We start from the raw sequence: 113,765 nt of genomic DNA on the forward strand, positions 1-113,765 counted from the left end.
GCCTGGCTCCACGAATACAATCACCACAGGCCCCACACCGCCACCGGAGCCAAACCACCCATCACCCGGTTAACCAACCTCCCTGGGCAGTACAGCTAGCGACGGCGGCGCTCGCGGACACGCATGTTCACGTTGATCGGACTGCCCTCGAAGCCGTACAGCTCCCGCAGCCGGCGGGTGATGAACCGACGGTACTGCGGATCCAGGAATCCGGTGGTGAACAGCACGAACGTCGGCGGCCGGTTCGAGGCCTGCGTGCCGAACAGGATGCGAGGCTGCTTGCCCCCGCGCACCGGATGCGGGTGCTCCGCGGTGAGCTCCGCCAGCAGCGCATTGAACTTGCCGGTCGGGATGCGGGTGTCCCACGACTCCAGCGCCAGCTCCAGCGCCGGCACCAGCTTCTCCATGTGCCGGCCGGTCTTCGCGGAGATATTCACCCGCGGCGCCCAGGTCACGTGAGCGAGGTCCTGCTCGATCTCCCGATCCAACATCGTGCGCCGGTCATCGGTGAGAAGGTCCCACTTGTTGAACGCCAGCACCAGCGCCCGCCCGGACTCCAACACCAGGTCGATGATCTTGAGGTCCTGCACGCTGATCGGCGCGGTCACATCGATCAGGACGACGGCGACCTCCGCCTTCTCCAGCACCGCAGTGGTGCGCAGCGTCGCGTAGAAGTCGGCGCCCTGAGCCAGGTGCACGCGGCGACGGATGCCGGCGGTGTCCACGAACCGCCAAAACTTGCCACCGAGTTCGATCTGCTCGTCCACCGGGTCGCGCGTGGTGCCGGCCAGTTCGTTGACCACGACCCGCTCCTCCCCCGCGGTCTTGTTCAGCAGGCTTGATTTGCCCACGTTCGGCCGGCCCAGGATGGCGACCCGGCGCGGCCCGCCGACCTCGTCTTTCGCGACGGCGGACACCTTGGGGAGCACGGTGAGCACCTTGTCCAGGAGGTCGGCCACTCCCCGGCCGTGCACGGCGGACACCGGCCACGGCTGGCCCAGGCCGAGGCTCCACAGCGAGGCCGCTTCCGGCTCCTGCCGGATATCGTCGACCTTGTTCGCGACGAGGATCACGGGCTTCTTGGTGGCCCGCAGCATCCGAACGACGCGCTCGTCGGTGGCGGTGGCGCCGACGGTGGCGTCGACGATGAACAACACCACATCGGCGAGATCGACGGCCACCTCCGCCTGCGCGGCCACGGAGGCGTCGATGCCGCGGGCGTCCGGCTCCCAGCCGCCGGTGTCGACGATGGTGAACTCGCGCTCGTTCCACCCGCCCTTGTAGTTGACCCGGTCACGGGTGACGCCGGGAGTGTCTTCGACGACGGCCTCGCGGCGGCCGATGATGCGGTTCACCAGCGCGGACTTGCCCACGTTCGGGCGACCGACCACGGCGAGCACCGGCGGGGCCGGACGGAAGAAGTGCTCGTCGGCGCCCTCGACGGCCTCCTCGAGCAGGCGGGCGTCGTCATCGTCGAGGTCGTAGTCGCGCAGGCCGGCGCGCAAGGCATCCGCCCGCTGGATGGCATCGGATTCGTCGAGCGCGGAGAGCCGCTGCGCGATCTTCTCGTCCAGGGCGGGGAAGTCGTCGCGCTCGTCGGTAGGCATGGACTCCATCCTACGATCTGCGGGGGTCTCGATACGCGGCCTCGTTCCTCGGGCGCTACTCGACCAGCGGAGCAGCCTCGTTCCTCGGGCGCTACTCGACCAGCGGAGCAGCCTCGTTCCTCGGGCGCTACTCGATGGGCGGGAAGGGGGCTGCTCGAGGGTCTCGACGGGGCTCGACCAGCGGGCAAGGGCGCTACTCGGCAGGTGGAGGGGCGGAGTTGCGGATGAGAGTGACCAGGGCGGAGACGGTGGCGTCGAAGTCCAGGTTCGTGGAGTCCAGGGTCACAACGCCGTCGGCGGCGTTCATGAAGTCGACCACCTTGGAGTCCTGAGCGTCCCGGGAACTCAACTTCTGCCCGACCGCCTCGATCGTGCGGCCGTGTTGCGCGGCTCGCCGGGCCACCCGTGACTCCTCGGATGCGGTCAGCAACACCCGCAACTGCGCATCCGGCGCCACCACGGTGGTGATGTCGCGACCCTCGGTGATCACTCCGGGCCGGGTGCTGGAGGCGATCACCTCGCGGAACAGCCGCACCAGCCGCTCGCGCACCGCCGGGATCCGGGCGATGTGGCTCACCACGGCAGTGACCCGCGGTTGCCGGATCGCGGCGGTGATGTCCGTGTCGCCGACGCTGACGAAGTAACGGTCCGGGTCGATGCCGATGCGATAGTCGAAGTGCTCCAGGGACGCCAGCACCGCATCCGGGTTCTCGGTGTCCACGCCGTGCTCGAGAGCGTTCCAGGCGACGGCACGGTAGGCGGCGCCGCTGTCCTGGTAGTCGAAGCCGAGCGCGCGGGCCGCGGCGCGGCTGACGCTGGATTTGCCGCTACCGGCAGGGCCATCGACGGCCACTACAACCTGCGCGCCCGTCACCGCCACGCCTCGGCGATCCGCCAGCCGCGGGCCTCCAATTCGGTGACCAAGTGGTCCTCTGCCTCCGGCAGCACCGAAATCTCGGCCAGGCCGATCGGCGCACCGGGCGAGTGCTCCAGGTGCAGGTCCTCCATGTTCACACCCACCTCGCCCATCTCGCTGAGCAGGCGGCCGAGCTCGCCCGGCCGGTCGTCGACCATGACCACGATCTGACTGAACCGGCGGTCTTGCCCGTGCTTGCCGGGGATGCGGGACACGCCGACGTTGCCGGCGGCCAACGACTCCGCCAGCGCCCGTCGCGCGCCCGGCACCGCCGGGTTCTCCAGCACCGAAAGCAGCGCGTCGAGGTCGCCGCGGAACGACCGCAGCACGTCCACGACCGCGGCGGAGTTCGCCGACAAAATCTGGATCCACAGGGTCGGGTCGCTGGAGGCGATCCGGGTGGTGTCGCGTAGGCCCTGCCCGGCCAGACCCAACGCGGCGTGGTCGCCGTCGACGAGCCGTTTCGCCAGCAGGGAGGCGATCACCTGCGGCACGTGGGAGATCAGCGCGACGCTGCGGTCGTGGTCCTCTGCGGCCATCCCCACCGGCACGGCACCGAGGTCCAGCGCGAGGTCCTCGATGATCCCCAGTTGCGCGGCGGTGTTCTCATCGGTGGTGGTGATCACCCAGGGCCGCCCCAGGAACAGGTCGGCACGCGCCGAGATGGCGCCGCCGCGCTCCCGGCCGGCGAGCGGATGCGAGCCGATGTACCGGGCGACATCCGCGCGGGCGGCACGCAGCGCGATCAGCGGGGCGGCCTTCACGCTCGCGACGTCGGTGACCAGGGCTCGCGGATGCGCGGCGAGTTCGGCGCGCACCACCTCCGCCGTCACATCCGGCGGCACCGCCACGACCACCAACTGCGGGTCATCCGAGTCCACAGCGGCCCGGCCGGCCCCGTAGTCGATCGCGAGTCCGCGGGCGGCCGGCGAACTGTCGTCGACGATGACATCGATGCCTTTCGCCGTCAGGGCGAGGCCCACGCTGGCGCCGAGCAGCCCGGCGCCCACGATCCTCACCTGTCCGGACAGTCGAGATCCGTTCACGCGCCTGAGCTCTTCTTCCCGGCCGCGGTGTTGTCCGTCGTCGATCGGGAGATCGTCAGCAACTGGCCGAGTTCAATTTTAGTCAAATCGCGCAGCTCCCCCGGTGCGAGGTTGCCCAGGTGCAGCGGGCCGAACTGCCGGCGCACGAGTTCGAGCACCGGATGGCCGACCTCCTGCAGCATCCGGCGCACGATGCGGTTGCGGCCGGAGTGCAGGGTGAGTTCCACGATGGTTTCCCGATGCCGGGAGGCGCCGATGATGCGGGCCTTGTCCGCGGCGATCGGCCCGTCCTCCAGGTCGATGCCCGCGGTCAGTTTTGCGAGCGTTGCGGCGGTGACGGCGCCCTCGACCTTGGCCACGTAGGTCTTCATCACCCCGAACGACGGATGCGCCAGGACATGCGCGAGTTCGCCGTCGTTGGTGAGGATGAGCAGCCCGGAGGTTTGCGCATCCAACCGGCCGACGTTGAACAGCCGTTCGTCGAAGCCGGCCACGAACCGGGTGAGGTCGGGACGGCCGTGCTCATCGTGCAGCGAGCTGACGACGCCGACCGGTTTGTTCAGCATCAGGTACCGCCGGCTCGGATCCAGTTGCACGGCGACGCCGTCCACCGAGACCAAGTCGGTGTCGCGCACCCGTCGGCCCAGTTCGGTGACCACGGTACCGTTGACGGCCACCCGGCCGGCCTGGATCAGGATCTCGCTGGCACGGCGGGAAGCCACGCCGGCTGCGGCCATCCGTTTTTGGAGCCGCACCCCTTCTGCGGCCGGGTCGCGCGGTTCAGCGGAGGTCATCGAAGCCTTCCGAACCGTCCGCCAGCAGCGGAGAGATGCGCGGCAGTTCGTCGAGCGAGTTCAGGCCGAGCTGGCTGAGCAGCGCATCCGTGGTCGCGTAGTGGATGGCACCGGTCTCACTGTCGGTGAACGCCTCGGTGATCAGGCCACGGCCGAGCAGGGTGCGCACCACCGAGTCGACGTTGACGGCACGGATCGAGGCGATCGCGCCGCGGCTGATCGGCTGCTTGTAGGCAATGACGGCGAGGGTTTCGAGCGCCGCCTGGGAGAGCTTGCTGGGGTTCTGGGCCAGCACGAAGTCGCGCACCACGTTGTCGTAGTCGCCGCGCACGTAAATGCGCCAGCCGCCGGCCACCTCCCGCAGCTCGAAGCCGCGCCGCACCGAGCCGTCCACACCGTCGTAGTCCGCCACGAGCCGTTCGATCGACTGCCGTACCGCCGGCACTGGGCTGCGCAGCGCGGTGGCGAGGCTGACCAGGCTCTGCGGCTCGTCGGCGACCATGAGGATCGCCTCCAGGCAGCGTTCCAGCGGCAGGGCGGCGGCCGGCGCATCCGGGTCGGTCTCGACGCCCTCGAGGGTGGCGGGCTCAGGCATCGTAATCGGCTCCTAGGTTCGAGAGGCTTTCGTCGGAGAACGACTGGGCGGTCCACCGGATGGTCAATTCGCCGAGCGGCTCGAGCTGGTCGAAGCCGACCGCCGCGCGCCGGTACAGCTCCAGCACGGCGAGGAATCGGGCGACGACCACGCCGGTCTGCTCGGCACCGGCAATCAGCTGGCGGAACGTCATCGGCTCACCGCGACGCAGCAGTGCCACGATGTGGGCGGCCTGCTCCCGGATGCTCACCAACGGCGCATGCAGATGCGTGAGGCCCACGGCGGGAATCTCCCTCGGGGTGAGCGCGAGCACGGCGAGCGCCGCGAAGTCGTCGGCGCTGAGGGTCCAGACCAGTTCCGGCGTGCGCTTCCGGTATTTCTCTTCCAGCCGCACCTGTCGCGGGTGCCGGGTGGACTCGCGCTCCAGGGTGTCGGCGAACCAGACCGAGACCTCTTTGAACGCCCGGTACTGCAGCAGCCGGGCGAACAGCAGGTCGCGGGCCTCGAGCAGCGCGACGTCGTCGGCATCCACCAGCTCGCCCTGCGGCAGCAGGCCGGCGATCTTGAGATCCAGCAGTGTGGCGGCCACGACGATGAACTCGCTGGCCTGATCCAACTCCTCCGGTGACTGCAGCCCGCGCAGGTAGGCGAGGAATTCGTCGGTGACGCTGGACAGCGAGATCTCGGTGATGTCCAGTTCGTGCTTGGCGATCAGCGACAGCAGCAGGTCGAACGGGCCGCTGTAGTTGCTGAGGGTGACGGAGAATCCGGTGCTGCCGGTGTCGCTAGGGTCGTCGACGATGGGGCTGCTAAGCGACGTCACCACGGAAGATCAACTCTCTGGCCATCTGCCGGTACGCGAGGGCGGCCGGATGGTCCGGAGCGAAGGTGGTGATCGGGGCGCCGGCCACGCTGGCATCCGGGAACTTCACGGTGCGACCGATCACGGTCTCGAACACCTTCTCGCCGAAGGTCTCCACCACCCGGTCGAGCACTTCCCTGGCGTGCAGCGTGCGCGAGTCGAACATGGTGGCCAGGATGCCGTCGAGTTCGATGGCCGGGTTCAGCCGGTCGCGCACCTTCTCGATGGTCTCCACCAGCAACGCCACCCCGCGCAGGGCGAAGAACTCGCACTCCAGCGGGATGAGCACCCCGTGCGCCGCGGTGAGCGCGTTCACGGTGAGGATGCCCAGGGACGGCTGGCAGTCGATGAGGATGATGTCGTAGTCGTCCTTTACGCCGCGCAGCACCCTGGCCAGGATCTGCTCCCGGGCGACCTCGTTGACCAGGTGCACCTCGGCGGCGGACAGGTCGATGTTGGCGGGGATGACATCCAGGTTCGGCACGGCGGTCTTCTGGATCGCCTCGCGCGGATCCTTGATCGTGCCCAGCAGCAGATCGTAAATGTTCGGCACGTCGTGAGTCGGCACGGCGAGCCCCGCGGACAGTGCACCCTGCGGGTCGAAGTCAACGGCGAGCACCCGGCGCCCGCACTCCGCCAGGCTGGCGCCGAGGTTGATCGTGGTGGTGGTTTTACCCACGCCGCCCTTCTGGTTGCACAGGGCGATGATGCGGGCAGGACCGTGCCCGCGAAGCTGTTTGGGTTCGGGGAAAATACGGCGCACCCGGCCGGTCGGCCCGAGGACCGGGGCCTCCAAACCGGGAAGTTCTGCAGTCAAGGTGTCCTTCTTAGCTGCCATCTGTGACAATCCTTTACCTTGGGCTCACCGATCACCGGTGAGTCGATTCTAACCGGGCCTGCCACGGCGTCCCGGAAGCGCGCGGCACGTTGCGCGACGCTCGGGGAATACTCAGCGAGCCCGCGGATGCGCGCTGGTGTACATGTCCCGCAGCGTGTCCGCGGTGACCAGCGTGTAGATCTGCGTGGTGGCCACCGAGGAGTGCCCAAGCAGTTCCTGCACGACCCTGACGTCGGCCCCGCCGGCCAGCAGGTGAGTAGCGAACGAGTGCCGGAACGTGTGCGGCGAAATGGTCACACCCAGCTGCGCCTGGCCGGCGCGCGCCTGCACGATCAGCCACGCGTTCTGACGAGACAACCGCCCACCGCGAGCCCCGAGGAACAGTGCCGGGGTACCCGCGCCGCGGGCGGCCAGCGTCGGCCGGCCGCGCACCAGGTACGCGTCCAGGGCGGCGCGGGCGTAGCTTCCCAGCGGCACGATTCGCTGCTTGCCACCCTTGCCGAACAGCCGCACGGTGTCGGCGCTGCTGGACTCCTGCGAGCTGAGGATGTCATCCACGTCCAGCGCGGAGGCCTCCGAGATGCGAGCTCCGGTCGCGTACAGCAGTTCGAGCAGGGCCTTGTCCCGTAGCGACCGCACGTCGTCGCCGTCCGCGGTGGCCAGCAGCGTCGCCATCTGTTCCACGGTGATCGCCTTCGGCAGCCGACTGGCGAGCTTGGGCGGTTTCGTCTCCGCGGCGACATCCGTTTCGACCAGGCCCTCGTCGAGCAGGAAGCGATGGAACCCGCGCACCGAGGAGAGCATCCGCGCCACCGACGATGCCGCCAGCGGGTCCTCCGGTCTGCTGCGCAGCGCCGCGGCGAACGCCGCCACATCATGTTGCCCGATCGCCTGCGGAGTCTGGATGCCTCGCTCGGCGAGGAGCTGAAGGTACGCCCCGAGGTCGCGGCGGTAGGCGGCGACGGTATTGACCGAGAGCCCGCGTTCGATGGACACATGCCGCAGGTACCGGTCCAGGGCGCGGGCCAGCTCCATCACGTCGGTCAGCGTTCGTTTTTTCGAGGCTCGTCGTTTCGTGGCTCATTCATTCGGCGCTGCGACTTGGGGTGCCGCGGCCACGGGGCGCCCGCGTCGCCGAGGCTGCTCCAGCCGCGGGCGCGGGACGCCGCGGCGGCCAACACCGCGTTGGCGAGGATGGCGTTGGCGCAGCGCCGCTCGAGCACGGCGCCGACCGCGGTGTCCAGGTCGACCCATCTGGTCTCGATGTCGGCCTCCTCGGCGGAACGCCCGAACGTGGCGGTCGGGCTGAGACCTCGAGCGAGGTACACCCGGATTGCTTCGTTGCTGCCCCCTGGGGAGGAGAAGAACTCGGTGAGCAGGTCCCAGCGGGTCGCGGCCAGGTCGGCTTCCTCGGCCAGTTCCCGCTGCGCGGCGGACAATGGCGGCTCGCCGTCCTCGTCCAGCAGCCCGGCCGGGATTTCCCAGTCGCGGGCGCCGATCGGATGCCGGTACTGCTTGATCAGCAGCACCCGGTCCTGCTCGTCGCAGGCGAGCACCGCGACGGCGCCGGTGTGGTCGACGTATTCGCGCACGATTTCGCCGTCGCCGTAGTCGAAGCGGTCACGTCGGATGTCCCACACCGCGCCGTGGTAGACCACCTCGCTGAGGCGGATCTCGGCCGTCCAGGGATCGTCCGCCAGCTCCACCGCATCCGGAGCCGTTGCCGCGTCAGGCTGTGACGGCATCCGCCACCTCGAACAGGCGGCTGGCCTGCTGCCGCTCCAGGGCTGCGCCGATCAGGCCGCGGAACAGCGGATGCGCGCGGTTCGGCCGCGAGCGCAGTTCCGGATGCGCCTGCGTGCCCACGTAGAACGGATGCGTCTGCCGCGGCAGTTCGCCGAATTCGACCAGTTGCCCGTCCGGGGAGATCCCGGAGAAGACGAAGCCGGCGTCGGTGAGCTGCTGCCGGTAGGCGTTGTTGACCTCGTACCGGTGGCGGTGCCGTTCGGAGATCACCGGCGCGCCGTACAGGTCGCGCACGATGGAACCCTCCGCCAAGTCGGCCGGGTAGAGGCCCAGCCGCATGGTGCCGCCCAGGTCGCCGCCGGCGATGATGTCGACCTGCTCGGCCATGGTGGCGATCACCGGGTGCTCAGTGTCCGGGTCGAATTCGGAGGAGGACGCGTCGGCGAGGCCGACCACGTGGCGGGCGTATTCGATCACCATGCACTGCAGGCCCAGGCACAGGCCGAGCACCGGGATGGCGTTCTCCCGGCAGAACTTCAGCGCGCCGACCTTGCCTTCGATGCCGCGGATGCCGAAGCCGCCGGGCACGCAGATGCCGTCCAGGTGCGAGAGCAGCCGGGCCGCGCCCTCCGGGGTGGCGCACTCGTCGGAGGGGATCCAGTGGATCTTCACGCTGGTCTGATGCGCGAAGCCGCCGGCCCGCAGCGCCTCGGTGACCGACAGGTAGGCATCCGGCAGGTTGATGTACTTGCCGACCAGGCCGATCTGCACCTCGTACTTGGGGTCGTGCACGGCGTCGAGCAGTTCGCGCCAGCCGGTCCAGTCGACATCGCCGGCGTCCAGGCCGAAGTGCTCGATGATGTAGCCGTCCAGGCCCTGGTCGTGCAGCATGGTCGGGATGTCGTAGATGCTGGGCACGTCCACCGCGTTGACGACCGCCTCCCGGTCCACGTCGCACATCAGCGCGACCTTCTTGGTCATCGACTCCGGCACCTCGCGGTCGCTGCGCAGCACGATCGCATCCGGCTGGATGCCGATGGAGCGCAGCGCCGCCACCGAGTGCTGGGTGGGCTTGGTCTTCTGCTCGCCGGCCGCGCTCAGGTACGGCACCAGCGACACATGTACGAAGAAGCAGTTGGCGCGACCGATCTCGTGGCGCACCTGGCGGGCGGCCTCGAGGAACGGCAGCCCCTCGATGTCGCCGACGGTGCCGCCGATCTCGGTGATGATGACATCCGGTTTCGGCGCGCCGGTGCTGTCCGGCTCGGTGGCCTGCAAGCGCATCCGTCGTTTGATCTCGTCGGTGATGTGCGGGATGACCTGCACGGTGTCGCCGAGGTATTCGCCGCGGCGCTCTTTGGCGATGACGGTGGAGTAGATCTGGCCGGTGGTGACGTTGGCGGCCTGGCTCAGATTGATGTCCAGGAAGCGTTCGTAGTGGCCGATGTCCAGGTCGGTCTCAGCACCGTCGTCAGTGACGAACACCTCCCCGTGCTGAAACGGGTTCATCGTGCCCGGGTCGACGTTGAGGTAGGGGTCGAGTTTCTGCATGACCACGCGGAGGCCGCGTGCCGTCAGAAGATTTCCGAGGCTGGCAGCTGTGAGCCCTTTTCCAAGGCTCGAAACAACTCCCCCAGTGACGAAAATGTGCTTGGTCGTTTCCGCAATATGTTTGATCACCACGGGGTTTTAGCTTATCACCGCCGCGCCGTCGCTCTCCGGATACGAATCGCCCGTCATGCCCGCCACCTGCGCTCACTTGCATATAGAGCTCCTTCCTGGGGCCCGGGAACCACAACAACACGCAAGTCAGGTCCTTGGGGGGGCCTCTGGTGAGCTCAGTTGCATACAGGGCTCCCTCGCGGGGCCCGGGAACCACAACAACACGCAAGTGACAGCGTGCTGTGGATAACACGGGGCAGGGACGTCGCGCTGAGCGCATCCTTCCGGGATGAATCCACGCATCCCGCTACCACCGCACCTGAGCGCCACCCCATTCACCTTCCAGCAGGGTCTGGATGCCGGCCTCGGGCGCAACCGGCTCCGCAGCGACGACCTGCAGCGACCGTTTCGCGGCATCCGCACGCCTGCGGTCGGGGAACTCGCCCTGGTCGAGCGGGCCATCGCGTACCAGCAGAAGATGCCGCAGCACGCCCACTTTTGCGGCATCACGGCTGCGGTCATCCTCGGCGTGCCACTGCCGGCGCGGCAGGAACGCTCGCTGGTGCTGCACGTGGCGGTGCCGCCGCCGCATCGAGCACCGGTCGGGCGAGGCATCCGCGGCCACACCCTCGGCAGTGCGCCCGGTGACGTGGGCGTGTGGCGGGAGCTGCGGATCTGCTCACCGGAGCGCACCTGGTGCCAGCTCGGCGCACTGCTCGCCCTCGCCGACCTGGTGGCCGCGGGCGACTACCTCATCCACGCGGATCGGAATACGCCCGCCTTCAGCTCCGCACAGCGCATGACGGATGCGCTCCAGCGGTACCCGGGCCGCCGCGGACGGCGCCGGCTGCGTGCGGCACTGGGGCTGCTGGATGCCGCATCGGAGTCGCCGCAGGAGTCCCGGCTGCGTGTGGTGATGCTCCTGGGCGGAATCCCGGGCGTGGTCGCCAACCTGCCGATCACCACCTCCGGTGGGTTCCGCTATCGCGCCGACCTCGCCTTCCCCGAGCGCAAGGTGATCGTGGAGTACCAGAGCGAACTGCACAACTCTCCGGCAGCATTCCGAGCCGACATGACGCGCGTCTCGCGTCTGGAGGCGGACGGCTGGTTCGTCATCCTGGTGAACAAGGACGACCTGGACAATCCTGCGGAACTGCTGCAGCGCATCCGCCAGGTGCTCGCTACGCGCTGACTCGCATGTTGTGCTCCTTCCCACGCCGCGGGAACCACACCAGGGCGCAAGTGACGGGGGGTGAGGGCGGGGCTAGGCCTCAGGGGGTGAGGGCGCGGGCGGTGTCCAGGAGTTCGCGGGCGTGGGCGAGGCCGCTGGCGGAGTCGGGCAGTCCGGAAAGCAGTCTGGCCATCTCGGCGATGCGCTCCTCACCGCTCAGCTGCTGCACACTGCTGGCGGTGACCTCCCCGGAGCGATCCTTCACCACCCGCAGGTGATTGGTGGCGAACGCGGCGACCTGGGCGAGGTGGGTGACCACGATCACCTGAGCGGATGCGGCCAGCCGGGCCAGCCGGCGGCCGACCTCGATCGCGGAGGCGCCGCCGACGCCGGCATCCACCTCGTCGAACACGAAGGTGGGCACCGGGTCGCTGGCCGCGATGACCACCTCGATGGCGAGCATCACCCGGGACAGCTCGCCGCCCGAGGCGCCACGCGCCAGTGGCCTGGGTTCGGCGCCGGCGTGGGGCTGCAGCAGGATCGCCACCTGATCCCGGCCCGACTGCGTGTAGTCTTCGGCGTCGCTGATCTCGACCGACAGCTTCGCGTCGGGCATGGCCAGCGCGGACAGCTCGGCGCTGACCCGTTCGGCCAGCTCGGCGGCCGCGGCGGTGCGCAGCCGGGTGAGCTCGCCCGCGAGGTCGGCGACCCGGATGCCGTGCTCGTCGACCGCGACGCGCAACTGCTCCCGGCGATCGGTGTCATTGTCCAGTTCGAGCAACCGGTCGCTGCCGGTCTCCAGTCGGTCGATGGTGTCGTCGAGGGTCGGTCCGTATTTGCGCACCAGAGCGCCAAGCTCCGCCCGCCGCTCCTGCACGGCTTCCAGATCGCGGCCGCCATCCACATCCAGTTCGCTCAGATAGCTCGAGAGTCGGCCGGCAATGTCCGAGGCGAGGATGGCGGTCTCGGCGAGCGCGGCGGCGATGTCGGCGAGCGCCGGGTCGTGCTCGGCGGCCCGATCCAGCTGGCGTTTCGCCCCGTCGAGCAGCCCGAGCACGTCGAAGCCGCCGTCGATCGCCTCGGCGGAAAGTGACTCGCGTGCCGTCGCGGCGGCGAGCCGGAGATCTTCCAGGTTGCCGAGCCGTTCGGCCTGTTCGCTCAGTTCGGTGTCTTCGCCCCGCCGCGGGGCGGCGGCCTCGATCTCGGCCATGTCTGCGCGCAGTTGCTCCGCTTCCTGGGCGCGCTGATCGCTGGCGGCCACCAAGGCATCCAGTTCATCCTTGGCCGTGGTCCACTCCGCCAACGCGCCACGGTACTCGCGCAGCACCGCGGCCAAGTCCGGTCCGGCGAACCGGTCCAGGGCGTCACGCTGCGCGCCGGCGGAGCGCAGCCGCACCTGGTCGGATTGGCCGTGCACCACCACGAGGTGTTCGCCCAGTTCGGCGAGTACTCCGACGGGGGCGCTGCGCCCGCCGACAATGGCGCGACTACGGCCGTCCGGCGAGATGGTGCGCCCCAGGATCAGCGACGCCGTCCGGGCGTCGATCGGGTCGAGCTCTCCCCCAGCATCCTGCGCCCTCGTGGCCGCGATGCCGTCAGCATCGACCTGCCACTGTCCCTCGACCACCGCCGCACCGCTGCCGGCCCGCAACACGGAACTGTCGGCACGGTCACCGAGGAGCAGGCCGAGCGCGGTGACCACCATGGTCTTGCCTGCACCGGTCTCGCCGGTCACGGCGGTGAATCCCGCACCGAGCGGGAGGGTGGCCTCCGCGATCACGCCGAGGTTGCGGATCGAGATCTCCTCGATCACGCGTCGGCGGTCTCATCATCGGCGGGGCCGCGCCATCCGTTGACCGGCAGGGCGAACTTGCGCACCAGCCGCTCGGAGAACGGGCCGGGGTGCAGCCTGGCCAGCCGCACCGGTACCGGGGAGCGGCGCACGATCACGCGGGCGCCGCGCGGCAGGTCGTGGGTGCGGCGGCCGTCGCACCAGAGCACGCCTGTGCCCTGGGTGCGGTCGAGCACTTCGACGGCGAGCACCGATTGCGGCCCGACCACGAGGGAACGACCGAACAAGGCATGTGGGCTCAGCGGCACGAGCAGCATGGCGTCCACGGCCGGCCAGACGATCGGGCCGCCGGCCGAGAAGGAGTAAGCGGTGGATCCGGTCGGCGTGGACATGACGACCCCGTCGCAGCCGAACGAGGAGACCGGGCGGGCGTCGACTTCGATGACGACCTCGAGCATCCGCTCCCGCGACGCCTTCTCCACGGTGGCTTCGTTGAGCGCCCAGGTTTCGTAGACCACCTCGGAGTCGACCTTGACCCGCACCGACAGGGTCATCCGCTCCTCGACCTGGTAGTCGCGGGCCAGCGCGCGTTTCACGCTCGCGGCGAGGTCGTCGCGCTCGCTTTCGGCGAGGAATCCGACGTGGCCGAGGTTGATCCCCAGCAGCGGTGCGGAAGAGCCGCGGGCCAGTTCGGCCGCCCGCAGGATGGTGCCGTCGCCGCCGAGCACGATGACCAGTTCGACGTCGTGCACTCCGACGTCGACCCCGAAGGTGGCGATGGAGGTCAGGTCGGGGGCCTGCACGAGGATGGCGGCGCGCTCGTCGACCTGCACGACGGGGGTGACGCCTTCCATGAGCAGTTGACGGCAGACGTCCTCCGCGGCGTTGACCGAGGCTTGCCGGCCGGTGTGGGAGACGACGAGGATGTGCCGGGTGGGCTGGGTCACGTTGCCTCCTTCAGGCTCGGTCGGTCCCCGCACAGGAATGCACGCGGTCTCTCCATTGTGTCGGATTGCTGCCGTGTGTGGCGTTCAGCCAGACCAGATATTCGTGGTTTCCCCTGGTACCGACCAGCGGGGATGGCACGAGGCCGCCGATCGGCAGACCGAGGTCCCAGGCGGTCCAGAGCACGTCGTTCACCGCTTCTTCCCGCAGCGCCGGATCTCGCACGATGCCTTCGCGGATGCCGGTGCGGCCCACTTCGAACTGCGGTTTGATGAGCACGAGGTAGTCGGCTCCGGTGCCGAGCGTGGCCACCACGGCGGGCAGCACGGTGCGCAGCGAGATGAAGGACAGGTCGGCGACGGCCAGGTCGGGCAGCTCCGCGGTGCCCGCCGCCGCCGCGAGACCGGCCGCGGTCAACTCGCGCGCGTTGAACCCTTCGATGACGCTGACCCTGGGGTCGTCGGCGAGGTGAGGCGACAGCTGGCCGTGGCCGACGTCGAGGGCGATCACGGCTCGGGCGCCGCGTTCCAGCAGCACCTGGGTGAAACCGCCGGTGGAGGCGCCAACGTCCAGAGCGAGCCGGCCGGTGACCTCGACCGGGAACGCGTCGAGGGCGGCGATCAGCTTGTGGGCGGCTCGGCTGACGTAGTGGTCGGCGGCGATGATGGCGATCACCTGGTCGGCGTGCACCTTCAGCGACGGCTTACCGGCCACGACGCCGTCCACGGTCACGGCTCCGTCGGCGATGAGCCGCGCGGCGTGGGTGCGGGAGCGGGCCAGTCCGCGGCCGGCGAGGGCGGCGTCCAGGCGCAGCAGCGCGTCCGGATGCTCGGAGTCAGCGTCCCGCGCCGTCGCCACCACCACCGCTGCCGCCGCCGAGCACCGATTGCAGGGTGTCGTAGAGCTGGCTGAACGCGGCGGCACGATCGGCCAGCGGTTGTGCCTCGATCACCCGCAGCCGTGAAATCAGCGCGTCGGCTTCGCCGGCGTCGACTCCGTCGCCGTTGTCGGGATCGGTGGCCCCAAGTTCCGTCATCGCGTCCCCTTTCCCCTGCACCGCGTCTGCTGCATCAAGTTCTCAGGGTACCGGTCACTCGTACAGCCGCGGTGGAACCTCCAGAGCGTAGATCGGCATGCCGCTGCCCCAGACGGCCGCACATCCGGCCCGCAGCAGGTCGATGCTGCGCGAACCGACCTCGGTGACCGTGATCACGTTTCCGGCGACCGTGATCACGGCGTCGCCCACCATAATGCGACGCTCACCGCTGGCCGGGTCCTGGTGAGTGCGAATGCGCGGATACGGTTCACTGAGCTGCCGCAGGTCGTCGAGCAGGTAGGTGGGCCGCGACGCGGCGTCGGCGGCCAGCAGCTGCTTGGCATGGTCGACACCGGTGAGCACCATGGCCGAGTCGAGGCCGGCGCGGTTGGCGCCGAGGATGTCGGTGTCCAGCCGGTCGCCGAGGAACAACGGCTTCGCGCCGCCGAACCGGGATACGGCCTCCTGGAAAATGGCCGCTTCGGGCTTTCCGGCCAGCACCGGGAGCCTGCCGACGGCGGTGTGCACCGCGGAGACCAGAGTTCCATTGCCGGGGGCGATTCCGCGTTCGGTGGGCAGCGTCCAGTCGGTGTTGGTGGCGACCCAGGGCAGTTCGGCGCCGCCCGCCTGCAGCGCGAAGGCGGCTTCGGCCAGTTGTTTCCAACCCAGCTCCGGAGCGAACCCCTGGATGACGGCGGCCGGCTGGTCGTGTGCGGAATCGGTGGCCGTGAAGCCGGCCTTGTGCAGTTCGTCGCGCAGCCCCTCGCCGCCGACCACGAGAACCGTGGATCCGGCGGGTACGAGACCGGCGAGCAGTCGTACCGCCGCCTGCGGGGAGGTGACCACGTCCTCGGCCGCAACGCTCAGCCCGAGACTGGTCAGGTGCTGCGCCACGGAGGCGCTGGTGCGTGACGCGTTGTTGGTGATGTAGGCCACGCGGCGATCGCGGGCGGCCGCGTTGAGGCTCTCCACGGCGTGCGGGATCGCAACCGGGCCACGATAAACGACACCATCGAGGTCGGCAAGCAGCAGATCGACGCCGTCGAGCGGCGTCCGATCGGGTTCGGTGCCCGGTTCAGTGCCCGTGGTCGTCGTGTTCTCCGTCTTCCTCGAGCGGAACATCCTCTTCGGCAATCTCGATCGTCTCCTCTTCCGCCTCTGTCTGATCGTCGCTGCGCAGCGCGGCGGCGGCGCGATCGGAGCGTTCGTACCACTGCTCGGCCTCGTCGGTTCTGCCCAGGTCCTCGAGCACTGTCGCGTAGGCGTCGAACAGCGCAGGACTATAGGAGTACGCGGTGTCCGGGTCCAGTTCGGGGATGTGCAGTTCGGCCAGCGCGGCCTCGGTCTGGCCCAGATCGAGCCGGGCGCCGGACATCGCAATGGCCAGCTCGACCCGCACCGGAACCGGAAGAGATTCCCGCGGCACCGACCGGGCCAGTTCGAGCGCTTTCTCCGGCCGTCCCAGTCCGCGTTCGCTGTCGACCATCATCGGCAGTTGGTCGTCGTTGCCCGAGATACGCCGATAAGTGCGCAGCTCGCGCAACGCCAGCGCAAAGTCGCCGATCGAATAGGAGGTGATGGCGAGGGTCTCGCGCACGACGGCGATGCGGCCGGCCCGGCGGGCGGCCGACACGGCGTGCCGGTGCGCGAGCTGCGGATCCTCGTCGATGAGGCGGGCCGCCATGGCCATGTGCCGGGCGACCTCCTCGGCATTCTCCTTGCTCAGCGTTCTCAGTTGGGCGCGCGCGACACGGTCCAGGTCCTTGGCCTGCACGTCGTCGGGGAGCTCCGGATCGTTGTGCCGGGTGCGGACAGATTTGATGCCGTACGGGTCTTGGTCCTCCGGCGGCTCCGGATACCGAGCGTTGCGGTCGCCGCGGGCGGGCTTTCCGCCGCTGGTCCACAGTCGTTTTTCGTTCGGAGCACCGCGCTTGGGCCGCCCGGTGTCTGGCCGGCGGGCTCCGGGCTTGCCGCCCGGCCGCCGGGGACGATCTGAGGGTTCGGCCACGGTGCTCCTAGATGTGAATTGGGGTCTTCGCTTCGGCGAGCTCAGCGGGTCTCGACAAGCTCGACCAGCGGAGTGCGGTTAACGGAAAATGGCCACCCTTGCGGGTGGCCATTTCACGAAGAAGTCCGGCGGTGTCCTACTCTCCCACAAGGTCACCCTTGCAGTACCATCGGCGCAGAGAGTCTTAGCTTCCGGGTTCGGAATGGGACCGGGCGTTTCCCTCTCGCTATGGCCGCCGAAACACTATTGATTTATGAATCAGTTCGCGGACCGTCCGTGTCTGGTGATTTCGACAAGCTCAATCACCGGATCGCCGGAGCGGAGTCGCAGTTCCCGACCGTAAATCGGGAACCACAAAGTGGACGCAAGCACATTTAATTGTGTTATCAAGTTATCGGCTTATTAGTACAGGTCAGCTGCACGAGTCTTTAGTCCTCGCTTCCACGTCCTGCCTATCAACCCAGTAGTCTAGCTGGGAGCCTCTCCCCCGAAGGGATGGAAATCTCATCTTGAAGCTGGCTTCCCGCTTAGATGCTTTCAGCGGTTATCCATTCCGAACGTAGCTAATCAGCGGTGCTCCTGGCGGAACAACTGACACACCAGAGGTTCGTCCATCCCGGTCCTCTCGTACTAGGGATAGATCTTCTCAAATTTCCTGCGCGCGCAGAGGATAGGGACCGAACTGTCTCACGACGTTCTAAACCCAGCTCGCGTACCGCTTTAATGGGCGAACAGCCCAACCCTTGGGACCTACTCCAGCCCCAGGATGCGACGAGCCGACATCGAGGTGCCAAACCATGCCGTCGATATGGACTCTTGGGCAAGATCAGCCTGTTATCCCCGAGGTACCTTTTATCCGTTGAGCGACAGCGCTTCCACAAGCCACTGCCGGATCACTAGTCCCGACTTTCGTCCCTGCTCGACTTGTCAGTCTCACAGTCAAGCTCCCTTGTGCACTTACACTCGACACCTGATTGCCAACCAGGTTGAGGGAACCTTTGGGCGCCTCCGTTACTCTTTAGGAGGCAACCGCCCCAGTTAAACTACCCACCAGGCACTGTCCCTGATCCGGATTACGGATCGAAGTTAGATATCCAGAGTGACCAGAGTGGTATTTCAACAATGACTCCACCGACACTAGCGTGCCAGCTTCACAGTCTCCCACCTATCCTACACAAGCCACACCGAACACCAATACCAAGCTGTAGTAAAGGTCACGGGGTCTTTCCGTCCTTCTGCGCGTAACGAGCATCTTTACTCGTAGTGCAATTTCGCCGAGTTCGCGGTTGAGACAGCTGGGAAGTCGTTACGCCATTCGTGCAGGTCGGAACTTACCCGACAAGGAATTTCGCTACCTTAGGATGGTTATAGTTACCACCGCCGTTTACTGGGGCTTAAATTCTCAGCTTCGCCTTGCGGCTAACCGTTCCTCTTAACCTTCCAGCACCGGGCAGGCGTCAGTCCGTATACATCGTCTTGCGACTTGGCACGGACCTGTGTTTTTAGTAAACAGTCGCTTCCCACTGGTCTCTGCGGCCATATGGTGCTCCGGGAGCCAATGCCCTCTCGAAAGAGAACGTCCCTTCACACCTCCGGCCCCCCTTCTCCCGAAGTTACGGGGGCATTTTGCCGAGTTCCTTAACCACGATTCTCTCGATCTCCTTAGTATTCTCTACCTGAACACCTGAGTCGGTTTGGGGTACGGGTGACTAAAACCTCGCGTCGATGCTTTTCTCGGCAGCATAGGATCACTGATTTCGCCCTTGCGGGCTACGCATCGTGCCTGGGCCTTGATGGGGAACGGATTTGCCTATCCCCCGGCTTACACACTTACACCGGGACAACCATCGCCCGGCTCAGCTACCTTCCTGCGTCACACCTGTTAATACGCTAACCGCACCAGAACGGGGTCGAGCGTTAGGCCGGCCGCCTCACCCCGAAGGGATCGGTCAGCCGGATTAGGACTCTTAGCACTACTGGATTAGTTTGGGCGGTTTTTCGTCAGTACGGGAATATCAACCCGTTGTCCATCGACTACGCCTGTCGGCCTCGTCTTAGGTCCCGACTTACCCAGGGCGGATTAGCCTGGCCCTGGAACCCTTGTTCTTTCGGAGGACGGGTTTCTCACCCGTCTTTCGCTACTCATGCCTGCATTCTCACTCGTGTGGCGTCCACGGCTGGTTTACACCGCCGCTTCACTCGCCACACGACGCTCTCCTACCCATCCGCGCGTCTGGACACCCTTGCGGACGCCTGACTATTACGCGAATGCTACAACTTCGGTGGTGTGCTTGAGCCCCGTTACATTGTCGGCGCGGAATCACTTGACCAGTGAGCTATTACGCACTCTTTCAAGGGTGGCTGCTTCTAAGCCAACCTCCTGGTTGTCTCTGCAACTCCACATCCTTTCCCACTTAGCACACGCTTGGGGACCTTAGTTGGTAGTCTGGGTTGTTTCCCTCTCGACGATGAAGCTTATCCCCCACCGTCTCACTGCTGCGCTCTCACTTACCGGCATTCGGAGTTTGGCTAACGTCAGTAACCTTTTAGGGCCCATTAGCTATCCAGTAGCTCTACCTCCGGCAAGAAACACGCAACGCTGCACCTAAATGCATTTCGGAGAGAACCAGCTATCACGAAGTTTGATTGGCCTTTCACCCCTATCCACAGCTCATCCCCTCCATTTTCAACTGAAGTGGGTTCGGTCCTCCACGCGCTCTTACACGCGCTTCAACCTGGCCATGGATAGATCACTTCGCTTCGGGTCTAGAACCAGCGACTATGACGCCCTATTAAGACTCGCTTTCGCTACGGCTTCCCCACTCGGGTTAACCTCGCCACTGATCACTAACTCGCAGGCTCATTCTTCAAAAGGCACGCTGTCACCCCTGCTATGGAGGCTCCAACGGTTTGTATGCAAACGGTTTCAGGTACTATTTCACTCCCCTCCCGGGGTACTTTTCACCTTTCCCTCACGGTACTTGTCCGCTATCGGTCATCTGGGAGTATTTAGGCTTATCAGGTGGTCCTGACAGATTCACACGGGATTTCTCGGGCCCCGTGCTACTTGGGATACTTCTCGAGTGAACGACACATTTCGACTACGGGGTTGGCACCCTCTATGACTGGCCTTTCAATGCCATTCGTCTATGTGACGCTCGATGCTCTTGCAGTACGGCAGTAACTGCTGAAAAGTCCCGCAACCCCGACCATGCAACGCCTGCCGGCTATCACACATGATCGGTTTGGCCTCTTCCGGTTTCGCTCGCCACTACTAACGGAATCGCTTTTGCTTTCTCTTCCTGTGGGTACTGAGATGTTTCACTTCCCCACGTTCCCTCTACCCGCCCTATATATTCAGGCGGGAGTCACTGGGTCGTATTGCTACGCCCAGCGGGGTTTCCCCATTCGGAGATCCTCGGATCAAAGCTCTATTATCAGCTCCCCGAGGCTTATCGCAGATTTATACGTCCTTCTTCGGCTCCAGATGCCAAGGCATCCACCGTTTGCACTTAGAAACTTGATTGACAAAATTACACAAAGAACCAGCATTCGCGTTGAATAAACAACGCATTTGCTAGATCTTTTATGAAGACATCAACGCAACGCAGCAGATCCTCATCCGAAGATTCGGTTCTGTCTTGTTGCGAGTGTCTAAGATGCTCGCGTCCACTGTGTAGTTCTCAAAATACGGGCGGTACCTTCTCCGGCTGCCCATCGGGCAGTGGGGAAAAGGTCCTGAGTTTCGTTTCCCACCTCACTCTTTCAAGCGGCGGTGAGGCCCGGTCCCTCAGGACCCAACAGCGTGCAGAAGACCAGAGTCAGAGCCAGACTCTTTTCCAGTCACCCGAGGGTGACGTACTGGGAGGCAAGATCCTTGCCTGATCACAATGTCAATGTTCCACCCATGAGCTGACCACCGAAGAACATATGTCTTCGAAGTGGCTCTGGACAACCGAAGTTGTCAGATGCTCCTTAGAAAGGAGGTGATCCAGCCGCACCTTCCGGTACGGCTACCTTGTTACGACTTAGTCCTAATTACCGATCCCACCTTCGACAGCTCCCTCCTTGCGGTTGGGCCACTGGCTTCGGGTGTTACCGACTTTCATGACTTGACGGGCGGTGTGTACAAGGCCCGGGAACGTATTCACCGCAGCGTTGCTGATCTGCGATTACTAGCGACTCCGACTTCATGAGGTCGAGTTGCAGACCTCAATCCGAACTGAGACCGGCTTTTTGGGATTCGCTCCACCTTGCGGTATTGCAGCCCTTTGTACCGGCCATTGTAGCATGCGTGAAGCCCAAGACATAAGGGGCATGATGATTTGACGTCATCCCCACCTTCCTCCGAGTTGACCCCGGCGGTCTCCTATGAGTTCCCACCATTACGTGCTGGCAACATAGAACGAGGGTTGCGCTCGTTGCGGGACTTAACCCAACATCTCACGACACGAGCTGACGACAACCATGCACCACCTGTATACCGACCTTGCGGGGGACACATTTCTGCATCTTTCCGGTATATGTCAAGCCTTGGTAAGGTTCTTCGCGTTGCATCGAATTAATCCGCATGCTCCGCCGCTTGTGCGGGCCCCCGTCAATTCCTTTGAGTTTTAGCCTTGCGGCCGTACTCCCCAGGCGGGGAACTTAATGCGTTAGCTGCGACACAGAATCCGTGGAATGGACCCTACATCTAGTTCCCAACGTTTACGGCATGGACTACCAGGGTATCTAATCCTGTTCGCTCCCCATGCTTTCGCTCCTCAGCGTCAGTTACGGCCCAGAGATCTGCCTTCGCCATCGGTGTTCCTCCTGATATCTGCGCATTCCACCGCTACACCAGGAATTCCAATCTCCCCTACCGCACTCTAGTCTGCCCGTACCCACTGCAGGCTGGGGGTTGAGCCCCCAGTTTTCACAGCAGACGCGACAAACCGCCTACGAGCTCTTTACGCCCAATAATTCCGGACAACGCTTGCACCCTACGTATTACCGCGGCTGCTGGCACGTAGTTAGCCGGTGCTTTTTCTGCAGGTACCGTCACTTTCGCTTCTTCCCTACTAAAAGAGGTTTACAACCCGAAGGCCGTCATCCCTCACGCGGCGTTGCTGCATCAGGCTTTCGCCCATTGTGCAATATTCCCCACTGCTGCCTCCCGTAGGAGTCTGGGCCGTGTCTCAGTCCCAATGTGGCCGGTCACCCTCTCAGGCCGGCTACCCGTCGTCGCCTTGGTGGGCCATTACCTCACCAACTAGCTGATAGGCCGCGAGTCCATCCTTGACCGAAATTCTTTCCACCCCCTGAAGATGCCTCCGAGGGTCGTATCCGGTATTAGACACCGTTTCCAGTGCTTATCCCAGAGTCAAGGGCAGGTTACTCACGTGTTACTCACCCGTTCGCCACTAATCCAGGGAGCAAGCTCCCCTTCATCGTTCGACTTGCATGTGTTAAGCACGCCGCCAGCGTTCGTCCTGAGCCAGGATCAAACTCTCCGTAAATGTTTGATTGCACATCCATTCCCTTGCGGGAACGAGTGGCACATCTAGTGCAACCAGCCACCGGGAATCGGTGACGAGGTTGCAAGTTTGAAACTGACAGAACAAATCATTACTGACTTGCTTTGTTGTTTAATCTTTTCCCAAAGGAATCTCACGACGAGAATTGCTTCTCGCCACGAGGTTTTTGGCATTTGACATTGTGCACGCTGTTGAGTTCTCAAGGATCGGGCGCGCCTAAATCGTTCTCTTCCGAGTCGGATTTGGGGCAACTGCTCTAACCTACCACTTGTCGTGACGCTGTCAAACCGCGTTCGGCAGCTTCAAAAGCTGCCGTGTGCGAGCCTGACGCTTCGTACAAGTGGGACTTGCCATCCTACCCCGTCTGAACAAAGCCCTACAAGAGGTCTATTGCCGTTCGGCTGGGATGTTGTCCCCTCTTGAGGCCGGAGAGCAGATCCGCTCTTCCGCACCTTTGGGGTGACAAGTGATTACTTTACGTGAGCCCGGTAGGCCGTGCAAATCACGGCACATCCCGGGCGTGTCGGCCCGAAATCCCGGGCTCCGACGCCCTAGTGGATGAACACGCCGGCCAAGGTTTTGCGGCCGCGCCGCAGCACCGCCATGGTGCCGCTCACTGCCTCAGAATCGAGCGTTGCGGCCTCGTCGGCCACCTTGGCGTTGTCCAGGTATATCCCTCCCCCGCTAATCGCTCTGCGGGCCGCACCGAGACTGCTGCACAGGCCGGTGTCCACGAGCAGGCGTGCGATGGGGGCGCCACGGGACACGGTCGTGTTGGGCAGTTCCCGCAATGCCGCCTCCAGGGTGGCCGGATCCACCTGCGACAGGTCACCCTGCCCGAACAGCGCCGCCGATGCCGCTTTGGCCGCGTGCGTGGCAGCGGCGCCGTGCACCAGGGTGGTCACCTGCTCGGCCAGGGTGCGCTGCGCGAGTCGGTGTTGCGGCGCGAGGGCGAGCGATCCGGCCAGCTCCTCCAACTGATCCCTGGTGAGGAAGGTGAAGATCTTCAGTCGCTGCAAGACATCCGCGTCGTCGGTGTTGAGCCAGAACTGGTAGAACGCGTACGGGCTGGTCAGCGCTGGGTCGAGCCACACCGCGTTGCCCTCGCTCTTGCCGAATTTCGTTCCGTCCGAGTTGGTGATGAGCGGGGTGCCGATGGCGTGGGCGCTCACCCCCTCAGCCTTATGGATGAGATCGGTGCCGCTGGTGAGGTTGCCCCACTGGTCGCTGCCGCCGGTTTGGAGTAGGCAGCCGTAACTGCGGTACAGCTCGAGGAAGTCCATGCCCTGCAGGATCTGGTAGCTGAATTCGGTGTAGCTGATGCCCTCGTCGGATTCGAGTCTGGCGCGCACCGCATCCTTCTTCAGCATTGTGCCGACGCGGAAGTGCTTGCCGATGTCGCGCAGGAAGTCGATCGCCGACAGGGGCGCGGTCCAGTCCAGGTTGTTCACCAGCCGGGCGGCGTTGTCGCCCTCGAAGCTGAGGTATTTCGCCACCTGCTCCTGCAGGCGCCCCACCCACTCGGCGACGACATCCTTGGTGTTGAGCGTGCGTTCCGCGGTGGGCCGCGGGTCGCCAATCAAGCCGGTGGAGCCGCCGACCAGGCCGAGCGGCCGATGCCCGGCCAGCTGCAGGCGTCGCAGCAGCAGCAACTGCACGAGGTTGCCCAGGTGCAGGCTGGGCGCGGTGGGGTCGAATCCGCAGTAATAGGTGATCGGGGGCCCGGCCAGCAGTGCCTTCAGCGCCTGCGGGTCCGTGGACACATGCACGAGGCCCCGCCAGCGGAGTTCCTCCCACACGTCCGGGAACGAATCATCGTTGTGCTGGGATGCGAGGGCTTCGGTTTCGATCGTCGACACGGATTCAACGCTAGCAGCGCGAAAACGTCGTGAGCTCTCATCCGTGCAGGGTTGATCTGCCTGGATCATGCTTGTATGGTTGATGTCCGATAGATCAAGCATTCAAGCTTGTCGAGGGAGGCCCATGTTCGTCATCACGGCCGATCAGGTGAGCAGTCGCACCACCGCTGACCGGGTCGGTGCCACGCTGCGGCGGGTGGGCGCCGTCTTCGGGGATCGGCTGGCCCTTCCGGCAGACCGCACTGCCGGCGACGAGCTGCAGCTGTTGTTCGCGGCGGGGTCGGACGCTCTGGAGGCGTGCCTCGCGTTGGACCGCGAGCACGGCTGGAGCATCGGTGTCGGTGTCGGTTCGGTGCATCACCCGCTGCCGGCCGGGGTGCGCGAATCGGCCGGCGGGGCGTTCATCGCCGCCCGCACGGCGGTGGACCGGGCGAAGCGACGGTCGACCCGGTTCGCGATCGCGCACGAGCACGCGCACGATGGGGCCGCGGATGCACAGGCGCTCGTGGACCTGCTGCTCATGCTCAGGGCCCGGCGCAGCGCGCAGGGCTGGGAACTGTACGACCTGCTTCACGCCGACGGCAGCACGCAGGTCGACGCGGCGGCCCGGCTGGGCATCACGCCGCAAGCCGCAAGCAAGCGCGCGAACGCGGCGGGGCTACGCGCCGAGCGCGCGGCGATCGGACCGCTGTCCCGACTGCTGGAGCGGCTGGACCGCGCCTGACCCGCGCCTGACCCGCGCCGCGGTGCGGTTGTGCCAGACGCCTGTCGTTCCTCGGGCATCCGGATCGGTGCCCTACGCTGAAGTCGCGCGCCGCCGTAGCGACAGCAGCGTGGGGAGGATCAGCATCATGCCCTGGATGAATATCGTGCTGTGGGTGGTGCTGCTGCTCGCGCTGTACGCGGCCGCGGCCGTGGCCGTGGTGGCGAACCGGCCGGGTCGGCACTGGCTCGCGCTGCCGGCGGTGGGACTGGTGGCCGTCGCGATCGTGTTGGCGGTGTTCGGCGCCGGACACAGCGCGCCGGGCCTGGGCTTCCTGGTGGCCGCCGGCATCGGCTTGCTGCTGCTGGCGCTGGTGGCCGGCAGCCCCCTGGTCTCCCTGGTGCTGGAGTTCGCCAGCCGCGGCGCCGTGCCGGTGGGCAATCACGGCGTGGTGATGGTGGATGTCAGGGGGGTCGCCCCGGTGGAACGTGAGATCCTCCGCGGCGGTATGACCATCGGATATCTGGAGCGGCTGGCGGTGGTGGGCTCCGCGTTCGCGGGGCAGCCGGCGGCGATCGCGGTGATCGTGGCGATCAAAGGGCTCGGCCGGTTTGCGGAGCTGGAGAACTCCGCCGCCCGCGAGCGGTTCATCATCGGCACGATGGTGAGTTTGATCTGGGCCGGCGCCTGTGCGGCGCCGCTCGTGCTCTCGCTCTGAGCTGGAGGATCCGGTCAGTGCTGGGTTCCGGTCAGTGCTGGGTTCCGGTCAGCGCCGGTTCTCGTACACGCCGACGATGTTGCCTTCGGTGTCTTTGAAGTAGGCGTACCTGCTGTCCTCGTCGAGGATCTGGATCTCGCCGACCTGTTCTCCGCCGCCGGTGATGACTGCTTCCAGGGCGTCGTCAAGATCGTCCACGGTGATGACGACCGTCGGATGCGGCACCGTGGAACGCCGGTGGATGTCGCCGCCGATCCCGCCGCCGGAGGCGCCGATCATCGTGATGGTGGCATCCCAGTCCTCGAACTCGAAACCGAACACGTTGCCGTAGAAGGTCTTCGCGCGGGCGATGTCGTCCGCGGGGATCTCGAAGTGTTCCACCGACGCCATAGCCTCAGCTTGCGCAGATCGGGCTGGGGCGTCAAGCCCTCTTCTTGGCGGAGTGCCGCTTGTACGGCGAGACGCTCGGCTCCCCCGGCAACCAGTAGCGCCACGGAAAATCGTCGCCACCGCCGGGGCCGGACAGCCCGGTTCTGGGTCCTGTCGCGAACGGGAGTGAGCCGCCGCACAGGTCCAACCGGATGTGGCTGGTCGCCAGATCGGCGCCGCCGTCGGCCAGCGTGATCCCCAGGGCCACAGTGAGACGGGCCGGCCCGCGAGCCAGATCGGCGTCACGCTTGGCTGTCAGTCTCCGGCTGCGTGCCAGCTCCAGGCCGTCGATGATCTCGCCGCCGCGCAACAGCAGCCCGGATGCGGTGCCCTCCGGCGAGCAGACCACGTTGGCGCAGGTGTGCATGCCATAGGTGAAGTAGGTGTACAGGTGCCCTGGCTCGCCGAACATCACCGCGTTGCGCTTGGTCTTGCCCCGAAACGCGTGCGATCCGGGGTCGTCGGACCCGTGATAGGCCTCGATTTCGGTGATCCGCAGCGACACGGAGCCTTCCTCCGTGGTGCAGGTGAGCACGCTGCCGAGCAGCAGCGGGGCGACGTCAAGTGAACGGCCCAGCAGTCGTGTCCGATCCAGCACAGTCGCTACGCCAACCCCAGGGTTGCCCGCAGTGCGACCAGTCGCAGCTGCAGCCGGTCTCGCTGCTGCGCGACCCGGACCGGAGCGGTCCCGGAGACCCCGGAGCGGCTCGCCAGCGATCCGGCGACGGTGAGCACGCTGCGCACCTGACCGGTGAGGTGGGGTGAAATCTCGGCATACTGCTCGTCGGTGGGCTCGTGGAGCCCCAGGCCGCGGGCCTCGCAGAATTGCACGAGCGCGCCGCTGATCTCGTGCGCCGAGCGGAACGGAACGCCCTGCGTGACGAGCCACTCCGCGACATCCGTGGCGAGGGTGAAGCCCTGGGGGGCCAACTCCGCCATCCGCCCCGTGTCGAAACGCAGGGTGCGCACCATTCCGGTGAAGGCCGGCAGCACCGTTTCCAGCTGCTCGACGTCGTCGAACACCGGCTCCTTGTCTTCCTGGAGATCGCGGTTGTACGCCAGCGGAAGCCCCTTGAGGGTGGCCAGCAGGCCGGTGAGGTTGCCGATGAGCCGCCCGGACTTGCCTCGGGTGAGCTCGGCGATGTCGGGGTTCTTCTTCTGCGGCATGATCGACGATCCGGTCGAGTAGCCGTCGTCGAGGGTGACGAAGCCGAACTCGCGGGTGTTGAAGAGGATGATCTCCTCGGCGAAGCGGGACAGGTCGATGCCCAGCTGGGCTGCGATGAAGGCGAACTCGGCGACGACGTCCCGGCTGGAGGTGGCGTCGATGGAGTTCTCGCTCACGCTGGTGAGACCCAGCTCGCGGGCGACCAGTTCCTGGTCCAGCGCGAGCGAGGTGCCGGCGAGCGCTCCGGAGCCGTACGGCGAGGCAGCAGCGCGCGCCTTCCAGTCGCGCAGCCGCTCGAGGTCGCGCACCAGCGGCCAGGCGTGGGCGAGCAAATGGTGAGAGAGCAGCACCGGCTGGGCGTGCTGCAGGTGCGTGCGGCCGGGCATCGCGGCATCCGGATGCGCCTCAGCCTGCGCGTCGATCGCCTCAACGAGGTCGATCACCGCTCGGGCGATCACCCGGGCGTGGTCCAGGAGGTAGAGCCGGATCAGGGTGGCGATTTGGTCGTTGCGGCTGCGGCCGGCGCGGATCTTGCCGCCGAGTTCGGGTCCGGCCCGCTCGATCAGACCGCGTTCCAGGGCGCCGTGCACGTCTTCGTCGCCGTCGGTGGCGGCGAAGCTGCCGTCGGCCACGTCGGCGCCCAGCCGGTTCAGCGCATCCGTCATCGCCGTGAACTCGTCGTCGGTGAGATAGCCGGCGGCGGCGAGGGCTGCGGCGTGGGCGCGGGAGCCGGCCAGGTCATACGGCGCGAGTTGCCAGTCGAACTGGGTGGACTTGCTCAGGCGGGCCAGTTCCGGAGACGGGCCGCTGGCGAAGCGGCCGCCCCAGAGCGTGCCCTCATGAGTGGTGCCCTCATGCGGGGCTCCCTCGTTAGGCTGGGCCATTCCCGGCTCGCGCTACTTGCCGGCCGCGAGGTCGCGGCGTGCGGAGATCTTGCTGGGCAGCGACCACAGCTCGATGAACCCCTTGGACAGTGACTGGTCGAAGGTGTCGCCGGTGTCGTAGGTGGCCAGGTCGAAGTCGTACAGGCTCTGCGCGCTGCGCTGACCGGTGACCGTGGCGCGGCCGCCCTGCAGCTTGAGCCGGATGTCGCCGGTGACGTGCTTCTGCGTGTCGTCGATGAACACGTCGAGCGAGCGCTTGAGCCCGGAGAACCAGAGGCCGTCGTAGACCAGATTCGCCCACTCTGCCTCGACGCCGCGCTTGTACCGGTTCAGGTCCCGTTCCAGGGTGAGGCTTTCCAGCGCCTCGTGGGCGGCGATCAGCGCCGTCGCGGCGGGCGCCTCATATACCTCGCGGCTCTTGATGCCCACCAACCGGTCCTCCACCACGTCGATGCGGCCGATGCCGTGCTTACCGGCGAGCGTATTGAGCAGCTCGACAGCCTCGAGCGGGGTGATCGCATTGCCGTCGATGGCGACCGGGATGCCCGCCTCGAAGCTGATCAGGATCTCGTCCGGCTCGCGGTAGACATCCGGGTCCTGCGTGTACTCGTAGATGTCCTCGATCGGCGCGTTCCACGGGTCTTCCAGGAAGCCGGTTTCCACGGCACGGCCCCACACGTTCTTGTCGATCGAGTACGGGCTCTTCTTGGACTGCTGGATGGGCAGGTTGTGCTCGTGTGCGTAGACGATCGCCTTGTCGCGGGTGAGCGCCAGGTCGCGTACCGGGGCGATGGAGGTGAGTTCGGGCGCCAGGGCGGTGACGGCGGCCTCGAAGCGCACCTGGTCGTTGCCCTTGCCGGTGCAGCCGTGGGCGACCGAGTCGGCGCCCAGCCGGGCGGCGGTGGCGGCGAGGTACTTGGCGATCAGCGGCCGGGAAAGGGCGGAGACCAGCGGGTATCGCTTCTGGTACATCGCGTTGGCCTTCAGGGCCGGCATCAGGTAGTCGGTGGCGAACTCGTCGCGCGCATCCACCACGACGGCGTCCACCGCGCCGCAGGCGAGGGCACGCTGGCGGATGTCGTTCATGTCCTCGCCGCCCTGCCCGACGTCGACGGAGAGGGCGACGACTTCTTTACCGGTCGCGTCCTTGAGCCAGCCGATGCCCACCGAGGTGTCCAGTCCGCCGGAATACGCCAGCACGACGCGATCTGCCATGTCTCTCCTTGTTGTGGTGTTGTCCAATTGTATGGCCGGGCCCGAAACGAGTAATTGTTCCCGTTCCGGTCAGATGTTCCCGTTGCGCCGGGCACAATTAGCCGGAACGGGAACAGTTGTCAGGGGGTGTTGTGGTCCAGCAGCCAGACCATCAGCGCCTTCTGCGCGTGCAGCCGGTTCTCCGCCTCGTCCCAGACCACGCTTTGCGGCCCGTCGATCACCTCGGCGGTGACCTCGAAGCCGCGGTCGGCGGGCAGGCAGTGCAGGAACAAAGCGTCCGGCTTCGCCAGTGCCATCAGTTCCGCGTCGACCTGGTAGCTGTCGAGGGTGGTCAGCCGTTGGGCCTTCTCCTTCTCTTTGCCCATCGACACCCAGGTGTCGGTGACGACCACGTCCGAGCCGCCGACGGCATCCGCCGGGTCGGTGAACAGCTCGATCGACCCGCCGGTACGGGCGGCGATCGCCTCGGCGTCCGCGACGACGACGGCGGCCGGCGAGTAGTTGGTGGGTGAGGCGATGCGCACGTGCATGCCGGCGGTGGCGCCGGCGAGCAGGTAGGACTGCGCCATGTTGCAGGCGCCGTCACCGAGGAAGGTGACCGTCATGCCGGCCAGCCGGCCGCGGTGTTCGCGGATGGTGAGCAGGTCCGCGAGCAGCTGGCAGGGGTGGAAGTCGTCGGTGAGCGCGTTGATCACCGGCACGGTGGTGCCCAGGGCCATCTCCTCGAGTCCGGCTTGGCCGTAGGTGCGCCAGGCGATGGCGGCCACCTGCCGTTCGAGCACCCGAGCCGTGTCGGTGGCGGTCTCCTTGCCGCCGAGCTGGCTGCTGGCGGTGCTGATGATGAGCGGCACGCCGCCGAGGTCGGCGATGCCGACGGCGAACGAGACCCGGGTGCGGGTGGAGGACTTGTCGAAGATCACCGCGACGGTCTGCGGGCCGGCCAGCGGCCGCACCGCGAACCGGTCCTTCTTCAACTCCACGGCGAGATCGAGGATGGCGGTCTGCTCGTCCTGGCTGAGGTCGTCGTCGCGCAAGAAATGACGGGTCATGCCACAGCCTCCAGGGCCTCGCCGAACAGGGTGAGAAATTCGTCGAGCTCGGCGTCGCCGACGATCAGTGGCGGGGCCAGGCGGATGGTGGACGGATTGGGCGCGTTGACGATCAGGCCGCGGCGCATCGCCTCCGCGGCGATCTCCTTCGAGACCGGACGGTTCAGGGCGACGCCTCGGAGCAGGCCGCGGCCGCGCACGCCGGCCACGAGCGGTGAGCCGAGCCCGAGGATCCGCTCCTGCAACTGCTGGCCGCGGCGGTGAGCGTTGCCGAGCAGGTCGGCTGCTTCGATCTCGCCCAGGACCGCGTTCGCCGCGGCGGCGGCCAGCGGGTTGCCGCCGAACGTGGTGCCGTGCTGGCCGGGGGTGAACGGAGTGGTGGCGCCGCCGAACGTGATGAGGGCGCCCATCGGCACCCCGCCGGCGATGCCCTTGGCCAGGGCGACCGCGTCCGGCGTGATGCCGTCACGCTGGAAGGCGAACCAGGTTCCGGTGCGGCCGACGCCGGTTTGGATTTCGTCGAGGATGAGCAGTGCTCCGTGGGCGGCGGTGAGTTCCCTGGCGCGCTGCAGGAACCCGTCCGGGAGGTCGAGCACGCCCGCCTCGCCCTGGATGGGCTCAACGAACAGCGCGGCGACGCGGTCGTCGATGGCGGCCTCCAGCGCCTCAAGGGTCGCGGGGATGTGCTCAATGCCGGGCACCAACGGTTCGAACGGCTGACGGTAGGCGTCCTTGGCGGTCAGTGTGACAGCCCCCATGGTGCGCCCGTGGAACGCGTCATCCAGGGCGAGGATCCGGGTGCGGGTGCCGTCGCCCCGGTTCAGCCTGGCCAGTTTGAACGCTCCTTCGATCGCCTCCGTTCCGGAGTTGCTGAAGAACACGCGACCGTCCGGGCCGGCGCCGGAGAGGCGGAGCAGCCGTTCCGCGAGTTCGATCTGGGGCTCACTTGCGAAGTAATTGCTCACGTGTACCAGGGAGCCGACCTGGCGGCTCACCGCCTCCACCAGAACGGGATGCGCGTGGCCGAGCACGTTGACCGCGATGCCGCCCAGGAAATCCAGGTACTTCTTGCCGGTCTCATCCCAGACGTAGCACCCTTCGCCGCGCACCAGCAACGCCAGAGGCACGGAGAAGGTGTCCATGAGGGACGCCGCGTAGCGGTCGCGCCAGGGCAGCGCCGTGGCGACCGCAGCGGCCCGCCCGGTTTGAACGTTGTTGCTCACAGTTGTGTCTTCCTCATCTGTTCTGTGCGGTCAGCGTGCGGCCGGCTCGATGGTGGTGCCGCCGACGCCGAACGGTTCTCGCAGCAGGGCGTGGCTTTTCGTGCCGTCGATGATGGCCGCGTGACCGACGCCGCCGCGCACCGCATCCAGGCAGGCGCGCACCTTCGGGATCATGCCGGACGTCATCGTGGGCAGCAGCGCCTCGAGTTCCAGGGTATCAATCCGGGACACCAGCGAATCGCGGTTCGGCCAGTTCCGGTACAGGCCGGGAACGTCGGTGAGCACCAGCAGCCAGCTCGCCTGCAGTGCGATGGCCACCGCCGACGCCGCGGCATCCGCGTTGACGTTGAGGCTGTGGCCCGGATGCGCGCGATCCGGGGCGATCGAGGACACCACGGGGATGCGGCCGGCATCCAGCAGCGCCACGATGGGCGCCGGGTTGACCTCGTCGATGTCGCCGACGTGGCCCAGGTCGACCTCGCGGCCATCGACCACCACGCCGCGACGCCGGCCGGTGAACAGCGACTCGTGCTCCCCCGACACGGACCTGGCGTAGTCGCCGTGCGCGTTGATCAGCGCGGTCAGCTCGCCGCTGACCTCGTCGGCGAGCACATCGTGCACCACCTGGATGGCCTCCGTGCTGGTGAAGCGATAGCCGCCCCGGAATTCGGTGGGGATCCCGGCGCGCTGCAGCGCCGCGGAGATCTGCGGTCCACCGCCGTGCACCACGACAGGGCGGATTCCGGCGTGCAGCAACGCCACCATGTCCGCGGCGAAGTCGCGCTTGAGCGCGTCGTCGACCATGGCGTTCCCGCCGAACTTCACGACGACGGTGTCGCCGCGGTGGTGCTGCAACCAGTTGTCGCCCATCAGCTGGCGTATGCGCTGTTCTCGTGCACGTAATCGTGGGTGAGGTCATTGGTCAGGATGCTGGCCTGCTCGCTGCCGACACCGAGGTCGATCAGCACGTGCGCGGCACGCGGAGTGAGGTCCACGAGCTCGCGCGGCTGGTCCGGCCCGCCGGCCCGGCAGACCCGGATCCCGTTGATCGTCACGTCGATGCCGTACGGGTCGAAGGCGGCCGAGGTAGTGCCGACCGACGCCAGTACCCTGCCCCAGTTGGGGTCGTTGCCGAAGATCGCCGTCTTGAACAGGTTGCTGCGTGCGACCGCGCGGCCGACCTGCACGGCGTCGTCCTCGGTCGCCGCGTTCACCACCTCGATGGTGATGTCGTGGGAGGCGCCCTCGGCATCCTGCTGCAACTCCTGCGCCAGGCTCTGGCAGGCCTCGATGAGCGCGTCGGTGAACTCCTGCGCGTGCGGCGCGATGCCGGATGCGCCGGAGGCCAGCAGGGCAACGGTGTCGTTGGTGGACATGCAGCCGTCTGAGTCGAGCCGGTCGAAGGTGACCCTGGTGGCGGATCGCAGCGCCGCGTCCAGCGCTTCGGCTGGCAGGTCCGCGTCGGTGGTGAGCACGACGAGCATCGTGGCCAGTCCGGGTGCGAGCATGCCGGCACCCTTGGCCATCGCGCCGATCGACCAGCCGTCCCGCTGCACCACGGTCTCTTTCGGGTGCGTGTCTGTGGTCATGATAGCCAGCGCCGCGTCGTGTCCACCGCCGTCCGCCGCGGCGCCCTGCACGAGGGCGTCGCGGGCGCTGGCGAGGCCGGCTTCGATCTTGGCCAGGTCCAGTTGCTCGCCGATCAGCCCGGTGGAGCAGACCAGGATGTCGGCGGAGGAGACATCCAAAAGCTCGGCGGCGAGTTCTGCGGTGCGGTGCGTGGCCTGGAAGCCCTGGGTGCCGGTGTAGCAGTTGGCGCCGCCGGAGTTGAGCACGATCGCCGAGACGACGCCGTCGCCGATCACCTGCTGCGACCACAGCACCGGGTTCGCCTTGGCCCGGTTGCTGGTGAACACGGCGGCGCCCGCCTGCCGGGGGCCCCGGTTCAGCACGATGGCGAGGTCTTTGCCGCCGCCGGCCTTCAGCCCGCAGGCCACTCCGGTCGCCACGAATCCCTGGGGGACGCTCACGCTCACGGCGCGACTCCGTTCACGCTGAGGCTCTCGGTTTCGTCGAACCCGAGGGCGATGTTGAGGCATTGGACGGCGGCACCGGCCGTGCCCTTGGTGAGGTTGTCGATGGCGGACACCGCAATGACCCGCCCGGCGGACTCGTCGACGGTCACGCCGACCAGCGCGGTGTTGGCGCCCAGGGTGTCCCCGCTGGTCGGGAACCTGCCATCCGGCAGCAGCTGCACGAACGGTTCGTCAGCGTAGGCGCTCTCCCAGGCCGCGCGCACTTCGGCGGCGCCGGCCCCGGCGGTCAGCTTCGCCGTGGTGGTCGCGAGGATGCCGCGGGACATCGGTACCAGGATCGGGGTGAAGGAGAGGCTCACGTCGGTGCCGCCGGCGGCACGGAGGTTTTGGCGTACCTCGGGCGTATGGCGATGGATCCCGCCCACGGCGTACGCGCGGGCCGAGCCGTGCAGTTCACTGGCGAGCAGTTCCGTTGTGGCCTTCTTGCCGGCGCCGGAGGCACCGACCGCCAGCACGGCGACGATGTCCTGGGCGCTGACCACGCCGGCGGCGACGCCAGGCGCGACACCCAGGGTCATGGCCGTGACGTTGCATCCCGGAACGGCGATCCGCGTCGCGCCGACGAGTTTCTCGCGCTGGCGGGAGCCGTCCGCCAGCATCAACTCCGGCAGCCCGTAGGTCCAGGCGCCGTAGTAGTGGCCGCCGTAAAAGGCGTCCCAGTCGGCGCTGCTGGTGAGCCGGTGGTCGGCGCCGCAGTCCACCACGACGGTGTCGGCGGGCAGCGTTTCGGCCAGCTCCCCGGATTTGCCGTGCGGCAACGCGAGGAAGACGACGTCGTGACCGGCCAGGGTTTCGGCGGTCGTTTCCTTCAGGATGAGGCCGCGGTAGGAGCGCAGGTGCGGATGCACCGCCAGCAACTCCTGCCCGGCGTTACCGAACGCCGTGACGGTCGTCACGTCGAGGTCAGGATGCTGGGCGAGCAGACGCAATAATTCGCCGCCTGCGTAGCCGCTGGCGCCGGCTACGGCAACGGAAAGGGACATGTTTTAAGCCTACCGTGCCGATGCTGCTTGGGCAGTCGCGTGACAGGCGCCCCGCGCAGACGCGCAATTTATTCGCGTACCGTGGCCCCGAAACGCGATCCGGCGAGCTCGGCGCCGGCCAGCTTGGCGCCGCTGGCCTCGGCCGCCGTCAGTGTTCGGTCCGCGGCGCGGAACCGCAGCGCGAAGGTGAGCGACTTGGTTCCGGCGGGCACGCCAGAGCCTCGGTAGTCGTCGACGAGCTGCGCGTTTTCAAGCAGCTCTCCGGCTCCGCTCACCACCGCATCCAGCACATCGGCGGCGGGGATTTCGGCGTCGACCACGAGTGACAGGTCCTGCGTGGCCGCCGGGAGTGTCGCGATGGGCGTGGAGACCACCTCGCGCGGGGCGAGGTCGATGAGCAGCCCGAGGTCGACCTCCACGACGACGACATGCCGGGGCAGGTCGAGTTCGTGCGCCAGTGCCGGCAGCAGTTCGCCGGCGAAACCGACGAGTTCCTCCCCGACGCTCAGCTGGGCGGTGCGGCCCGGGTGGAAGGCCTGATGCTCGCCCCGGGCCACGTCGATGCTCACGCCGAGGGCGGATTCGATCTGGCGGATGGCGTGCAGCGCATCCGTCATGGAGGCCTCGACGGCGTTCTGGCCCGGTTGCTTCGCCACGACGTTGCCGAGGAACAGGGCGGCCACGTGCAGCGGTTGCGGCGGGATGCTGCCCTCCAGCGCCGCGAGGGTGGCCTGGTCGGGCCGGCTGGTTCCGGCCGGCAGCGGTCCGCTGCCGTAGCGGGTGCCGGGCACGGGCCGGAACACGCTGCCCTGCTCGAAGATGGCCAGGTCGGTCAGTCCGCGGGACAGGTTGCGCCTGGCGACCTCGATGAGGCCGGGGAGCAGCGACGATCGCAGTTGCGGCGTTGTGGCATCCAGCGGGTTGGCCAGGGTGATGGCGGCGGCGGTGCCGACTGGGGCACCGAACGTCTCGTTGCCGGACTGGGTGACGAACGGGTAGGCGAGCACTTCGGTGAGGCCGCCGGCGGCCAGTGAGTGGCCGACGGAGCGCCGCAGTCGCTGCGAACGCGTCAGTCCTCGACCCGGGGGTGCGATCGGGAGCACCGACGGGATGCGGTCGTAGCCGACGATTCTGGCGACCTCTTCCGTCAGGTCGGCCGCATCGCGCAGGTCGGGTCGCCAGGTCGGTGCGGTGACCAGCAGTGCGCCGGGTACCGACTGGACGGCTGCGCCCACGGCGGTGAGCGCGTCGAGGATCTCGTCGTCGCTGTAGTCCACGCCGACGATGGATGCGGCGTAGCCGGAGTTCAGCCGGATGGGCTCGGGGGCGACACTGGCGTCATAGTCCGAGCCGAGCACATCCGCAGTGCCGCCGGCCAGTTGTTCCAGCAGTTGCACCACGCGGGCGGCCGCTGGCGCGGCAACGGCCGGGTCGACGCCGCGTTCGAAACGTCGGGACGCCTCGCTGGGCAGCTTGTGCCGGCGTGCGGTGCGAGCGATCGAGATCGGGTCGAAGTTCGCCGCCTCGATGAGTACGTCGGTGGTCGTGGTGCTGATTTCGGTGGACGCGCCGCCCATGACGCCGGCCAGGCCGATCGGACCGGAGTCGTCGGTGATCAGCAGGTCCTGCGGGTCCAGGGCGCGCTCCTGGTCGTCCAGCGTGACCAGTTTCTCGGCCGGCCGGGCCCGGCGCACCGTGATACCGCCGGTGAGCTTTGCCAGGTCGTAGCCGTGGATGGGCTGGCCCAGTTCGATCATCACGTAGTTCGTGATGTCGACGACGAGCGAGATGGAACGGATGCCGGCGAGCTTCAGCCGCGCGGCCATCCAGGCCGGAGTGGGCCGGCTCGGATCGATGCCGCGCACCACCCGGGTGACGAACACCGAGGCGCCGACGTGTCCGCGGATCGGTGCCGTGTCGTCGATGCACACCGGAAACTCGGTGGAGGCGGCGACGGCGGGCACCGCCAGGGCGGGGTCGCGGAAGGCTGCGCCGGTGGAGTTGGAGTACTCGCGGGCCACGCCGCGAATGGACAACGCGTAGCCGCGGTCGGGGGTGACGTTGATCTCCACGGCGGAGTCATCCAGGCCCAGCAGGGCGATCGCATCCGTTCCCACCTCGGGGTCGAGGCCGAGCGAGGCCAGGCGCAGGATGCCGGTGTGCTCGTCGCCGATGCCGAGCTCGCGCACCGAGGCGATCATGCCGTCGGAGACGTGGCCGTAGGTCTTGCGCGCGGCGATCGGGAACGGGCCGGGCAGCACCGAGCCGGGCAGGGTGACGACGACCTTGTCCCCCGTGGCGAAATTGTGCGCGCCGCAGACGATGCCTCGCGTCTCGCCGTCCCCTCCGGTGGTCGAGCCTGTCGAGACCAACACCTGGCACCACATGATCGTCTTACCGTTGGTCTGCGGCTCCGGCTCCGCCGACAGCACCTGGCCGACCACGATGGGTCCGCTCACGCCGAAGGCGTGGATGTCCTCTTCCTCGAAGCCCACCTTGACCAGGGCGGCGTGCACCTCGGCGGGTGTCGCCCCCTGGGGAACGTCGACGAAGTCGCGCAACCATGAAATCGGGACCCGCATCAGACCACCATTCCGAACTGCCTACTGAAGCGAATGTCGCCCTCCACCATGTCGCGCATGTCGTTCAGGTCATTCCTGAACTGAAGTGTGCGTTCGACGCCCATGCCGAACGCGAAGCCCTGGTATTCGTCCGGGTCGATGCCCGCGGCGCGCAGCACGTTGCGATTCACCATGCCGCAGCCGCCCCACTCGATCCAGCGGGCGCCGCCCTTCGCGTTCGGCTGCCAGACATCCATTTCGGCGCTGGGCTCCGTGAAGGGGAAGTAGTTGGGGCGCAGCCGGATCTTCGCCTCGGCGCCGAACATGAGGCGAGCGAAGTGTTCCAGTGTGCCGCGCAGGTGGGCCATGGTGAGGCCCTTGTCGATCGCGAGGCCCTCGATCTGGTGGAATACCGGTGTGTGGGTGGGGTCGAGTTCGTCGGTGCGGAACACCTTGCCCGGCGCGATGATGTAGACCGGCAACTCCCGCTCGAGCAGCGTGCGGATCTGCACCGGGGAGGTTTGCGTGCGCAGCACGAGGTGCGAGTCGACCGGGTCAACGAAGAAGGTGTCTGCCATGGCGCGGGCGGGGTGATCCTGGTCGAGGTTGAGCGCGTCGAAGTTGAACCACTCGTTCTCGAGTTCTGGGCCTTCGGCGATCTCCCAGCCCATGCCGATGAAGATGTCGCCGATCCGTTCCATCAGCAGACTCAGCGGATGCCGCGCGCCGCTGGTCTGGCGCAGCGGCACGGCGGTCACGTCGATGGCTTCCGCCCGCAATTGCTCCGCCTCTTCCGCGGCGGTCACTTCGGCCTCCCGGGCGGTCAGGGCCGCGCCGACCCTGCCGCGCGCCGCGCCCAGCAGTTTGCCTGCGGCCGGCTTCTGATCGGCTGGCAGGTTGCGGATGGCGGCATTGAGGCTCGCGAGCACCGACGCTTCCCCGGCGTGCTCGATGCGTACGGTCTTGAGCGTCTGCGAATCGGTCGCCGCGGCGATCGCGGCCAGTGCCGCATCCACCGCCGCCGCTACCGCTGGTTCGGTGATGGTGGTCTCTGACACGAGACCCAAGTTTAGCGGGGTGGTCCGACGCGGTTTCCGCCGCGCAGCGGCAGGATAAGCGCCTGCGTGCCGTCCGCGCCCGGCACTCGCGGCTCCTCCGGAGTCAGAGCTCCCGACTTCGGCCCGCTGCGCCGTGCGATGTACCGGGCGATCCAGGACAGCGTGAGGTTCAGGACCAGGTAGATCACCAGGCCGACCGCGAACAGGGTGAACAGGTAGCGGTTGCCGTAGAAGTTCTGCAGGTTCTTGATGGTGCGCGACAGCTCCGGATACCCGACGACGTAGGCCAGCGAGGTGTCCTTCAGCAGCACGACCAGTTGGGCGATGATGATGGGCAGCATCTGGCGGAACGCCTGCGGGAACTCGATCAGCATCCGCGTCTGCACGCCGGTGAGGCCGATGGACAGGCCGCCCTCGCGTTGTCCGCGCGGCAGGGACTGGATGCCGGCCCGCAACGACTCGCCGATCAGCGCCCCGTTGTACACGGCCAGCGCCCCGACACCGGACCAGTAGGGGCCGACCGCGAAGACCAGCAGGATGAACAGCATCATCAGCAGCACGGGCATGCCGCGGAAGAACTCGAGGATCACGGCAGTGGGGGTGCGGATCCAGGCGCTTCGGGCGGTGCGGGCGAAGGAGAACAGGATTCCGATGGCGATGGCGAGCACCGCGGCAACGGCGGCCATCTGCAGTGTCGCCAGAACGCCGGTGCCGAAGGCCTGCCACAGCACCGGGGTGGACAGGATGTCGGTACGGGTGGGCGAGAACATGCCGGGGGTCTGCGCGCCGTTGGCGCTGACGCGGGGGCTGGCCAGGGTGTAGCCGACCCAGGCGAGGAACCCGAGGATGAGGATGCCCGCGATGATCGAGACGACCAGCGACCGGCGGCGCGATTTCGGGCCGGGGGCGTCGTAGAGAACGCTCATCGCAGCACCGCCACTTTCTTCTCGATCACGCCGGCAATCAGCCCCAGAGGCACGGTGATCACCAGGTACAGCGCGGCCGCGAAGATGAGCAGCGGGATCACGGCGTCGCCGTGGTCCCGGGTGGCGCTGCTGGTGGCGCCAAACAGTTCGACGACGAAGAACGCCCCGGCCACCGATGTGTTCTTGGTGAGGGCGATGAACACGTTGATGAGCGGCGGCACGACCATCCGCACCGCCTGGGGCAGCACCACGAGCGCGACGGTTTGCCCGAAGCCCATGCCGATGCTCCTGGCCGCCTCGGCCTGGCCGACCGGGACCCCGTTGAACCCGGAGCGGATCGCTTCGGCGACGAACGGGGACGTGTAGGCGGTCAAGCCGATCACGGCCAGCGGGAAGTAGTCGAGGTCGGAGCCCAGAATCGGCAGCACGAAGGCGCAGAAGAACAGCACGAGCAGCAGGGGCACATTGCGCAGCACCTCGGTGTAGACGGTCGCGAAGCCGCGCAGCGAGGGGATCGGTGAGATGCGCATGGCGGCGACCAGCACGCCGAGTATGAACGCGCCGATGCCGGAGAACACCAACAGCTCGAGAGTGGTCAGAAACCCGTTCAGATACAGCGGGGCGGAATCGATGATCGCGTCCATGTATCACCTCCGATCGAACGCTGTCGGTGGCAGCAGGAACCCACCGGGACGATACCCGGTGGGTCCTGCGCCGATTTATTACTCAGGACCGGTTTTCGGTGCCTGCGGCTCAGTACCGGTCGACGGCCGGTGGCTCCGGGGTCTTCAGTACCTTGCCCGCAGTGTCCTCCCAGGCCTTCTTCCAGGTGCCGTCCTTGTAGGACTTCTCAAGCGTGTCGTTGATGAAGTTGCGGAATTGCGTGTCGTCCTTCTTCAGGCCGATGCCGTACGGCTCCTTGGTGAACGGGTTGCCGACCACTTCGAATTCGCCTTCGTTCTGGGCGGCGAGACCGGCCAGAATCACGTTGTCCGTGGTGACCGCGATCACCTTGCCGCTGCGTAGCGGCTCAAGGCAGTTCGAGTAGGTGTCGGTCGTGATCAAGTTCACGCCGTACGGGGCGATGTTCTTCTCCGAGGTGGAACCGGCGACACTGCAGACGTTCTTGCCCTTGAGGTCTTCTGGGCCCTTGATCTTCTCGGGGTTGCCCTTCAGCACCAGGATGTCCTGACCTGCGGTGTAGTACGGTCCGGCGAAGGACACGACTTGCTTGCGCGTGTCGTTGATCGTGTAGGTCGCGACGACGATGTCAACCGTGCCGTTCTCGATGAACGGTTCTCGGTTGGCGGAGACGGTCTCGACCCACTTGATCTTGTCTGGGGCGATGCCGAGCGCGCCGGCGATGATCTTGCCGATTTCCACGTCGAAGCCGACCGGCTTGTTGTCCGGACCCTTCAGGCCGAACAGCGGCTGATCGAACTTGGTGCCGATCGTCATGGTGCCCGCGTCATGCAGCTTGGCCATGGTGGTGCCGGCTTCGAATTCCGGCGACGCCGCTACGGACGGGGACGCGGCTGGTTCGTTGGTCCCGCTCGCGCAGGCCCCCAGGCCCAGAATGCTGGCGGTGACGACGGCGGAAATCATCAGACTTTTTTTGAGTCTCATGGGATTCTCCTTATTGCTGTGATGCTCAGCCACCGGTTAGTGGGTGAGTATTTTCGAGAGGAAGTCTTTCGCTCTCGCGCTTGTGGGGTTCGTGAAGAACGCGTCTGGGGTGTTCTCTTCGACGATTTCGCCGTCCGCCATGAACAGGACCCGATTGGCTGCCTTGCGTGCGAAGCCCATCTCGTGGGTGACCACGACCATGGTCATTCCATCGTGCGCCAGCTGCACCATGACATCCAGCACCTCGCTGATCATCTCGGGGTCGAGCGCCGAGGTCGGTTCGTCCAGCAGGATGACTTTCGGGTCCATGGCGAGCACGCGCGCAATGGCGACCCGCTGCTGCTGACCGCCGGAGAGTTGCGCGGGCATCTTCTTGGCCTGGTTGGCGACGCCGACGCGGTCGAGCAATTCCAGCGCGTGCGCGTCGGCGGCCGCCTTGGACTGCCCGCGCACCTTGCGCGGACCGAGGGTTACGTTCTCCAGAACGGTCTTGTGTGCGAACAGGTTGAACGCCTGGAACACCATGCCGACATCGGCGCGGAGCTTGGCGAGCCCCCTGCCCTCTTCCGGGAGCAGCTGGCCATCGATGGTGATGGTGCCGCTGTCGATCGTCTCAAGCCGGTTGATGGCGCGGCAGAGGGTGGACTTGCCCGAGCCGCTCGGGCCGATCACCACAACGACTTCACCGCGATGCACGGTCGTGGACACGTCTTTGAGCACGTGGAGATCGCCGAAGTGCTTATTCACCCTGTCAAGGACGACCAGAGGCTCTCCGGTATTTGAGGACTGCATGGGAACATACAACCACACAGTCGGCGGTTCGGCTGACTCAATATCGGCGGTTGTGACCGACCCGTTAGCCGCGAGGATCGGCGTTAGTAGCGGTTCACCAGCGGCGGGTGGGAGCCCCCGAGCACCGTGCCCGCGGTGCTATCCCACAACTTCTTCCAGGTGCCGTCACCGAACGACTGCTCCAGCACGTCGTTGACGAAGCTTCGGAATTTATCGTCGTCGTGCGCCACGGCAATTCCCGCAGAATAGGCGGTGAACGGATTGCCGAGCACTTCGAACTTGTCCGGGTTGGTGACGACCAGTGCGGCCAGCGTCACGTCGTCGGCGGTGACCGCCGTGATGCTCCCGTCGCTGACACCGGGCAGGCATTCCGCGGCGGAGGGTGCCCCACTGAGGGTGACCGCATACTGCGAGATCACGGTGCCGTATGAGGATCCGGCGATGGTGCACACGGTCTTGCCGCGGAGGTCCTGCGGTCCGTGGATGCCGCCGGGGTTACCCGTGGCCACCAGCAGGTCCTGGCCCTGCGTGTAGTAGGGCCCGGCAAAGGCGACCTTCTGCTTGCTCTCATCGTTGATCAGGTCGCCGGCGATGACCAGGTCGGCCTTCTTCTCGGCAATGAGCGCATCCCGGTTGTCGGAGGTGGCTTGCACCCAGGTGATCTTGTCGCCGGCGATCCCGAGCTTGGAGGCGATCAGCTTTCCGATCTCGACATCGAATCCGGCCGGCGTCTTATCGGCGCCCTCGGCCGGGGCCAGCCCGAACAGCGGCTGGTCGAACCTGGTCGCGATGGTCATCGTCCCGGCATCGTGGAGCCTGGCCATGGTGGTGCCCGCGGCGAAGTGGGTGGCCACCTGAATCTTCGGGGGCGCATCCGAGGTGCAGGCGGTCAGACCAGCTGTCAGGCCGAGCACCGCGATGATCGCCAGGTAGTTCCGAACCTTCATACGTTCCCCCTGGGTGTCGTTGGTGGTCAGCCGATACTGTAGTCAGCCGATACTGTGGTCAGCCGATACTGTGGTGCGCAAACGCGGACTCGTAAAGGCATACGGAGGCCGCGGTGGCCAAGTTCATGGACTCCGCGTGGCCATAGAGCGGCACGGTGATGCTGCGGTCGGCCAGGGCCAGGTGCTCGTCGGTCAGACCCCGCGCCTCGTTGCCGAACAGCCAGGCGGTGGGGTGGGCCAGCGTACCGTCCTGCCGGGCAGCCAGCAGGTCTTCACCCTTGATGTCGGCGGCCAGCACGGTGAGTCCGGCGGCACGCACCCGCTCCAGAACCGGGATCAGGCTGGCCCCCACCGCCACCGGCAGATGGAAGATCGATCCGGTCGAGGCGCGCACCACCTTGGGGTTGTACAGGTCGACGCTGCGACCGGTGAAGATCACCCCGTCGGCACCGGCAGCATCCGCCGCACGCACGATCGTTCCCGCGTTTCCGGGGTCGCGCACCTCTTCGAGGATGGCCACGAGCCGCGCCCCACCCGGATGCCGGCTCAGCGACAGGATGTCCTTCACCGAGGTGGGGAACTGGTGGCAGACCGCGACGACACCCTGCGGTGTGACGGTGTCCGCCATCGCATCCAGCACTTGTTCCGTGACGAATTCGACGTCGACGCCGGCTTCCACCGCGGAGGCGGCGATGTCGATGTGCCGCTCCAGCGCCGTGGGGGTCGCATACAACTCGACCACCAGGTCCGGCCGGAAGGCCAACGCCTCCTTCACCGCCTGCGGGCCCTCCAGCAGGAAGAGACCGGTGTCCGCGCGGGTCGCCCGCTTCGCGAGCTTGGCTACGCCTCTGACTCTCGGTGACCGCGGATTGTCCAGCACGTGAGCAATGCTAGTTGCAGCTACGCCGCGGACGGTGCCGAGGTGTCGCTGGGCAGCGCCGCCTTGGCCGCTTCCACCACAGCCGTGAAGGCAGCGGGGTCGGTGACGGCGAGGTCGGCGAGCATGCGACGGTCGACCTCGATGCCGGCGAGGGCGAGTCCTTGGATGAGGCGGTTGTAGGTGAGGCCGTTGGCCCTGGACGCCGCGTTGATGCGCTGGATCCACAGGCGGCGGAAGTCGCCCTTGCGTGCCCGACGGTCGCGGTAGGAGTAGACCAGCGAGTGGGTGACCTGCTCCTTCGCCTTGCGGTACAGGCGGGAACGCTGCCCGCGGTATCCGGAGGCGCGCTCGATGATGACGCGGCGCTTCTTGTGGGCGTTGACTGCCCTCTTGACTCTTGCCATTTCTTAGATTCCTTGACTGATCGGTCTGGTGGTCGGAGCGGGGCCTAGAGGCCGAGCAGCTTCTTCACGCGCTTGGCGTCCACGGGGGCGAGTACTTGGTCCGAGTTGAGGCGACGCTTGCGCTGACCGGACTTCACTTCCAGGTTGTGCCGCATACCGGCTTGCTGCTTCATGATCTTGCCGGTGCCGGTGACCTTGAATCGCTTCTTGGATCCCGAGTGGGTTTTCTGCTTAGGCATCCTTATCCTCTTTCGTTGGTGCGTTCTCGGCAGGAGTGTCCGCCGAAGCTGCTTCTGGTTTGGTTCTGGGCGCCTTGTTCGCGGTGCGCCGCGCCTCGGCTTCGGCCTTCGCCGTCGCCTTGTTCTTGTGCGGACCGATCACCATGACCATGTTGCGTCCGTCGATCATCGGCGTGGATTCCACGGAGCCGAATTCGGCCACGTCTTCCGCGAAGCGCTGCAGCAGGCGAACACCCTGGTCCGGGCGGGACTGCTCACGCCCGCGGAACAGGATCATGGCTTTCACCTTGTCGCCGCCGGAGAGGAAGCCCTCCGCGCGTTTGCGCTTGGTCTCGTAGTCGTGCTTGTCGATCTTCAGTCGGAAGCGTACTTCCTTGAGGATGGTGTTGGCCTGGTTGCGCCTGGCCTCTTTGGCCTTCTGGGCCTCTTCGTACTTGAACTTGCCGTAGTCCATGATCTTTGCCACGGGCGGCTTGGAGTTGGGAGCTACCTCAACCAAATCCAGGTCGGCCTCTTGGGCAAGCCTGAGGGCATCCTCAATTCGCACGACGCCGACCTGTTCGCCACGGGGGCCAACAAGCCGGACCTCGGGAACCCGGATTCGGTCATTGGTACGGGGATCGCTGATAGGTGAATCCTCTTTCTTATCTGTGTCGGCTGCTTCGAAGCAGACCGGATGCTGCCACGTGAGAGACGGATGCCGCTCACGCGACGAAAGAAGACGGTCCTGCCAGTTCCGGGCGTCATTCACCCGGTCACTGGCCCGGCACCCTGAACTACCAACGACCGCCGGAGCGGACGTCAGCGGGGTACCAACAACCCGGTAACCTTATACAGCGGTCAACGCGGGTGGGAGAGTTTCCACTTTCGTTCCCGTTGCCATTGACGGCTTCGGGGCCCGCATGAGTCTAACAGAGGAACGATTAATGAGCGATACCGACGGACACGGGCATTCTGAAGACACCGATCGCTCCGGCGCCGCGGCCCGCGACATCGCCGACGTGCCGGCCGCCGAGATCATCAACACCGTCGCGGTGCACCTGATGAGCGCCGCGGCGGTCAAGTGCGGATTGGCCGACGATCCGGAGAACCAGCAGGACCTGGACCAGGCGCGCAAGCTCATCACCGCGCTGGCTGGGCTGGTGACAGCCGGCGCCCCGGAGATCGGCGACGTCCACGCCCGACCGTTACGTGACGGCTTGCGTTCTGTGCAGCTGGCGTTCCGCGAGGCATCCGCTATCCCCGACGCCCCGGGCAAGGGCCCAGGCGAGAAGTGGACCGGTCCGGTCAGCTAGTCCCCTCCCCCGCGTCCGAGCTGCCGAGCCCGCGCAGCGTCACCGCACCCCGGTGGTCGAGCCCCGTTGAGACCCACCTACCGGCATACATCAACACCGCTCAGTCGAGCGGATGCAGCAGGCGACTCAAGAACTTTTGGGTGCGGGCGTGTTGCGGATCGGTGAAGATCGCTTCGGGTGGTCCGCTCTCCACAATGACACCGCCGTCGAGGAACAGCACCTGGTCGGCCACTCGGCGTGCGAACTCGAGCTCGTGTGTCACCACCACCATCGTCCACCCCTCCTGGGCCAGGTCCTTCATCACGCTCAGGACATCGCCCACCAGTTCCGGATCGAGCGCCGAGGTGGCCTCGTCGAAGAGCAGGACCTCCGGCCGGATGGCCAGGGCGCGGGCGATGCCCACCCGCTGCTGCTGCCCGCCGGACAGCTCGAACGGGTACACATCCTTCTTCTCCTCCAGCCCCACCCGCCGCAGTAACTCCACCGCCTCAGCGCGCACCTGGTCGGCCGGGCGTTTCTGCACCTGAACCGGTCCCTCGGTGATGTTCTGCAGCACGGTCATATGCGGAAACAGGTTGTAGTGCTGGAACACCATCGCCGACTTCCGGCGCAGTGCCGCGATATCGGCCTTCGTCACGGGTGCCGAGAAGTCGACAGCCACATCCGCGCCGATGCGGACGATCCCGGCATCCGGAGTCTCCAACGCGTTGAGCGAGCGCAGAATGGTGGTCTTCCCCGAGCCGGACGGGCCGATGATCACCACCACGCTGCCGCCGGACACCTCGAACGAGATCCCGTCCAGCACCCGATGGTCACCGAAGGATTTGCTCAGCCCGCTCACCGACAGGCCGACAGGCGCCTGTGCTCCGTCAGTGCGCGACATATCAGTGCGCGACATAGCGGTCCAATCTTTTCTCAATGGCGGCCTGGCCACCGGCCAGCACAAAGCAGATGACCCAGTACACGACGGCGGCCTCGATGTACAGCACCAGGAATTGGCTGCTCGACGCCGCGATCTGCTGCGCCTGGCGGAACAGTTCGGTGACCAGGATCACCGAGGCGAGCGACGTGTCCTTCACTAGGGAGATGAACGTGTTGGACAGCGGCGGCACGGAGACCCTGGCGGCCTGCGGCAGCACGATCCGGCGCAGGGTCTGGCTGTTCGACATCCCGATCGTGTACCCCGCCTCCCACTGGCCCTTGGGGACGGCCAGGATGGCGGCGCGCACCACCTCGGACGCGTAGCCGCCGACGTTCAACGACAGCGCGATGATGGCGCTCGGCCAGGGGTCGAGCAGCACCCCGATGGTGGGCAGTCCGTAGAACACCACGAACAGCTGCACCAACAGCGGCGTGCCGCGGATGATCGACACGAAGGTTCGCGCGACGCCGCGGGCGAACGAGTTCTTCGAGATGCGCATCATGGCCACCAGGATGGCCAGCAGCAGTCCCAGCGCGAAGGAGGCCAGCGACAACGGGATGGTGCCCGCCACGGCGCCGCCGAGGATCGGCAGCAGCGAGTGGGCGACGAGGTCCCAGTAGTACTCGATACTGCCGACCGGAGGGCTCATGCGATGCGTCCTCCGGTCATTAGATCACCTAGTGCGTGACGTCCTCACCGAAATATTTCTCGGAGATCTTCGCCAGCGTGCCGTCGTCGGAGAGTTCCTTCAGCGCGGCATTGAAGTCGGTCACCAGCGTACTTCCCTTGCGGAAGGTGAACGCGTTCTTGGCCGGGTCGTCAGCGGTTGCCGCGATGCGCAGCTTGACTCCGGGGTTCTGCTTCTCGTAGTCGAGCAGCGTGAGCTTGTCGTTGACGGTGGCGTCGATGCGTCCCTGCTGCAGCAGCGCGATCGCCTGCGCCCAGCCCTCGACCGCCTCGACGTCGGCGCCATATTTCTGCGCCAGCGCGTACCAGTTGCTGGTGTTGGACTGCGCCGTCTTCTTGCCCTTCAGATCGGCGAAGCTTGTGATGTCCGTGTCATCGGTCTTGGTGATGATGACGCCGGGCGACACCGTGTAGGGCTCACTGAACGAGTACTTGGCTTCGCGCTCCGGAGTGATGGACACCTGGTTGGCGATGACATCGAACCGCTTCGCGTCCAACGCCGCGAAGATTCCATCCCACTGCGTCTCCTGGAACGACACCTTCACGCCGAGCTTTTTGCCCACCGCCTCGGCGATCTCCACGTCGTAGCCCGTGAGCTTGTTCGTCGCCGAGTCGTGGTAGGAGAACGGCCGGTACGTCCCCTCAGTGCCGATGACCAGTCCGCGGTCCCCCAGGGCCTGCAGGTCCTTGCTGCCGGCATCCGCCGACGACGACGCCGCGGGACTCTGGTCGCCTGTGGCGCAGGCGCCCAAGGACAGGACCGTGGCGGAGGCGAGGACGAGCGCGAGGACGAGCTTGGATTTCATTGGTTTCTTTCCGGTGGGGACTCAGCAATACGCCGTCGGGTTGCCAATGCTGTGGTTGACGTTCAATCGAGGTTATCCACGTGCCGGTCGGGATGACAACACGAGCGGCGGATGGTTACCAAGACGAGAGATTCCGACGGTGCAGCCCCGCTGACCGCGCTCAGGCGCCCTTCGCGACCAGTCGGATCTCCAGCGAGTCGACCCGCTCGGCGAGCACCGTGCTGGAGGCCCAGCGCTGTTGCATCCTGCCCACCACAGCGGTCAGTTCGTCCGGTCCGAGTCCGTCATCAAGCTGCAGCACGAGGGCCAACTCGGGACCGGTGAGTCGCGCATCCGGGTCGCCGGCGGCCACCTGAACGGCGTCGACCGAAGGCTCCGGGCCTGCCGCCTGGACGAACTCGGCGAGCACCTCGGGGTCGCCGTAGCTCGGAGTCCACGGCAGATCCTGCGCCAAAGCCCAGACAGCGGGTCGGCGCACCGCGAATTCGGTGGGCGAAGTGGGGTCGATCACCACCAGATCGGTCCCGTCGTCGGCCGCTGCCAGCGCGATGAGCCGCATGGTCTGCGCGACGGGACGTGCGCGAGGGTTCCACCGCTGCAGGGCGGCCACGCTGGTGAAGGCCGGAAGCACGTTGCGGCCGTCCGGACCGGCGACGGTGACGATCGACATCTCCGCCCGTTTGTCGGACGCCAGCCCGTTGCTGGTGGTCGCTTCGGCGAGCTTGGCGACCAGCGGCACGAACAACCGGCACCGCGCGAGCACCCGCACCACCTCATCGGCACCGGCGTCCCCGGCATGGAACCGGTCGAGGACTGCCAGGTATTCCTGCGGTGCGGTGCCGTCGTCGTCGGACGCGGTCACGTGGGCGAAGCTGCGGCCCGCCCAGGGCTGGCCGGCGGAATCGGTCGTGTTCGACACGGGCATCAGTTGCCGGCCACGTCCAACGCCTCGGCCAGGGTGAACGCCTTGGCGTACAGCGCTTTGCCGACGATGGCGCCCTCGACGCCGAACCGCACCAGCGCGCGCAGATCGGAGATGTCATCCAGGCTGGAGATGCCGCCGGAGGCGATCACCGGCTTGTCGGTGCGCTCGGCCACCGCACTGAGCAGATCGAGGTTCGGCCCGGTCAGCGTGCCGTCGCGGGTCACGTCGGTGACGACGTAGCGGGCGCAGCCCGCGGCCTCGAGCCGGTCGACGACCTGGAACAGGTCGCCGCCGTCCTTGGTCCAGCCTCGGGCCGCCAGAGTGTTGCCGCGAACGTCGAGGCCGACGGCGATGGACTCGCCGTATTCTGCGATGACGTGCGCGGCCCATTCCGGGTTTTCCAGCGCCGCCGTGCCGAGGTTGATGCGTTTGGCACCGGTGGCCAGGGCGCGTTCCAGGCTGGCGTCGTCACGGATGCCGCCGGACAGTTCGATGTTGACGCCGCGCACCTGGCGGATCACCCGCTTGATCACGCCGTGGTTGTCGCCACGTCCGAACGCGGCGTCGAGATCCACGAGGTGGATCCACTCGGCGCCCTGGTGCGCCCAGTCGTCCGCCGCCTCGACCGGGTCGCCGTAGTTGGTCTCGGTGCCGACTTCGCCCTGCGTCATCCGCACGGCTTTGCCGTCGGCGACATCGACGGCCGGCAGCAAAATCAACTGCGGGGTGGTGGTGAATTCGCTCATGTGGTCCTTCTCGGCCAGGTCTCGGTGCACAACAGCTGGTGCTGCCGGTGGCGTACGGCACAAGATTCAGATACTAGTCACTGTGCAGGGCTGCCACCCAGTTGGACAGCAGCCGGATGCCCGGAAGACCCGACTTTTCGGGGTGGAATTGGGTGGCGGCCAGCGGACCGTTCTCCACCGCGGCGAGGAAGCGGGTGCCGTGCTCGGCCCAGGTCAGCGACGCCGGCGCGAGGGTGCCGCTGGCCGGTAGATCCCAGTGCGCGGCCGCGAAGGAGTGCACGAAATAGAACCGCTCGTTTCTTACGCCGGCGAACAGTGTGGAGTCTTCCGGAGCCTCCACCGTGTTCCAGCCGATGTGCGGCAGCACCGGTGCTTGCAGTTCGGTAACGATTCCGGGCCATTGATGCAGACCTGGGGTGGAGTCCCCGCCCTCGACGCCTGCCTCGAAGAGCACTTGCATCCCCACGCAGATGCCCAAGACGGCCCGACCGCCGGCCAGCCGCCGGTCCACCAGTTCCGGTGCGCGGGCCTCAGCCAACGCGGCCATGACGGCGGAAAACGCTCCGACTCCGGGAACCACCAGGCCGTCGGCGTCCCAGGCCTTGTGCCGGTCCCCGGTCAGTTCGACGTTGGCGCCGGCTGCCTCGAGCGCCTTCGACGCGGAATGGACGTTACCGCTTCCGTAGTCCAGGACGACTACGGTTGGTCGGCGCATCTCAGAGCGCCCCTTTCGTCGAAGGGATGCCGTCAACGCGCGGGTCCAGGGCTACCGCCTGGCGCATGGCGCGCGCGAAGGCCTTGAACTCCGCCTCGGCGATGTGGTGCGGGTCACGTCCGGCCAGCACCGTGACGTGCACGGTGAGCATGGCGTGAAACGTGATCGCCTCGAAGACGTGGCGCACCATGGACCCAGTGAAATGGCCGCCGATCAGGTGGAACTCGAAGCCGGCCGGCTCGCCGGAGTGCACCAAGTACGGTCGGCCCGACACGTCGACCACCGCTTGCACGAGGGCTTCGTCCAGCGGCACCAGGGCGTCGCCGAACCGGGAGATGCCGGCCTTGTCGCCGAGCGCCTCGGCGAGGGCCTTGCCTAGCACGATTCCGGTGTCTTCGACGGTGTGGTGCACGTCGATCTGGGTGTCGCCGTGTGCGCGCACCATCAGGTCAATCAGCGAGTGCTTCGAGAACGCGGTCAGGAGGTGGTCGAAGAAGGGCACCGAGGTGTCGATGTCGGCACGTCCGGTGCCGTCCAGGTTCAGCGACAGCTCAATGCTGGACTCGCTGGTTTCACGTCTCAGGTGCGCTTCACGCTGGTGCGTCATCCGTCAAGCTTAGCGAGAGCGTTCAGGAACGCCGTGGTCTCCGGCTCGGTGCCCGCGGTGACGCGCAGGTGGTGCGCAATGCCGAGGTCGCGGATCAGGATGTCCTGCTCGAGCAGGGCCTCGAACATCGCGTGCGGGTCGTTGACTCCGCCGAACAACACGAAGTTGGACCAGCTCGGCCAGACCGTGAACCCCAGCTGGGGTAACTCCCGGAGCAGACGGTCGCGCTGCTGCTTGATGTCGTCGACCATCGCCAGCATCTGACTCGAGTGGGCCAGCGCCGCCGTCGCCGCCGCCTGAGTGAGTGCCGACAGGTGATAGGGCAATCGCACCAGACGCAACGCGTCGACGATGGCCGGGTCTGCGGCCAGGTAGCCGAGTCTGACTCCGGCGAAGGCGAACGCCTTGCTCATGGTGCGGGAGACCACGAGCCGTTCCCGCCCAGGGAGGAGCGTCAGCGCGCTGGGTAGTCCGGCGGGTGCGAACTCGATGTAGGCCTCGTCGACGACGACGATGCCGGAGGTGGCCTCGTAGGCGGCGGCGATCGTCTCCAGCGACACCCCGGTTCCGGTCGGATTGTTCGGCGAGCAGAAGAACACCACATCCGGCTGCGTGGACTCGATGCCGCGCACCGCCGTTTCCGGAGAGATCTCGAACCCTGGGTCGCGCGGGGCGGTGACCCAAGTGGTTCCGGTGCTCGCCGCGATGATGGAGTGCATGGAGTAGGTGGGTGGGAAGCCGAGCACCCTCCTACCCGGCCCGCCGAAGGCTTGGAGCAGGTGTTGCAGCACTTCGTTGGAGCCGTTGGCCGCCCAGATGTTCTCCGGAGCCACCCCGTGCCCGAGGTAGCCGGCCAGGCTGTGCCGCAGTGCGGTGAATTCCCGGTCCGGGTAGCGGTTGGCGCCGCGGACGGCCACCGCCAGCGCCGCCACGATGTCGGTGGCCACGGACTCCGGGATGGGATGCGTGTTCTCGTTGACGTTGAGAGCGATCCGTACCGGTTTCTGCGGTGCCCCGTACGGCGTGCGGCCCCTGAGGTCGTCCCGGATGGGCAGGTCGGAGAGAGAAATCACCCTGCCATCGTATTGCCGTGCTGGGCTTCGTCAGTGCGAGTATCGGCTCGGTATCGCCAGTCGCTGACCCGGCTGCACGTCGGCGCCGTCCAATTGGTTCAGGTGCACGATGTCGGACACGACATCGCGTGGATCGGCGGATGGCGCCAGAACGGCGGCCAGTTGCCACAATGACTGACCCGCCGCCACGGTCACTTGCTGGAACGCCGCCGAACTGGCCGTTTCGGTCGCGGCGGCGACACCGTTGGCGGTGAACATCAGGGCACCGGTGATCAGCGGAATGGCCGCCAGGGCTGTGAGGACCATTCGGCCGCGTCGGGTGATGCGCAGCCGCGGTGCGTGAACGCTCGCGCCGGTGGAGACCACCGCGTTTCCGCGTGGTCGAGTCGGGGTGGGAACCATGTCGTTCACCTTTCTCACCGTGCTTGCTTTTACCTGCTGGTCTTTACCGCTGGCTTCTACACTGTGCTGCGTTCGCATTCGGCGCTCGGCCGGGAGCGCCGAATGCGAACTCACGTTCCGAACATACATTCGTCTACCTTCTTCGTGCAACCTTTTTCTTTCGATCCGCCGACATTTTTTATCGACACACCGTCGAACACACCTTTGCTTATCCCGCGGCTCGGCGGTACAGTATTGGTGTCGGCATCAGCAAACCAGGCACCACTGACATCGAAGATCGGACATGACATGGACACCGCAGATCAGGCAGCCGCAGCCACGACCGACCGGGCGGCATCGGCCCAGAAGCTGCCCCGGTCCAAGCGCGGCACCCGCCGGCGCAAGAGCCTCAGTGCCAAGCAGATCGCCATCCTGGAGGCGATCCGGCATTCGGTGGAATCCCGCGGCTACCCGCCGAGCATGCGCGAGATCGGCGACGCAGTGGGCCTATCGTCACTGTCCAGCGTGACCCACCAACTCGGTCAGCTCGAACTGAGCGGCTACCTCCGTCGCGATCCCAAGCGGCCGCGGGCACTGGAGATCCTTATCGATGTGCCGCATTCTTCCGGCGCCGCGGAGTCCGGCGCGGCCCCCTCCGATGCGCGGATCCCCGTGGGCGACGCCGCCATGGTCCCGCTCGTCGGTCGCATTGCCGCCGGCATCCCCATCACCGCAGAGCAGCAGATCGACGAGGTGTTCCCACTCCCCCGGCAGCTCGTCGGCAAGGGCGAGCTGTTCATGCTCAAGGTGTCGGGCGAGTCGATGATCGATGCCGCGATCTGTGACGGCGACTGGATCGTGGTGCGTCAGCAGAACACCGCGGAGAACGGTGACATCGTCGCGGCCATGCTCGATGAGGAAGCTACGGTGAAGGTGTTCCAGCAGCGTGACGGACACACCTGGTTGCTTCCGCGGAACACGAGTTTCGCCCCGATCCTGGGCGACCACGCCGAGGTGCTGGGCAAGGTCGTCGCGGTACTGCGCGCGGTCTAACCGAAACGGGTTACCCGGTCAGGCCGGGTTCGCGTCGGCAACGTGCCGGTCGCCGGGCACCACGTAGTCCTGCAGTTGCGCCGCGTGCTGCTCGGTGACCAGGGCGGTGACCGCCGTGCCACCTTCGACGTACGCGGTGTCCAGGATGCGGCCGCGCTCGTGCAGAGCGGAGATGACTTCGCCGCGATCGTACGGCACGAGTAATTGAAGCCGGATCGACGGTTTCGGGAGCAGCTGGGCGATACACTCCAGCAATTCGTCGACGCCCTCGCCGGTGCGCGCCGAGGTTAAGACGGCTCTCGGCTCGAGACCGCGCAGCACCAGCCGCTCATCCTCGGTCACCAGGTCCGCCTTGTTGAAGGCAACGATCTCGGGAATGTCGCGGGCACCCAGCTCCCCGATCACGGCCCGCACGGTCGCCAGCTGTCCTGCGGGGTCCGGATGCGAGGCGTCGACCACGTGCACGATGACGTCGCCGTCGCGTACCTCTTCCAGCGTCGACCGAAACGCCTCGACGAGCTGGTGCGGCAGGTTCCTGACGAAGCCGACGGTGTCCACCAGCGTGTAGACCCTGCCATCCTCGGTCGTGGACCGTCGCACGGCGGTGTCGAGCGTGGCGAATAACGCATTCTCGACGAGGGCGCCGGTGCGCGTGATCCGGTTCAGCAGCGAGGACTTCCCGGCGTTCGTGTAGCCGGTGATCGCCACGGATGGGACGGCGTTGCGGCGCCGGTTGGCCCGGTTGGCCTCGCGCGCAGGCGCGAAACCGGCGATCTGTTTCCGCAGCCTCGCCATGCGGGTGTGGATCCGGCGACGGTCGAGTTCGATCTTGGTCTCACCGGGGCCGCGCGAGCCCATCCCGGCTCCGGCGCCGCCGACTTGCCCGCCGGCCTGGCGGGACATCGACTCGCCCCAGCCGCGGAGCCGGGGCAGCAGGTATTCGAGTTGGGCCAACTCGACCTGGGCCTTGCCCTCGCGGCTCTTGGCGTGCTGGCTGAAGATGTCGAGGATGACCGCGGTGCGGTCGATCACCTTGACCTTGACGACGTCCTCCAGGGCGCGGCGCTGGCTGGGCGCAAGCTCGGTGTCGGCGATGACGGTGTCGGCACCGAGGGATGCCACCAGGTGAGCCAGTTCGGCGGCCTTGCCCTTGCCGAAATAGGTGCTCGGGTCGGGGGTGGGACGACGTTGCAGCACGCCGTCGAGCACGACGGCTCCCGCCGTCTCCGCGAGAGCTGCCAGTTCGTGGAGCGATGTCTCGGCTTCGTCGAGCGTTCCACCGGAGTAGATGCCGATGAGGATGACGTTCTCGATGCGCAGTTGCCGGTACTCGACCTCGGTGACGTCCTCGAGTTCAGTCGACAAACCGGGTACACGCCGCAGCGCCCTGCGTTCTTCCCGCTCGTACTGGTCACCGTCGGCACCGCGGGGCTCGTCCCAATCGGCGTGAACGACCTGCGCTCGGGTGGTCGACCGATCGAGCACCCGGGCGATGAGATCGTCCGAATCGGCCTCGTGGGGCTCACGTCTGTCCATTCGGTTAACCCTAAGCCCTCCCACTTCGGTAAGTTCTTCTCCATGGCCAGCGAGCAATACTTCACTTCGAACCCGGAGAGCGACCCGCATCTGCGCCAGTTCCACGCCACGTTGGCCGGACGGGACTACGAACTGACGACGGCGAGCGGCATCTTCAGTCCGGAACGGATCGATGCGGGCACCCGAGTGCTGCTCGCCAACACGCCACCTGCACCCCCGGGGGGCGATCTTCTCGACCTGGGCTGCGGATGGGGTCCGATCGCGCTGACCCTGGCCTTAGAGGCCCCGCATGCCACCGTCTGGGCCGTCGATGTGAACCGGCGGGCTCTCGATCTGGTGAAGCGCAATGCGCAGGCGCTGGGGCTGAGCAACGTGACCGCCTGTCACCCCGACGAGGTACCGGAGCACGTTCAGTTCACCTCGATCCGTTCCAACCCGCCGATCCGGGTCGGCAAGGGCGAACTGCACGCCATGCTGCTGCGCTGGCTGCCCCGGCTGGAGGAGGGCAGCGACGCCTGGCTGGTCGTGCAGAGGAACCTCGGCTCCGACTCGCTGCACCGCTGGCTCGACGGCGCCCTCTCGGCCGACTTCACCGTCGCGCGCGCGGCCACGAACAAGGGATACCGCGTGTTGCGGGTGCGTCGGCGCTCGGAAGCTGTGGCTCAGACCTCGACCACGCCGCTATAAGCGAATTCCGCCGGACCGCTGAGCGACACGTGCTCGCCGTCCTCGGCCGGCCACATCCGGACGCCGAGCGTGCCGCCTGGCACCTCGACCTTCCAACGATTCGGCGCTCCGGCTCCGGCCCAGTGCCGGGTCGCCAACGCCGCGGCGACCGCACCGGTGCCACAGGACAGCGTCTCGCCGCTGCCGCGCTCGTGCACCCGCATCCGAATGTGTCCCATCCCACCCTGGATCATCGGGTCGACCGGGACGACGAATTCCACGTTGACTCCGCCGATCTCCTCCGGCTCCACCACCGGGATGACCGAAAGGTCGGCCGATTCGAGCTCCGCCACGCTGGACAGCGCAACGACCACGTGCGGATTGCCCACGTTGATGCGCAGTCCTGGCCTAGCCACCTTGAGGTTCTTGGCGCGCACCAGCGGCTCGCCGTCGTCCAGTCTCCAGCGGCCGAGATCCACCTGGTAGCCGCTCAGGTTGCGCTGCACATCGCGCACGCCGCCGCGGGTGCCGATCGGGAGGGTGCCGCCTTCGGCGAGCTCGGCGAGTCCGTTGTCGAGCAGGAACTTCGCATAGACCCGGATGCCATTGCCGCACATCTCCGAGGGCGACCCGTCGGAATTGTGGTAGTCCATGAACCATTCGGCCGCGTCGTCTTCGGCGAGAGCCGCGGCGCCGTCAGGCAGGCCGCGGGACCGCACCGCCCGGATGATCCCGTCGGCGCCGACGCCGAAATGACGGTCCGCCAAGGTGGCGAGCTGACGGGGTGTGAGGTCCACTTCGCCGTCGGGATCGGCGAACAGCACGAAGTCGTTTCCCGTGCCGTGGCCCTTCGTGAAGGAGATTTCAGCCATTGGATAAGACTAGTTGCACAGCACGCGAGATTCGCTCAGGGTCATCGTAGTCGAGCCAGGTGGTGAGCTTCTCGCGCCGGAACCAGCCGACCTGCCGGCGCGCGTACCGCCGGGTGAGCGCCGCGGTCAGCGCGATGGCCTCGGCCTCCTCGACTCGGCCGGCCAGCTGCGCGATCGCCTGGGCGTAGCCGATCGCCCGGCCAGCGGTCCCCGCCTGCTCGATGCCGCGCGGCAGCAGTGAGCGCACCTCCTCGACCAGGCCAGCGCGCCACATGCCGCGCACGCGATCATCGAGGCGCGCCACCAGTTCGGCGCGCGGGGCACGAAGGCCGAGGATCGTCGTCGGCATCCAGGTGCTGGTCTGCGCCGGCAGGCCGGCCCCGAACGGTGCACCGGTCAGCTCGACCACCTCAAGAGCGCGAACGATTCTGCGGCCGTTGTGCGGTCCGATCGCCTCGGCCGCGACCGGGTCCACCGCCGCGAGCCTGTCGTACAGCGCCGCGGTGCCATGGGCCGCCAATTCGGCCTCGAGCCGACCGCGGACCGCGGCGTCGGTGCCCGGGAAGCGGAAGTCGTACAGTACCGAGGAGACGTAAAGCCCGGAACCGCCCACCAGGATCGGGACTGCGCCGCGGTCGAGGATGTCCTGCACCGCCTTGCGCGCCGCGTCCTGGTAGCGGGCCACGCTGGCGTCCTCGCTGACCTCGAGCACATCGAAAAGGTGGTGCGGGATCCCGCGGCGGGCAGCGACCGGTAGCTTGGCGGTGCCGATGTCCATGCCGCGATACAGCTGCATGGCGTCGGCGTTGACGATCTCCGCCGCCTCGCCGTGGGCTGCCAGCGCCTCCGCGAGGTCGAGTGACAGGTCGGACTTTCCCGTCCCGGTGGCGCCGACGACGGCGACTAGCATTCTGCTCTCACCGGTCAGTCGAAGGCCACGCCGGACCGGTGCCCCGGCAGCGCCTCGCGCACGGCGGCGCGCACCACCTCGGACGAGTACCCCTTGCGCATCAGGTAGCCGCTGAGCCGGCGCACCGCGGTCTCGTGATCGAGCCCGGTCAGCCGACGCGCCCGGTCTTGTGCCAGGTGCGCCGCGGTGGCCTGCTCGTCATCGTCGTCGATCTGGGCGAGGGCGTCGTCGATGTGGTGCTGCTCGACGTGCCGGCGCCGCAGCTCCGCGGTCAGTGCCGACCGGCCGAGCCCCTTGCGTTGGTGCCTGGTTCTGACCAGCATGTCGGCGAGGGCGCCGTCGTCAATGAGACCGAGCTCCTCGAGTCGCGCGAGTTCGGTCGCCACGGCATCCTCGTCGAGGTCCCTGGCGCGCAGCACCTGCTCGAGTTCCCAGCGAGACATGTCGCGCCGGGTCAACGCGCGGATGCTCGTCTCCCGAGCCCGGGACTTTTTCGGGCGAACCGGAGCCGGGGTGTCCGCCTGAACAGGAGCACCGGCGACAGGCGTGCCGGCGGTAGGAGCGCCGGGGACAGGCGGCATCACCCCGGGGAGATAGGTCACCGGGGCGAGGCCGTCATCGGACTTCATCTGCCGACTCGTCACACTGCCTTGCGCGCTGCCGTGGGCTCGGCCGCGGCCTTGGCGGCATCGGCGGCTGCCTTCGTCGCGGCAGCGATGGCCTCGGGGTCAGGCATGATGCCGAGCTTCATCTTGATCTTGCGCTCGATCTCGTTCGCCGTCTCGGGGTTCTCCATCAGGTACCGACGTGAGTTCTCCTTGCCCTGACCGAGCTGGTCGCCGTCGTAGGTGTACCAGGCGCCGGACTTGCGCACGATCTCGTGCTCGACACCGAAGTCGATGAGGCTGCCTTCGCGGGAGATGCCGACGCCGTACAGGATGTCGAACTCCGCCTGCTTGAACGGCGGCGCCATCTTGTTCTTGACAACCTTGACCCTGGTGCGGTTCCCCACCGCGTTGGTGCCGTCTTTCAACGTCTCGATTCTCCGGATGTCCAGGCGCACCGAGGCGTAGAACTTCAGTGCCTTGCCGCCAGAGGTGGTTTCCGGGCTGCCGAAGAACACGCCGATCTTCTCGCGCAACTGGTTGATGAAGATCATGGTGGTCTGGGTCTGGCTGAGCGCGCCGGTGAGCTTGCGAAGCGCCTGCGACATCAGCCTGGCTTGCAGGCCGACGTGCGAGTCGCCCATCTCGCCTTCGATCTCGGCACGCGGCACGAGGGCGGCGACCGAGTCGACGACGATGAGGTCGATCGAGCCGGATCGGATCAGCATGTCGGCGATTTCCAGCGCCTGTTCCCCCGTGTCGGGCTGGGAGACCAGCAGGGCGTCGATGTCGACACCGAGCGCCTTGGCGTACTCGGGATCCAGGGCGTGCTCCGCGTCGATGAACGCCGCGATGCCTCCCGCGGCCTGGGCGTTGGCGATGGCGTGCAGTGTCAACGTGGTCTTGCCGGAGGACTCCGGTCCGTAGATCTCCACGACGCGACCGCGGGGCAACCCGCCGATGCCGAGCGCGACATCCAGCGCTATGGAGCCGGTGGGGATCACTGCGACCTGAGCGCGTTCGTCGCTGCCCAGGCGCATGACCGAGCCCTTGCCGAACTGACGGTCGATCTGGGCGAGAGCACTTTCGAGCGACTTCTCGCGATCTGCTGGTGATGGCATGGTGTTGGTCCTTAGCGGTTGTGGATGGTGTGCCTACAGGCTGACGCGTGTGCTCCTGGCCGGTGGTGCAGGGCCCGGTAACACTGCGACAAGGCGGGTGTTGAGTTGTTCGAACGACGTGCATCGTCGTGCGAGTCACACGGTACGCCGGGCCTGCGACATTGACGTGCAGGACAGGCCGATTGTGAATAACTCGATTCGATGTCGCCTTGGGAGGAGTCTAACAAATGGCCGAAGACATGTTCGAGGCGGTTCGGCCGGCGAGTCGCGACGGTCAGCGTCCTTTTCGGATCTGGCCGACTCCGTAGCGGCGCTCGGAAGGAACATCCATGTCCGCGCACAGGGCCAGCCAGACATCGCGCACCGGCACCCCTGCCGCGATGGCTCGCTCGGCCGTGACATCGCCCAGAGCACCACCGCTATCCAGAGTGGTCAGCACGAGGTCACGCACCAGGGCGCGACCGTAGACGTCGCCGAACTCGTCGGTCACCGCACGCCAGAACTCACTCAGTCGCACTGTTTCACCCGCACTACTTCACCCGCACTGTTTCCCCCGCACTGCTTCATTCGCATTGTCGCATCCAGACCGTCCTTGTCGAAAAGGCCCACCAACGACAAACGCGGCCACCAAACACAAACGCGCCCCGGGCCCGCGTTAAGCGAACCGGAGCGCGTCTGCTGTGAAACAAGTAGTGGGCGAAGCAGTGAATGGCGTCTAGTGGACGACCATTCCTGCATCGAAGTCCGCGACAAGGTCGTCGGGAACCGTGTCGGGAATCACATTGATCCCCTCGACGATGGCCAGACGATCCCCTACTTCACGCATGATGACGGAAATCGGCGTCTCCAACGCATCGGCGACCGACGCAAGGATTTCCGAGCTGGCCTCTTTCTGACCACGCTCAACCTCACTCAGGTAGCCGAGTGCGACACTCGCTTTGCTCGCGACCTGACGAAGGGTACGACCCTTCTGCAGACGAAAGTCCCGGAGCACGTCACCAATTTCCTGACGAACTAGAACCATTGGACCCTCCTCGTAATTCTGACTGTGCCGCCTGTTGACTTCCGATAGCCACGTAACACTACAACCATCGATCCTCACACTCTAACCAGTACAGTCTGTATTGCGCTTGTTAACTGCTATCTGTAACGGGATCGAGACTGGAATGATTCCCCGACGGTGACCCGTGTGAATCTAGGTCACACTGGACGTGTGGTCCGGTCACTGTCGCTGCGCATGCAACTGCTTCTCTTGCAGGTTGCCATCGTGTTGATCACCGTGGTCGGCACCGGAATCGTCGCCAGCTGGTTGCAGGAGCAACAGCTTCGCGACGCGTACCGCGACCGGATGATCGGGGTGGCGCAGTCCGTCGCCCGGCTGCCGGCGATCATCGACGCGTTCGACGAGCCCGACCCGAGCCAGACGATCCAGCCGATCGCCGAGGTGGTGCGGAAGGCATCCAACGTCACCTACGTCGTGGTCACCAACGACAAGGGCATCCGCTACTCCCACCCCGACCCGGCCAGGATCGGCCACGAGGTCTCCACCGACCCGGGTACCGCGCTGTCCGGGAAGATGTTCGTGGGCACCCAGACCGGAACCCTGGGCGAGTCGTGGCGGGTGAAATTGCCGATCTTCGACGCCGACCACAAGGTGATGGGTGTGGTGTCCGTCGGCATCCTCGAATCCGACTTGCGGAACGACTACCTGGGCAACTCCACACTGCTGTTCATCACGATCGGTGTGGCGGCCATCCTCGGCATGATCGGAGCCGCGGGAGTGAGCGCCGTGATCCGCAGGCGCATCTATGGGCTAGAGCCGGACGAGATCGCCGGCCTGCTGGAGACCCGCGAGGCCATGCTCCACGGCGTTCGGGAGGGACTCGTCGCGCTCGACGAGTCCGGCCGGATCTCGCTGATCAACGACGCCGGCGTCCGGCTGCTCGGCCTGGATCCGGAGCAGCAAATCGTCGGCCTGCCCGCGAGCGAGGTGCTCGACCCGGAGTTGATCCGGATGGTCGCCGAGAACGCGACAGAGCAGCGACTGGTGCTTTCCGGCGAACGGGTGCTGCTGGTGCGCCGGGACTCGGCGACGATCGACGGCCGGGTCATCGGCGCCATGCTCATCCTGCGGGACAACACCGAGCTGCACACGCTGCTGCGGGATCTGGACGGCGCCCAGGACCTCGCCGACGGCCTGCGCTCTCAGGCGCACGGTTTCGCGAACAAACTACACGTGATCTCCGGGCTGCTCGAGCTCGGGCATTTCTCCGAGGCGGTCGCGTTCATCGAACGGGCCGGCAGCGGCGGGTCACTCTCCAGCGTCACGGACTCCTCCGGGATCCGCGACCTCGAAGTGGCGGCGCTGCTGCTGGTGAAGCAGACGCGGGCCAAGGAATCGGGCATCGTCGTGGAGGTCGCTCCGGACTCGTCCCTGGCACCGATCCCCTCCGATCCGCCGTCGACGGCGCTGCGCGGGGACCTGCTGACGGTGCTCGGCAACCTGCTCGACAACGCCGTGGAAGCTTGTCAGTACGGCGGCCGTATCGAGGTGTCGATCATCCGAGAGCCGGAGGACGCCGGTGAGGTGCTCACGGTCGCCGTCAGTGACAACGGCCCGGGAATCCCGCAGTCGCTGCGGGAGCGGGTGTTCACTCCTGGCTACTCATCCAAGACCGCGCCACCTGGGCGACTCTCCCCCGGCCGCGGGATCGGATTGACGCTGGTCAAGCGCATCGCGCAACGATACGGCGGGCAGGTGGTCATCACCGACCGATCACCGTGCGGTGCGTGCGTCACGGTGAGGCTGCCGCTGTCGGCGTCGCCGGATGCCGTGGCGCCGGCCGGCACGGCACGCGGGAGCATCGTGTGAGCACGCCGCAGCGCGCACCGCTGCGCACCCTCATCGTCGACGACGACCGGTCCGTCGCCAGCATCCACCGCCTCTTCGTCGAAGCTCACGAGGGCTTCACCGTGGTCGGGGAGGCGCACTCCGGCGCTGCGGCCCTGGAGCAGGTGGAGTTGCTGGCTCCGGATGTCGTGCTGCTCGACGTCTATCTTCCGGACTTCTCCGGCCTGGAGGTGCTCAGCCGACTCAGCGTGGAACGGGCCAGGCGGGTCGAAGTGATCGCGGTGACGGCGGCCCGCGACCTTGCGAGCGTGCGGGAAGCACGGGCGAACGGTGTGCGGCACTACCTGGTCAAGCCGTTCACCGCATCCGCCTTGCGGGAACGCCTCGACGAGGTGCTGCATCACCACACCACACTGCAGCGCAGCCGCGGCGCCGCGCTCGACCAACGCACCGTTGATGAGATCCTCGGCGGCAGTGGCGTCGGCAACGGATCGTCCAGCTCGCCACCGAAGGGGGTGTCGGCGGCGACGCTGAAGCGGGTATCCGCAGCGCTCAGCGAAGCGCACGGCGACCTGTCCGCGAGCCAGCTCGCCGAACGGGTCGGCATGTCCCGCGTCGGTGCGCGGCGCTACCTGGAGTATCTCGTCGCGCGAGGCCTCGCATCGGTGGAACCGCGCTACGGCGCCACCGGACGCCCGGAGAACCGGTACCGTTCGCCGCTGTAGGCGCGTTCTACCCGGCCGGGATTCCGAGCTCTTCGACGAGCCAGCGCAGCGCGGCATCCACCACGGCCCGGCGGATCTCGTTGCGGGTGCCGCTCAGCGCCAGCGCGCGGGTGCGCGCCTTGTCGCCGTGCGCCAGCCCGAGGTACACCGTGCCGACCGGATGCCCGTCCTGCGGATCGGGCCCCGCGACGCCGGTGGTGGACAGGCCGATCGACGCGGGAACGCCATCGACGGCAAGCGCGTCCCGCACCCCGACCGCCATCTGTGCGGCGACCTGCGGATGCACGGCGCCGTGCTCGGCGAGCAGTGCGGCGTCAACGCCCAACAGCGCGTGTTTCAACGCGGTGCGGTACGCGACGATGCCGCCGTTGACCACGACTGACGCTCCCGGCGTGGCGATCAGTTCCGCCGCCAACGCTCCGCCGGTGAGCGACTCGGCGACCCCGATGGTCTCGCCGCGGGCGGTGAGCGCTGCGATGACCTGCGCGGACAGCTGGTTAGACACGGCGCGGCCGGCTCACTCGGTACGCCTTGACCAGGTAGTCGATCCCGGTGAGCACCGTCAGCACCAGGGCGGCACCCATGACGACGCCGTTGACCCAGTGCATCCAGTCGCCCAGAAAGACCCAAAGCGGCACGAGGTACAGCGAGATGGCGACCGCTTGCACGACGGTCTTCAGCTTGCCGCCCGGCGAGGCGGCGACCACCCGATTGCGCAGCACGGCGAAGCGGAACGCGGTGATGCCCAATTCACGGACCAGGATGACGATGGTGACCCACCACCACAGCTCGCCCAGCAGGGACAGGGCGACCAGTGCGCCGCCGGTGAGCACCTTGTCGGCGATCGGGTCAAGAAGCTTGCCGACGTTGGTGACGAGGTTCTGACGGCGTGCCAGACGACCGTCGACGCTGTCGGTGACGATGGCGACGATGAAGAGCGCGGCGGCCAGGTAGCGCAGCAGGCCCAGCTCACCGGCGTCGGCGAGCAGCATCCAGATGAACAGGGGGGCGAGCAGGATGCGCACCACCGTGATGATGTTCGCGACGTTGCCGTTGCTCGCCGGAGTATCGCCCGCCCTGGCGACCCGACCGCGCATCGAACTGCCCCGGGAAGCGCCTGCCATCCCGGAGTCGAAAGCATCCGGAGATGTCACGGCCCTACTCCCTACCGGTCAGCTTCCAGGCATCCTCGTCCGAGCCGCCCTCCACCTCATCGTAACCGCTCGTCATCTCCTCGACCGGATCGGGCTGGCTCGCGGCTGCGGGGACGGCATCCGGTTCCTCACCGCGCAGCATCGCCAGCACGGACGGCAGTTGCTCAACGCCGACCAGCACGTCGCGGGCCTTGGAGCCCTCGGACGGTCCGACGATCTGCCGGGACTCGAGCAGGTCCATCAGCCGGCCGGCCTTCGCGAAACCGACCCGCAGCTTGCGTTGCAGCATCGAGGTCGAGCCGAACTGGGTGCTGACGATGAGCGCCGCAGCCTCCAGCAGCACGTCGAGGTCGCCGCCGATGTCCGCGTCGATGACCTTGTGCTCGGTGGCCGCCGCGACGTCGTTCCGGTACTCCGGCCTGGCCTGGCGGGTGACGTGCTTGACCACGGCCTCCACCTCGGCCTCGGTGACCCAGGAGCCCTGTACCCGGATCGCCTTGGAGGCGCCCATCGGCAGGAACAGGGCGTCACCCTGGCCGATCAGCTTGTCGGCGCCGGGCTGGTCCAGGATGACGCGGGAGTCGGTCATGCTGCTGACCGCGAACGCGAGGCGGCTGGGCACGTTGGCCTTGATCAACCCGGTCACCACGTCGACGCTCGGCCGTTGCGTGGCCAGCACGAGATGGATGCCGGAGGCCCGGGCCAGCTGGGTGATCCTGGCGATCGAGTCCTCGACGTCGCGCGGGGCGACCATCATCAGGTCGGCCAGCTCGTCGACGACCACGAGCAGGTACGGGTACGGCTTGAGGGTGCGCTGGCTGCCGGCCGGCAACTGGATCTCGTTGGCGATGACGGCGGCGTTGAAGTCGTCGATGTGGCGGAAGCCGAAGCTGGCCAGGTCGTCGTAGCGCATGTCCATCTCTTTGACCACCCAGGACAACGCTTCCGCGGCCTTCTTCGGGTTGGTGATGATCGGGGTGATCAGGTGCGGGACGCCGGCGTAGTGGGCCAGCTCGACCCGCTTCGGGTCGATCAGCACCATTCGCACCTGGGTCGGCGTTGCCCGCATCAGCAGCGAGGTGATCATCGAGTTGACGAAGCTGGATTTTCCGGAGCCGGTGGACCCGGCCACCAGCAAATGGGGCATCTTCGCCAGGTTGGCGACCACGAATCCGCCCTCGACATCTTTGCCCAGTCCGATGGTCATGGGGTGCTTGCTCGAGGTGCAGGCCTTGGAGCGCAGCACGTCGCCGAGGGAGACGATCTCGCGGTCCGAGTTGGGGATCTCGATGCCGATGGCGCTCTTTCCGGGGATGGGCGAGAGGATGCGCACCTCGTTGCTGGCCACCGCGTAGGAAAGGTTTTTGCTCAGGGCGGTGACGCGTTCCACCTTGACGCCGGTGCCGAGTTCGATTTCGTAGCGGGTCACCGTGGGGCCGCGGCTGAAGCCGGTTACCGCCGCGTCGACGTGGAACTGCTTCAGCACATCGGTGATCGAGCGGACGACCTCGTCGTTGGCGGCGGAGCGGGCCTTGGCCGGGGTGCCGGCGGCGAGGGTGGATGCGGCGGGTAGCCGGTAGGGTGCGCTGGGCTGCTGCGGACGCAGGTGCGCCGCATCCTCGTCGAAGTCGTCGTTCGTGTCCGCGCCGAAGCCGGGCAGCAGGTTGGCGCCTGCGGGCTCTGCGTCGTCTCGGATGCCGATCGCCGATGCGCCGGCCGGGCTGGGTTGAGCCAGGTCTTCTGTGACGTGGGCGACCACTTCGGTGACCGCCGGGGTGAGCACCGGTGAGTCGAACGCCGGATCTTCCTCCCGGTGCGACTTGTTGCGCCGCCACCACGGCACCGAGTCGTCGCCGGACAGGCCGAGGTCTTCCAGGCCGCCGAAGGCGACCTCCGGTTTGGTCGCCTGGGCGTCCTGGGCGGGAGTGAGTTGGGCGCCGAACAGGTAGGCGTACAGTTGCCTCGCCCTGGCACCGACGTGGTTGGGCGGGGTTTTCGTGATGATGAACAACGACAGCACCAGCAGCGCGATGACGATCGCGGTGGCGCCGTATCCGGTGGTCAGCGCGACCAGCGGCGCGCCGAGCAGCCAGCCTAAGATGCCGCCGGCCACCGCGAGCGCGGCCAGGCCGGCCGAGGGAGCGGGCGCTCCGCCGAAGATGTGGCACAGTGCGCTCACCGAGATCAGCAGCACGCCCAGGCCGATGCCGATCCGGCCGTTGTCGTTCACCGAGGACGGATGCCGGAACAGCCAGATCGCAAAAACCAGCATGATGACCGGCAGCGCGTAGGCGACCCGGCCGAACAGGCCCCCGAACGTGTAGGCGTCGAACGCGGCGGCGACCGGGCTGGTCGGGTTGAACCACTCGACAAACGCGCCGCCGATGGCCAGCAGCACGATGAAGAACGGCACGCCGTCGCGGCGTTCGTCTTTGGCGAGGGTTTCGGTGCCGAGCACCCGGGCGGCGCCGCCGACGACGTGGGCCAGACTGAGCCAGATTCGCGTGACCAGACCGGGTCTCGGCGCCGGGGTGGCGCGCGATTTGCGGGTCGTCGACGAGCGTCCGCGCGCGGACTGCGGGCGGGCGCGCGAGGTCGACCTGGTGCTCGTAGCCATGGTTTCCAGGCTACTTTGCGCCACCGTCATTGACGCGGAGGCGCGGCGAGTGTCACCGCGGCCGCCGGCATCCGCCCCCGCGACGCCACCCTGCCCGCAACCCTGCGGACCCGCAAATCACGCCGAGGGATACCATTTCGGACGAGACACCCCGCCGCGGCGGGCGGTCTCGTCCGGAATGGTATCGGTCGGGCCTCGGGTCGGAGTACTACGCCTCGATGACCACCGGCACGATCATGGGCCGGCGGCGGTGCGAGCTGTTCACCCAGCGACCGACGGTGCGCCGCACCACCTGGGTGAAGGCGTGCACGTCGCGCGTGCCGTTGTCCGCCGCGTTCTCCAGCGCCTTGATGATCAGCGGTTTCACCGCGTCGAAGACCGCCTCGTCCTCGGCGAAGCCGCGGGCCTGGATCTCCGGACCCACGATAACCCGCCCGGTCTGGATGTCCACGGCCAGGAAGATCGAGACGAAGCCCTCCTCGGCGAGGATCCGCCGGTCTTTGAGGTCCGCCTCGGTGATCTCGCCGACCGTGGAGCCGTCCACGTACACGTAGCCCAGATCGAGTTGGCCGACGACCGTCGCGACGCCGTCCTTGAGGTCGATCACCGTGCCGTCCTCGCCGATGATGGTGTTCTCCTCCGGAACCCCGGTGTCGATGGCCAGCGCCTGGTTGGCGACCAGGTGGCGGTATTCGCCGTGCACGGGCAGCACGTTCTTCGGCCGCACGATGTTGTAGCAGTAGAGCAGCTCGCCGGCGCAGGCATGACCGGAGACGTGCACCTTCGCGTTGCCCTTGTGCACCACGGTCGCGCCGAGCTTGGTCAGGCCGTTGATCACCCGGTACACCGCGTTCTCGTTGCCGGGGATGAGGCTGGAGGCCAGGATCACGGTGTCGCCCTTGCCGACCTCGATCTGATGCTCGAGGTTGGCCATCCGCGCCAGCACCGCCATCGGCTCGCCCTGGGACCCGGTGCTCATGTAGACGATTTTGTTGTCGGGCAGGTCGGCGGCCTTCTTGTGGTCGATGAGCACACCCTCGGGCACCCGCAGATAGCCGAGTTCGGCGGCGATGGTCATGTTGCGCACCATGGAGCGGCCCATGAACGCGACGCGGCGGCCGTTGGCGTGCGCGGCATCCAGCACCTGCTGCACGCGGTGCACGTGGCTCGAGAAGCTGGCGACGATGACGCGGCGCGGCGCCTTGGCCATCACGGACTCGATCACCGGGCCGATGGCGCGCTCGGATGCCGTGAAGCCGGGGATGTCGGCGTTCGTCGAGTCGACCATGAACAGGTCAACCCCGGCCGCGCCGAGGCGGCCGAAGGAGCGCAGGTCGGTGATGCGGCGGTCCAGCGGAAGCTGGTCCATCTTGAAGTCGCCGGTGTGCAGCACGGTGCCGGCCGAGGTGGTGATGGCAACGGCCAGCGCATCCGGGATCGAGTGGTTCACCGCGATGAATTCGAGGTCGAATGGTCCGATTTTCTCGTGCTGGCCCTCGCTGACGGTGAGGGTGTACGGGGTGATGCGGTGCTCCTTGAGCTTGGCCTCGACGAGGGCGAGCGTGAGGTTGGAGCCGATCAGCGGGATGTCGGCGCGCAGCCGCAGCAGGTAGGGGACGGCGCCGATGTGGTCCTCGTGGCCGTGGGTAAGCACGACCCCGATCACATCCTGAAGCCGATCGCGGATGGGGCTGAAGTCGGGGAGGATGAGGTCGACGCCGGGCTGGGTCTCCTCGGGGAAGAGCACCCCGCAGTCGACGATGAGGATCTTGCCGTCGATCTCGAACGAGGTCATGTTGCGGCCGATTTCGCCGAGCCCTCCGATCGGGATGACGCGGAGGGTTCCGGGAGTGAGTGCGCGCGGCGAATAGACAGGTGAGTTCATGGATTCCAGTGGGTTTGCGGCCGTGTGGCCTGGTGTGTCGAGGTCGTGAACCTCCGGTGCAAGTGGGTACGCGTCAGCGGGTGGTCCCGGCGACCTTGGGCAGCGCGCCGCCGGCGGCGGCGTTGCGGTCCGGCCTGAAGTTGGACAGGTCGAGGCCGGGGATCTGGCCGACCAGGGCGACGCCTTCCTCGATCTGCGCGGCCTCGAAGTCCTCGGGGCCGACCAACGGCAGCCGCACCCGCGCGGAGCCGATGCGGCCGAGTCCGTGCAGGATGTATTTGGCGGCGACGGTGCCGGGCACGTGGGTCATCACGGCGCGCACGAGCGGTTCGAGGCGACGGTACGCTTCGGTGGCCGTCTTCAGATCGCCGGCGTTCACGGCATCCACCATCTGACGGTACGGGGTCGCGGTGATGTTCGCGGTGACGCCGATCAGGCCGGTCGCACCGATCGCCAGGTGCGGCAGCACGTTGACGTCGTCGCCGGAGAAGTACATGAGGTCGGTGTTGTTGAGCACCCGACTGACCTCGGCGAAGTCACCCTTGGCATCCTTGATCGCCAGGATGTTCGGATGCTGTGCGGCACGCAGGATCGTCTCGTACTTGATCGGGATGCCGGTGCGGCCCGGGATGTCGTAGAGGATGACCGGCAGGTCGGTGGCGTCGGCGATGAGCCGGAAATGGGTGAGCACGCCGGCCTGAGTGGGCTTGTTGTAATACGGCGTGACGATCATGACGGCGTCGGCGCCGGCCTTCTCGCTGGCCTTGTACAGCTGCATGGCGTGGGCGGTCTCGTTGGAGCCGCCGCCGGTGATGATCTTGGCGCGGCCGGCCGCGACCGACTTGCCGACCTCGACGAGCTTGAGCTTCTCCGGGTCGGTGAGGGTGCTGGTCTCACCGGTCGTGGCGGTGACGACGATGCCGTCCGCGCCGGCGTTGATGACGTCGTCGATGTGCTTTTCGACTCCCGGCCAGTCCACTTCGCCGTCAGCGGTGAACGGGGTGACCAGGGCGACCAGCACTTGGCCGAACGGATTCTCGCGAGTACTCACGACTTACAGGGTATCGTGCCGACCCACTCGCCTGCTGCTGCCCCGGTCACATCCCCCGTCCCGTCCCGTGTCCCATCCCGTGTCCCATCCCGTTTCAAGGAGTTTCTGTCCTCCGGCACCCCGTTTATCGGGATCCGGGCCCCTCTGTGACAGATTCTCCGTGAGATGGGACGGGTCAGGCGGCAAGGTGGTCACCGCGGGACAGCGCCGCCAGGACCGATCCGAGCACCTCGTCCCAGTGATTGACGACTTGGTCGTAGTGGAACCGGAGCACCCGGTACCCGCGCATGCTCAGTCGGGCATCCCGCTTCATGTCCGCCACCGGGTCGTGGTAGCCGGTGCTGTCGATCTCCACGACGAGGCGGTCGCCGATGAGGAAATCCACGCGATCGCGCCCGATGCGCACCTGTTGCCGGAATCGGACGCCGATTCTGCGCATCCGGAAGCAGAACATCGATTCGGTGCCGCTCTCCGAAAGCGTTCCCGCCGCCGCCAGTTGGCGCCGCAGCCGACGCGGCAGACCATCGAGGATGCGATGCCACTGCGCACGAGTGAGCTTGCGTTGGTGCAACGCGGATTCGGCGACCACGAATCCGTGCTCGGCCGGATGCGTGCACGCCACCTGCTCGACGCAGCTTGCGACGGAGACAAGGAGACGGGACGGTGTCGCATCAGTACTCCAGTGCACGACGACGTGGTGGCCGACGAGGTCGGAAAGCCGGCGCCGGTAGTCGGACCGGGATCGGAGTTGGCAGGCGTCTGGAGGCACCTGCACGTGCAGGGCGCCGGGCAGGCCGGGAACCCAGAGCCCGTAGTAGCGTGCGGCGCTGACGCAAGCCAGCCTGCCACCCACGCGCGCGGCTTGTTGCAGTTCGGTCGCGAGGTCGGGGCGACAATACCAGCCCTTCCGCACCCGGATGATGGCGCCGGCGTGCACCGCATAACGCAGCAGCGTCTTCCCGTAGCCGCGCGCATACAACTCGTGGGTCGCGGCGAGACCGCCGAGCCCGAGGATGTCTGTCTCAAGTGATCGCATGCCGACACGATGGCGGCCCCCGTGATCCGTGGGCCGCGCTCGGCTCTCGATTGTGGACTACCCGAGCTCTCCGCCGGTGTGAGGGAGGAGACGCCGAGGCATCGGGGGCACCCTGCCGCAGCATCCGGAGCAGCCTGCCGCAGCATCCGGTCCCGCACCCGGCGCCCGGTCCGACCCCCGGCATCCGCCGCTCTTAAACCCGTCTCACGGAGATTCTGTCACCGAGCCCCCCAGATCCCCGCAAACCGGTGCCCGAAGTACAGAAACTCCTTGAAACGGGATAAACGGGATGAACCGGAGGGATGGGAGGGATGCGAGGGGTTAGGGGGCGACGCGCCCGTTCTTGTTGAAGGACTCGTGGGTGAGGGGCATCAGGGTTTCGAAGTGGTGCTCCATCTGCTCGGCAGCCATCTCGATCTCCCGCTGCGGGAAGGACGGGAAGTGGCTGTCCTCGCGCTTGGTACGCAGGGACAGGAAGTTCATCAGCGACCGGGCGTTCATGGTGACGTACATCGACGAATAGATGTTCAGCGGCAGGATGATCCGCGCCACTTCGCGCGCCACCCCGGCATCCAGCATCCGCTGGTAGGCCGCGAAAGCCTGCTGCGACACGTCCCTGGTCTGCTGCTCGACCAGCGCCAGCTGCTCGGCGGTACCCGGCAAGAACTCGTACGCACCTGGCTTGCCAACCTGCACCAGGTTTCGCTGCGGTGATGGCACGTAGAACACCGGGTTCAGCTCCCGGTAGCGCCCGGATTCCTCGTTGTACGAGGCGATGCGGTGCCGCATGAACTCCCGGAACACGAAGATCGGCGCCTGCACGTAGAACGTCATCGAGTTGTGCTCGAACGGAGAGCCGTGCCGGTCCCGCATGAGGTAGTTGATCAGCCCGCGGTTACGCTTCTGATCCTGCTCGGTCTCGGTGCCGTCGAGCCGGTCGTTGTCCAGGGTCTTCTCACCCTGGGTGGACACGCGGGCAGCGAAGAGCACGTCGGAGTCGTGCGCGCTGGATCGGACCAGCTCCACGGTGATGTCCGAACGGAACGTGATCTCTGGCCGGGACGTCATCTCTGGCCGGGACGTGCTTTCGGGACGGGATTCGGTGGGAACTGGCACGGCACTCACGATATCAATACAGTGGCAGTGCGGCGGTGACGGCACACCCGGCACCGTCCGGATGCGAGGAGTCTCAGTGGCACAGCCCGCGCGAGTGAGCAGGCAGGCGCGCATCCTCGTTTCCGGCGCCTCGGGACTGATCGGCACCGAGCTCGTGCGTCAACTGCGCGAGGACGGTCACCTGGTGTCCGTGCTGGTGCGCCGGCAGCCACGCAGCGCAGACGAGCACAACTGGGCCCCGAGCGCCGGCATGATCGACACGCGCCTGATCGATGAGGCCGACGCCGTGGTCAACCTGTCCGGCGCGTCGCTGCAGCGTCTGCCCTGGACACACGCCTACAAGAAGGAAATCGTCCAGTCCCGACTGACCGCCACCCGCACCCTGGCGGATGCGATGAACCAGGCCGACCGGCCGCCCGCCGTGTTCCTCAGTGCCTCGGCAGTGGGCATTTACGGCGACCGGCCCGGCGAGAGGCTGGACGAGTCCTCCGCGCCGGGACCCGGTTTCCTTGCCGACGTGGTGAAGGCCTGGGAGGGGTCCGCCGCGCTGGCCCCGGCCGCGACCCGGCTGGTCGTCTTCCGCACCGGACTGGTGATCGCCAGGGGCGGCGCGCTGGCCCCGCTGACCACGCTGACCAAGCTGGGCCTGGGCTCGGGACTGGGCACCGGCGGCGACGTGTGGCCGTGGATCAGCCTCTACGACGAGGCCGCAGCGATCAGACACGCGCTCACCTCAACCCTGTCCGGAGTGGTCAACCTCGTCGGCCCCACCCCGGCGACCTCCGACCGGATCACCCGCGTGCTGGCCTGGGCGATGCACCGACCGCACCTGTTCCGGATCCCGGAGTGGACGATGATCCTCGCCCTGCAGGATGCCGCCAAGCAGCTGCTACTCAGCAGCCAGAAGATCGTGCCGAACAAGCTGCTCGCCGACGGATTCCGGTTTCGTCACACCCGGGTGGAGCAGGCGATCGACGCAGCGCTGTCCGACTAGGTCAGCGCCGGCGCGCGGTGCGCTCGAGCTCGATGGCCCGCCGGATCGACTGCCGCGCCCGCCGCCGATCGCCGCTGGCGTCGTAGGCCATACCCAATCGGAACCAGGCCGTCCAGCTCTCCGGCTCAGCCTCCACGGCGGCCTGGAAGCGCGGGAACCGCTCATCCGCCGCGACCCGCTCGGGCCGCCCGCTGGCCCGCTTGGGCAGATCGTCGGAGGGCAGTCCGCCCTCCGACTCGAGCGCCTGCGCGAGTTGTTGGCTGCGGATGCCGAACCGCAGCTCCGCCCACAGCGCCCAGCAGCCGAGCAGCGGCAGCACGATCAGCGCGACGCCGAGCGCCTTGGCCACCGGCTCGTCGACGGCGAGCAGCCGGAATGAGGTCTGCATGACCAGCACCAGATACAGCACCAGGACCGCGGCCATGAGGATGGCCGCCCAGCGGCCCTTCATTGCTGCGCCCGCGGCTGGTCCCGCTGGTTCCGCTGCTGCGTCTGCTGCTGGGGCTGTCCTCCGCCGAGATCGAGCAGGGCGTCCAGGCCGACCACGATCCCGCGGATGCCGGTGGCGCGCAACGCGAGCCGGATGCCGGCCTCGTACGCGCTGTTCGCAAGGGTTTCGTGGCTGATGGTCAGCACCTCGCCGGCGCCGCCGAACACCACGTCCTGCTTGGCCAGCACCCCGTTCAGCCTGAGGCTGTGGATCGGCACGCTGGATACCTGCTGGCCTCGTGCCCGCTGGTCGCTGTGCGGCGCGAGCACCGGGCCGAGCTCCGAGCGTGCCGTGCCGATCTGTTCCGCGGTGCGGATCGCCGTCCCGGACGGCGAGTCGCTCTTGCCACGGTGGTGCGCCTCGATGATCTCCACCGAGTCGTAGAACCGGGCGGCCATGCCCGCGAAGCGGGTGGCCAGCACGGATCCGAGCGAGAAATTGGGGATGATCAGCACCGATGTCTCGGCCTCGTCGTTGATCGCCTTGCGTAGCGCGGCGATGCGCTCGGCGGACCAGCCGCTGGTGCCGACGAGCACCCGGATGCCATGCCGCACCGCGAACTCCACAACGCCGGGACTGACCGCAGGCGCCGAGACATCCACCACGATGTCCGCGCCGACCAGCTCGGACAAGTCACTGCCGGAGTGCAGCCGGGCGACCACCTCGAATTCACTGGCGCCGTCGTCGCCGCCGACTGCCGGGCCATCGATCCGCCCGGCCTCGATCAGCCCGGCGATGAGCGTGCCCATCCTGCCCGTCGCGCCGACTACGGCAACCCTGGTTTTCACCCGTTCAATCTACCAAGGCGCCGGCGCGCGCTGTCAGCTCAGAACGGCTGGCTTTCCGGCAACCCGGTGCGCAGCTCAGGCGGCAGGTGCCCCAGGTCGTTGTGGGTGACCAGCACGGGAGGCTTCGCCGACCGGACCCGGATGATGGTGAGCCCGCAATTGGCCTGGTTCACACCCATCCACCGCCACGCCGGCGCGTCGAACACCTCGCGCACGAACCACGCGATGACGAAATTGTGGGTGATCAACAGGTCGTGGCGCTCCTGGCGCGCCGGCGAGAGCCACTCGGCAACAGCATCCGCCATCTGCGCCTGTCCGGCCTCGATCTGCTCGCGCGTGACCGCCCCGTAGAACTGCTCGAACGCGTGCGGCATGTCCGGTGCGGGCCCAGAGGGGATGCAATCGAACAACAACGCCGAGGGCACCGGGGTCAGCCCGGGCATCGTCTCCGTCATGATCTGCGCGGTCTCCTGCGCGCGCTGCAGCGGCGAATGCCATGCGCCGGTGAACGGCACTCCCCCGAGTCGCTTGGCGATCGCCTGCGCCTGACGTTTCCCGCGGGCCGACAGCGGCCCGTCCGGCATGCCGTGTTCGGCGTCCTGTTGCTCGCCGTGGCGCACCAGATAAAGGAAATGGGACATCGTCGTCCTTACGTGACTCGAAATGACAGTGGTCTAGGCGGATTCAGTCGGTGCGCGCTGGCACCTCCAGGATCGGAGTGAAGGACGCCTCATCGACGGCCCCGACAGCGGCGACCGCCAGCGGGCGGGCAACGAGTTCTTGCGCGAGTTCCTGCACTTCGGCCGCGGTGACCAGCAGCATCCGCCGCAGTGCCTCGTCGAGGTCGGCGAATTCACCGAGGGTGATCTCCGAGCGGCCGAGGCGTGACATCCGGGTGTCGGAGTCTTCGAGAGCGAGAGCGGATGCGCCGCTGAGCTGCCCGCACGCCCTGGACATTTCCTCGTCGGTGACGCCGTCGGCGGCCAGGCGACGGAACTCGGCGAGCATCAACTCCGCGACCTCGCCGGCCTTCGCCGGGGAGCAGCCCGCATAGAGTCCCATCAGCCCGGAATCCGAGTAGCTCGGCGAGAACGAGTAGACCGAGTAGGCCAGGCCGCGCTTCTCGCGCACCTCCTGGAACAGCCGGGACGACATCCCGCCGCCGAGCACCGAGTTCAGCACCGCGAGGGTGCTGCGGCGGGGATCAGCGGCCGGCAGGCCGGTCATCCCCATCAGAATGTTGGCCTGTTCGATCGGCCGGTGCACCAGCACCAGCGGCGAACCCTGGGCGATCGGGGTGGCCAGCACTTCACGCCGCTCGACCGGGCTCGCCTCGGCGGCCAGATCCCAGCCGGCGGCCACCAGGGCGCGCTCCACCCCGGTGACGAGTTCGTCGTGATCCACCGCACCGGCCACCGTGATGACCAGATCTTGGGCGCGGTAATTCGCCCGGTAGTGGGCGAAGACAGCGTCACGGGTGGCCGCCTTGATGGTCTGAGGGCTGCCGCCGATCGGCCGGCCAAGCGGATGCTCACCGAATACCGCCTCGAAGAACCGCTCGCTCGCGACATCCGCCGGGTCATCATCGGCCATGGCGAGTTCTTCGAGGATCACGCCGCGTTCGTTCTCGAACTCCCCCGGATCGAGCAGCGAGGAGGTGAGCATGTCGGCGATGACCTCGACCGCCATGGGCAGGTCGCGATCACGCACCTTGGCGTAATAGCAGGTGTATTCCTTGGCGGTGCTCGCGTTGTGCTCGCCGCCGACCGAGTCGAAGCTCACGGCGATGTCCAACGCGCTGCGCGTCGCGGTGCCCTTAAACAGCAGGTGCTCGAGGAAGTGGGTGCTGCCGAACGTCCCGTCCGCCTCGTCGCGCGACCCCACCGCGACCCAGTATCCGATGGTGGCGCTTCGGGCGCCGGGTACCCGTTCGCTGAGGATTCTCACGCCGCTGGGCAGCACGCTGCGGCGAACGAGCGAATCTCCGGATGCGGTAAAGGACAGCTCGGGTGTGCCGAGAGGGAGATCTACTGCGCCGTTCATCTCCTTGAGCCTATGGCACCCGGGGCACCGGTGCGCCCCCTCGACGCCCCGAACTGGGTACAGAGAATTGCGAAAAATGTGGACAAACAAGTTCGTCTGTCCCCCGATCTGTGTTACTGTTCTTGCGACGGCCCGGACAGCAGTCTTAAGGCTTTCAACGAGAACACCAGCAACACCAGCAGCAACAACACCGGCACCGCGAACCCGAATCTCGCGGTGCGAAAGAAGTCGGGCTTCCCCCCAAGCCCGGCTAGCTACCCACACGGCTTTGTGGATAACTAAGCCCAGATCGCCCGAGGGAGCCGCGCCGTGATGATTGTTGAAACTGATCCGACATCACGGCGTGCCCCAGCGGCCTTCTCCCCGGCCAAGCAGCGCATCCTGGACACCGCAGACACGCTGTTCTACTCGATCGGCATCCACACGGTCGGCATCGACCGGCTGATCAAGGAATCCCAGGTCACCAAGGCCACCTTCTACAAGCACTACCGGGCCAAAGACAATCTCATCCTCGAGTACGTGAAGCATCGCCACGAGACCGAACGCGCGGAAGTCGAGACGATCGTGGCGGATGCGACGAGCCCGGCCGAGGCGTTACGGGCGCTCCTGGACCGGCTGTTGGCGAAAATCGAGGATCCTGGTTTCCGCGGCTGCGCGTTTCTCAATATCGCAGCGGAGTTCCCCGAGCCGCAGCACCCGGTGCGGGTGCTCGTCACCGCCCACCGCGACTGGTATTCCGAGCTCGTGTCGGAGTTGTTCCGGCAGGCGGAGCATCCGCTGCCCGGCGACGCCGCCGACGATTTCGTGCTCGCCTCGGACGGGGCGATGTCGGGCGGTTACGCCGGCGACCCGGTGGCCACCGCGGCCGCGCTACAGCGCATGGCGGAACGCATCCTGGCGCCGCAGCGCTAACCAGGCGCAGCACCGATCGGTGCGCTGTTGAGCGAACCCGGTCAGGCCGAGATGCGGTCCAGTTCCGCCACCTGATGACGGGTGAGCTGCACGCCCGTCACGGCGACGAGATCGTCCACCTGCTGCGGGAGGCTCGCGCTGGCCACCGGAGCGACCACTCCGGGTTTGGAGAGCAGCCAGGCCAGGGCGATCGTGGCGACGCTTTGTTGGTGAAGCGCGGCAATGCGGTCGAGGCAGGTCAGAATCTTGAGGCTGCGGCGACCGAGGTGCTTGCCTGGCAGGTCCCGCTTGGTTCGGGCGAGGTCCGCGCGGCTGCGGTATTTTCCGGTGAGGAACCCGCCGGCCAGAGCGAATCTCGGCATGACGCCGAGGCGCTGCGCTGCGGCAACCTGGGCCAGGGTTCCTTCGTAGACCGACCGGTGCAGGAGGTTGTAGTGACTTTGCACCGCCACCAGCGGGGTGAGCCCGAGTTGGGCGGCGACGACCCTGGCCTCGATCAGACGGTTGCCGGTGTGGTCGGACACGCCGATGTAGCGCACCTTCCCGGCGCGGATCTGCTCGTCCAGGGCCAACAGGGTCTCCTCAAACGGGACGCTGTCGTCGTCGGTGTGGAGGTACAGCAGATCGATGTAGTCGGTGGACAACCGGCGCAGTGATGCGTCGACCGCCCGCGCGATCGCCGATTCCGAGACCCCCGGGTTCGCTGCGCTCTTGCCGACCTTCGTGGCCACCACCATTTCGGCGCGGTTGCCGCGCTCACGCATCCAGTCGCCGATCATCGCCTCGCTGCGTCCGTCGGCGTAGCAGTCGGCGGTGTCGATGAAGTTGCCGCCGGATTCGCTGTACCGGTTGAGGATGCCGGTGGTCGCCGCGTAGTCCGCCGTGAACCCGAAGACGTTGCCGCCGATGGCGAGGGGGAACACCCGCAGCGCCGACTCGCCCAGGCGGCGGCGCCCCGTTCCGATGGCCGAAATTCCGGACGGTGGAGTCTCCGCGAGCACCGCAGTACCAGCCTGCGCCGCCCCTGCCATGTCCATCTGTCTAGCCACCTCCCGAGGGCGCCTGCGACGCCCTGATTCCCGCCTGTTTCCGACACTAGGTCACCTGCCACGGCGGCCCAGGCACGCCACGTCGAATCGTTATGATTTCGCCGCGTTAGCACCCCGAAACACGGCAGATCCGACCGTCTGTGGCTATTTCGGCTGCCAGGTGGCAGCGTGGAGACAAGCGGGAGGAGGCCGGGCCAATGTCAGATTCGCCGAACGTTTCGGACCAGAGTGCACTCACCACCTCGACAGGGAAGATCTGGCTGATCACCGGCGCCATCCTTTCCGCGGTCTGCGTGGGCGTGCTCATCCCGATGCTGTGGATGACACCGCCCGGGGCGGCCACGGGCGGCATCATCGCCGTCGTCGTGCTCTATGCCCTCATGATCCCGGTGCGCCTGGGCGTGCGAACGCTTCGGGTACGGTTGTGGGCCATGGCGACGCTGATGATCCTCATCACGATCGCGTTCTTCATCAGCGCTGGCATTGTGTACTCCGCACAGCCGGGCGTCGGATAATATCCGAAAGATCATCGAAAGGATCACGGTGGCGAACGACCCGAATTGGAATCTTCCCGAAGTGCCGAGTTTCGAGCTCTCGAGCCCCGATTTCGCGGAGGGCGACCACCTGCCGTTGTGGGCGCGCGGCTCCGGAGATGGCGCGGAGGACCGCTCGCCGACCCTGAGTTGGAGCGGGGCGCCCGAGGGAACCAGGAGTTTCACCCTCACGATGTACGACCCGGATGCCCCGACCGGCAGCGGCTACTGGCATTGGGCGGTGTACAACATCCCCGCGGATGTCACCGCGGTGCCGGCCGACGCCGGTAATCCGGATGCCGGACTGCTGCCGGAGGGTGCGATCACCCTCCCCAACACGGCCAGAAAAGAGCGCTACGCCGGTGCCGCGCCGCCCGCCGGACACGGTGTGCATCGCTACTTCTTCACCGTGAGCGCCCTGGATGTGCCCTCCCTCGACATCCCGGCCGGAAGCACCCCGGCCACGCTGGGCTTCATGATGCGGGAGCACGTCATCGGCCGGGCCCAGCTGATGGGCCTCTCCGAGACCGCGGCGCGCTAGTCCCGCGCCACCCCCACCAGTTCGCGTGCATGGGCGATGGCCTGCGGAGTGAGCGCGAACACGCGCCCCAACGCCGTGAGCCGATGTTTGGATCCGAGCGCATCGAGCACCTTCTTGTGCCCCGGTTTCACCCCGGACAGCAGCACGATGATGCCTTTGCGCTCGAGCCGGGTGATCGCGTCGTCGAGCATCATGGCGCCGGTGGCATCCACGGTGGTGAGCCGCCCCATCCGCAGGATCACCACGGCGGTCTCACCCACGTCGGTCAGCTCGAGCAAGAACCGATGCGCCGCGCCGAAGAACAAGGCGCCGTCCAACCGGAACGCGACGATGCGTTCATCGAGCAACGACTGTTCCTCGCGCAGGTGATCGCCGGTGTCCAGCGGCACCCGCTCCACGAACGACGATTTGGCCACTGCGCGCAGTGCCAGGATTCCGGCCAGTACCAGTCCGACGACCACCGCTGTCACGAGGTCGACGGCCACTGTCACCGCGAACGTCACCAGGAGCACGACGGCGTCGGCCCGGGAGGATTTCACGATGCTGCGGATGGCCCCTACCTGAATCATCTGCACCGTGGTGGCCAGCAGCACACCGCCCAGCGCCGCCAGCGGGATGACACCGACCACCTGACCGGCGACCAGGATGAACAGCAGCAGGATGCCCGCGTGCGAGAGTGACGCCAGTCGCGAGCGGGCCCCGGCACGCACGTTGACGGCGGTGCGGGCGATCGCGGCGGTGGCGGGCACCCCACCGAACAACGGCACGACCAGGTTCGCCAGCCCCTGCCCGAGAAGCTCGCGGTCGGGGTTGTGTTTCTGCCCGACGCTCATGGCGTCGGCGACGGTCGCGCAGAGCAGGCTTTCCAGCGCCGCCAGCGCCGCCACCGCGAGGGCCGACGGCAGCAGCGCGGACAACCGGGCCGGGTCGAAGAAGTCCGCGGTGGGAGCCGGGATGCCGGCGGGCAGCGCGCCGACCAGCGGGAGGTCGGTGTGCATCAGCCAGGCCGCGAGGGTGGCCAGCGCCACGGCCACCAGCGAAAGCGGCAGCGCAGGCTTGAAACGCGCGCCGATCAGGATCACCGCGGCGACGCCGAGTGCGATCGCGACCGACACGAGATCCGGGGCCGCGGCCCAGCGGAGAAGCGCGTCCCAGGCGATGGCCCAGACCTGCTGCTGGTCGCCCTGTGGCACGCCGAGCATGTTCGGCAGTTGCTGCAGCGCGATGACCACGGCGATCCCTGCCGTGAATCCCTCCACGAGGGACGCGGGCAGGTAGCGCACGTAACGGCCGACGCCCGAGACCGCCAGGACTAGCAGGAGCAGCCCGGCCATGACGCCGACCTGCAGCACTCCGGCCATCCCGAAACTGTGCACGACCGGCAGCAGCACGACCGTCATGGCACCGGTGGGACCGGATACCTGCAGATTGCTGCCCCCGAACACGGCGGCGACCGCGCCGGCGATGACGGCGGTGGTGATGCCCGCACCGGCACCGAGGCCCGAGGCGACACCGAACGCGAGGGCGAGGGGAAGCGCGACGATCGCGACGGTGAGGCCGGCGAGCAGGTCGCGTCCCGGCGAGTGTTTCGCGGCACGCCAATCCGCACGACCGGGGAACAGGGCGAGCGCGGCACGTCCGGCCGCGGACATCCTCCGCCTCACCGGGACGCTGCTTGCGGTTCGTTCTCTTCTTCGAGGAAGGCCAGCAGGTTTTGGGAGTCTTGCAGATTCGACACGATCAGCCCGCGCGCGGTCGCGAGCAACTGCGACATCCGTGGGTCTCGAACGCTGTAGAAGATCGTGTTGCCTTCGCGCCGGGTGTCCACCACGCCGGCCCGCCGCAGCACCGCGAGTTGCTGCGAGACGTGCGAGATCTCGGTCTGGATGCGCTCGGCCAGGTCGCCGACCGACCGTTCCCCCTGCACGAGCTGCTCCAGGGCCCGGATGCGCACGGGATGGGCGAGCGCTTTGAACAGCTGTGCCTTGAGTTCGGCGACGGGACGATCGGCGGTCATAGTTTCTTTATATAGCTATATAGCGATACTGTTAAATTGCCAACTACAGGAAGGGGTCTCGACAGGCTCGACCACCGGGACTGGGGTCTCGACGGGCTCGACCACCGGGTCCCACCGGGGGTACCGGGGACTATCGGGAGGGTGAACGCGAACGAGCCCGCCCCCACCGTGGTGGGAACGGGCTCGTGTGGTGCGGTGGTTCTATTCGGTGACGGTGGCCGGCTCGGCGGATGCCGGCTCGGATTCCTCGATCACCGGCGACAGCGACAGCTTGCCGCGGTCGTCGATCTTGGTGATTTCCACCTGGATCTTCTGACCGACCGAGAGCACGTCCTCGACGTTCTCGACGCGCTTGCCGCCGGCGAGCTTGCGCACCTCGGAGATGTGCAGCAGGCCGTCCTTGCCCGGGGTGAGCGAGACGAACGCTCCGAAGGAGGCGATCTTGACGACCGTGCCCAGGAAGCGCTCCCCCACCTCGGGGTTGAGCGGGTTCGCGATGGCGTTGACCGCGGCGCGAGCCGCCTCGGCCGATGGACCGTCCACGGCGCCGATGTACACGGTGCCGTCGTCCTCGATCGAGATGTCGGCGCCGGTCTCGTCCTGGATACCGTTGATCGTCTTGCCCTTCGGGCCGATCAGCTCGCCGATCTTGTCGACCGGGATCTGCACGCTGATCACGCGCGGTGCCGTCGGTGCCATCTCGTCCGGGCTGTCGATGGCCGCGTTCATCACGGCGAGGATCGCGGTACGCGCTTCCTTCGCCTGCTTGAGCGCGCCATCCAGCACCGCGGAGGGGATGCCGTCGAGCTTGGTGTCCAGCTGAATCGCGGTGACGAACTCGCTGGTTCCGGCGACCTTGAAGTCCATGTCGCCGAGCGCGTCCTCGGCGCCCAGGATGTCGGTGATCGCCGCGTAGCGGGTCTCGCCGTCGACCTCGTCGGAGACCAGGCCCATCGCGATGCCGGCGACCGGGGCGCGCAGCGGCACTCCAGCGTTCAGCAGCGACAGGGTGGATGCGCACACCGAACCCATCGAGGTGGAGCCGTTGGAGCTGATCGCCTCGGACACCTGGCGGATCGCGTACGGGAACTCCTCGCGGCTGGGCAGCACCGGCACGAGGGCGCGCTCGGCCAGGAAGCCGTGCCCGATCTCGCGACGCTTCGGGCTGCCGACCCGGCCGGTCTCACCGGTGGAGTACGGCGGGAAGTTGTAGTGGTGCAGGTAACGCTTCTTCGTGATCGGGCTCAGCGAGTCGATCTGCTGCTCCATCTTGAGCATGTTCAGCGTGGTGACACCCAGGATCTGGGTCTCGCCGCGCTGGAAGATCGCGCTGCCGTGCACGCGCGGCACAACCTGCACCTCGGCGTCCAGCGGCCGGATGTCCGTGGTGCCGCGGCCGTCGATGCGGATGCCCTCGGTGAGGATGCGACCGCGCACGATCTTCTTGGTCACCGCCTTGTACGCGCCGGAGACCATGCCGAGCGACTCGGCGGCAAGGCTGCCGGCGTCGACCTTCTCCTGAACCGCGGCCTTGACCCGGTCCTTGAGCGCGTCATCCGCGTTCTGCCGGTCCAACTTGTCGGCGATCTGGTAGATCCCCTTCAGCTCGTCGTAGGCCAGCTCGGCAACCGCGTCGTAGGTCTCCTGGTTGTACGGCAGGAACACCGGGTACTCGGCGATCTCCTTGGCCGACTGGGCGGCCAGCGCCGACTGGGCCTTGATCAGCTGGGCGAGGAACGGCTTGGCCGCCTCCAGGCCCTGCGCCACGATGGCCTCGTCGGGCTTGGTCGCGCCGCCCTGGATGAGTTCCCAGCTGTGCTCGGTGGCCTCAGCCTCGACCATCATGATCGCGACGTCTTCCTGGCCGTTCTTGTTCGTGACCAGCCGGCCGGCGACGGTGAGGTCGAAGACCGCGTTCTCCAGCTGCTCGAACGTCGGGAACGCCACCCACTGGGTGCCGATCAGCGCGAGACGGATGCCGCCGATCGGGCCGCTGAACGGCAGACCGGAGATCTGCGTCGAGGCGGAGGCGGCGTTGATGGCCAGCGCGTCGTAGAACTCGCCGGGCGCCACCGACAGCACGGTGATCACGATCTGGACCTCGTTGCGCAGGCCGGTGACGAACGACGGGCGCAGTGGCCGGTCGATCAGGCGGCAGACCAGGATGGCCTCGGTCGAGGGGCGACCTTCGCGACGGAAGAAGCTGCCGGGGATCTTGCCGGCGGCGTAGGACCGCTCTTCCACGTCTACCGTCAGCGGGAAGAAGTCGAAGTTGTCCTTCGGGTGTTTGCTCGCGCTGGTGGCCGACAGCAGCATGGTTTCCTCGTCGAGGTAGGCCGCGACCGCGCCCTGGGCCTGCATGGCCAGACGACCGGTTTCGAACCGGATCGTGCGCTTGCCGAATTTGCCGTTATCGAGAACGGCTTCGGCGAATTTGATTTCTGGACCCTCCATAGGGGGGTTATCTCCTTACTGTGTTTTTCGTCGCCATTCTGGCGACGAAACGTCGCTCCCCGTATGGGAGCAACTCGTCAAGGAGCAGGAGTGGGCAGAAAGGGGCGTGCCGCACGGCGCCGCGTGTGCGGCATCGCGCTGGACGCTTTGGCGGCTGCTCTGGCCAACAGTAGAAAACCGCCAGGCCTCGCAGCGGGAACTGCGAAAGACTGGAAATCCACCACCGGTGACCAGCTTCTTGCCGGCCTGCTCCAGGTTCGTACTATGAACTTCTCGTCGTGCGTATTCGAACGACCGTGCTGAGTCTACCAGCAGCCCTTCCGTCCAGCGATGGCGCCCCGCCGTGGCATCGGCCAGCGGCCGGCCGCGACCGCCTCGCGCACCGCCGGGGTGGCGCAGCATTCGGTCAGCAAGTGGTGCCTGCGCCGCAATCCGGCCGCGGGTGGTTACGCTACGAGTAGCCAGAAGCAGCGACAGCGCTGAGCCGCGGCCATCCGGCCCCTCGCCCTGCCGCGCGGAAACGGGAGTGGCCAGTGCTAGTGGGTATCGCCAGGGAGCGGCGCGCGGGGGAACGCCGGGTCGCCGCAACACCCGAGACGGTGGGACAGTTCATCCGGCTCGGTCTTCAGGTGACGATCGAGCGCGGCGCCGGTGTCGCATCCGGCTACCCTGATGCCGCCTACGCGGCCGCCGGGGCCGTCGTGGCCAAGACGCTCGGCGCCGGAAAGCTGGATGTGCTCTGCCACGTCGGGCCGCTCAGCCCGGCGACTGCCGCCCGGCTGAAGCGCGGTGCGATCACGGTCGGCTTCGCCTCGCCGTCCACCGAGTTGCGCACCGTGCGCGCGCTGGCCGATGCTGGGGTCACCGCGTTCGCGCTGGAACTGGTGCCGCGCATCTCCCGCGCCCAGTCGATGGATGCGCTGAGCTCGCAGGCGCTGGTGTCCGGGTACCGCGCGGTGCTGGAGGCGGCGATGCGATTCCCGCGGTTCTTCCCGCTCTACATGACCGCGGCCGGAACGATTCCGCCCGCGCGGGTCTTGGTCCTCGGCGCCGGCGTCGCCGGGCTGCAGGCGATCGGCACGGCGAAGCGGTTGGGCGCGCGCGTGGCGGCCAATGACATCCGGGCCGCCTCGGCCGAGGAAGTCACCTCGATGGGCGGCACGTTCATCAACCTGGACCTCGACGCCGCTGCGGATGCCGCGGGCGGCTATGCGCGTGAACTCAGTGCGGACCGGGGTGTGCGCCAGCGGCAGTTGCTCGCCCCGCACGTGGCCGCGGCGGATGTGCTGATCACCACCGCGGCGATCCCGGGCCGGGCGGCGCCGCTGCTGGTGACCACCGAGATGGTGGCCGGGATGCACGCCGGCTCGGTCATCGTCGACCTCGCCGCGGAGAGCGGCGGCAACGTCGAGGGAGTCATCGCCGGCACCGACACCGCGGTGCCCACCGCCAACGGCGACGGGGTGGTCACCCTGGTCGGACTCGCGGATGCGCCATCCACGATGGCCGCTGACGCCTCGCGGCTGTACGCCAAGAACGTCGCAAACCTGCTGGCACTGATGATCACGGACGGCCAGCTGGCGCCGGACTTCTCCGACGAGGTACTCGCCGGAGCCTGCCTGACCCGCGACGGCAGCGTGCTGCACGCGCCGACCGCCGAGGCCCTGGAGGCTTCCGCCCCCAAGCCGGCGACGCCCAAGCCGGCGACACCGAAGACCGCGCCGCAGAAGGCCGCGGCACCGAAACGGGCGGCACCGAAAACGGCGGCACCGACGAAGACGACGAGAAGACCGGCGCCTAACGAGACGGCACCGACGCAGACTCCGCCGAAGGAAGTGGACTGATGGACTTGATAACGCTCCTGACGGTGGTCGTTCTGGCCGTCTTTGTCGGCTTCGAGGTGGTCTCCAAAGTCACCAGCAAGCTGCACACTCCGCTGATGTCCGGCGCCAACGCCATCCACGGCATCATCCTGGTCGGCGCGATCATCGTCGCCGGGCAGGCTGACGACGTCTGGGTCCTCATCGTCGCACTGTTGGCGGTCGTGCTCGCCACCGCCAACATGGTCGGCGGCTTCGTCGTCACCGACCGGATGCTCGAGATGTTCCACACCCGTAAGGCACCGGCCAAGGGGGACGCCAAGTGAGCATCCTGCCCGCCGAATGGACGGCGCTGCTCTACCTGGGCGCTGCAGTCTGCTTCATCCTCGCCCTGAAGGGCCTCTCCTCCCCCAAGACCGCCCGTCGCGGCAACCTCATCGGTGCCGCGGGCGCGCTCGTGGCGGTGATCACGGTGTTCCTGTCGGTACGGCTCGAAAACGTTCCGCTCATCCTCGCCGCGATCGCGATCGGCTCGGCCGTCGCGGTGCCCATCGCCCGCCGCGTGCACATGACCCAGATGCCGCAGCTGGTCGGCGGCTTCAACGGCGTCGGCGGCGGCGCCGCGGCGCTGGTCGCGGTGCTCGAGCTCGGCCACAACGACGACCCGTGGGTGCGCCTGGCGATCGTGTTCACCATGCTGGTCGGCGCGGTGTCGTTCTCCGGCTCCGCTGTGACCGTGGCCAAACTGCAGGAGCTGATCAGCACCCGCCCACTGGTCTTTCCGGGGATGCGCTGGGTGATGACCCTGGTTCTGCTGGCGGCCATCGTCACCGGCGGATTCACCATCGCGACCGGCAACCCGCTGTGGGCATCCGCGCTGCTCGTGCTGAGCCTGGGCGTGGGCCTGCTGCTGGTTTTCCCCGTCGGCGGAGCCGATGTGCCAATCGTGATCTCGCTGCTCAACGCCTTCACGGGCATCGCCGTGGCAGCCTCTGGAATCGTGCTGGGCAACGTGCTGCTCGTGGTGGCCGGCACGCTGGTCGGGGCCAGCGGAACGATCTTGACCGAGGTGATGGCCGCCGCGATGGGCCGCGGAGTCACCGGCATCCTGTTCGGGGCGTTCCGCGGCGGTTCGAAGGCCGGCTCCACCGAGCAGAGCAAGCGGCCGGTGCGCTCGTCCTCCGCCGAGGATGTCGCGGTGCTGCTCGGCTACGCGCAGCGCGTGGTGATCGTGCCCGGCTACGGCCTGGCCGTCGCCCAGGGCCAGCACACGGTGGCCGAGTTGGCCACGGCCCTGGAGGCTCGCGGCGTCGAGGTCGCGTTCGGCATCCATCCGGTCGCCGGTCGGATGCCGGGGCACATGAACGTGCTGCTGGCCGAGGCGAACGTGCCGTACGAACTGCTCAAGGAACTGGACGAGGTCAACCCGGAGTTCAAGAACACCGACGTGGTGCTCGTGGTCGGCGCCAACGACGTAGTCAACCCGGCGGCGAAGACCGCACCGGGTTCCCCGATCTACGGCATGCCGATCCTCGAAGTCGGCCAGGCCAACCAGGTGGTCTTCCTCAAACGCTCGATGCGTCCGGGGTTCGCCGGCATCGAGAACGAGCTGCTGTACGACCCGAAGACGACGCTGCTGTTCGGCGATGCCAAGGACTCGCTGGGCAAGGTGCTCGGGGCGGTCAAGGCGCTCTAGAAACATCCAAAAATATCTTGATGTCAAGATAAAAGTATCTTGACATCAAGATAAATCGTGGCAGAGTGAGAAGCGAAGTCAGGTAACCCTTACCAGCCCGATGCGGGGCGCGGTTACCCGTTCAGAAATCGCAGGTCTCACCATGACCGAAGTCCAGAACCTGGCACATTTTGTCGCCACCGCGTCCTTCGACCGGCTCAGCGCAGAGGCGCTTGAGCAACTGAAAATCCGAGTGCTCGACACCCTCGGGGTCGCGATCGGCGCCCTCGACGCGGAACCGATCGTGGCCATCCGCACGCTCGTCGATGACCTCGGCGGCACACCACAAGCCACCATGATCGGCGGCGGCACAACCTCGATCGACCGCGCGGCGTTCGTCAACGTGGCCCTGAGCCGCTACCTCGACTTCATGGATGCCTATCTCGCCAAGGGCGAAACCGGCCATCCCTCCGACAACCTGGGCGCCGTGCTGGCGGCGAGCGAGTCGGTCAACGGCAGCGGGACCGAGTTCCTCACCGCCCTGGCCGTCGCCTATCAGGTGCAGGCGCGTCTGTCGGATGTCGCCCCGGTGCGCGCCAAGGGATTCGACCACACCGTGCAGGGCGCGTACGCGAGCGCAGCCGCGGTATCCAAGGCGCTACGGCTGACCGAGGAGCAGACGGCGAACGCAATCGCGATCTCCGGCACCGCCAACAATGCGCTGCGAGTCACCCGCACCGGCAATCTCAGCAACTGGAAGGGCCTGGCTTACCCGAACACGGCTAAGGAGGGCACCTTCGCGGCGCTGCTCGCTTCCCGCGGGATCACCGGTCCCGAGCTGGTGTTCGAGGGCAACAAGGGCTTCAAGGATTCCATCGCGGGACCGTTTACGATCGACTGGTCCGCAGAGGACCTCGAGCGGGTGCGCAAAACGATCGTCAAGAAGCACAATGCCGAGATCCATTCGCAGTCGGCGCTGGAGGCGGCCCTGGCCATCCGTGCCCAGGCCGGATTCGACGCGAGACGTATCGAGAAGGTGAGCCTGCGCACCTTCGGCGTGGCGTACTCGATCATCGGCGGAGGCGAAGAGGGTGACAAGCACAATATCCGCACCAAAGAGGAAGCAGACCACTCGCTGCCGTACCTGATCGCGGCCGCGCTGCTGGACGGCGAGGTCAACCCCGCGCAGTTCACGCCGGAGCGGATTGCGGCCGCCGACATCCAGCGCCTGCTCGCGCTGGTGGAGGTCAGCCCGGACGAGGGATTCTCCGCCCGCTTCCCCGCCGAGATGCCCGCCGACCTTGAGGTCGCCATGACCGACGGCACCGTGCTGCGCTCGGTGCAGAGCTCATACGAGGGCTTCCACACCAACCCGATGAGCTGGGACGTGGCGCGCGCGAAGTTCGACGCAGTCGCATCCGGGTTCGCCTCACCCGAGCTGCGCGAGGAGATCGCCGGAATCGTGCGTGACCTCGAGCATCACACCGTGCGCGACCTCACCCAGGCGTTGGCCCGGGTGAGCACCCGCGAGCTCGCCACCCACTGATCAATCCCCGGATTTCATTACCACGAAGAAAAAGAAGGAAGGTCACATCATGACCATCACCACCAGTCCCACCACCACCAGTCCCACCACCACCGGGACCGCATCAACCGATACACCACGAAGCGCCAATGCGATCGAACAGGACGTCGCGTTCAACTTCATCCCCCGCGCCTACCGGCCGCCCAAGCCGCGCAAGGTAGGCATCACCGAGGTGCGCGGACCGTACTACTCCACCTACGGCACCCGGCACCTCGCCGACGTGCTGGATGTGGCCGGCCCTTGGGTCGACGGCGTGAAGTGGGCCGGCGGATCGTTCGCCCTGCTCCCCCGCGAGCAGGTGCGCGCGTTCAGCGACCTCGCCCACGAGCACGACGCGTACATCTCCTCCGGCGGCTGGCTGGAGACGGTGCTGCGCTACGGCCCCGATGCCGTGGACCACTACCTGAAGGAGGCCAAGGAGGTCGGTTTCGACGTCATCGAGATCTCGGCCGGGTTCATCTCGGTTCCCACCTCGGGGCTGTTGCGGCTCATCGAGCGGGTGAAAAAGGCCGGGCTGAAGGCGAAGCCGGAGCTGGGCATCCAGTTCGGATCCGGCGGGGACTCCGGCGAAGCAGAGCTGGCCGCCGAGGGCAAGAAAGACGTGGGCGACCTGATTGCCCGCGCTAACAAGGCCCTCGAGGCCGGCGCCGACATCATCATGATCGAATCAGAAGGCATCACCGAGAACGTCGTGGAGTGGAACACCCGCCCGGTCGCGGAGATCATCAACGGGGTCGGTTTGGAGCACGTGATGTTCGAATCCGCGGATCCGCCGGTGTACGAGTGGTACATCAAGAACTACGGCAACGAAGTGAACTTGTTCGTCGACCACAGCCAGATCCTGCAACTGGAAGGTCTGCGTCAGAACATCTGGGGCAACAAGTCCACCTGGGGCCGCATCATCAACCCGGCGTAGTCCCGGCACCGCCCCGCTTCACCGAGCGATGGGTTTCCGGACATCCGATAGGGCCGCGGCGGCCCCTCTCGACCGGAAGGCTATCGCCCGGCGCCGGGACGGTGCTCTACTCGCCGCCGTAGGCGCCGACCGGGCTGAAGGTGTCCCCCACCGCGAACGGGTCGTGGATGCGGGCGGTGCGATCGGTCACCGCAACCAACGTGGCGAACTCCTCCGCCGCCCGCAGCATCCGGTCCGACAGCGTCTTCACCTCATCTGGGCCGCTGCCCCAGTCCGCCGTCGCCGCAAACACCGAGGTGGGCACGACGATGCTGTGCAGGTAGGTGAACATCGGGCGCAGCGAGTACTCCAACGCCAGCGAGTGCCGGGCGGTGCCGCCGGTCGCGCCGATCAGCACCGGCATATCCGTCAGTGACGTGTTGTCGAGCACGTCGAAGAACGACTTGAACAGGCCGCTGTAGCTGGTCGTGAAGATCGGGGTCACGGCGATCAGCCCGTCGGCGCCGGTGACCTTCTCGATCACCTCGGCGAGCTTCGGGCTCGGGAATCCGGTGAGCAGGTTGTTCGTGATGTCCCTGGCGATGTCGCGCAGTTCGAACACCGCCACCGTGGCATCTACGCCCTTCTGCTGGAGTCGCTCGACGCTGGCCTCGGCCAGACGGTCGGCGAGCATCCGGGTGGAGGACGGCTGGCTCAGCCCGCCCGAAATGACGGCGATAGTGCGCGCGGTCATGGTTATGCTCCCTTGGTTGCGGATGCCTTGATCCCGAATGCGGCGCCCGTGCCTGTTGTGACGGGCCGGGCCGCGTCGCGCGCGGCCAGAAGGCCGGCGTGGGTGGGGCCGTCTGGAATGTGCGCCGGGCGGTTCTTGGCGAATTCCTTGCGCATCACCGGCACGACCTCCTCGCCCAGGATATCCAGCTGCTCGAGCACGGTCTTCAGCGGCAACCCGGCGTGGTCCATCAGGAACAGCTGGCGCTGGTAGTCGCCGAAGTACTCGCGCATGCCGAGGTAGCGGTCGATGACCTGCTGCGGGCTGCCGACGGTGAGCGGGGTCTGTTCGGTGAACTCTTCCATGCTCGGCCCGTGCCCGTAAACGGGAGCGTTGTCGAAGTATGGGCGGAACTCGTTCACGGCATCCTGCGAGTTCTTGCGCATGAACGCCTGTCCGCCGAGCCCGACGATGGCCTGGTCGGCGCTGCCGTGGCCATAGTGCTCGAAGCGCTGCCGGTACAGGCCGATGAGCTGCATGTAGTGCTCCTTCGGCCAGAAGATGTTGTTCGCGAAAAATCCGTCGCCGTAGTAAGCGGCCTGTTCCGCGATCTCTGGACTGCGGATGCTACCGTGCCAGACGAACGGCGGGACGCCGTCCAGCGGACGCGGCGTCGCGGTGAAGCCCTGCAGCGGGGTGCGGAACTTGCCCTGCCAGTCCACGACCTCTTCGCGCCAGAGCCGGTGCAGGAGCCCGTAGTTTTCGATGGCCAGCGGGATGCCCTGACGGATGTCCTTGCCGAACCACGGATACACCGGGCCGGTGTTGCCGCGGCCGAGCACGATGTCGACGCGGCCGTCGGAGATGTGCTGCAGCACCGCGAAGTCCTCGGCGATCTTGACCGGGTCGCTGGTGGTGATCAGCGTGGTGGCGGTGGAGAGGATGAGCCGCTTCGTCTTCGCGGCGATGTAGCCGAGGGTAGTGGTCGGGCTGGAGGGCACGAACGGCGGGTTGTGGTGCTCGCCGGTGGCGAAGACATCCAGCCCGACCTCCTCCGCCTTCAACGCGATCGCGATCATCGCCTTAATGCGCTCGTGCTCGGTGGGGGTGCGGCAGGTCGTCGGATCGGTCGTCACATCCCCCACGGAGAAGATGCCGAACTGCACCGGAGTGTCAGGCCCGGCACCAGGTGTCGAAGTGGAAGTCTCGGTGGTCATTGCCTGTCCGCCCTTGTCTGGTCTTTCAAATCCTAAAGTCCATGCGTTTGCATGAACATCCTACCCAACATCGCTGAGCCGCCGTGTATTCCCAGCCTTGACGAAGCCGTCGAGTGCGCGTTGGGTGGGGCGGACAACCACATCGAAGGAGACATCATGGGATCAGTAGCACGCGTGTCGACCATTACTGCGCGGTCGGAGACCAGCTTCGAGGATGCCATCCGGGTCGGCGTCGAACGCGCCAACCAAACCCTGCGCAACATCACCGGCGCGTGGGTCAAGGAGCAGGAGGTCAAAATCGAGAATGGCACCATTTCCGAGTGGGAGGTCGTGTTAGAGGTCACTTTCGTTCTCGAGTGAGGCGCCCGGCACCCCGCGCATCCGTCACGCCGCACCCGTCACGAGCCGAGCAGTTCAGCGGCCAACAGCTCCAGCGTACGCACCCGACCAGGGGACGTGCGAGGATCGTCGGCGGCCCGGGCGGATGCGGCGGGTGAGACCATGACTTCATCGACGCCGAAGCGCTCCGCCAGTTCCCGGATGCGCGACGCGGCCGCGACCGGTTCGTCGATGATCCACTTCGAAGCCATGTGGGCGACTCCCTCTTTCTGGGGCGGCGTCAGTTCCGAGACTGCAGCATCTTCCACGGTGTCGAGGGCGGTGAGCCGTTGACCGGTGCGCAGCCTGGCCATGTGCTGCAGTTGCGGCAGCGCGTTATCGTAGGCCTCCTCGGCCGTGTCCGCGACGGATGCGTTGACGGTGAGGAAGGTACGCGGCGCCTCGAGCGTTTCCGACGGCTGAAAGCCGGTGCGATACAGGTCGAGGGCACGCTGCGTGCCCTCGCCAGAGAAGTGGTGCGCGAACACGTAGGGCAGGCCCAGCCGGGCGGCCAGGCTGGCGGAGTAATCACTGGAGCCAAGCAGCCACACATCCGGAACGCTCTGGGCGTTAGGGGTGGCACGCAGTTCGTAGTTCTGGCCGGAGGACATCCGCAGTCCCGCTCCGCCCGGGTTCAACAGCGCCTGGATATCGCGGATGTTATCGGGGAACATGTCGACGTCGCTGGTGTTGCCGCTGTGGCGCAGCACCGCGGTAATGACCGGGTCGCTGCCGGGGGCGCGACCGAGGCCGAGGTCGATGCGCCCCTCGAACGCCGCCTCGAGGGCCGCAAACTGTTCCGCGACGACCAGCGGCGCGTGATTGGGCAGCATGACGCCTCCGGATCCAACCCTGATGTTTCGGGTGCTGGCAGCCAGGATGCCGATGAGTACCGGCGGGTTCGTCGAGGCCACCGAGGGCATGTTGTGGTGCTCGGCGACCCAGTAGCGCCGGAAGCCGAGTTCGTCGGCGCGCCGGGCGAGGGCGACGGTGGCGGCGACGGCATCCGCGGAGGTCTGGTTGCTGCGCACGGGGATGAGGTCGAGCACGGAGAGGGAGAGAGTTTGCGTAGTCATCCTCGACAACAACCGGCGGGCTTGCGGCGCTATTCCGTCCGGGGGCTCAGCGGGTGGCACCCATCAGCAGCGTGACGCGAAGTCCCCGTTTGGTGTCAGCTATCTCCGCCGGGATGCGGGTGGACCGGCCGGCACTGGCCAGGCGCGCCATCGCCTCGAGAATGACCGGCTCCAGGCCGCGCGGTACATAGCCGACGATGCCAGACATCCGGCTGCTGGTGAAGATGCGCGCGGGCATCGCCGCGTCGGTGCGCTCCTCCTCGACTGTGCGGTCGGCGAAGAACACCTCGATCGAGTCGGCACCGGTGTTCCGCACGCGCGCGAGTTCCTCCTGGTAGGGATCGCTACCCGCCAATTGCACCTTCACGCGACCGTTCTTGGGTACGAGATTGAAGGCGTACTGATCAAGGCTGCCGGACCCGGCATCCGATTTCGGATATCCGGCGGGGGCGGCCGCGCGGCGAAACGGGTTCCTCACGCTTGCCAGACTAGTGGCGGACCTACAACGCCAGTTGCCAGCCGAGGTGAGGGAAGTCCGTCGTGAGTGCGTTCCACACGATCTCGTAGTCGATGCTGGAATCATGGAGCGCTAGATAGCTGCTCATGGCGCGCAATTCGTCCCAGGCGACGGCCGGATGCTGGTCCCGAAACCAATCGGGCAGCCGGTCGGCAGCGCTTTGCAGACCGATCACTATCGCTTTCGCCGCAAGCCGCATGGTGCGATCCCCGGGGTCGAAGAACCGGCCCCGACCTGATGCGACGATGCGGTTGCCGTCCACGATGAGATGCCGGATGTCCTCCAACACCGCGGCGATCGAGTCGTCGGTCATCGTGTTGCCGTTCGCGGTGTTGCCATTCACGGTGTTGCCATTCACGGTGTTGCCATTCACAGCGGCATGGCTTGGGCCACCGCGCGATCCACGATGCGCCCGTGCCCCCGATCGCTGATCACGGCGACCCGGGTGCCGAGGATGTGTTCCAGGTCAAGCATGAGTCCTGCGGCGTCAAGCAATGACGCATCCGGCGCGAAGGTCACGAGCAGACCGATGTCCCCGTGCGAGTTGTCGCCGTCTGCGGCACCCACGAACACTCGCGCGTCGGATGCGCGGCGCCGGCGCACGGCATCCAGGACGTTGTTGCGATAGCGCTGCAAGGCGATGTCCGGGCTCACCCGGGCGGCCTGGAGGATGCGGGCATAGGTTTCGGGACGGGGTCGCTCGCGCCCGGACTCGAACTTGGAAATGCTGGCTTGACGGATGCCGGCACGGCGCGCCAATTCGCTCTGGGTTAATCCCGCCTCGGCGCGAGCATGCCGAATGGTCTCTGCAACCACCATGCGGCCACCCTAACCGCACCCGGCAAGTTTTGCGAGGATTGCGCGGATTTCTTGTACGCTTCGCCTACGAAGCATGGTGCGCTTTGGTGGCTGTCGACAAGGATCCCGTGCGCTACACGGCCTCGGCGGTCGCCCGGATCTGTCGAAGCGTCGCAACGAGAGCAAGCACTTGAGCACTAGTGAAAATGGCATCCGGGCCCGTCGGAGCGACTCCGGTGAATGGCGCCTGGTAGAGCAGTTCCGGCTCCATCGCGCCACGGCTGGTGAGCTGGTCCACGATCATGTTGACGAAGGTGAGCTGGTTCCCGGTGAGCACGGTGCCGCCGGTGAACGTCGACAGTGCTTCAGACGCAGCGGCTCGGTCCATGCCGATGAGCGATCGCACGAACAGCCCGAGTCCCTTCGCCTGGGCCACCGCTGTGCTCAGTTCGGCGGGCTTGAACTGTCCACTCTCGAGCATGATCCGCTCAAGTTCGGACAAATCGAGCGGTGTGAGTTGGTGCCCGTGTCGCAGCTTGAACAGGACGACGTCATCCTCGTGCGCGATCAGGAAGCCGTATGCCTTCTCTCGGAACCGAGCCCGATCCACACCGACCACGACATGCCCCAGTTCGATCTCCACCGGATCGCCGGCTGTATCGGCGAAGTCGGTATACACGATCGAGCGGTGCTGTGAGTCGATCAGGTTCACGAGGCCCCGCAGTCGTTTGCGCACCATCTCGATCATGGGCACAGTCACGTCCTGCCACCAATCGTCGGTAGCGACGGCCGAAATCAACTCGATGCAGTTGGCCACTGCGGGGATGCTCTTTTGTTCGGCAAGTAGCGATGCAATCGCCTGTATCCGTGCCTTTGCCGCGTCGAACGCCGGGTCGCCGACCAGGATGCCCAACTGCGCCCGGAGCGCGAAAAGGTCGAACCGCTTGGCTCGCTCGTCGGTGTCGAGAACATCCGCTGCGGAGGGCAATCCGGCTAGTTCCTCCGCGAGGAGATATTCGTCGCTCGACGGAAACATCCACCGCACCGGGTCAGAAAAATGCTCTACCGCTCGGCGGTGGGGACGCACCAGGAAGTTGTGCACGCTCATGCCGCTGACCTGGCCGAATAGTTGGTCGACGAGGGAACCGCGCACGTCGGCGAGAGATTTGTCGTCGCCGGCACCATCGATACCCGCCAGCAGTAACAGCCGCGCCTGGAACAGGCGATAACCGAGCGGTCGGCCGCTGTAAACATCGGCGGTCGGGTAGTCCTCGTTGAAGTACTCGATGTTCTGGCAGACATCGAAGATCACGAAGTCCTTCTTGTCCTCGCCTGGCCCGAAGAGATCCGGCCGCAGGCGCGTGCCACGACCCACCATCTGCCAGTACTTCGTTTTGGAGTGGACCGGTTTGAAGAAGACCAGGTTGACGACGTCCGGCACGTCGATTCCGGTGTCGAGCATGTCGACCGTGATCGCGGCTTGCGGCAACTTGGCCGGGTTCGAGAAGTCGTCAATCAGGCTCTGCGGGTAGGTGGTCTGGTAGGTGATGACCCGTGCGAAGTTACCGGCATACTCGGGGTAATTCTTATCGAAGCGCTCGGCAATGAAGTTCGCGTGGTTCGTGTTCTTGGCGAAAATGATCGTCTTTCCGAGCAGGTCGCCGCCAGCGACCCGTCGCCCGTCGGTCATCAGCGCCTCGAGCACCTTGTCGACGGTGTCCGCATTGAACAGCCAGTTGTTCATCGCGCTCGAGTCGACCTCGTCGGGGATGACGTCATCCGCCCAGTCCAGCAGGTCCCAGGCCTCTTTCTCCTCAGCGCTCAGGTCGGCGTACCGGATGCCGTCCCGCACGAATTGCGTTGCGATCGAGCGGCCGACCGGTGGCACCAGGTAGTGCTCGGCGATCGCATCCGTCAGATCGTAGGAGTCAGTTGGCACACCGTCTTCGAGGTTGAACAGGCCGTAGGTGTTGTGGTCGATCTCGTTCTTGGGCGTGGCCGTCAGCCCGACCAGCAGGCCGTCGAAGTAGTCGAAGATCGCCCCATATTTCTGGTACACCGAGCGGTGCGCCTCGTCGACCACGATGAGGTCGAAGCAGCCGGGGCCGAACCGGCGCAGCGAATCGCCGTTGCCGCTGTCGTTGATGAGACCCATCATGGTCGGATACGTCGAGAGGTACACCCGTCCCTCGGTGTCTTTGTCGGTCACGAGGTTCACCGGCGCGGCATCCGGCAGCAGCGCTTTGAACGCGTTGGTGGCTTGAGTGACGAGCGCCACACGGTCGGCGAGGAACAGGATGCGTTTGGCCCAGTTGGCGCGGATCATGACATCCGCGAGCGCGATCGCCGTGCGTGTCTTGCCGCTGCCGGTAGCCATCACCAGCAAGGCGCGCCGTTCTTTCTTCTCGAAGGCCTCACCGATCTTGCGCACCGCACGCTGCTGATAGTGGCGGTCGGCGATCGACTCACTGATCGCCAGCGATCCGAGTGGCTTGCGGGTACCGCGCCGTTGCACCATTAGGGTGAGCTGGTCGCGCGTGTAGAAGCCTTGCACCTGGCGTGGTGGGTAATTCTGGTCATCCCAGATCCAGTGCTCATAGCCGTTGCTGTAGAAGATCACGGGACGCTGGTTGTAGGCGCGCTCGAGGGCATCCGCGTACAGTTTGGCCTGCTGCTGACCGATACGCGGGCTCGTACGAGTGCGCTTGGCCTCGACCACGCCGAGAGGGAGTCCGTCGTCGCCCCAGAGCACGTAGTCGACGAAGCCTTGTCCGCCCTCGGAGTTGTTCGGCATCCCGGTGACCAGAAATTCAACGTCCCGAACCTGGTCGAGGGGCCAGCCGGCTTCGCGCAACAACACGTCGATGAACAGGTCCCGAGTTTCATCCTCGCGATAGTCGTGGGTGTCGGGCACGATGGCGTTCTGGGCCTTGGCGAGGACAACCTGGGCTTGAAGTGCGCTGATTTCCTCCGTCAGCCTGGCGTTGTCGTCTCGGGCTTTGGCAAGGTCGCGATCCTTGTTCTCGACCTCGGATGCGAGGGCTTGCAGTTGGGCGAGGGTCTTTGCCGCTGCCCCGGGTTGCGGCTTCGGGATTGCTGTGGTGTCGAAGGGTAGCCCGGCCGGTGGGCGTTGCGTGGGTGAGAGGGCGTAGTGCGAGGCCAGCCATACCAGCACGTGGAACAACTCGCGCACCACCGGAAGGCTGTCTGCCGATCTGGTCTGGGTGGAACGATGCACGGCCGCGTTGCCTTGCCGCCGAATCAGGTCCATTTTCGTGAGGATGCCGGGCCCGACCAGGTGCTTGAAGGTCGGCTCGTACAGCAATCCGCTGAGGTCATTTCTGTAGGGCTGGACGAGCGAGGCATCCGCACGGTACAGCCACTGCACCGTGAGCTCGAGCGTGCGGCGTGCGTAGAACAGAGCTGTGCGTGGATCCCCGAACGCGTAATGTTCGGCGCGATGCGCTTCCTCGGCGATCGCCGGCCAGGCGGTCCGCACGAAGTCGAAGTTGCTGGCCACGACACCTCTCCTCGCAAGGATCGTCGCTTCGAAGCGACGCCGCCAGACTATCGCTCACCACCTGCCCTGCCCGGATGTCGGTGGCTCGTGATGAACTTCTCAACTCGCAACTTTCCGCGCAGGTCGCGGCGGTACGAGTCACCCGAGTCTCCCGATTCGAGCGTCAGCGCTGTCCGGCGCGCCGGGCAGCCCAATGAGGCCGGAAAGCCCAAAGGAGAGAACAAATGTCAGACACAACCGCCGATGGCGAGCCCGCCCATGACGTCACGCCCGGTCAGCCGGCAGCGACACAAGCTGTTGCTGCACCGATTGCGGCTCCCACGCCACCGCCAGTTCCGAAGAGCAAGCTCGCTCAGGCCGCACTCTTCCTCGGCATCGTCGCGGCGGTGTGCGCCATGATTCCCGTACTCAATGCCGCGGCGGTGGTCGCCGGTCTCGGCGCCATTGTCTGCGGTGGCTTCGCTCTGAAGAGGAAGACCGCGCACCGTCGGCGTTCCATCGCAGGACTCAGCCTGGGCGCGGTCGCGTTGATCATCGCGATGGTGGTCAGCTCTGCATCGGCCGGTGGGAACACGACGGCGGAATCTGCGGTGCAGCAGAGCGGCGCATCGGCGACGCAACCGAGCGAAACACCTGCGGCGACGTCAGAGTCTCCGAAGCCGACGCCGACCGAGGCGTCGCCGACGGAAGAGGCTGCTCCGCCGGCGCCAGTTGTACCTGCCGACAAGGTGTACCAGGGCTCAGGCGATTCTGTTGTCGCAGTGGAGCTTCCGGACGGCGCGGACCAGGTGTCCGTAGCGACCATCAGCCACACCGGAGCTCACAACTTCGCCGTTTGGTCGCTCGATTCGAACATGGAGCAGCACGACCTCATGGTGAACCAGATCGGCACCTACCAGGGCACAGTGCTGTTCAACCTTCAGAGCAGCAACACCACATCTCTGCAAGTGACAGCAACCGGCCCGTGGACCATCACGCTGCGGTCGATAAAGTCACTGCGGACGTTCGAAGGCGCAGCCGCGACCGGAACTGGCGATGACGTGTTGATCTACCTCGGAAAGCCAGGCGCGGCAACGATCAGCCACGACGGACAGCACAACTTCGCAGTGTGGTCTTACGGCGACCGCAGCGATCTCGTGGTCAATGAGATCGGCGCGTACAACGGCACGGTGCGCTGGGGTACAGGTCCTTCGGTGGTCGCGGTGTCAGCGGACGGCAATTGGAGCATCAAGGTCGGCTGACCATGGCGTCTGACGGTGCCGCCGCACTGGTGGCGCCTTAAGACGAAGGCTGACTCGATGCCAATTTCAGATTCCTTGATCGCAATGCTGTGCTTAATAGCCGTGCACCGGGCGTCAGTTCCGTCGCTTTTGACCGATCTTGGCTTGTCTGAGGGTGGCGGATCTGCCGGTTGGGTACCAGGTGCCGGTGTCGTCGAGCCAGGGTGGGTATTTCACTTGCGGGAGCCCGTCTACCATTCGGAATTCCCAGCCGGATTCGTCGAGCATGCGGTGGTGGAACCAGCACAGCACCATCCCGTTATCGGTATGGGTGGGTCCACCGCTGCCGGCCGGGTCCACATGGTGGATCTCGGACAGGGCGCCGGGCATGGTGCAGCCCGGGGTGCAGCATTGCCCGTCCCGGAGGATGATCGCCCGCCGTTGTTGGGCGGTGAAGATCCGTTCCGGGGAGCCCAACTGGATGATCCGACCGTTCTGGTCGAAGACGATCTTCTGCTTGCCGCCGGTGCAGACGAACTGCCGGACCGCCCGCATCGAGATCGGGGCCTCCCCGATGAACCCGCACCCGGTACCGGTTTCCAGGTTCTCCAGGGTGACGGCGACCGCGACGACCGGGGCGGCACCACCCAACTGCGGCATTGTCAGGCTGCGGGCGGCGGTGTCCACGATCCCGGCGAACACGTCATGGCGTTGCTGATCCCTACTGCGCGGGTCGGCGTCGCGCCCGGCGGCCAAGGCTTCCTCAACGCTCAGGAACGCGGGTCCTGTTTTCGGGGACAGGCAGGCGTCCATGATGGTCTGCAGTTTCGCCGCGACATCCGGCATCAACGCCCCGCGGATGCCGACCAACCCATCCCGTTCCCTCGAAATGCGCAGGTGGCGTTGCCGCATCGCCTGCTCCTCACACGGTTCGGTGCCGTCTTGGTCGAGGAACATCCGCCACACACTGACCTGACCGCGAATCTGGTCCGCCGTGCAGGCCACCGGGGACAGTTCCGTCGCGCCCGTGGCGGCGGCCACTAATTCGGTTTCGGCGGCCTGCAACACGTCTTTACCGACCGGGTGGGTGAGCGCGGTCAACCCCTGGATGATCGCGTGCGCACTATCCACACCAAGATTTCCCGCGGTGAGCGCGTCGGCCGCCGCTTCGAACTCCGCCGGGAGGCGTTCCCCGGCCAGGGACAGGCGGGCCCTGACCGCCCGGCCGGTCTTGATCCGCTTCCTCGCGGTGTCCCCGGAGATCTGAGTGACCCGCTCCACCAGCTCCGCACTGCTGCGGCAACCCTTCCGGGCGGCCAGACCACACCTGCCCAGTTCGTTACGCGAGGCCTCGGCCACCTCCCCCGCAGCTAGGACCCGCAGCGCGTCGACCCGACGGCCCAGGCGCTCGGTCGCCGCCAGCAGCGCCAGCAGGTCATCCTCCGGCAGAGCCTGCAGGTCGCGCGGGTTCACGGCTGCGGCGACCTGATCGGTGATCGCATCCAGCACTGCGGTGGTCGGGTTTTCCATACCCCTATTTTGCCACTAAATGCAACTAATGTCGAATCTATTTACTATTAGTGGAAATCTTCTTTTGGGGCCCTGATGGGGAGGACATGTGTGCTCTTACCTGAATATTTTGTCCTTAGCGCGACGAAGATAGCGGACGAACTGCGTCAAGAGACCCTGTGGTTACTAATTGATTGATGTGGCTTTAGATCCGAACACATTCACTAGCGACGCGTACTATTCGGCGAAGTCCTCGTCCACTTCGCTGTCTGTCATCAACGTTGTTGCCTCCCGGCATGCCACAAGTTCAAGCATGGATTCGTGCATCTGAATGGCCGTGGACAGCGCGATTGCGACCGTTCGAGCGCTCGGTATGGAGGCCGAGATGCCCCTTCCTTCTGCGTCTGTGCCCATCGGGACACGGATCGAATGCACCGTGGACCGACGTGCATACGGATGCGTGAAGCCGCTGATGAGTCGCCACACCAACTCTGCCCGACTGCCCGTCCCGTCGACGTCATTGGCACCATTCCGCACGATCTCCGCGTACCCGATTTGCTTGTTCTTGAACTTCTCAAGGGACGCCGGCAGAGCCTTCTTGCCGATAAACGACTTGTACAACTCCGCGTCCTGTAGATGTTCGGTTGCCCGCACCCGCAGGTTCCGTTCAATGCGCACGGCCTGGTCGTCCGGTCGCAACAGCCAGATCGCCTGAGCGGATGCCTCGATCACGGACCGCAAGAGCGGGTACTGCGCGAACGTGTACAGGCGCACTCCGCCATCTTCGTCGACCATGAGTGCCTCGACCGCATCGAGGCAATCGACCGCGGATGCCAGGCAGGTTTGGACGAGCCCGCTCGCCGGGTAATCGCCGAGAACTGCATCATCGGATGCGAGGACCGATCCAGGCCGCGGCGCCAGCGGTTCGAACGGGCTGCTCGCTTCGAGCAGTTCTGGAATGCGGGCGAGAAGCGCAGTGATCTCCTGGTGTGCGGCCCATTCGTCGTCGCTCGGTTCGTAACCAGAAAGCTCCATCTCGGATACGGCCTACAGCTGACCCGAGAACGCGCGGTGCTGGAGGGATGCGAAGAGTTCGTCGAGGTGGGCGAGGCTTGCACGATGTATTGAGCCGAGCCGCTCGATTCTCTCGACCCTTCCGACAAACTGTAACTGTGCGCGTATGTCAGGCACCAACACCGGGAGCGCGCGAATGGCGTCCTGGAAGAGATTCGCTTGCGCGGACGACTTTGACCGCTTCAAAATCTCTCGCTGAATCGACGGACTCCGTAGGTACCGCTCCAGATACAACGGGTGGAGCGGTGCAGCCGGGCGCACCAACGCGACGCTCCGCACCAAGACAAACGGCTCGTCGGTGGCCACAACAGAGATGCGCCCCACTGAACCTGAGCAAGAAATCAGCACGTCGCCCCTTGTGGGACGACATCGGCGGGCAACTCGCTCGAACTCTACGTCGTCAACATGATCGACGGACCGGAAATCCAAATAGCCATTCTGCACGTTGCGCGCGGAAAGTAATTTCTTGCCTACGCTCGTGCGCCGAGGAGTCAGGTGTTCACCATCAGTTATCTGGACTGCAAAATCAGCTAACCGTGGCAATTCGCCCAGTCCGCGCGGGTCGTCGGGGATATCGAACGCGCTCGAAAACGCGGCATCGGCCAATTCATCGAGGAAGGCGAGAGCCCGGCGTCGCTTGGCACGGAGTTCGTCCACGCGGTCTAGAATGCCTGCGATTCGGCGTTGTTCGGAGAGGGGTGGGAGGGGGATTTCTAACGACTCGAGAAACGCCTTCGGAACACGCCGCTGACCAGCACTTCCGGTCATGCGTTGCTCGCCAGAGACACGAACATCCGGGGTGCGCAACAGATGCAGCACGTACCTCGGTTCAGCACGACTCGTGGCGACTCGAACAACGTGAAATTCCGTGGACCCAAACGCCTGTGTATGTGCTGTCGCCGCTTGGGCAATCTTCCCATTCTCAAAACAGGGCGTGATCTTCGCTACCAAAAGATCACCGTTCTTGAAGGGCGTAAAGCCCTTCTTGACAGTTGAGAACAGGCGCTCTGACCCCACACCGGTCTTGCCATCTTCGGAGATGTCTGCCATACCCAAGAAAGATACGACCTGATCATCTGCAAGCCGTTCGTCCAGTTTTGGATTGATCAGAGCAATGTCTGCAAGCGAAGTCACTTCGCCGAACTCGCTTCGAGGGCCTCAGCGAGCGAGTCTTCTGCGAGCGACTCAGCGAGCGCTGCCGTCGCATCCGTTATCTCTCGTTCGAGTGCCGTGAGGTCGGCGAGAATTTCGGAGGGAGCACGGTGCTCGACTTCTTCGTACCCAACTTCCTTGTAGCGGTTCAGGCTGAGGTCGTAGTTGTTTGCGGCGATTTCGGACTTCGGGACGAGGAAGGATTGCGCGGTGCGGGGGCGGGACGATTCGGGGGTCTCGACAAGCTCGACCACCGGGTTCTGCTCGACCACCGGAGCTTGCGCCGCCTCCTTCGAGACGGGCGCTAGAGCGCCCTCCTCAGGAAACGACACACCGTGGCGAGCCTCCTCGGGGACTGATCGCAGACTCTCCCAGCGGGCCAGGACGTCCGGGAGGTCGGTCGCCGTTGTTGGAGTGCGCTTGTCGTCGAGGGTAAAGCCGTCCGCCCGCACGTCGTAGAACCAGACGTTGTCTGTGCCGCCGGAGCTGGTCTTCGTGAAGAACAGGATCGCGGTCGATACGCCTGAGTACGGTTTGAAGACCCCACTGGGTAGCTTTACCACCGCATCGAGCTTGTGGTCCTCAACGAGCGTGCGGCGCAACTCCTTGTGAGCCTTCGACGAACCGAAGAGCACTCCATCGGGGACGATGACCGCCGCGCGTCCGCCGTTCTTCAGCACCCGCAGCATCAGCACCAGGAACAGCAGCTCCGTCTTCTTTGTCTTGACGACCTGCAGCAGGTCCCTCGCGGTGGTCTCGTAGTCGAGGCTGCCGGCGAACGGCGGATTCGCCAGCACGAGCGAATAGCGGTTCACAGCGTCGGAGTGCGCCTCGGCGAGGGAGTCGCGGCGGGCGATCGTTGGGTTTTCCACGCCGTGCAATTGCATGTTCATGCTGCCGATGCGCGACATCGAGGCGTCCGAATCGAATCCGGTGAACATCGTGGTGTTGAAGTGGTCGCGCAGGGCGGCATCCGCCCACAGCTCAGCATGGTGGTCGCGCAGGTACTCCCCCGCTGCGACCAAGAAACCAGCCGTTCCCGCCGCTGGATCAAGGATCGTATCTTGCGGGGTCGGCGCCGCCATATCGACCATGAGCTTGATGATGTGACGTGGAGTGCGGAACTGCCCATTCTGGCCGGAGGTGGACAACTGACTCAACATGTACTCGTAGATGTCGCCCTTAGTGTCCCGGTCGTTCATCGGGATGTCTTCGAGCAGGTCCACCACCTTGGAGAGCAGCGCCGGGCTCGGGATGGTGAAGCGCGCATCCTTCATGTTGGTTGCGAAGGTGGAGCCGGCCGCTCCGAGACCGCGGATGAACGGAAACACGTTCTGATCGATGACCTCGAACATGTCGTGCGGCGAGAAGTGCTTGAAGTGGGACCAGCGCAGGTCGGCGTATGGCCGCGGACGACGGCCGGTGTCATCCATACCCTCGGGGAATACCGGATGCTCGATCGGCTTGTGCAGGGTGTTCGCCCTGTTCTCGGCCAGGGTGTGCAGCTCGTCGAGCCGCTTGATGAACAGCAGGTACGTGATCTGCTGAATCACTTCGAGCGGGTTGGCGATACCACCTGACCAGAAGGCGCTCCAGACCTTGTCGACCTGGGACTTGAGCGCTCCTGTTACCACGTTTCTCCTCTTGCGGCTCTGCGTCGGCATCCGGTCGCCGACTGGTTAGAGTCTCCCAGACCACGGGCTGTGGAGCACTTGCGACGCACGTCCGTCATCTCAACGCTAGATCAACGTCGGTCTGCGTGAAGTTGCCAACGAGGCTCGACCACCGGGGAAAGGGAACCGGGTCTCGACGAGCTCGACCACCGGGAGCCGCTCGACCACCGAGCTCGAGGTGTATCAGCGCATTACAAGCATCCGCTCGTACCTTGAGCGCATGACTGAGGTTGTCATCTTCGCACCGTCGCCTGTGCTCACCGTTACAGTCGAGGACCATCCCGATGGTGCGGACGTACATCTGCACGCCGGTGGCCAGGGGGTCTGGCAAGCACGGATGCTCCTGCGCATGGGGGTCAAGGTCGCGATGTGCTGCGTTCTCTCCGGAGAGAGCGGTCGGGTGCTGCGTCACCTGCTCGCTGACGCAGGCATCCGGGTCATCGCCGTCGAGCGTTCGGCCAGGGGCGGCGTGTACGTGCACGATCGGCGAGGCGGCGAGCGCGTGCGCATTGTGGAAACCGGCGGCGAACCCATCGCCCGACACGACCTCGACGAGCTGTACGGTCAGACCCTCCGCGAAGGCCTCGATGCGAGCCTGGTCCTTCTGAGCGGTCCGGCCGGCAAGGATACGCTCCCGGCGGACATCTACCGGCGGCTAGCCTCCGACTTCCGCCACGGCGGCCGCCGGGTCATCGTCGACCTCGCCGGAGACCGGCTCAACGCCGCCCTCGCCGGCGGAGTCACGGTGGTCAAGGTGAGCGACCACGAACTGCTCGAGGATGGCCGGATCCAGGCCGATCACACCGACCAACTGATCGCCGCCATGCACCGACTGAACGAGGAGGGCGCCAAGGTCGTCATCGTCACCCGGGCGGGTCGGCCCTTGCTCGTGCTGGCGGAGCACGAACTGATCGAGGTCACGCCACCTACGTTCGAGGTGGCGGACACCAGTGGAGCCGGGGACTCTCTCACCGCGGGAGTTGCCGCCTCGCTCGCTACCGGCGGTTCCCTCATCGACGCGGTCACGTTGGGAGCCGCGGCCGGTGCGCTCAACGTGACCCGGCACGGCCGTGGCACCGGGGACGCCGAGGCCATCACAAGACTGCGCAAGCTGGTGCGGGTGCGCACGGTCGGCAGCGAGGCGGAGTCGGCAGCCAAACTCAGCCCCGCCGAACTGGCCACGCACGTGACCGAGAAGAACAGGGGAAAGGATGCGACGCCGCCGGCGAGCACCGCACCAGCCGGTACGGAGACCCTGAGCGCAGAACCGCCGACCGCGGAGACACAGACCGCGACAGCCCAGACCCCGCGCGCACAGACATCGAGCGCGGAAAAATGAGCGCAGAAAAGTGAGCGCAGAAAAGTGAGCGCCCGCGACACGGGCAGCAACCCCGTCACCGCGCTCATCACCAACGACGACGGCATCGAATCTCCTGGGCTGCACCAGCTCGCGGTTGCGGCCCTGTCCGAAGGCTTGAGCGTCATTGTTGCCGCCCCGCAGGCCCAGTCCAGCGGCAGCAGCGCCTCGATCATCGGCGCCGAGACCGACGGGAGCATCAGCTTCGAACGCCGGGAACTGGACGGGCTGGAAAACATCCCCGCCTTCGCGGTGGATGCGGCTCCGGCCCTGATCGCCCTGATCGCCGCCCACGGCGCCTTCGGCCCGGTTCCCGACCTGGTGCTGTCCGGGATCAACCGAGGAGCGAACGTCGGTCGCGCCATCCTGCACTCCGGAACCGTGGGTGCCGCCCTCACTGGCGGCGTCAACGGGGCCCGCGGCCTCGCCGTCTCGCTCAATGTTGGCATGAACCCACTGCAGTGTTTCTGGAAGGCGCCGGTGCCGTTCGTCAGGGAGCTGCTGCCCGTGCTGCTGCAACAGCCGCAGGGCACCGTATTCAACCTCAACGTGCCGAACACCGACGGCGGCGTGCTGCAGCTTCGCGAGGGCACCCTCGCCACCTTCGGTATCGTGCAAACCACCATGGCCAAAAGCGGCGAGGAGACCGTGCGGCTGTCGGTGTCGGACACGCCGACCGATCAGGATGCGGCCAGCGACGCCGCGCTGTTGGACGCCGGCTTCGCCACGGTCACGAACATCCTCTCCATCGTGGAGGCATCCACGCCCGCACTGGTCGCCGCGACCTGACTGGCGAGGATGCTGGACAGCATCCGTTCTGCAGGCATAGTGTGACGAGCGCTAGTCAGGTACGCCGGGGGGGCACACTGTGTCGTCCCGGTGAGCCGCTCGGGAGGAGAGTCGTGTCCGCGAATGCCGAAGAAATCACGGAATCCGAGGCGGCACTGCGCCGCCGGGTGATGCGGAAGGTGGCCTGGCGGCTTTCACCGTTCCTGGGGCTGCTCTACTTCATCAATTACCTGGACCGGGTCAACATCGGCTTCGCGGCACCGCACGGCATGAATGCCGCGCTCGGCTTCACCGCGAGCACATTCGGGCTCGCCTCGGGCCTCTTCTTCGTGGGCTACCTCATCCTCGAGGTGCCGAGCAATCTCGCTCTGCACCGCTTCGGCGCCCGCCGCTGGATCGCGCGCATCATGGTCAGCTGGGGCATCGTCGCCACGATCATGGCCTTCGTACCCAATGCCGGCACAATGTACCTGCTGCGGTTTCTGCTCGGCGTGGCCGAGGCCGGCTTCTTCCCCGGCATCATCCTTTACCTCACGTTCTGGTTCCCGAAGCGGGAGCGCGCCAAGGCGGTCGCGCTGTTCATGATCGCGGTGCCGCTATCCTCCGCAGTGGGCTCCCCGCTGTCGGCGTGGCTGATCACCCAGGGCCACCGGCTGCTGTTCGACCTGGACGGCTGGCGGTTCATGTTCCTGGTCGAAGGCCTGCCGGCCATCATCGTCGGCATCGTCTGCTGGTTCTACCTCACCGACCGACCCGCGGATGCGACCTGGCTGGCCGAGGACGAACGCCAGTGGCTGCGCGACACGATGGACGCCGAACAGGTCACCACCGCCGCCCAATTCCACTTCTCGATCCGGCAGTCACTCACGCAGGGCCGGGTCTGGGCGCTGGCCTTCGTCTACTTCGGCATCGTGTACGGGCTGTACGCGGTCAGCTTCTTCCTGCCCACGATCATCGCCGGCTTCAAGGAGGAGTTCCACACCGACTTCTCGGTGCTGCAACAGGGGTTCATTGTGGCGATCCCGTTTTTGTTCGGGTGTTTCTCGATGTACTTCTGGGCTCGCCACGGCGATCGCACTGGCGAGCGGGTCTGGCATGTCGCCATCCCGACAATCGTCGGCGGCCTCGCAATCCCCATCGCGTTGTACCTCAGTTCGCCGTTCGCCGCCATGGTCGCCGTCACCATCTGCACCATGGGCATCTGCGCCGCCCTGCCGACGTTCTGGCCACTGCCCAGCCTGTTCCTCTCCGGAGCCGCCGCGGCAGCCGGCATCGCGCTGATCAACTCGGTGGGAAACACCGCGGGGTTCCTCGGGCCCTACATCACCGGATGGCTGGCCGACCTCACCGGTACCCAGCAGGCCGGGATGTGGGTGGTCGGCGCCGCCATGGTCGCGGCGGGCGTCGTCGTGGTCGCACTGAAGGCCGCCCCTACGGCCCGAGCGACATCGGCGCCTGGCGCCTGAGTCTTCTCGTCACGCCTGAGTCTTCTCGTCACGTGGGCACGAGCGTAGCATCGGACGATGGCAGAGCCGCCGACGCGAGCGCAGCCGGAGCAGGCGTCTTCCGGAGTGCGGCTCGCGGAAATCGTTAGAGCGATGTCGCTGGCCGTTGACCTCGGTCTCGGCCAGCCTTGGGACCACGTAGCGCACGCCTGCCTGCTCGCCTGCGGAATGGCTCAGAAGCTGGGCCTGGCCACCGACGAGCGCGCCAGGCTGTTCTATGTCACCATGCTGGGTTGGGTGGGCTGCATCTCGGATTCCCACGAGGTGGCTCAGTGGTTCGGCGACGACAACCAGTACCGCTCCGACGCGTACGACGCGGATTTGACGCCACTGTCGTTCCTCGGGTTCCTGATGCAGCACGCCGGCTCCGAAGGGGCGACTGCGAGCGCACTGCAGGCACGCGGGATGCTCGTCGCGACGGGCGGGCGGGGCGTGCAGGACTGGTTGAGGACGCACTGCGAGGTCACCGGGACGATCGCCACCCGGCTCGGGCTCGGCATCCAAGTCGCCGATCCGTTGCGCTATGCGTTCGCCCGCTGGGACGGCAAGGGCCTACCGAAGGGCTTCGGCGGATCGGACATCCCGTGGCCGATTCAGTTGTGGCACGTTGCCGACGTGGTCGAGGTGCACGGTCGCCGCGGCGGAGTGCCTGCCGCGATCGCGGTGGCGCGGGCGCGACGCGGCACGCAGTTCGCCCCCGACGTGGTGGATGCGTTCTGCGACAACGCCGACGAAATCCTCGGCAGTGTGGAAGACGACCCGACCCTGGACCGGATGATCGAGTCCGACGCGTCGCTTCGGGTGGTGCTCTCGAACGCCCAGCTCGACGATGTGCTGCTCGTGATCGCCGATTATGCGGACTTGAAGTCGCCGTTCTTCAGCGGTCACTCGAACGCGGTGGCGCAGTTGTGCGCCACGGCCGGCCGCCGCCTGGGGATCGCCGGAGCGGAGGCGACCCTGCTGCGGCGCGCCGCCCTGGTGCACGACATCGGCCGGGTCGGCGTTCCGAACACCATCTGGGAGAAGGCCGGACCGCTCAGCGCGACCGAGACCGACCGGATGCGATTGCACCCGTACTACACGCAGCGGGTACTCGCCCGGCCGGGCGAACTCGCGCGCATCGGCGAGCTCGGCGCGATGGCGCACGAGCGGTTGGATGGCTCCGGGTACTTTCGCGGTCTCTCCGGCGCCGCGATCGGGCTCCCGGCCAGGGTGCTCGCCGCGGCCAACGCTTACCGCTCGCTGCGCGAGACGCGCCCGCACCGCGAGGCGTTGCCTGAGAAGCTCACGGCGACGGCGCTCGTGACCGAGGCGCGAGAGGGCCGGCTGGACGCGGATGCCGTGGATGCGGTGTTGGATGCCGCGGGACAACCGCGAACGCACCGGCCGCACGGCGTCGCGGACTTGACCGCGCGCGAGATCGAGGTGCTCGTCCTGCTCGCCGGTGGCGCATCCAATCGGCAGATCGCCACCCGGTTGGGCATGGCGCCGAAGACCGCGGGAAACCACATCGAGCACATCTACGTGAAGACCGGGGTGCGCAGCCGGGCGGCTGCCACGTTCTTCGCCATGCAGCACGGTGTGCTACCGATGCTGCCAGAGTCGGCTCCGAAGTGATGAGGCAATCACCCTACGCCGATCGCAAACGCTCGCTCGTACGCTGAGCACACCAACTGAGGAGGAATGATCGTCATGATCACCGACGGGATCACACAGAAGAACTTCGACGAGACACAGGATGTGCGCCGCTTTGACCACGGTCACGCCGACGTGGTGGAGATGAGCGGAGCCACCGTGGGACGGGTGACGTTCGAACCGGGGTGGCGGTGGACGACGCACCTGGCGGCAGTGGCCGGCACCGACTCGTGTCATGCGTTGCACACCGGTGTCGTGCTCAGCGGGCGGCTGCACATCCGCATGGACGATGGCCGCGAAACGGAAGCCGGACCCGGCGATGCGCTGGTGATCTCCCGGGGCCACGACGCCTGGGTAGTGGGCAGCGAACCTGCCGTCATGATCGACTGGACAGGTCTGGCACCGGTGCCGCAGGCGGGTCCGTTCAGTCCGGCTGCTTCATCCACCACTCGGTGAATTCGCGGGCGCGCCCGTCGGGCGAGAACCGGATCAACCAGAGGTTGCTGTAGGTGCGTTCGCCGGTGTACACGGTGGTAGCTTCGATCGCCGCGACCTCCGGCGTGACGACGACCGGCTCCCACACAAACGTGGTGTCTCCCGGTTCGTCTTTGGCCTCGAGCCAGCCTTCGACGATTTCGTCCTGTCCGCGCCAGGGCTCCGCGTACGGTTCGGTGCGATACTCCGCATCTTCCGTGAACAGAGCTCGGATGTCGTTCGGGTCGTTCGACTCCCAGGCCCGGCGGTATCCGGCCATCCAGTCGGCAACTGTCTCATCCATGGGACCGTTGTACTCGCCCGCGCACTCGATCGAAAGGGGCGCTTTCGGGCAGGCGGGGGCGTGTGGAGCTAGAACTCCTCGTTGGTCTCCGGGTCGCCGCCCCAGAGCCGGCCGGACTCGAGGCCGGCGATGGCGACGACCTCGGCATCCGTCAGCGTGAAGCCGAACACGTCGAGGTTCTCCGCCTGCCGGCGCGGGTCGGCCGATTTGGGGATCGGCACGGCGCCCAACTGAATGTGCCAGCGCAACACCGCCTGCGCCGGTGTCACCCCGTGGGCCTCGGCCGCCGCGACGACGGCCGGCTCCTGGTCCACCGGATGCTGGCGGGCCAGCGGGCTCCAGCTCTCGGTGACGATCCCGTGAGACAGGTTGGCCTGCCGCATTGCGAGCTGCGGGAATCGCGGGTGCAGCTCGATCTGGTTCACCGCGGGAGCCACGCCGGTCTCGTCGATCAGCCGGGCGAGGTGCTGCCGGGTGAAGTTGCTCACGCCGATAGAGCGCACCAGGCCCTGCTCACGCAACTGGATCATCGCGCGCCAGGTATCCAGGTACTTGTCGACGCGCGGCAGCGGCCAGTGGATCAGGAACAGGTCGACGTAGTCCAGGCCGAGGTGCGCCCGGGATTCCTCGAAGCCCGCGAGCGTCTCATCGAACCCGTGATGCCGGCCGGGCAATTTGGTGGTGACCATGATGTCGCCGCGGTCGATTCCGGACCGGCGGATGGCCTCGCCGACTTCTGCCTCGTTCTCGTAGTTGAGTGCCGTGTCGAGCAGCCGGTAGCCGACCTCTAACGCGGAAACGATGGCGGCGATGCCGTCTTCACCACGCAGTTTGTAGGTGCCGAACCCGATCGCTGGGATCGTGCGTCCATCGTTCATGGGGTAGCTGGGAATCGCTGTCATTCTTCTAGTCTGCCCGAGGTAGCGGTACCTGACCGTGTCGCCAGCAGAGCGATGGCCACCCCGACCAGCGTGCCGAGCGAGTTGGCAAGGATGTCGCGCACGTCCGAGAACCGGTTTGGCAGGAACAGTTGGGTGAACTCGATCGCGCAGGTGAGGGCCACACCGCCCGTCAGCGCCAGCCACCAGCGCCGGCGACCGGCCAGCAGCAGGAACAACAGTCCCGCCGGCACGAACATGGCAATGTTGGCGGTGAATTCCAGCAGGTCGTAGGTGATCCAGCGGGTGAGGTCAGAACGGGCCAACACCTCGAGCACGACCCGCAGCATGCCCGCGCCCCGCTCGTCGAGCGGCTGCGGGCCGAGCGTGATCCACCCGACCGCGCCGAGATAGCACACGGTGAGGATCTGGAGAACGCGGCGACGCACTCCCCTAGTGTCGCGCGGCATCCACATTCTGGCGCATCCCGCACCGAGCTGAATCCATGATCATGGACGGCGGCGCGACTTGGCAATCCAGTTTCGGGCGCCGATCAGCACCACGATCGCGACGATCAGCACCAGGGCGAACTTGATGATCGCGCCGAGAAAACCCACCAGCACGCCGACGATGGTCGAGGCGAAAACCGCCGCCAGCACCAGCGCGGCGATCACGAGAATGAGGATCTTCGTGTTCTTTTTCACGTCATCCTCCTGGAGATTGCCGAGTTAAACGAAAAGTGGGCCGCCCCCGTATACGGAAACGGCCCACCCAAGTGCGCGATGTGTCGAGTGTCAGCGGCGCAGGCCGAGGCGCTCGATCAGCGAACGGTAACGCTCAATGTCGATGTCCTGCAGGTATCCCAGCAGCCGACGACGCTGCCCGACCAGCAGCAGCAGACCACGACGCGAGTGGTGGTCGTGCTTGTGCTCTTTCAGGTGCTCGGTCAGATCTTTGATGCGACGCGTCAGCATCGCGACCTGAACCTCCGGGGATCCGGTATCGCCCGGGTGGGTTGCGTACTCTTCGATGATCGCCTTCTTGACGTCTGCTTCAAGAGCCATAGATTCGATCCCCTCTCTTCTTGTTGCGCGGTGCCCGTAGCTGGATGCCCGAGCTCTCTTTATCCGCGGCCGCTTCACGGCAACCCCACGAGTTTAGCACCCACGGCTGCGCACCCTGCGGCGCACGGGCGGGTCAACCTCACGCCGGGTCAGGACGACGGACGCGCCGTGGTGAAACTGTAGATATCGGAGTTGCCGAAGGTCGTCATCGGCGCTTGGCACGGCACAGGGGCCGACGCATCCACACCGGTGACCAGCGCCTGCCGGTAGGCGTCCACGGCAGGGCAATCTGCCGCGTCACGCACATCGTTCCAGGTGGCCACACCGTAGCTGTTTGTGGCGACAGCGTAGTTGTAGTCCCCGAGGAACTCTGCGGTCAGCGAGTTGGCACTCGAGGCACGGGCGTCACCGGGGGCACCACGATGCACCTCGGCGAGCGCAAACATCGCCGGGCCGGCCAGAACCACTCCTTCCATGAGCCGCGGGTTCGCGGTGGTGTCCTGCCAGCTCTGGTGCCAGGCGTTGTAGGTCACATACACGGTCGATCCGTTCGGGGCGATGGCAACAGCGGGCTGGTTGGCCCGGTCTCCCGCGGGGGACACCGCCTCCTTGGCGGTGTAACTGTCGCCCCGGTTCGTCGAATAACTCACGTAGGCGTGTTCCAGGTTCGTTCCCGCGCTGTTATCGGACCAGCCGAGCACCACTGTGTTCGGTGCCCCGAGGCCCGTGGGGGCACCGTTGGCGATGTCGATGCTCGGGAACACGTCGGTGCGCGATCCGGCAACACCGTCAATGGTGAACCGCCCGGTGACCGGGTCCAATTGGCCGATCCCACCGATGTTCATCACCGCACGGGGCCTGGTGAAGGTGGCGCCGCCGTTGTCCGAGGTCACCTGGAAGAACACCCCGTTGCCGTGGGTATCCGATCCGGACCACACCACGTAAACGCGACCCTGGCTGTCCGTACGCACGGCACATCCCTGACGCCCGTTAACCTGAGCGTTGTTGACCGCAGCCGACAGCTGGGTGGTGATCCAGGTGTCTCCGCCATCGGCTGACCGATGGAGCATCACGGGTTCCGGAGCGCCGGCGTTGCCGTTGCTGCGGAAGCTGACGTTGCACACGTACACGTTGCCGAAGTGCGGGCTGCTGGCCGCGTTGTCGGCCCAGATCTGCTCCTTGTCGCTAAAGGTCGCGCTGCTCTGTCTGCTGACGATCACCGGCGGCATCCAGGCGCTCGAGTCACCGCCGCTTGCCGCCAGCACGTCATCGGTCCGGGACACCGCGATCGCCCCGGAGCCCTTGAAGGCCTGATCGGTGCGGGTGGTCGCGAAGTTGGTGGCGATGTTGCTGTAGTAGAGCCGGGAACCGGCTGCCCAGGAGAACCTTCCGTCAGCTCCTCTGCGCGGTCCGAAGACGAGTTCCGGATCGCCGTTGGAGACGAGCC

Annotated in this window: 109 protein-coding genes, 3 rRNA genes and 1 pseudogene (1 of these 113 running past the window's edge); 25 read left to right on the forward strand and 88 right to left on the reverse strand. The window is 66.5% G+C overall.

Going from position 1 to position 113,765, the window contains the following annotated elements:
* Nucleotides 1-95: 95 nt before the first annotated feature.
* The 10 genes from der to pyrG form a co-directional block, all read right to left on the reverse strand.
* Nucleotides 96-1,607, reverse strand: coding sequence for a ribosome biogenesis GTPase Der (der, locus tag ABFX56_RS13125; protein ID WP_346233800.1), 1,512 nt, complete (start codon nt 1,605-1,607; stop codon nt 96-98).
* A gap of 193 nt (nt 1,608-1,800) precedes the next feature.
* Nucleotides 1,801-2,481, reverse strand: a complete 681-nt coding sequence (gene cmk / locus ABFX56_RS13130; RefSeq protein ID WP_346233801.1) for a (d)CMP kinase — start codon at nt 2,479-2,481, stop codon at nt 1,801-1,803.
* Nucleotides 2,478-3,569, reverse strand: coding sequence for a prephenate dehydrogenase (locus tag ABFX56_RS13135; protein ID WP_346233802.1), 1,092 nt, complete (start codon nt 3,567-3,569; stop codon nt 2,478-2,480). The genes cmk and ABFX56_RS13135 overlap by 4 nt, the downstream gene beginning before the upstream one ends.
* Entirely contained in the window at nt 3,566-4,363 is a 798-nt protein-coding gene (locus tag ABFX56_RS13140) for a pseudouridine synthase (RefSeq protein WP_346233803.1), read from the reverse strand. The genes ABFX56_RS13135 and ABFX56_RS13140 overlap by 4 nt, the downstream gene beginning before the upstream one ends.
* The gene (gene scpB, locus ABFX56_RS13145; protein ID WP_346233804.1) at nt 4,350-4,958 is read right to left on the reverse strand and encodes an SMC-Scp complex subunit ScpB; all 609 of its coding nucleotides are present in this window, start codon (nt 4,956-4,958) and stop codon (nt 4,350-4,352) included. The genes ABFX56_RS13140 and scpB overlap by 14 nt, the downstream gene beginning before the upstream one ends.
* Nucleotides 4,951-5,760 (reverse strand): segregation and condensation protein A, encoded by an 810-nt coding sequence (locus ABFX56_RS13150; protein ID WP_428834453.1) that lies wholly within the window; start codon nt 5,758-5,760, stop codon nt 4,951-4,953. Before ABFX56_RS13150 ends, scpB begins: the two co-directional genes overlap by 8 nt.
* Nucleotides 5,761-5,767: 7 nt before the next feature.
* Nucleotides 5,768-6,658, reverse strand: a complete 891-nt coding sequence (locus tag ABFX56_RS13155) for a ParA family protein (protein WP_346233806.1) — start codon at nt 6,656-6,658, stop codon at nt 5,768-5,770.
* 111 nt (nt 6,659-6,769) lie between these two features.
* Entirely contained in the window at nt 6,770-7,693 is a 924-nt protein-coding gene (xerD, locus tag ABFX56_RS13160) for a site-specific tyrosine recombinase XerD (protein WP_346233975.1), read from the reverse strand.
* A gap of 8 nt (nt 7,694-7,701) precedes the next feature.
* Nucleotides 7,702-8,403, reverse strand: coding sequence for an NUDIX domain-containing protein (locus ABFX56_RS13165; RefSeq protein ID WP_346233807.1), 702 nt, complete (start codon nt 8,401-8,403; stop codon nt 7,702-7,704).
* Complete coding sequence (gene pyrG, locus ABFX56_RS13170) at nt 8,387-10,081, reverse strand: CTP synthase (protein ID WP_428834454.1); 1,695 nt, start codon at nt 10,079-10,081, stop codon at nt 8,387-8,389. The genes ABFX56_RS13165 and pyrG overlap by 17 nt, the downstream gene beginning before the upstream one ends.
* 274 nt (nt 10,082-10,355) lie before the next feature.
* Between pyrG and ABFX56_RS13175 the strand changes: the two genes are divergently transcribed.
* Entirely contained in the window at nt 10,356-11,258 is a 903-nt protein-coding gene (locus ABFX56_RS13175; protein ID WP_346233809.1) for an endonuclease domain-containing protein, read from the forward strand.
* Between the two features lie 79 nt (nt 11,259-11,337).
* Here ABFX56_RS13175 and recN read toward each other — a convergent pair whose 3' ends face one another.
* The 10 genes from recN to tyrS form a co-directional block, all read right to left on the reverse strand.
* Nucleotides 11,338-13,050, reverse strand: coding sequence for a DNA repair protein RecN (gene recN, locus ABFX56_RS13180; RefSeq protein ID WP_346233810.1), 1,713 nt, complete (start codon nt 13,048-13,050; stop codon nt 11,338-11,340).
* Complete coding sequence (locus ABFX56_RS13185; protein ID WP_346233811.1) at nt 13,047-13,976, reverse strand: NAD kinase; 930 nt, start codon at nt 13,974-13,976, stop codon at nt 13,047-13,049. Before ABFX56_RS13185 ends, recN begins: the two co-directional genes overlap by 4 nt.
* Before the next feature lie 10 nt (nt 13,977-13,986).
* A complete protein-coding gene (locus ABFX56_RS13190; protein ID WP_346233812.1) occupies nt 13,987-14,838 on the reverse strand; it encodes a TlyA family RNA methyltransferase in 852 nt (283 codons plus the stop codon).
* Entirely contained in the window at nt 14,810-15,010 is a 201-nt protein-coding gene (locus ABFX56_RS13195) for a hypothetical protein (RefSeq protein ID WP_346233813.1), read from the reverse strand. Before ABFX56_RS13195 ends, ABFX56_RS13190 begins: the two co-directional genes overlap by 29 nt.
* A gap of 54 nt (nt 15,011-15,064) precedes the next feature.
* The gene (locus ABFX56_RS13200) at nt 15,065-16,132 is read right to left on the reverse strand and encodes an HAD-IIA family hydrolase (protein WP_346233814.1); all 1,068 of its coding nucleotides are present in this window, start codon (nt 16,130-16,132) and stop codon (nt 15,065-15,067) included.
* Nucleotides 16,086-17,018 carry a tetratricopeptide repeat protein gene (locus tag ABFX56_RS13205; protein WP_346233815.1) on the reverse strand — a complete coding sequence of 311 codons (933 nt, stop codon included), beginning with the start codon at nt 17,016-17,018 and terminating at the stop codon, nt 16,086-16,088. The genes ABFX56_RS13200 and ABFX56_RS13205 overlap by 47 nt, the downstream gene beginning before the upstream one ends.
* A 123-nt stretch (nt 17,019-17,141) precedes the next feature.
* Nucleotides 17,142-17,258, reverse strand: a 5S ribosomal RNA gene (gene rrf / locus ABFX56_RS13210).
* 142 nt (nt 17,259-17,400) lie between these two features.
* Nucleotides 17,401-20,544: ribosomal RNA gene (locus ABFX56_RS13215) — 23S ribosomal RNA — on the reverse strand.
* A gap of 453 nt (nt 20,545-20,997) precedes the next feature.
* Nucleotides 20,998-22,516, reverse strand: a 16S ribosomal RNA gene (locus ABFX56_RS13220).
* Together the 16S, 23S and 5S rRNA genes form the textbook arrangement of a ribosomal RNA operon.
* A 569-nt stretch (nt 22,517-23,085) precedes the next feature.
* A complete protein-coding gene (tyrS, locus tag ABFX56_RS13225; RefSeq protein ID WP_346233816.1) occupies nt 23,086-24,393 on the reverse strand; it encodes a tyrosine--tRNA ligase in 1,308 nt (435 codons plus the stop codon).
* A gap of 124 nt (nt 24,394-24,517) precedes the next feature.
* Here tyrS and ABFX56_RS13230 point away from each other — a divergent pair, with 124 nt between their 5' ends.
* Together ABFX56_RS13230 and ABFX56_RS13235 are read left to right on the forward strand one after the other, a co-directional pair.
* Complete coding sequence (locus ABFX56_RS13230; protein ID WP_346233817.1) at nt 24,518-25,117, forward strand: DNA-binding protein; 600 nt, start codon at nt 24,518-24,520, stop codon at nt 25,115-25,117.
* Nucleotides 25,118-25,244: 127 nt separating this feature from the next.
* Nucleotides 25,245-25,814, forward strand: coding sequence for a hypothetical protein (locus tag ABFX56_RS13235; protein WP_346233818.1), 570 nt, complete (start codon nt 25,245-25,247; stop codon nt 25,812-25,814).
* Between the two features lie 48 nt (nt 25,815-25,862).
* On the opposite strand, the gene ABFX56_RS13240 is transcribed toward ABFX56_RS13235, so the two are convergent.
* The 20 genes from ABFX56_RS13240 to infC all read right to left on the reverse strand — a co-directional run bounded on the left by ABFX56_RS13240 (nt 25,863) and on the right by infC (nt 44,922).
* Nucleotides 25,863-26,204 carry a VOC family protein gene (locus ABFX56_RS13240; protein WP_346233819.1) on the reverse strand — a complete coding sequence of 114 codons (342 nt, stop codon included), beginning with the start codon at nt 26,202-26,204 and terminating at the stop codon, nt 25,863-25,865.
* 31 nt (nt 26,205-26,235) lie between these two features.
* Entirely contained in the window at nt 26,236-26,841 is a 606-nt protein-coding gene (locus ABFX56_RS13245; protein ID WP_346233820.1) for a DNA-3-methyladenine glycosylase, read from the reverse strand.
* A 5-nt stretch (nt 26,842-26,846) separates the two neighbouring features.
* Nucleotides 26,847-28,295, reverse strand: a complete 1,449-nt coding sequence (gene argH, locus ABFX56_RS13250; protein WP_346233821.1) for an argininosuccinate lyase — start codon at nt 28,293-28,295, stop codon at nt 26,847-26,849.
* A 12-nt stretch (nt 28,296-28,307) separates the two neighbouring features.
* Nucleotides 28,308-29,510 (reverse strand): argininosuccinate synthase, encoded by a 1,203-nt coding sequence (locus ABFX56_RS13255; protein WP_346233822.1) that lies wholly within the window; start codon nt 29,508-29,510, stop codon nt 28,308-28,310.
* A 119-nt stretch (nt 29,511-29,629) separates the two neighbouring features.
* Nucleotides 29,630-30,559 carry an ornithine carbamoyltransferase gene (gene argF / locus ABFX56_RS13260; protein ID WP_346233823.1) on the reverse strand — a complete coding sequence of 310 codons (930 nt, stop codon included), beginning with the start codon at nt 30,557-30,559 and terminating at the stop codon, nt 29,630-29,632.
* Entirely contained in the window at nt 30,556-31,782 is a 1,227-nt protein-coding gene (locus ABFX56_RS13265) for an acetylornithine transaminase (RefSeq protein ID WP_428834451.1), read from the reverse strand. Before ABFX56_RS13265 ends, argF begins: the two co-directional genes overlap by 4 nt.
* A 30-nt stretch (nt 31,783-31,812) precedes the next feature.
* The gene (gene argB, locus ABFX56_RS13270; protein WP_346233824.1) at nt 31,813-32,652 is read right to left on the reverse strand and encodes an acetylglutamate kinase; all 840 of its coding nucleotides are present in this window, start codon (nt 32,650-32,652) and stop codon (nt 31,813-31,815) included.
* Nucleotides 32,652-33,818: a bifunctional glutamate N-acetyltransferase/amino-acid acetyltransferase ArgJ gene (gene argJ / locus ABFX56_RS13275; protein ID WP_346233825.1), complete on the reverse strand. Its 1,167-nt coding sequence runs from the start codon at nt 33,816-33,818 to the stop codon at nt 32,652-32,654. The genes argB and argJ overlap by 1 nt, the downstream gene beginning before the upstream one ends.
* A complete protein-coding gene (argC, locus tag ABFX56_RS13280; protein ID WP_346233826.1) occupies nt 33,815-34,861 on the reverse strand; it encodes an N-acetyl-gamma-glutamyl-phosphate reductase in 1,047 nt (348 codons plus the stop codon). The genes argJ and argC overlap by 4 nt, the downstream gene beginning before the upstream one ends.
* Nucleotides 34,862-34,929: 68 nt before the next feature.
* On the reverse strand, nt 34,930-37,443 hold the full coding sequence (gene pheT / locus ABFX56_RS13285) for a phenylalanine--tRNA ligase subunit beta (protein WP_346233827.1): 2,514 nt from the start codon (nt 37,441-37,443) through the stop codon (nt 34,930-34,932).
* Complete coding sequence (pheS, locus tag ABFX56_RS13290) at nt 37,443-38,480, reverse strand: phenylalanine--tRNA ligase subunit alpha (protein WP_346233828.1); 1,038 nt, start codon at nt 38,478-38,480, stop codon at nt 37,443-37,445. The genes pheT and pheS overlap by 1 nt, the downstream gene beginning before the upstream one ends.
* Nucleotides 38,481-38,491: 11 nt before the next feature.
* Nucleotides 38,492-39,406 (reverse strand): amino acid ABC transporter permease, encoded by a 915-nt coding sequence (locus tag ABFX56_RS13295; protein WP_346233829.1) that lies wholly within the window; start codon nt 39,404-39,406, stop codon nt 38,492-38,494.
* Nucleotides 39,403-40,050, reverse strand: a complete 648-nt coding sequence (locus ABFX56_RS13300) for an amino acid ABC transporter permease (RefSeq protein ID WP_346233830.1) — start codon at nt 40,048-40,050, stop codon at nt 39,403-39,405. Before ABFX56_RS13300 ends, ABFX56_RS13295 begins: the two co-directional genes overlap by 4 nt.
* A 109-nt stretch (nt 40,051-40,159) precedes the next feature.
* Nucleotides 40,160-41,032: a glutamate ABC transporter substrate-binding protein gene (locus tag ABFX56_RS13305; RefSeq protein WP_346233831.1), complete on the reverse strand. Its 873-nt coding sequence runs from the start codon at nt 41,030-41,032 to the stop codon at nt 40,160-40,162.
* 36 nt (nt 41,033-41,068) lie between these two features.
* Entirely contained in the window at nt 41,069-41,824 is a 756-nt protein-coding gene (locus ABFX56_RS13310) for an amino acid ABC transporter ATP-binding protein (RefSeq protein WP_346233832.1), read from the reverse strand.
* 83 nt (nt 41,825-41,907) lie between these two features.
* On the reverse strand, nt 41,908-42,771 hold the full coding sequence (locus ABFX56_RS13315; protein ID WP_346233833.1) for a transporter substrate-binding domain-containing protein: 864 nt from the start codon (nt 42,769-42,771) through the stop codon (nt 41,908-41,910).
* A 58-nt stretch (nt 42,772-42,829) separates the two neighbouring features.
* The gene (locus ABFX56_RS13320) at nt 42,830-43,651 is read right to left on the reverse strand and encodes a TrmH family RNA methyltransferase (RefSeq protein WP_346233834.1); all 822 of its coding nucleotides are present in this window, start codon (nt 43,649-43,651) and stop codon (nt 42,830-42,832) included.
* Between the two features lie 20 nt (nt 43,652-43,671).
* Nucleotides 43,672-44,055: a 50S ribosomal protein L20 gene (gene rplT / locus ABFX56_RS13325; RefSeq protein WP_346233835.1), complete on the reverse strand. Its 384-nt coding sequence runs from the start codon at nt 44,053-44,055 to the stop codon at nt 43,672-43,674.
* 44 nt (nt 44,056-44,099) lie between these two features.
* On the reverse strand, nt 44,100-44,294 hold the full coding sequence (gene rpmI, locus ABFX56_RS13330; RefSeq protein ID WP_346233836.1) for a 50S ribosomal protein L35: 195 nt from the start codon (nt 44,292-44,294) through the stop codon (nt 44,100-44,102).
* Complete coding sequence (gene infC, locus ABFX56_RS13335) at nt 44,287-44,922, reverse strand: translation initiation factor IF-3 (protein ID WP_346233977.1); 636 nt, start codon at nt 44,920-44,922, stop codon at nt 44,287-44,289. Before infC ends, rpmI begins: the two co-directional genes overlap by 8 nt.
* Before the next feature lie 298 nt (nt 44,923-45,220).
* On the opposite strand from infC, the gene ABFX56_RS13340 reads away from it, so the two are divergent.
* Entirely contained in the window at nt 45,221-45,589 is a 369-nt protein-coding gene (locus ABFX56_RS13340) for a DUF1844 domain-containing protein (RefSeq protein ID WP_346233837.1), read from the forward strand.
* Nucleotides 45,590-45,689: 100 nt separating this feature from the next.
* On the opposite strand, the gene ABFX56_RS13345 is transcribed toward ABFX56_RS13340, so the two are convergent.
* The 9 genes from ABFX56_RS13345 to ABFX56_RS13385 form a co-directional block, all read right to left on the reverse strand.
* Nucleotides 45,690-46,487: an amino acid ABC transporter ATP-binding protein gene (locus ABFX56_RS13345; RefSeq protein ID WP_346233838.1), complete on the reverse strand. Its 798-nt coding sequence runs from the start codon at nt 46,485-46,487 to the stop codon at nt 45,690-45,692.
* Nucleotides 46,474-47,160 (reverse strand): amino acid ABC transporter permease, encoded by a 687-nt coding sequence (locus ABFX56_RS13350; protein WP_346233839.1) that lies wholly within the window; start codon nt 47,158-47,160, stop codon nt 46,474-46,476. Before ABFX56_RS13350 ends, ABFX56_RS13345 begins: the two co-directional genes overlap by 14 nt.
* Before the next feature lie 28 nt (nt 47,161-47,188).
* Entirely contained in the window at nt 47,189-48,004 is an 816-nt protein-coding gene (locus ABFX56_RS13355) for an amino acid ABC transporter substrate-binding protein (RefSeq protein ID WP_346233840.1), read from the reverse strand.
* A 160-nt stretch (nt 48,005-48,164) separates the two neighbouring features.
* On the reverse strand, nt 48,165-48,923 hold the full coding sequence (locus tag ABFX56_RS13360) for an SseB family protein (RefSeq protein ID WP_346233842.1): 759 nt from the start codon (nt 48,921-48,923) through the stop codon (nt 48,165-48,167).
* Between the two features lie 5 nt (nt 48,924-48,928).
* Nucleotides 48,929-49,675 (reverse strand): bifunctional 1-(5-phosphoribosyl)-5-((5-phosphoribosylamino)methylideneamino)imidazole-4-carboxamide isomerase/phosphoribosylanthranilate isomerase PriA, encoded by a 747-nt coding sequence (gene priA / locus ABFX56_RS13365; protein ID WP_346233844.1) that lies wholly within the window; start codon nt 49,673-49,675, stop codon nt 48,929-48,931.
* A gap of 73 nt (nt 49,676-49,748) precedes the next feature.
* Nucleotides 49,749-50,390: an imidazole glycerol phosphate synthase subunit HisH gene (gene hisH / locus ABFX56_RS13370; RefSeq protein ID WP_346233845.1), complete on the reverse strand. Its 642-nt coding sequence runs from the start codon at nt 50,388-50,390 to the stop codon at nt 49,749-49,751.
* 1 nt (nt 50,391) lies between these two features.
* A complete protein-coding gene (hisB, locus tag ABFX56_RS13375) occupies nt 50,392-50,997 on the reverse strand; it encodes an imidazoleglycerol-phosphate dehydratase HisB (protein WP_346233846.1) in 606 nt (201 codons plus the stop codon).
* Entirely contained in the window at nt 50,994-52,070 is a 1,077-nt protein-coding gene (locus tag ABFX56_RS13380) for a histidinol-phosphate transaminase (RefSeq protein ID WP_346233847.1), read from the reverse strand. Before ABFX56_RS13380 ends, hisB begins: the two co-directional genes overlap by 4 nt.
* A 30-nt stretch (nt 52,071-52,100) precedes the next feature.
* The gene (locus ABFX56_RS13385; protein ID WP_346233848.1) at nt 52,101-52,472 is read right to left on the reverse strand and encodes a LysM peptidoglycan-binding domain-containing protein; all 372 of its coding nucleotides are present in this window, start codon (nt 52,470-52,472) and stop codon (nt 52,101-52,103) included.
* 288 nt (nt 52,473-52,760) lie between these two features.
* On the opposite strand from ABFX56_RS13385, the gene lexA reads away from it, so the two are divergent.
* Nucleotides 52,761-53,504, forward strand: coding sequence for a transcriptional repressor LexA (gene lexA, locus ABFX56_RS13390; protein ID WP_346233849.1), 744 nt, complete (start codon nt 52,761-52,763; stop codon nt 53,502-53,504).
* 18 nt (nt 53,505-53,522) lie between these two features.
* On the opposite strand, the gene hflX is transcribed toward lexA, so the two are convergent.
* Nucleotides 53,523-55,040 (reverse strand): GTPase HflX, encoded by a 1,518-nt coding sequence (gene hflX / locus ABFX56_RS13395; protein ID WP_346233850.1) that lies wholly within the window; start codon nt 55,038-55,040, stop codon nt 53,523-53,525.
* 42 nt (nt 55,041-55,082) lie between these two features.
* On the opposite strand from hflX, the gene ABFX56_RS13400 reads away from it, so the two are divergent.
* The gene (locus ABFX56_RS13400) at nt 55,083-55,727 is read left to right on the forward strand and encodes a class I SAM-dependent methyltransferase (protein ID WP_346233851.1); all 645 of its coding nucleotides are present in this window, start codon (nt 55,083-55,085) and stop codon (nt 55,725-55,727) included.
* Here ABFX56_RS13400 and dapF read toward each other — a convergent pair.
* The 6 genes from dapF to ABFX56_RS13430 form a co-directional block, all read right to left on the reverse strand.
* The gene (dapF, locus tag ABFX56_RS13405) at nt 55,703-56,578 is read right to left on the reverse strand and encodes a diaminopimelate epimerase (RefSeq protein WP_346233852.1); all 876 of its coding nucleotides are present in this window, start codon (nt 56,576-56,578) and stop codon (nt 55,703-55,705) included. The two genes, ABFX56_RS13400 and dapF, sit on opposite strands and share 25 nt — an antisense overlap.
* Nucleotides 56,571-57,488, reverse strand: coding sequence for a tRNA (adenosine(37)-N6)-dimethylallyltransferase MiaA (gene miaA / locus ABFX56_RS13410; RefSeq protein ID WP_346233853.1), 918 nt, complete (start codon nt 57,486-57,488; stop codon nt 56,571-56,573). Before miaA ends, dapF begins: the two co-directional genes overlap by 8 nt.
* A gap of 14 nt (nt 57,489-57,502) precedes the next feature.
* Nucleotides 57,503-58,117: a regulatory protein RecX gene (locus tag ABFX56_RS13415; protein WP_346233854.1), complete on the reverse strand. Its 615-nt coding sequence runs from the start codon at nt 58,115-58,117 to the stop codon at nt 57,503-57,505.
* 11 nt (nt 58,118-58,128) lie between these two features.
* On the reverse strand, nt 58,129-59,214 hold the full coding sequence (recA, locus tag ABFX56_RS13420) for a recombinase RecA (RefSeq protein WP_346233855.1): 1,086 nt from the start codon (nt 59,212-59,214) through the stop codon (nt 58,129-58,131).
* 274 nt (nt 59,215-59,488) lie between these two features.
* A complete protein-coding gene (locus tag ABFX56_RS13425; RefSeq protein ID WP_346233856.1) occupies nt 59,489-59,731 on the reverse strand; it encodes a DUF3046 domain-containing protein in 243 nt (80 codons plus the stop codon).
* Between the two features lie 198 nt (nt 59,732-59,929).
* Complete coding sequence (locus ABFX56_RS13430; RefSeq protein WP_346233857.1) at nt 59,930-60,238, reverse strand: helix-turn-helix domain-containing protein; 309 nt, start codon at nt 60,236-60,238, stop codon at nt 59,930-59,932.
* Between the two features lie 189 nt (nt 60,239-60,427).
* Here ABFX56_RS13430 and ABFX56_RS13435 point away from each other — a divergent pair, with 189 nt between their 5' ends.
* Both ABFX56_RS13435 and ABFX56_RS13440 read left to right on the forward strand, forming a co-directional pair.
* Complete coding sequence (locus tag ABFX56_RS13435) at nt 60,428-62,086, forward strand: ATP-binding protein (protein WP_346233858.1); 1,659 nt, start codon at nt 60,428-60,430, stop codon at nt 62,084-62,086.
* On the forward strand, nt 62,083-62,790 hold the full coding sequence (locus ABFX56_RS13440) for a response regulator (RefSeq protein WP_346233859.1): 708 nt from the start codon (nt 62,083-62,085) through the stop codon (nt 62,788-62,790). Before ABFX56_RS13435 ends, ABFX56_RS13440 begins: the two co-directional genes overlap by 4 nt.
* 7 nt (nt 62,791-62,797) lie before the next feature.
* Here ABFX56_RS13440 and ABFX56_RS13445 read toward each other — a convergent pair whose 3' ends face one another.
* The 7 genes from ABFX56_RS13445 to thyX form a co-directional block, all read right to left on the reverse strand.
* Complete coding sequence (locus tag ABFX56_RS13445) at nt 62,798-63,295, reverse strand: CinA family protein (protein ID WP_346233860.1); 498 nt, start codon at nt 63,293-63,295, stop codon at nt 62,798-62,800.
* On the reverse strand, nt 63,288-63,887 hold the full coding sequence (gene pgsA, locus ABFX56_RS13450) for a CDP-diacylglycerol--glycerol-3-phosphate 3-phosphatidyltransferase (protein WP_428834455.1): 600 nt from the start codon (nt 63,885-63,887) through the stop codon (nt 63,288-63,290). Before pgsA ends, ABFX56_RS13445 begins: the two co-directional genes overlap by 8 nt.
* 61 nt (nt 63,888-63,948) lie before the next feature.
* Nucleotides 63,949-66,561, reverse strand: a complete 2,613-nt coding sequence (locus ABFX56_RS13455) for an FtsK/SpoIIIE family DNA translocase (RefSeq protein ID WP_346233861.1) — start codon at nt 66,559-66,561, stop codon at nt 63,949-63,951.
* Between the two features lie 208 nt (nt 66,562-66,769).
* Nucleotides 66,770-68,446, reverse strand: coding sequence for a ribonuclease J (locus tag ABFX56_RS13460; RefSeq protein WP_346233862.1), 1,677 nt, complete (start codon nt 68,444-68,446; stop codon nt 66,770-66,772).
* A 73-nt stretch (nt 68,447-68,519) separates the two neighbouring features.
* The gene (gene dapA, locus ABFX56_RS13465) at nt 68,520-69,497 is read right to left on the reverse strand and encodes a 4-hydroxy-tetrahydrodipicolinate synthase (protein ID WP_346233863.1); all 978 of its coding nucleotides are present in this window, start codon (nt 69,495-69,497) and stop codon (nt 68,520-68,522) included.
* Between the two features lie 175 nt (nt 69,498-69,672).
* Nucleotides 69,673-70,533 (reverse strand): DUF559 domain-containing protein, encoded by an 861-nt coding sequence (locus ABFX56_RS13470; protein WP_346233864.1) that lies wholly within the window; start codon nt 70,531-70,533, stop codon nt 69,673-69,675.
* Nucleotides 70,534-70,854: 321 nt separating this feature from the next.
* The gene (gene thyX / locus ABFX56_RS13475) at nt 70,855-71,601 is read right to left on the reverse strand and encodes an FAD-dependent thymidylate synthase (protein ID WP_346233979.1); all 747 of its coding nucleotides are present in this window, start codon (nt 71,599-71,601) and stop codon (nt 70,855-70,857) included.
* Nucleotides 71,602-71,725: 124 nt separating this feature from the next.
* Between thyX and ABFX56_RS13480 the strand changes: the two genes are divergently transcribed.
* Nucleotides 71,726-72,643 carry a TIGR01777 family oxidoreductase gene (locus ABFX56_RS13480; RefSeq protein WP_346233865.1) on the forward strand — a complete coding sequence of 306 codons (918 nt, stop codon included), beginning with the start codon at nt 71,726-71,728 and terminating at the stop codon, nt 72,641-72,643.
* Between the two features lies 1 nt (nt 72,644).
* Here ABFX56_RS13480 and ABFX56_RS13485 read toward each other — a convergent pair whose 3' ends face one another.
* The 4 genes and pseudogenes from ABFX56_RS13485 to ABFX56_RS13500 all read right to left on the reverse strand — a co-directional run bounded on the left by ABFX56_RS13485 (nt 72,645) and on the right by ABFX56_RS13500 (nt 75,964).
* Nucleotides 72,645-73,067, reverse strand: a complete 423-nt coding sequence (locus ABFX56_RS13485; protein ID WP_428834456.1) for a hypothetical protein — start codon at nt 73,065-73,067, stop codon at nt 72,645-72,647.
* Nucleotides 73,062-73,921: pseudogene (gene dapB, locus ABFX56_RS13490) on the reverse strand (4-hydroxy-tetrahydrodipicolinate reductase); the annotation flags it as partial. The pseudogene dapB and the gene ABFX56_RS13485, both read right to left, overlap by 6 nt.
* 38 nt (nt 73,922-73,959) lie before the next feature.
* Nucleotides 73,960-74,562, reverse strand: a complete 603-nt coding sequence (locus ABFX56_RS13495; RefSeq protein ID WP_346233866.1) for a histidine phosphatase family protein — start codon at nt 74,560-74,562, stop codon at nt 73,960-73,962.
* A gap of 43 nt (nt 74,563-74,605) precedes the next feature.
* Nucleotides 74,606-75,964 (reverse strand): M16 family metallopeptidase, encoded by a 1,359-nt coding sequence (locus tag ABFX56_RS13500; protein ID WP_346233868.1) that lies wholly within the window; start codon nt 75,962-75,964, stop codon nt 74,606-74,608.
* A gap of 312 nt (nt 75,965-76,276) precedes the next feature.
* Between ABFX56_RS13500 and ABFX56_RS13505 the strand changes: the two genes are divergently transcribed.
* Complete coding sequence (locus ABFX56_RS13505) at nt 76,277-76,876, forward strand: TetR/AcrR family transcriptional regulator (protein ID WP_346233981.1); 600 nt, start codon at nt 76,277-76,279, stop codon at nt 76,874-76,876.
* A gap of 41 nt (nt 76,877-76,917) precedes the next feature.
* Here ABFX56_RS13505 and ABFX56_RS13510 read toward each other — a convergent pair whose 3' ends face one another.
* Complete coding sequence (locus ABFX56_RS13510; RefSeq protein ID WP_346233869.1) at nt 76,918-77,913, reverse strand: aldo/keto reductase; 996 nt, start codon at nt 77,911-77,913, stop codon at nt 76,918-76,920.
* A gap of 209 nt (nt 77,914-78,122) precedes the next feature.
* Here ABFX56_RS13510 and ABFX56_RS13515 point away from each other — a divergent pair, with 209 nt between their 5' ends.
* Together ABFX56_RS13515 and ABFX56_RS13520 are read left to right on the forward strand one after the other, a co-directional pair.
* Nucleotides 78,123-78,440: a hypothetical protein gene (locus ABFX56_RS13515; protein WP_346233870.1), complete on the forward strand. Its 318-nt coding sequence runs from the start codon at nt 78,123-78,125 to the stop codon at nt 78,438-78,440.
* 28 nt (nt 78,441-78,468) lie between these two features.
* Nucleotides 78,469-78,999, forward strand: a complete 531-nt coding sequence (locus tag ABFX56_RS13520; protein WP_346233871.1) for a YbhB/YbcL family Raf kinase inhibitor-like protein — start codon at nt 78,469-78,471, stop codon at nt 78,997-78,999.
* Here ABFX56_RS13520 and ABFX56_RS13525 read toward each other — a convergent pair.
* From ABFX56_RS13525 to ABFX56_RS13535, 3 genes are all read right to left on the reverse strand, one after another.
* Entirely contained in the window at nt 78,996-80,651 is a 1,656-nt protein-coding gene (locus ABFX56_RS13525) for a SulP family inorganic anion transporter (protein WP_346233872.1), read from the reverse strand. The two genes, ABFX56_RS13520 and ABFX56_RS13525, sit on opposite strands and share 4 nt — an antisense overlap.
* An 8-nt stretch (nt 80,652-80,659) precedes the next feature.
* Complete coding sequence (locus ABFX56_RS13530) at nt 80,660-81,016, reverse strand: ArsR/SmtB family transcription factor (protein WP_346233873.1); 357 nt, start codon at nt 81,014-81,016, stop codon at nt 80,660-80,662.
* A gap of 201 nt (nt 81,017-81,217) precedes the next feature.
* Complete coding sequence (locus tag ABFX56_RS13535) at nt 81,218-83,470, reverse strand: polyribonucleotide nucleotidyltransferase (protein WP_346233874.1); 2,253 nt, start codon at nt 83,468-83,470, stop codon at nt 81,218-81,220.
* Nucleotides 83,471-83,800: 330 nt separating this feature from the next.
* Here ABFX56_RS13535 and ABFX56_RS13540 point away from each other — a divergent pair, with 330 nt between their 5' ends.
* From ABFX56_RS13540 to ABFX56_RS13565, 6 genes are all read left to right on the forward strand, one after another.
* Nucleotides 83,801-83,953 (forward strand): hypothetical protein, encoded by a 153-nt coding sequence (locus ABFX56_RS13540; RefSeq protein WP_346233875.1) that lies wholly within the window; start codon nt 83,801-83,803, stop codon nt 83,951-83,953.
* A 50-nt stretch (nt 83,954-84,003) separates the two neighbouring features.
* A complete protein-coding gene (locus ABFX56_RS13545; RefSeq protein WP_346233876.1) occupies nt 84,004-85,314 on the forward strand; it encodes a Re/Si-specific NAD(P)(+) transhydrogenase subunit alpha in 1,311 nt (436 codons plus the stop codon).
* Nucleotides 85,314-85,616, forward strand: a complete 303-nt coding sequence (locus tag ABFX56_RS13550) for an NAD(P) transhydrogenase subunit alpha part 2 (protein ID WP_346233877.1) — start codon at nt 85,314-85,316, stop codon at nt 85,614-85,616. The genes ABFX56_RS13545 and ABFX56_RS13550 overlap by 1 nt, the downstream gene beginning before the upstream one ends.
* A complete protein-coding gene (locus tag ABFX56_RS13555) occupies nt 85,613-86,986 on the forward strand; it encodes an NAD(P)(+) transhydrogenase (Re/Si-specific) subunit beta (protein ID WP_346233878.1) in 1,374 nt (457 codons plus the stop codon). The genes ABFX56_RS13550 and ABFX56_RS13555 overlap by 4 nt, the downstream gene beginning before the upstream one ends.
* A gap of 142 nt (nt 86,987-87,128) precedes the next feature.
* A complete protein-coding gene (locus tag ABFX56_RS13560) occupies nt 87,129-88,511 on the forward strand; it encodes an MmgE/PrpD family protein (RefSeq protein WP_346233879.1) in 1,383 nt (460 codons plus the stop codon).
* 49 nt (nt 88,512-88,560) lie between these two features.
* Nucleotides 88,561-89,466, forward strand: coding sequence for a phosphosulfolactate synthase (locus ABFX56_RS13565; protein ID WP_346233880.1), 906 nt, complete (start codon nt 88,561-88,563; stop codon nt 89,464-89,466).
* A gap of 106 nt (nt 89,467-89,572) precedes the next feature.
* Here the strand turns inward: ABFX56_RS13565 and ABFX56_RS13570 are convergent, their stop codons facing one another.
* Both ABFX56_RS13570 and ABFX56_RS13575 read right to left on the reverse strand, forming a co-directional pair.
* A complete protein-coding gene (locus tag ABFX56_RS13570) occupies nt 89,573-90,199 on the reverse strand; it encodes an FMN reductase (RefSeq protein WP_346233881.1) in 627 nt (208 codons plus the stop codon).
* Between the two features lie 2 nt (nt 90,200-90,201).
* Entirely contained in the window at nt 90,202-91,344 is a 1,143-nt protein-coding gene (locus ABFX56_RS13575) for an LLM class flavin-dependent oxidoreductase (protein WP_346233982.1), read from the reverse strand.
* Nucleotides 91,345-91,551: 207 nt separating this feature from the next.
* Here ABFX56_RS13575 and ABFX56_RS13580 point away from each other — a divergent pair, with 207 nt between their 5' ends.
* Nucleotides 91,552-91,755 (forward strand): dodecin family protein, encoded by a 204-nt coding sequence (locus tag ABFX56_RS13580; protein WP_346233882.1) that lies wholly within the window; start codon nt 91,552-91,554, stop codon nt 91,753-91,755.
* A 38-nt stretch (nt 91,756-91,793) separates the two neighbouring features.
* On the opposite strand, the gene ABFX56_RS13585 is transcribed toward ABFX56_RS13580, so the two are convergent.
* The 5 genes from ABFX56_RS13585 to ABFX56_RS13605 all read right to left on the reverse strand — a co-directional run bounded on the left by ABFX56_RS13585 (nt 91,794) and on the right by ABFX56_RS13605 (nt 97,684).
* Nucleotides 91,794-92,849 (reverse strand): LLM class flavin-dependent oxidoreductase, encoded by a 1,056-nt coding sequence (locus tag ABFX56_RS13585; protein WP_346233883.1) that lies wholly within the window; start codon nt 92,847-92,849, stop codon nt 91,794-91,796.
* Between the two features lie 46 nt (nt 92,850-92,895).
* Nucleotides 92,896-93,327, reverse strand: a complete 432-nt coding sequence (locus ABFX56_RS13590; RefSeq protein WP_346233884.1) for a hypothetical protein — start codon at nt 93,325-93,327, stop codon at nt 92,896-92,898.
* A gap of 22 nt (nt 93,328-93,349) precedes the next feature.
* Complete coding sequence (locus ABFX56_RS13595; RefSeq protein ID WP_346233885.1) at nt 93,350-93,739, reverse strand: HepT-like ribonuclease domain-containing protein; 390 nt, start codon at nt 93,737-93,739, stop codon at nt 93,350-93,352.
* The gene (locus tag ABFX56_RS13600; protein ID WP_346233886.1) at nt 93,736-94,185 is read right to left on the reverse strand and encodes a helix-turn-helix domain-containing protein; all 450 of its coding nucleotides are present in this window, start codon (nt 94,183-94,185) and stop codon (nt 93,736-93,738) included. The genes ABFX56_RS13595 and ABFX56_RS13600 overlap by 4 nt, the downstream gene beginning before the upstream one ends.
* A gap of 112 nt (nt 94,186-94,297) precedes the next feature.
* Nucleotides 94,298-97,684 (reverse strand): DEAD/DEAH box helicase family protein, encoded by a 3,387-nt coding sequence (locus tag ABFX56_RS13605; RefSeq protein WP_346233887.1) that lies wholly within the window; start codon nt 97,682-97,684, stop codon nt 94,298-94,300.
* A 224-nt stretch (nt 97,685-97,908) separates the two neighbouring features.
* Between ABFX56_RS13605 and ABFX56_RS13610 the strand changes: the two genes are divergently transcribed.
* Nucleotides 97,909-98,925, forward strand: a complete 1,017-nt coding sequence (locus tag ABFX56_RS13610) for a hypothetical protein (RefSeq protein ID WP_346233888.1) — start codon at nt 97,909-97,911, stop codon at nt 98,923-98,925.
* 114 nt (nt 98,926-99,039) lie between these two features.
* On the opposite strand, the gene ABFX56_RS13615 is transcribed toward ABFX56_RS13610, so the two are convergent.
* From ABFX56_RS13615 to ABFX56_RS13630, 4 genes are all read right to left on the reverse strand, one after another.
* A complete protein-coding gene (locus tag ABFX56_RS13615; RefSeq protein WP_346233889.1) occupies nt 99,040-100,434 on the reverse strand; it encodes an HNH endonuclease signature motif containing protein in 1,395 nt (464 codons plus the stop codon).
* A gap of 216 nt (nt 100,435-100,650) precedes the next feature.
* Nucleotides 100,651-101,448, reverse strand: coding sequence for a hypothetical protein (locus ABFX56_RS13620; protein ID WP_346233890.1), 798 nt, complete (start codon nt 101,446-101,448; stop codon nt 100,651-100,653).
* Nucleotides 101,449-101,460: 12 nt separating this feature from the next.
* Nucleotides 101,461-102,621 (reverse strand): restriction endonuclease subunit S, encoded by a 1,161-nt coding sequence (locus ABFX56_RS13625; protein ID WP_346233891.1) that lies wholly within the window; start codon nt 102,619-102,621, stop codon nt 101,461-101,463.
* Nucleotides 102,618-104,273: a type I restriction-modification system subunit M gene (locus ABFX56_RS13630; RefSeq protein WP_346233892.1), complete on the reverse strand. Its 1,656-nt coding sequence runs from the start codon at nt 104,271-104,273 to the stop codon at nt 102,618-102,620. The genes ABFX56_RS13625 and ABFX56_RS13630 overlap by 4 nt, the downstream gene beginning before the upstream one ends.
* Nucleotides 104,274-104,532: 259 nt before the next feature.
* On the opposite strand from ABFX56_RS13630, the gene ABFX56_RS13635 reads away from it, so the two are divergent.
* From ABFX56_RS13635 to ABFX56_RS13655, 5 genes are all read left to right on the forward strand, one after another.
* Nucleotides 104,533-105,651 (forward strand): 1-phosphofructokinase family hexose kinase, encoded by a 1,119-nt coding sequence (locus ABFX56_RS13635; RefSeq protein WP_346233893.1) that lies wholly within the window; start codon nt 104,533-104,535, stop codon nt 105,649-105,651.
* A 24-nt stretch (nt 105,652-105,675) separates the two neighbouring features.
* A complete protein-coding gene (gene surE / locus ABFX56_RS13640; RefSeq protein ID WP_346233894.1) occupies nt 105,676-106,458 on the forward strand; it encodes a 5'/3'-nucleotidase SurE in 783 nt (260 codons plus the stop codon).
* A 113-nt stretch (nt 106,459-106,571) separates the two neighbouring features.
* Nucleotides 106,572-107,924 carry an MFS transporter gene (locus ABFX56_RS13645; RefSeq protein WP_346233895.1) on the forward strand — a complete coding sequence of 451 codons (1,353 nt, stop codon included), beginning with the start codon at nt 106,572-106,574 and terminating at the stop codon, nt 107,922-107,924.
* Between the two features lie 57 nt (nt 107,925-107,981).
* Nucleotides 107,982-109,580 (forward strand): HD domain-containing phosphohydrolase, encoded by a 1,599-nt coding sequence (locus ABFX56_RS13650; RefSeq protein ID WP_346233896.1) that lies wholly within the window; start codon nt 107,982-107,984, stop codon nt 109,578-109,580.
* Between the two features lie 66 nt (nt 109,581-109,646).
* Nucleotides 109,647-110,054 carry a cupin domain-containing protein gene (locus ABFX56_RS13655; protein ID WP_346233897.1) on the forward strand — a complete coding sequence of 136 codons (408 nt, stop codon included), beginning with the start codon at nt 109,647-109,649 and terminating at the stop codon, nt 110,052-110,054.
* Here the strand turns inward: ABFX56_RS13655 and ABFX56_RS13660 are convergent.
* From ABFX56_RS13660 to ABFX56_RS13685, 6 genes are all read right to left on the reverse strand, one after another.
* Nucleotides 110,023-110,376, reverse strand: a complete 354-nt coding sequence (locus ABFX56_RS13660; protein ID WP_346233898.1) for a nuclear transport factor 2 family protein — start codon at nt 110,374-110,376, stop codon at nt 110,023-110,025. The two genes, ABFX56_RS13655 and ABFX56_RS13660, sit on opposite strands and share 32 nt — an antisense overlap.
* 68 nt (nt 110,377-110,444) lie before the next feature.
* Complete coding sequence (locus tag ABFX56_RS13665; protein WP_346233899.1) at nt 110,445-111,278, reverse strand: aldo/keto reductase; 834 nt, start codon at nt 111,276-111,278, stop codon at nt 110,445-110,447.
* A complete protein-coding gene (locus tag ABFX56_RS13670) occupies nt 111,275-111,703 on the reverse strand; it encodes a VanZ family protein (RefSeq protein ID WP_346233900.1) in 429 nt (142 codons plus the stop codon). Before ABFX56_RS13670 ends, ABFX56_RS13665 begins: the two co-directional genes overlap by 4 nt.
* 60 nt (nt 111,704-111,763) lie before the next feature.
* Nucleotides 111,764-111,958 carry a hypothetical protein gene (locus ABFX56_RS13675; protein WP_346233901.1) on the reverse strand — a complete coding sequence of 65 codons (195 nt, stop codon included), beginning with the start codon at nt 111,956-111,958 and terminating at the stop codon, nt 111,764-111,766.
* Between the two features lie 90 nt (nt 111,959-112,048).
* The gene (rpsO, locus tag ABFX56_RS13680) at nt 112,049-112,318 is read right to left on the reverse strand and encodes a 30S ribosomal protein S15 (RefSeq protein ID WP_346233902.1); all 270 of its coding nucleotides are present in this window, start codon (nt 112,316-112,318) and stop codon (nt 112,049-112,051) included.
* Between the two features lie 149 nt (nt 112,319-112,467).
* Nucleotides 112,468-113,765, reverse strand: the 3' portion of a protein-coding gene (locus tag ABFX56_RS13685; protein ID WP_346233903.1) for a sialidase family protein. The gene runs 415 nt beyond the window's last position; 1,298 of the gene's 1,713 nt are visible here — the last part of the coding sequence; its start codon lies off the right edge, out of view; it ends in the stop codon at nt 112,468-112,470.

It is taken from the genome of Parafrigoribacterium mesophilum (genome assembly GCF_039652555.1).
In the GTDB taxonomy this organism is placed as follows: Bacteria; Actinomycetota; Actinomycetes; order Actinomycetales; family Microbacteriaceae; genus Parafrigoribacterium; species Parafrigoribacterium mesophilum.

What these genes read in the sequence shown, in the direction of transcription:
- hisH (WP_346233845.1), bottom strand. Translation starts at nt 50,390, where the DNA reads ATGCGCCGACCAACCGTAGTCGTCCTGGACTACGGAAGCGGTAACGTC.
- hflX (WP_346233850.1), bottom strand. Translation starts at nt 55,040, where the DNA reads ATGGACAGACGTGAGCCCCACGAGGCCGATTCGGACGATCTCATCGCC.
- ABFX56_RS13400 (WP_346233851.1), top strand. Translation starts at nt 55,083, where the DNA reads ATGGCCAGCGAGCAATACTTCACTTCGAACCCGGAGAGCGACCCGCAT.
- rpsO (WP_346233902.1), bottom strand. Translation starts at nt 112,318, where the DNA reads ATGGCTCTTGAAGCAGACGTCAAGAAGGCGATCATCGAAGAGTACGCA.
- rplT (WP_346233835.1), bottom strand. Translation starts at nt 44,055, where the DNA reads ATGGCAAGAGTCAAGAGGGCAGTCAACGCCCACAAGAAGCGCCGCGTC.
- argH (WP_346233821.1), bottom strand. Translation starts at nt 28,295, where the DNA reads ATGGCCCAGCCTAACGAGGGAGCCCCGCATGAGGGCACCACTCATGAG.
- ABFX56_RS13580 (WP_346233882.1), top strand. Translation starts at nt 91,552, where the DNA reads ATGGGATCAGTAGCACGCGTGTCGACCATTACTGCGCGGTCGGAGACC.
- ABFX56_RS13560 (WP_346233879.1), top strand. Translation starts at nt 87,129, where the DNA reads ATGACCGAAGTCCAGAACCTGGCACATTTTGTCGCCACCGCGTCCTTC.
- ABFX56_RS13565 (WP_346233880.1), top strand. Translation starts at nt 88,561, where the DNA reads ATGACCATCACCACCAGTCCCACCACCACCAGTCCCACCACCACCGGG.
- ABFX56_RS13550 (WP_346233877.1), top strand. Translation starts at nt 85,314, where the DNA reads ATGGACTTGATAACGCTCCTGACGGTGGTCGTTCTGGCCGTCTTTGTC.
- ABFX56_RS13340 (WP_346233837.1), top strand. Translation starts at nt 45,221, where the DNA reads ATGAGCGATACCGACGGACACGGGCATTCTGAAGACACCGATCGCTCC.
- ABFX56_RS13200 (WP_346233814.1), bottom strand. Translation starts at nt 16,132, where the DNA reads ATGTTCCGCTCGAGGAAGACGGAGAACACGACGACCACGGGCACTGAA.
- ABFX56_RS13310 (WP_346233832.1), bottom strand. Translation starts at nt 41,824, where the DNA reads ATGCAGTCCTCAAATACCGGAGAGCCTCTGGTCGTCCTTGACAGGGTG.
- argB (WP_346233824.1), bottom strand. Translation starts at nt 32,652, where the DNA reads ATGGGCGACAACTGGTTGCAGCACCACCGCGGCGACACCGTCGTCGTG.
- ABFX56_RS13610 (WP_346233888.1), top strand. Translation starts at nt 97,909, where the DNA reads ATGTCAGACACAACCGCCGATGGCGAGCCCGCCCATGACGTCACGCCC.
- pheT (WP_346233827.1), bottom strand. Translation starts at nt 37,443, where the DNA reads ATGCGGGTCCCGATTTCATGGTTGCGCGACTTCGTCGACGTTCCCCAG.
- hisB (WP_346233846.1), bottom strand. Translation starts at nt 50,997, where the DNA reads ATGACGCACCAGCGTGAAGCGCACCTGAGACGTGAAACCAGCGAGTCC.
- ABFX56_RS13635 (WP_346233893.1), top strand. Translation starts at nt 104,533, where the DNA reads ATGACTGAGGTTGTCATCTTCGCACCGTCGCCTGTGCTCACCGTTACA.
- ABFX56_RS13570 (WP_346233881.1), bottom strand. Translation starts at nt 90,199, where the DNA reads ATGACCGCGCGCACTATCGCCGTCATTTCGGGCGGGCTGAGCCAGCCG.
- ABFX56_RS13350 (WP_346233839.1), bottom strand. Translation starts at nt 47,160, where the DNA reads ATGAGCCCTCCGGTCGGCAGTATCGAGTACTACTGGGACCTCGTCGCC.
- ABFX56_RS13530 (WP_346233873.1), bottom strand. Translation starts at nt 81,016, where the DNA reads ATGACCGCCGATCGTCCCGTCGCCGAACTCAAGGCACAGCTGTTCAAA.
- ABFX56_RS13660 (WP_346233898.1), bottom strand. Translation starts at nt 110,376, where the DNA reads ATGGATGAGACAGTTGCCGACTGGATGGCCGGATACCGCCGGGCCTGG.
- ABFX56_RS13665 (WP_346233899.1), bottom strand. Translation starts at nt 111,278, where the DNA reads ATGACAGCGATTCCCAGCTACCCCATGAACGATGGACGCACGATCCCA.
- ABFX56_RS13430 (WP_346233857.1), bottom strand. Translation starts at nt 60,238, where the DNA reads ATGGTTCTAGTTCGTCAGGAAATTGGTGACGTGCTCCGGGACTTTCGT.
- argC (WP_346233826.1), bottom strand. Translation starts at nt 34,861, where the DNA reads ATGTCCCTTTCCGTTGCCGTAGCCGGCGCCAGCGGCTACGCAGGCGGC.
- ABFX56_RS13300 (WP_346233830.1), bottom strand. Translation starts at nt 40,050, where the DNA reads ATGGACGCGATCATCGATTCCGCCCCGCTGTATCTGAACGGGTTTCTG.
- recA (WP_346233855.1), bottom strand. Translation starts at nt 59,214, where the DNA reads ATGCCATCACCAGCAGATCGCGAGAAGTCGCTCGAAAGTGCTCTCGCC.
- ABFX56_RS13165 (WP_346233807.1), bottom strand. Translation starts at nt 8,403, where the DNA reads ATGCCGTCACAGCCTGACGCGGCAACGGCTCCGGATGCGGTGGAGCTG.
- ABFX56_RS13345 (WP_346233838.1), bottom strand. Translation starts at nt 46,487, where the DNA reads ATGTCGCGCACTGATATGTCGCGCACTGACGGAGCACAGGCGCCTGTC.
- ABFX56_RS13455 (WP_346233861.1), bottom strand. Translation starts at nt 66,561, where the DNA reads ATGGCTACGAGCACCAGGTCGACCTCGCGCGCCCGCCCGCAGTCCGCG.
- ABFX56_RS13140 (WP_346233803.1), bottom strand. Translation starts at nt 4,363, where the DNA reads ATGACCTCCGCTGAACCGCGCGACCCGGCCGCAGAAGGGGTGCGGCTC.
- ABFX56_RS13305 (WP_346233831.1), bottom strand. Translation starts at nt 41,032, where the DNA reads ATGAGACTCAAAAAAAGTCTGATGATTTCCGCCGTCGTCACCGCCAGC.
- ABFX56_RS13155 (WP_346233806.1), bottom strand. Translation starts at nt 6,658, where the DNA reads ATGGCAGCTAAGAAGGACACCTTGACTGCAGAACTTCCCGGTTTGGAG.
- priA (WP_346233844.1), bottom strand. Translation starts at nt 49,675, where the DNA reads ATGAGCGAATTCACCACCACCCCGCAGTTGATTTTGCTGCCGGCCGTC.
- ABFX56_RS13460 (WP_346233862.1), bottom strand. Translation starts at nt 68,446, where the DNA reads ATGAACTCACCTGTCTATTCGCCGCGCGCACTCACTCCCGGAACCCTC.
- ABFX56_RS13650 (WP_346233896.1), top strand. Translation starts at nt 107,982, where the DNA reads ATGGCAGAGCCGCCGACGCGAGCGCAGCCGGAGCAGGCGTCTTCCGGA.
- ABFX56_RS13540 (WP_346233875.1), top strand. Translation starts at nt 83,801, where the DNA reads ATGGCGCCCCGCCGTGGCATCGGCCAGCGGCCGGCCGCGACCGCCTCG.
- ABFX56_RS13495 (WP_346233866.1), bottom strand. Translation starts at nt 74,562, where the DNA reads ATGTCCCATTTCCTTTATCTGGTGCGCCACGGCGAGCAACAGGACGCC.
- ABFX56_RS13620 (WP_346233890.1), bottom strand. Translation starts at nt 101,448, where the DNA reads ATGGAGCTTTCTGGTTACGAACCGAGCGACGACGAATGGGCCGCACAC.
- ABFX56_RS13175 (WP_346233809.1), top strand. Translation starts at nt 10,356, where the DNA reads ATGAATCCACGCATCCCGCTACCACCGCACCTGAGCGCCACCCCATTC.
- ABFX56_RS13615 (WP_346233889.1), bottom strand. Translation starts at nt 100,434, where the DNA reads ATGGAAAACCCGACCACCGCAGTGCTGGATGCGATCACCGATCAGGTC.
- ABFX56_RS13535 (WP_346233874.1), bottom strand. Translation starts at nt 83,470, where the DNA reads ATGGAGGGTCCAGAAATCAAATTCGCCGAAGCCGTTCTCGATAACGGC.
- ABFX56_RS13240 (WP_346233819.1), bottom strand. Translation starts at nt 26,204, where the DNA reads ATGGCGTCGGTGGAACACTTCGAGATCCCCGCGGACGACATCGCCCGC.
- thyX (WP_346233979.1), bottom strand. Translation starts at nt 71,601, where the DNA reads ATGACGTCCCGGCCAGAGATCACGTTCCGTTCGGACATCACCGTGGAG.
- der (WP_346233800.1), bottom strand. Translation starts at nt 1,607, where the DNA reads ATGCCTACCGACGAGCGCGACGACTTCCCCGCCCTGGACGAGAAGATC.
- ABFX56_RS13505 (WP_346233981.1), top strand. Translation starts at nt 76,277, where the DNA reads ATGATTGTTGAAACTGATCCGACATCACGGCGTGCCCCAGCGGCCTTC.
- ABFX56_RS13510 (WP_346233869.1), bottom strand. Translation starts at nt 77,913, where the DNA reads ATGGACATGGCAGGGGCGGCGCAGGCTGGTACTGCGGTGCTCGCGGAG.
- scpB (WP_346233804.1), bottom strand. Translation starts at nt 4,958, where the DNA reads ATGCCTGAGCCCGCCACCCTCGAGGGCGTCGAGACCGACCCGGATGCG.
- xerD (WP_346233975.1), bottom strand. Translation starts at nt 7,693, where the DNA reads ATGGAGCTGGCCCGCGCCCTGGACCGGTACCTGCGGCATGTGTCCATC.
- lexA (WP_346233849.1), top strand. Translation starts at nt 52,761, where the DNA reads ATGGACACCGCAGATCAGGCAGCCGCAGCCACGACCGACCGGGCGGCA.
- ABFX56_RS13195 (WP_346233813.1), bottom strand. Translation starts at nt 15,010, where the DNA reads ATGACGGAACTTGGGGCCACCGATCCCGACAACGGCGACGGAGTCGAC.
- rpmI (WP_346233836.1), bottom strand. Translation starts at nt 44,294, where the DNA reads ATGCCTAAGCAGAAAACCCACTCGGGATCCAAGAAGCGATTCAAGGTC.
- ABFX56_RS13655 (WP_346233897.1), top strand. Translation starts at nt 109,647, where the DNA reads ATGATCGTCATGATCACCGACGGGATCACACAGAAGAACTTCGACGAG.
- ABFX56_RS13585 (WP_346233883.1), bottom strand. Translation starts at nt 92,849, where the DNA reads ATGACTACGCAAACTCTCTCCCTCTCCGTGCTCGACCTCATCCCCGTG.
- ABFX56_RS13385 (WP_346233848.1), bottom strand. Translation starts at nt 52,472, where the DNA reads ATGGTTCCCACCCCGACTCGACCACGCGGAAACGCGGTGGTCTCCACC.
- ABFX56_RS13415 (WP_346233854.1), bottom strand. Translation starts at nt 58,117, where the DNA reads ATGAAGTCCGATGACGGCCTCGCCCCGGTGACCTATCTCCCCGGGGTG.
- ABFX56_RS13515 (WP_346233870.1), top strand. Translation starts at nt 78,123, where the DNA reads ATGTCAGATTCGCCGAACGTTTCGGACCAGAGTGCACTCACCACCTCG.
- argF (WP_346233823.1), bottom strand. Translation starts at nt 30,559, where the DNA reads ATGACCCGTCATTTCTTGCGCGACGACGACCTCAGCCAGGACGAGCAG.
- ABFX56_RS13525 (WP_346233872.1), bottom strand. Translation starts at nt 80,651, where the DNA reads ATGTCCGCGGCCGGACGTGCCGCGCTCGCCCTGTTCCCCGGTCGTGCG.
- ABFX56_RS13295 (WP_346233829.1), bottom strand. Translation starts at nt 39,406, where the DNA reads ATGAGCGTTCTCTACGACGCCCCCGGCCCGAAATCGCGCCGCCGGTCG.
- ABFX56_RS13255 (WP_346233822.1), bottom strand. Translation starts at nt 29,510, where the DNA reads ATGGCAGATCGCGTCGTGCTGGCGTATTCCGGCGGACTGGACACCTCG.
- miaA (WP_346233853.1), bottom strand. Translation starts at nt 57,488, where the DNA reads ATGCTAGTCGCCGTCGTCGGCGCCACCGGGACGGGAAAGTCCGACCTG.
- ABFX56_RS13485 (WP_428834456.1), bottom strand. Translation starts at nt 73,067, where the DNA reads ATGGCCGCGGTCCTGGTGCTGTATCTGGTGCTGGTCATGCAGACCTCA.
- ABFX56_RS13600 (WP_346233886.1), bottom strand. Translation starts at nt 94,185, where the DNA reads ATGGTGGTTGCAGAGACCATTCGGCATGCTCGCGCCGAGGCGGGATTA.
- ABFX56_RS13355 (WP_346233840.1), bottom strand. Translation starts at nt 48,004, where the DNA reads ATGAAATCCAAGCTCGTCCTCGCGCTCGTCCTCGCCTCCGCCACGGTC.
- ABFX56_RS13235 (WP_346233818.1), top strand. Translation starts at nt 25,245, where the DNA reads ATGCCCTGGATGAATATCGTGCTGTGGGTGGTGCTGCTGCTCGCGCTG.
- ABFX56_RS13500 (WP_346233868.1), bottom strand. Translation starts at nt 75,964, where the DNA reads ATGAACGGCGCAGTAGATCTCCCTCTCGGCACACCCGAGCTGTCCTTT.
- ABFX56_RS13315 (WP_346233833.1), bottom strand. Translation starts at nt 42,771, where the DNA reads ATGAAGGTTCGGAACTACCTGGCGATCATCGCGGTGCTCGGCCTGACA.
- pgsA (WP_428834455.1), bottom strand. Translation starts at nt 63,887, where the DNA reads ATGCGCGGTCGGGTCGCCAGGGCGGGCGATACTCCGGCGAGCAACGGC.
- dapF (WP_346233852.1), bottom strand. Translation starts at nt 56,578, where the DNA reads ATGGCTGAAATCTCCTTCACGAAGGGCCACGGCACGGGAAACGACTTC.
- ABFX56_RS13230 (WP_346233817.1), top strand. Translation starts at nt 24,518, where the DNA reads ATGTTCGTCATCACGGCCGATCAGGTGAGCAGTCGCACCACCGCTGAC.
- ABFX56_RS13470 (WP_346233864.1), bottom strand. Translation starts at nt 70,533, where the DNA reads ATGCGATCACTTGAGACAGACATCCTCGGGCTCGGCGGTCTCGCCGCG.